The sequence below is a fragment of the Cupriavidus sp. 01L415 genome (genome assembly GCF_056400065.1).
The window spans coordinates 1-113,451 of the sequence record NZ_JBFTSP010000016.1 but is presented as its reverse complement, the minus strand read 5'-3'; the positions used below and the strand labels follow the sequence as shown (position 1 = coordinate 113,451).

The window sequence follows — 113,451 nt, the reverse complement described above, 5'->3', positions numbered from 1 at the left end:
CGAAGGACCAAACGAGAGGGAGTGTTCGAAGCCATGTCGATGCAACAGGCACTGCGTCAGATGCCCGCGCAAGTGGGGCGAGCGGGAGAAACGGACGGTGAAGCCGGACGCGCACCCGTCTGCGACGAAGCCGGTGGCCCGCGACATGAATCGGAGAGCACAGGGCTAACCTCAACCTCTCGAACCGCCCGGTGCGGACCCGCATGCCGGGTGGTGTGGCAAGGGCGCAGCCACGATGGCTGCCCCCTATGCCGATTCCAGCACTCTGGTTGCCGGCTTGCCGGCCTTCCTGCGTGTCGGAGGAGGACGTCGCCGTCCCCCGCCGACACCATCAGTACGCCAGCGACGCCTGGGTGTAGAACGTGCGCGGCTGGCACCACCCTCAACGCGGTGACCGTCGTCGGCAACTGGCTGGAAGCAAATTTGTGTCCGACCTGTGGTATTCATGCATCAACTTAGATACATGGAGGCACCGCCGCCCAGGCACTGGCTCGGCTAAAATTCCCTGCTTTGCCTGAGGACGCTTGTCCCGGGCGTCTTGGGACAGTCTGACGCGGCCCCGTTTGCCGTCGTCATGTGACTAAAGGGGCCTTTTGGCCTCTCGTCCTGCTCATCGTGCGTGTCGTGACGCACCCATACGCCCCATGTCCACCGCCACACCGCTGCCGGCCGCCGAGCCGGACACCGTTTTCCGCGATCCTGCCTTCCGGCATTTCTGGTTCGCCCGCCTGTGCACGACCATCGGGTACCAGATCTTCACGGTGGCGGTGGGGTGGCAGATGTACGACCTGACGCGCGACGCCTTCATGCTCGGCATGGTCGGGCTGGTGCAGTTCCTGCCCTCGATCGTGCTGCTGCTGATGTCCGGTCACGTGGCGGACCGCTTCGATCGCCGGCTGATCGTGCGCACATGCCAGGCGCTGGAGGCCGTGATTGCCGTGGCGATGGCCGTGGCCAGCTTCTCGGGCTGGGTCACCCGCGAGCACATCTTTGTCTTCGTGGCGCTCATCGGCGCGTGCCGTGCCTTCGAGACCCCCACGCTGCAGGCGTTGCTGCCGAGCGTGGTGACCCCGCGCCAGTTGCCGCGCGCCGTCGCGTTGTCGAGTTCGGCCGGGCAGACCGCCATCATCATCGGACCGGCGTTGGGCGGGTTTGCCTACGTGGCTGGGCCGGGCGTGGTCTATTCGATCAGCGCCGCGCTGTTTGCCATCGCCGCGATCCTGGTGGCGACGCTGAAGCTGCGTCAGGCCGCCCAGCGCCTGACTACGCCGGTCAGCCTCAAGACGCTGTTTGCCGGCTTTACCTATATCCGCAGCCACCAGGTGCTGCTGGGTGCGGTGTCGCTGGATCTGTTCGCCGTGCTGCTGGGCGGTGCCACCGCGCTGCTGCCGATCTATGCGCGCGACATCCTCCATACCGGCCCGTGGGGCCTGGGCCTTCTGCGCTCGTCGCCAGCCATCGGTGCGCTGGTCACGGCGCTCTGGCTGGCCCGGCATCCGCTCAACCGGCGCGTGGGCCGCGTGATGTTCGGCGCGGTGGCCCTCTTCGGCGCGGCGACGATGGTGTTTGGCATTTCGCATTGGTTGCCGCTGTCGATGGGCGCGCTGGTGGTGCTGGGCGCCTCGGACATGATCAGCGTGGTCGTGCGCCAGACGCTGGTGCAGCTCGATACCCCCGATGACATGCGAGGCCGGGTTGGCGCGGTCAACTCGGTCTTTATCGGCGCGTCCAACCAGCTCGGCGAATTCGAGTCCGGCGTCACCGCCGCGTTTCTCGGCCCCGTGGGGGCGGTGATGCTGGGTGGCGCGGGCACGCTGCTGGTGGTGGCCGCGTGGATGCGGCTGTTCCCGGCGCTGGCCACGCGAGACCGCCTCCATGACCATCCCGCGCAAGCGCGCTGACGTGCGTCGGACCTGTCCGCGTGGCGGAAGGGGCGGCCTGGCCGCCCTTTTTTCAGACCGGAGCGTACCCGTTTCTGCGTGCCGTCCGCGTGCGCGCATCGCCACCCTCATTGCCCGCCGCACTGCCCACATTCGCACGGCAGTCGCGCTATAGTCGCGCCATGCCGCACGCCTCCACGCCCCTCGACGGCAATGCCGTGTTCTCCGCACTCACGCAGTCGCGTGCGTCGCTGGAGCGCGCGTGCGCGCTGGGCGATGGCCTGGGCCTCGCGCTCTGGCGCAACCGCCACGACGACACCGCCTACGCGCGCCCGGGTCACCATACGATGTCGGTCTACCTCGAGGGCGGCTATTCGACGTATCGCCGCGATGCCCCCAACCGCAAGGGCGCGCCGGACCGCGTCTGCCTGTTGCCCGCCGAGCATGAGTCGCGCTGGCATGTGGGCGGCACCCAGCGCTTCCTGCATCTCTACTTCCAGCCGGAGCACCTGGCCTGGCATTGCGTGCGCGTGCTCGATACGGAGCCCCGGGCGTTGCAGTTGCAGGACCGCCTGTTTGCCGAGGACGATACGCTCGTCGCACTGAGCCGAAGGCTGGTGGCGCTCGACTGGCGCGATCCGGATGCGCGCATGGTCGGCAATGCGATGGCGCATGAGGCCGTGATGCATCTGCTGCGCTCGCATGGCGCGCGCAAACCACTGACCGACTGGCGCGGCGGGCTGTCCACCGCCGTGCGCCGCCGCGTGGCCGACTGGATCCACGCCCATCCGGCTAGCAACCCGACACTGGGAGAGCTGGCCGCGCTGGCAGACCTTTCCGAGTTTCACTTCGCGCGCATGTTCCGCGTCTCGTTCGGCATGCCGCCGCACGCGTGGGTGCTGCGCGTCCGGCTGGAACGCGCACAGGCGCTGCTTGGCGATGCGCGACTGTCGCAGCAGCAGGTTGCGGTCCAGGCGGGGTTCGCGTCGCCCAGTCACTTCAACAACCGCTTCCGCGCCGTCTATGGCGCGACGCCAGGCCAATGGCGCGCAGGCCGCGTCGCCACGATTACCTCGGCATCGTTGGGCGCCGGGCGGTAAGCGCAGGCATTTCCGCCTGCGCGCTCCCCATGCTGTAAAGGCTGCATGCGCATGCGCGTGCATGGGGGGTGGCTCCCCCGACGGAGTGATGCCGTCGCCGCGCCGGACGCCGGCCATGCTGGTCAACGTGTCACGCAGAAACGGGTACGCTTTGCCGGATTGACGGGCTGTGGCTGGTGGCACGTCCTTCGCAATGCGGAGCTGTTCAGCCACAGCGAGGCCGACGCCCGCGACGCCCGCAGGGCACCGCTGCGTCGGCTGAGCTGATCAGCTTTCCTCGGCAAACAATGAGCACGCGCCGGTCTCGGCTGTGCTCACATGCGCGCGGAACCCTCCGAACAGGTCGCGCCCCACGCCGTGCCGGTTGGCTGTCAGGTCGGGCCGCTCGATGGGTCGCGCGGCCCATTCGGCCGGGTCCACCTTGACGGTCAGCACGCCCGCCGGCGCGTCCACGCGGACGATGTCGCCGGTGCGCACCTTGCCGATATCGCCGCCGGTCAGTGCCTCCGGGCACACGTGGATCGCCGCGGGCACCTTGCCCGATGCGCCCGACATGCGCCCGTCCGTCACCATCGCCACGTGAAAGCCGCGATCCTGCAACAGCGTCAGCGTGGGCGTGAGCTTGTGCAGCTCCGGCATACCGCATGACGCCGGCCCCTGCCACGGCAGCACGGCCACGAAATCGCGCTCGAGCTCGCCGCGCTTGAAGGCGGCCAGCAGGTCGTCCTGTCGATGGAACACGATGGCCGGCGCCTCCACGACCTGATGCTCGGGTTTGACCGCCGAGGTCTTGATGACGCAGCGCCCGAGGTTGCCAGCGAGCAGCTTGATGCCGCCATCCGCCGCGAACGGCTGGTCCGCGGCGCGGACGATGGTGTCATCCAGCGTGGCCGCGGGGCCGTCGATCCAGGTCAGCTGGCCTTCGCGCAGCACCGGTTCGCGTGTGTAGTCGCCGAGGCCGCGACCCACGACCGTGGTCACGTCGTCATGCAGCAGCCCCAGGGACAGCAGGCCGCGGATCACCACGGGCAGTCCGCCCGCCGCCTGGAACTGGTTCACGTCCGCGCGGCCATTGGGATACACGCGCGCCAGCAGCGGCACCACGGCGGACAGCTCGTCGAAGTCGTCCCACGTGAGCTGGATGCCCGCCACGCGTGCCATCGCGATCAGGTGCAGCGTATGGTTGGTGGAGCCGCCCGTCGCCACCAGGCCGACGACCCCGTTGACGAACGCGCGCTCGTCGAGCACATCGGCAATCGGGGTATACCGGTCGCCGCCATGCACCAGACGCAACGCCTGGCGGGCGGATTCACGCGTCAGCGCCTCGCGCAGCGGTGTATTCGGGTTGACGAAGGCGGTGCCCGGCAGGTGCAGGCCCATGATCTCCATCAGCATCTGGTTCGAGTTGGCCGTGCCGTAGAACGTACAGGTGCCGGGGCCGTGGTACGACCGGGTCTCGGCCTCCAGCAGTTCCTCGCGGCCGATCTTGCCTTCGGCGTAGAGCTGGCGGATATGGGCCTTTTCGTCGTTGCCCATGCCCGTGGTCATCGGGCCGCCCGGCACGAATACGGCCGGCAGGTGGCCGAACGACAGCGCGCCCATCACCAGCCCGGGCACAATCTTGTCGCACACCCCGAGGTACAGCGCGCCGTCGAACATCTGGTGCGACAGCGCCACCGCGGTCGCCATCGCAATCACGTCGCGCGAGAACAGCGACAGGTCCATGCCATCCTGGCCCTGCGTCACGCCATCGCACATCGCCGGTGTGCCCCCCGCGAACTGCGCGGTGCCGCCGGCTTCCAGCGCGGCTTCCTTGAGCCACTGCGGAAACACGGCCAGTGGCTGGTGCGCGGACAGCATGTCGTTGTAGGCGGACACGATGGCCAGGTTGGGCCGCGCCTGCGCCTTGAGCCGGATCTTGGCATCCTCCGGCATGGCCGCCACGGCGTGGGCGAGGTTGGTACACGACAGATTGGCGCGTTCGACCTTCTGGCCGGCCATGGCGCGGGTGCGGTCGAGGTAAGCCTGCCGCGTGGCCGCGCTGCGGGACACGATCCGGGCCGTGACCCGTTCAAGGACTGGGTGACGTGGCATGGAGTTCTCCTGTAGGGCGCTATCAGCGTAGCCGAAAATTCTCCGCTGCGTGACCGCCAGCGCACCGGTGGTGGGGCCTGCGGCGTGCGTCGTCGACATCGGCGAATACCGGTGGGATCGATGGCGGACGGGGATGTTCCGGCGTCCCGAGACATGGCGATCCGCGCGGCGGCCTCGCCGGGAATCGCGGCGGATTGTGGCAAAAGCCGCACGCCTGCGAGCCGGCCGATGGCGCGTCGGATCCACGCAGAAACGGGTACGCTGCGCGCCGCATCGCGGTGCCGTGGGCCGGTTTTGCCACCTCGCCGCCGCATCATTTGCGGCACCTTCCCCTGCCCAAGCGGCAGCGAGTGACGTAACATGGCCGAACAAATGCGCCGCCCCGGGGGGCGCTCCCACATCCCCGCAAGGAGCCCAGGGTGAGCATGCCCGATTTCGACATGGTGCTGTTTGGTGGCACCGGTGACCTGGCGCGGCGCAAGCTGCTGCCGTCCCTCTTTGACGCGCATCGCGCGGGCATCCTGCACCCGTCCGCGCGTATCCTGGCCACCGGCAGCCACGCGCAGACCACCGAGCAGTACATCGCCACGCTGGAAGACACCGTGCGGCCGGCCCTGGAGCATGCGCCGCCGGAAGCCTGGGCGTCCTTCCTCGCGCGCATCTGCTACGTGCAGGCCGATGCACGCCAGCCGGCACACTTCGACGCGCTGGCCGAGAAGGTGCTCTCCCGCAAGCCGGAGGTCGTGGTCTGCTACCTGGCCACCGCCCCGCACATCTTCGTGCCGATCTGCGAGCAACTGGCGCGCACCGGCCTGAACACCCCCAACGTGCGCGTGGTCCTCGAAAAGCCGCTGGGCCACGACCTCGAGTCGTCCGAGGCGATCAACGCCGCCGTGGCGCAATACTTTGCCGAGGACCAGATCTACCGGATCGACCACTACCTGGGCAAGGAATCGGTCCAGAACCTGATGGCGATCCGCTTCGGCAACGCGCTGTTCGAGCCGCTGTGGCGCCGCGAATGGGTGCAGGACGTGCAGATCACCATCGCCGAGGAGCTTGGCGTCGAAACGCGCGGCGACTTCTACGACCGCACGGGCGCGCTGCGTGACATGGTGCAGAACCACCTGGTGCAGCTGCTGTGCATGGTGGCGATGGAGCCCCCGGCCAGCCTGTCCGAAGACGCCATCCGCGACGAGAAGATCAAGATCCTCAAGGCGCTCAAGCCCATCACGCCGCAGGACGTGGCCGAGAAGACCGTGCGCGGCCAGTATCGCGCCGGCGCGGTCGGTGGCAAGCCGGTGCCGGGCTATCTGGACGAGCAGGGCATCGCGTCCGACAGCCGGACCGAAACCTTCGTCGCCATCAAGGCCGAGATTGCCAACTGGCGCTGGGAAGGCGTGCCGTTCTATCTGCGCACCGGCAAGCGCATGCAATCGCGCGTGGCCGAAATCGTCATCCACTTCCGCGATGTGCCACACGCCATCTTTCCCAAGCCGCTCACCCTGTCGCCGCAGAACCGACTGGTGATCCAGCTGCAGCCCGAGGAAAGCATCCGGCTCTATTTCCTGGTCAAGCAGCCCGGCGACACGCTCGAGCTGACGCCCACCTCGCTCGATCTCGACTTCGCCAACTCGTTCAAGGTCCGCCGCGCAGGGGCGTATGAACGCCTGCTGCTGGACGTGATTCGCGGCCGCCTGGGTCTGTTCGTGCGGCGCGACGAGCAGGTGCAGGCCTGGCGCTGGGTGGAGCCGATCATCGACACCTGGGGCGAAAGCACCGTGCCGCCCAAGCCGTATACGGCGGGCACATGGGGGCCGGCGGCCTCCTCGGCGCTGATGTCGCGCGATGGCGCGCTCTGGCACGAAGAGGTCTGATTCGCGGCAGCCCCGACCACCCGACACTCCGACAACCCCGACCAAAGGAACCCGCCATGCGGCAATTCGAACACGCCTCCGTGATGGACCAGGCCGAATCGCTGGCGATTTCCGTCAGCCATGCGCTGGACCTCGTGATCCAGGCCAAGGGCTGGGCCGTGCTGGCCGTATCGGGTGGGCGATCGCCTGTGCCGATGTTCGAGCGCCTGCGCTACCGGCCGATCCGCTGGGATGCGGTGACCGTGACGCTGGTCGACGAACGCGTCGTCCCGCCGGACGACGCGGCCAGCAATGGCGCGCTGGTGCGCAACAGCCTGCTGCGGGAAGCGGCGGGCGTCGCCGCATGGGTGCCGCTGATCCAGGACGCGGCCGAGGCCACGCAGCCGCTGCGCGCCGTCGCGCGGCTCAACGAGCGTTTCCAGCAGCCGGACGTGGTGGTGCTCGGCATGGGCGAGGACGGTCACACGGCGTCGCTGTTTGCCGACGCGCCGGAACTGCAGACGGCGCTCTCCGACCCGGATCCCGGCTACCTCATCACGCATCCTTCCAGCGCGCCGCATGCGCGCATCACGCTGAACCTGGCGGCCCTGCTGGCCGCGGAGCGCACGTTCCTGGCGATTGCCGGCGAGAAGAAGGCCGAAGTTCTCGCGCGTGCGCTGGAGGCGCCCACACCGGCGCTGCCCGTCAGCCTGGTGCTGGCCCGGCATCGCCATGGCGTGGATATTTTCCGGACCTGACAATGGCCAAGGCTCGTCACGCTGCGCAACCGGCATCCTCCTATCCCCGTTTGCTTGCCGACGTGGGCGGCACCAACGTGCGCCTGGCGCTGGAGACCGCGCCGATGCAGATCGGCGACGTCAACGCGCTCAAGGTGGCGGACTTCCCGTCGCTGGAGGCCGCGATGCGGCACCACCTGCAGGGCATTGGCGGACCGCTGCCGCGTCACGCCTCGATCGGCCTGGCCAACCCGGTCACCGGCGACCACGTCAAGCTGACCAACCACAACTGGGCGTTCTCGATCGAAGCCATGCGGCAGGCGCTGCAACTCGACACGCTGGTGGCCATCAACGATTTCACGTCGCTGGCACTGGCGCTGCCGCACCTGCCCGCTGAAGGGCTCGCGCAAGTGCGCGCAGGCACGGCGGTGGCCACGGCGCCGCGTGCCCTGATCGGGCCGGGCACGGGGCTGGGCGTCTCGGGCCTGATTCTCGCGCCGGGCGGCGCCGCCGTGGCATTGGCGGGCGAGGGCGGGCATATCGAGGTCATGCCGGTCACGGATGACGAATGGATTGCCTGGCACGCGGCCCACAAGTCACTGGGCCGGGTGTCCGCCGAACGGCTGCTGTCGGGCATGGGCCTGTCTCATATCCATGCCGCGCTGGCCGCAGAAACGGGTACGCTTTTGCCCAAACCCCTCACGCCGGCGCAGGTTACCGAGGGAGCCATCCAGACCGGCGATCCCTTGTGCCGGCGCGCGTTTGCGGCGTTTTGCGGCCTGCTGGGATCGGTGGCGGCGGACGTGGCGCTGGTCCTTGGTGCCCGGGGTGGCGTCTATATCGGCGGCGGCATCGTGCCGCGCTTTGTCGATGCGGTGCGCGCCTCGCCTTTCGGCGAACGCTTTGCCGCCAAGGGCCGCATGGGCAACTACCTGGCCGACATCCCGGTCTTCGTGATCACGGCCGACTATCCCGCGCTGCCGGGCCTGGCCCGCGCGCTGGCGGACCGGCTCGACGACGATATGCGTCACGCCGCGACGCCCCATTCCTGAACGACATGCGTGTACTGCTGGTGGAAGACGACGCCATGATTGGCGAGAGCGTGAAGGTCGCGCTGCGCCAGGAAGGCTTTACCGTGGACTGGGTGCGCGATGGCGACGCCGGGCTGGATGCCGCATCGGACCAGCACGGTCCGCGCGCTGATGGCGGCTACGATCTGGTCCTGCTGGACCTCGGCTTGCCGCGACGCTCGGGGCTGGATGTCCTGCGCGCCATGCGCGCGCGCAACGTGCGCACCCCGGTGCTCATCCTCACCGCGCGCGACGCGGTGGCGGACCGCGTGGCCGGCCTGAACGCGGGCGCCGACGACTATCTGATCAAGCCGTTCGACCTGCAGGAACTGGCCGCAAGGATGCACGCGCTGGCCCGCCGCGCCGAGGGCCGCGCCGAGCCGGTGCTGCGCTATGGCGACATCGTGCTGAACCCTGCCACGCGCGAGGCCACCCGGCAGGGCACGGCGATTCGCCTGTCGGCGCGCGAGTTCGCGCTGCTCTCGGCGCTGATGGCGCGCCCCGGCAAGGTGTGGTCCGTCGCGCAGCTGCAGGAGCGGCTCTACGGCTGGGATGACGAGGTGGGCAGCAATACCGTCGAGGTCTATATCCATGCGCTGCGCCGCAAGTTCGGGGCCGCACTGATCCGCAACATCCGGGGGGTCGGCTACGTGATGCCGCAGCTCGACGACCAGGCGGCCAGCAGCGCCGAGGGGACGCCGGACTGATGCGATCGATTCAACGTACGTTGCTGTGGTGGCTGGCCGCGGGGCTGGCGGCGGGCATCGCCGTGGCCACCGGGCTGATCTACGCGCAGGCCCGGCAGGAAGCCAACGCGCTGTTCGACTACCAGATGAAGCAGGTGGCGGCGGCGCTGCCGAGCCAGTTCTCGAATCCCGTGGCGCCCCCGCCGTTCGATGCCGGCAGCGGAGGCGCCAACGCGGACCTGCTGCATGCCGACGAGGACGTCGTCATCCATATCTGGGACGGTTCCGGTCGCAGTCTCTATCTGTCGCATGCGCATCCCGTGTTGCCGCCGCGCGCGGAACTGGGCTTCTCCGATGTGCGGACCGATTCGGGCGAGTGGCGCATCTACAGCGTCCAGCTCGGGCCGGCCGTGGTGCAGATCGCCCAGCCGCTGAGCGCGCGTCGCACGCTGGCCGCGCATATGGCGCTGCGTACGGTGGCACCCCTGCTGCTGCTGCTGCCGCTGCTCGGCTGGCTGGTCTGGATGGCGGTGGGACGCGGATTGCGGCCCCTGCGCGAGATTGCCGCCGAAGTGCAAGCGCGCGATGCCAGTACGCTGGCGCCACTGGCCCTGCGCCAGATGCCCGATGAGATCGCGCCGCTCTCGCACGCGCTGAACCAGTTGCTGGCAAGGCTGGCGCAGGCGATCGACACCCAGCGCGCGTTTGTTGCCGACGCGGCCCACGCCTTGCGTACGCCGCTGGCTGCCTTGCAACTGCAGGCGCAACTGGTGGAGCGTGCCGGCAGCCCGGAGGCCCGGCAGGAAGCCGTCGGCCAGCTCCGGCGCGGCCTGGAGCGTCTGACGCACCTGGTGGCCCAGCTCCTGACGCTGGCGCGCCAGGAGCCCGGTGCCGCGCCGCCGCCGCACGAGCCGGTGGACCTGCGCGCGCTGGCCGCGGAAGTCGTGGCCGAGATGGCGCAGGCGGCCATCGACCGCGATATCGACCTCGGGCTCGAGGCCACGGCGGCAGGCGAGGCGCCCGTCACGATTCGCGGCGATGCCGATGCGCTGCGCATCCTGCTGACCAACCTCATCGACAATGCGCTCTGCTACATCCCGGCCGGGAGCCGCGTCGACGTGCACGTGATCCCCCAGGCGAACGGCAAGGCCGTCACGCTGGAGGTCACGGACAACGGCCCGGGCATTCCGGCGACCGAGCGGGCGCGCGTGTTCGACCGCTTCTATCGCGCCCCGGAGGCGCCGACGGGCGGCAGCGGACTGGGGCTGGCCATCGTGGCCGAGATCGCGCAATCGCACGGCGCCCATGTATCGCTGGAAGACGCCGCACCGGGCTTGCGGGTGCGGACGGTGTTTCCGGCGGCGTGAAGCGCCGGAAGGCCGGCTACCTGAATGCGGAACCGCGCGGCGGCTGCGCGATTGATGGCCTGTCTCGAAGGCCCGGATAGCGCGGATAGCCGCTAGCCCGGTCGCAAGGGCCAGCCGGCAGCATCCGAAGGCAGCGTTCAGTTCACTGGCGCGAACAGCGGCTCGCCCGCAAAGTGGCGGCGGGCGTTCTCGATGAACTGATTGACCGAGGCCTGCACGGCTTCCGGCGACCAGCCGGCCATGTGCGGCGTCAGCACGACGTTCGGGCAATCGAACAATTCCACCGGCGGCGCCGGCTCGCTTTCGTATACGTCGAGCCCCGCGCCGCCGAGTTCGCCGGCGTGCAGCGCGTCGGCCAGCGCCGACGTGTTGACCACGCTGCCGCGCGCGATATTCACCAGGAAGCCGTTCGGCCCCAGCGCGCGCAGCACCGGGGTATCGACCAGATGGCGCGTATCCGCGCCGCCCGGCGTGGCGATCACCAGATAGTCCGCCCATTCGGCCAGTGCCCTGACGTCAGCGAAATACTCGAACGGCACATCCGGGCGCGCCCGGCGGTTGTGATAGCCGATCTCCAGATCAAAGCCCTGCCCGCGCTGCGCAATGCGGCGGCCGATGGTGCCCAGGCCGACGATGCCCAGGCGCTTGCCGGACAGGTTGGGCGGCAGCGGCAACACGTTGCGCCAGATGCCGTCGCGCGTGGCGCGGTCCAGCGCCGGCACGCGGCGCACTGTGGCCAGCAGCAGCGCCATCGCGTGGTCCGCCACGCAGCTGTCGTTGGTGCCGGCGCCATTGCCCACGGCAATGCCGCGCGCGCGGCATGCGGCGATGTCGATGTTCTCGTACCCGGCGCCCAGCGCGCAGACCAGTTCCAGTTCCGGCATGGCGCCGATCTCGTCGGCGGTCAGGCCCGTGGAACCGTTGGTCAGCACCGCGCGGAAGCGCGTGCCGTGAGTGGCCACTTCGGCCACGCGCCCTGCAGACGTTGGGGCGTAGCGGATATCGTAGGCCTCACCGATGCGGGCGAGATGGTCGGAATCAATCTGGATCAGGACAAGCAGGGCGGGCTTCATGACGTGACAGCGGGGCAACGGAGGAAGAGGACGTAATGGGGAGTGCCGGGGCGTTGCCATGCACGGCGGGGCGGATGGCGCACAAACCGACGCCACATTCTATGCCCGGACCCGAAATGCCGCTCGACCAGTTTGGCCTGCTGGTGCCCCGAGGCGGGCGCCGGATGCGGCCCCCCTGCGCCCGATTATCAAATCCTCGACAACAGTGATTCCTCCACGCGCCCGATGATGCGGCGCGCGGATTTGGCCACAATCGTTGGTGTTGGCTGGCAAGCCTGCTGGCCGGATCCCGTACAAGGAGCGACCCCATGTTTCCCGATTTTTCTTCCGCACGCGTGCTCGTCGTCGGTGGCAGTTCCGGCATCGGACTGGCCACGGCCAAGGCCTTCGCTGCCCACGGCGCCCAGGTGACCATTGCCTCGCGCAATGCGGACAAGGTTGCCGCCGCCGTTGCCGAGGCCTCGGCCGGGGCGCGCGGCACGGTGCAGGGCGCGCAGATCGATACGACCCGCGACGACGACGTGGTGCGCTTCTTCGCCGACGGCCAGCCGTGGGATCACGTGGTGGTGTCCGCCGCGCAGACGCCGACCGGGCAGGTGCGCAAGCTGCCGCTGGCCGATGCCTACGCCGCGTTCGACAGCAAGTTCTGGGGCGCGTACCGCGTGGCGCGTGCGGTGCAGATTCGCGATGGCGGGTCGCTGACGCTGGTCTCCGGCTTCCTCGCCACGCGGCCGAGCAAGGCCTCGGTGTTGCAGGGCGCGATCAACGCCGCAGTGGAGGCGATTGCCCGTGGGCTGGCGCTGGAGCTGTCGCCGGTGCGCGTCAACACGGTGTCGCCGGGGCTGATCGCCACGCCGCTGTGGGACAAGCTCGATGCCACCGCGCGCCAGTCGATGTATGACGGCGCGGCCGCCAGCTTGCCGGCAAAGCGCGTCGGCCAGCCGGAAGACGTCGCCAACGCGATCCTCTACCTGGCCGGCACGCCGTTCAGCACGGGCAGCACCGTGCTGGTCGACGGCGGCGGGGTGATCGCAGGGTGATTGCAGGGTGATTGCCTGAGGCCTGGAAGACGGCCAGCCAGCGGCATCGGGGATGGTCCGGCGAGCCATCGTCACGCGTGCTTCGCGTGGCTTTCACGTGGTCATCGAGCAGTGATCGCGCAGTCGGCGATTCACGCAGAATCGGGTACGCTTTGGCGCGCAGACGCGCTGCGCCGTCCCGCGCCAGCCCTGATGGCATAAGGGCTGGCGGGGAATTCGAAAGGCGCTCCACAGGCCTCTGGCGCGCGCGCAGAAACGGGTACGCTTTTGCCGCGCTCCGCGCTCCGCGCTCCGCGCTCCGCGCTCCGCGCTCCGCGCTCGGCGCTCGGCGCTCCGCGCTCGGCGTCTCGCGTTCCGCGTTCCTCGTCTCGCTTCCCCCATCTCCCCTCTCCCCTCACACCTCTCGCCTCCCGTGCTTCTTGCCCTGAGGCGATCTCCCGCCACGATCGTGCTGACGGGCGAGCCTTTCCCGTATGCTTGCGATCAGGTTCGCGACGGCGAGCCACCGTTGCCGAATCGCTCCCATGTCCTCCACCGTGACCCAACCCGCGCCCCGCTGGCGCTGGCTCCCCGCCCCGGGCAGCTGGCAGTACCACGCCTTGCTCGGGGCGGCCGGCATGCTAGTGCTGGGGCCGCTGGGCGGCGTGGCGGCGGCCTATATGAACTTCTCGCTCGGCTTCTTCGTGGGCGGGCAGGTGCTGGCCGGCATCCTGGGCTCGGCGGTCACCGCCGGTTATGGCGCGGCGGGGCGGCATGGCGCCAACTACATTCAGACCGCGGCGGCTTCCGTGGCCGGCATGGGCGGCATGGCCGTCGTGATCCAGGCGATGGGATGGATGGGCATGGCCGCGCCGTCGCTGTGGCAGCTGATCGGCTACATGCTCTGCATCGGCATGTATGGCGTCGGCGTCGGCATGCTGTATACGCCGTTGCTGGTCGATCGCATGCAACTGACGTTTCCGTCCGGACTGGCCGTGGCGAATATCCTGCGCGCGCTGACTGACCCTGTGCTGCTGCGGCGGTCGGTGGCGCGGCTGGCCGGTGGCATGGGGCTCGGCGTGGTGGCGGGTGTCGGCGCCACGCGCATCGCGTTCCTGGGCGCCATCGACTTGTCGGCTTCGACGTTCGGCGCCGGCATGATCGTCGGTGCCCGGATCGGGCTGGCCGCGCTGGTCGGCGGGCTGGCGGGCTGGGCCCTGACGCCTTACTTCGTGTCGATTGGCTGGCTGGCGCCGGGCGATCCGTACCGCAAGATCACCTTCCTGTTCGCGCTGGGGATGATCATGGGTGCGGCGGCGGTCGACGTGTCGCTGCTGCTGGTGCGCGCGTGGCGGCAGACGCGGTCGGGTTTGCCGTCCGCCGTCGGCGACAGGGATCGCGACGCAGCCAGGGTCGCAGATCCGTTCGCAACGCTCGACGCGGATGGCAACAAGGTTCGCGACAAGGTTCGCGGCAACCGGCGCCCCGCATCGCCGCCGATGCGCTGGATCGCGTTGTGGGTCGTGTTCTGGGGCGCAGCCGTGGTCGCCACCGGTTCGATGTGGTTTGGCCAGCCGGTCGGCTATCAACTGATGGCCGTGGTGCTGGTGCTCGTGTTCGCGCTGGTCAACGGCATCTCGGTGGGGATGGTGGACCAGAACCCGATCTCCTCCGCCTTCGTGCTCACGGTCATCCTGATGGCTGCCGTGGGGTTGCGCCAACCGCATGTCGGCCTGATTGCCGCGACGGTGCTGCTGATCTCCACCGCCGAGGCCTGCGACATGCAGCAGGACCGCTCCACGGGCTGGCGGCTCGGGACCGATCGCATGGTGCAGTTCGGCTATCAGGTGGTCGGCATCATCGTGGGCGCGGTGCTGGCCGTGCTGCTCGCGCGGCTGTTCATGCAGGCCTATCCCGTGCTGTGGCTTGACCAGACCACGCTGCCGGCCGACCAGCAGCCGGCGCGGTGGACGTCGGCCATGACCTACAAGATCGTTGGCGCGCTGCGCAGCATGACGGAAGACAAGCCGTACCAGCGGCTGGCCGTGTGGATCGGACTGGGGATCGGACTCGCGACCGAAATCCTGCGCAAGCTGATCCTGGGGTCGGCACGCTACCGGCGATTTGCCACGACCGGCCGCGCGGGGCGGATCTGCGATTTCCTTCTCGATGCCATCGTGCTGCCGTCGCCGTACGCGTCGTCGTTCGGTGGTTTTGTGAACCTGCCTGCGGCCGCGTGGATGGCAGCTGGCGGCGTGCTGGCGAGCGTGGCGGAAAGTCGGGCGGCTCCGACGCCGAAAGACGCAGGCCTGCCGGAAGATATGAGTACGACCTCGCTGGTGGGCGGTGGCCTGATCGCGGGCGATGCCCTCGCGGCGCTCGGCCTCGGACTGATCGGGTTGGTTGCCGTCGTAAGCTAAGAGGCCGTTTCAGTTCCGCCTCTACACCTGACCCACCGGCGTCCGCCCGGGAAACTCCAGGCGGAATCTCGTCACCTTGCCGGGGGTCGACTCGGCTTGCACCGAGCCATGATGCAGATCCATGATGGTCTTCACGATGGCCAGTCCAATGCCCGAGGATTCCCCCGAATTGGCGCGCGCCGGGTCTCCACGGAAGAATCGGTCAAACAACCGGGGCAGATGGTCGGGCGCGATGCCGGGCCCCGGATTGCACACCTCGATGCGCGCCTGCCCGCCCTCCTCGCGTCCCACCAGCACAATCGCTTCCCCGGCAGGCGTGTATCGAACCGCGTTCGAGATCAGGTTGCCGATCGCACGCCGCAGCAGCATCGGATCGGCGAATACCTTGCCGTGCGCGTCAACGCGAATCGTCACCTCCCTGGCTTCCGCCAGCAGCTCGAAGTAGTCGGCCTGCCGCGCCAGTTCATCGGCCAGGTCGAGCATCGTGCAATGCATGGCCACGCGCGCATTGTCCGCGCGAGCCAGGAACAGCATGTTCTCGATCATGCGTGCCAGGCGCTCGTATTCTTCGACGTTCGATGCCAGCAGCGCCTGATATTCCTCCGTGGAGCGGTCGCTCGACAACGTCACCTGGGTCTGGCCGAGCAGGTTGCCGATCGGCGTGCGGAAGTCGTGCGCCAGGTCCATCGAGAACTGTGAAAGCCGGTCGTATCCCTCGTGCAGTCGCGCGATCATCTGTTGCAGCGCCAGCGCGAGTTCCCTGAGTTCCAGCGGCAGCTCCGCAGGATCGATGGCGAGGTCGGCGCTGGAGAAGGTGATCGCCTGCGTGCCGGCGGCGATGCGTCGCAGCGGCGCCATGCCGGCGCGCAGCGCCGCGTACCCGAGGCCGCCTGCCGTCAACGCCCCCAGCAACGTGGCCAGCGCCAGTTTCCAGCGATAGGCGCGCAGCAGCGCCATGCGGGAAATCGCCATCTGGTAGACCACCACCTGCATCGGCGTATCGACCTCCGGCATCCGCGCCATCAACCGAATGCCGCGTACCGGGTGACCGTTCACGCCTACCCAGCTGTGGATCGCGCTGGCGTCGACGGGGGCGTCCATGGCCAGCGAGGGGAAGTCGGGCGGTGATCCGGCGTTGGCATTCGCCGTGACCCGGACCCTGCCATCCGCGCCCCGCACCGTCAGCGCGAACTCGTCATTCCCGGACACGATGCGGCTCAGCTCGCGCCATCGATCGTTGCCGGCGACATGGTGCTCGGCCAGCTCCGCGCGCACGCGCGTGGCCTTGCGCATCAGCTCCGCGTCGTCGCGCTCGACGATCTGCATGGCCAGCGCGCGATAGAGATAGGTGCCCACGGCCCCGAAGGCACAGCCCGCGACCAGCGCGAAGGCCAGTGCAAGGCGCGTCGTGAGCGAATAGGCTCGTTTCACGGTTGCCGCTTCTCGAGCACGTAGCCGATGCCGCGCACGCTGTGAATTAGCTTGGGCGCGAAATGGTCGTCCATCTTGGCGCGCAGCCTGCGAACGGCCACATCGACGACGTTGGTGTCGCTGTCGAAATTCATGTCCCAGACGTGGGAGGCGATCTGGGTGCGGCTCAACACTTCGCCATGACGCCGGGCCAGGAAGTGCAGCAGCGCGAACTCGCGCGGGGTCAGGTCGATGCGTTGGCCGGCGCGGTTCACCCTGTGGCGGATGAGATCGATCTCCAGGTCCTCGATCTCGATCCGGTCGGCTTCGCGTACCGGCCCGCGCCGCAGCAGCGTGCGCACGCGCGCCAGCAGTTCGACAAACGCGAAAGGCTTGGCGAGGTAGTCGTCGCCGCCCAGCTCCAGGCCGCGTACGCGGTCCTCCACTTCGTCGCGCGCGGTCAGGAACAGCACCGGTGTGTCCTTGCGTTCGCGCAGTTGCCGCAGGAGGTCCCAGCCGTTCATGCCCGGCAGCATCACGTCGAGGATGATCAGGTCGTATTCGTGCTCCGTGGCCTGGTGCAGACCATCGCCGCCCGTCACGGCCAGATCCACGACAAAGGAGGACTCCGTCAGGCCCTTGCGCAGGTATTCACCTGTCTTCGGTTCATCTTCCACCACCAGGATCCTCATCACCGCTCCCCTTCCGTGCATTGCCGCGTGTTGCCATATCCGGCATGGCGTTGCCCGCCAGCCATTGCGAGCCGATCTTAGCGCCGGCCCTCGCGGCAGTGGATGACAAGACTGTAATCGTTTCGTTCGCATCCGGCACCCCGCCCGCTCCATAGAATCCGCAGGACTCGCCAGCCCCCCGCCCGCAGGGCCGGACGCATGGCGGGCATCCGGGAGAAATCGAAATGTGGATTGTCAGGCTCGCCCTGGGGCGACCCTATACGTTCGTGGTGTTGGCGATCTGCCTGTTGCTGGCGGGCCCGCTGATGATCCTGCGCACGCCGACGGATATCTTTCCGTCGATCAACATCCCCGTGGTCAGCGTGGTCTGGTCCTACAACGGCCTGTCGGCCGAGGACATGTCGCGCCGGATCGTCACGGGGTACGAGCGGTCACTGACCAACAGCGTCGACGACATCGAGCACATCGAGTCGCAGACGCTCAGCGGCGTGTCCGTGATCAAGGTGTTCTTCCATCCGGGCGCCGACATCAATCGCGCCATCGCGCAGACCACGTCGGGCGCGCAGTCCTTGCTCAAGACCATGCCGCCGGGCACCACGGCGCCGCTGATCCTGAGCTACAGCGCTTCCACCGTGCCGATCCTGCGGCTGGCACTCGGCAGCGACCAGTTGCCGGAACAGGAGCTCTACGACCTTGGCAACAACTTCATCCGCACGCAGCTGGCCACCGTGCAGGGCGCGTCGGTGCCGCTGCCATACGGCGGCAAGGTCCGGCAGGTCATGGTCGACCTCGATACCCGCGCGCTGCAGGCGCGGGGCCTGGCACCGCTGGACGTGGTCAATGCCATCAACGCGCAGAACCTGATCCTGCCCGGCGGCACGGCCAAGATCGGCGCGCTGGAGTATCGCGTCGACCTGAATGGCAGCACGCAGACCGTCGCGGCGCTGAACGACCTGCCGGTCACGAGCGGACCGGACGGCGTCGTCTATGTCCGCGACGTGGCACAGGTGCATGACGGCTACGCGCCGCAGACCAATGTGGTGCGGCGCGACGGCAAGCGCGCCGCGCTCCTCGAGATCGAAAAAAGCGGCAATACCTCCACCTTGTCGATCATCGCCCAGATCAAGGCCATGCTGCCGAAGGTCACCGCCGGCTTGCCGAAGTCGCTGCAGGTGCAGCCGATCTCCGACCAGTCCGTGTTCGTGACTTCCGCCATCGACGGCGTCCTGCACGAGGCATTGATCGCCGCCTGCCTGACCGCGCTGATGATCCTGCTGTTCCTCGGCAGCTGGCGGTCGACGCTGATCATCGCCATCACCATCCCGCTGTCCGTGCTGGCCGCGCTGATCGCGCTGTCCGCTCTGGGCGAAACGCTGAACATCATGACGCTAGGCGGGCTGGCACTCGCCGTGGGCGTGCTCGTCGACGACGCCACGGTGGCGATCGAGAACATCACCCACCATCGCGAGATGGGCAAGCCGCTGGAGACGGCCATCCTCGACGGCTCGGCGCAGATCGCGCTGCCCACGCTGGTGTCCACGCTCTGCATCTGCATCGTGTTCCTGCCGATGTTCATGCTGAGCGGCGTGGCGCGCTACCTGTTCGTGCCGATGGCCGAAGCCGTGGTCTTCGCGATGATGGCGTCGTACTTCCTGTCGCGCACGCTGATTCCGACACTGGCCCACTATCTCCTGCGCGGCGAGGCTGCCGATGGGCTTCCGGCCGCGCAGTTGGCCCCGCATCCGGCTCCACCTCCGGGCCGTCTCCGGCACATTGGCAGCTTCCTCGGCCGCCTCTTCCACGGCCTGCACCAGCGCTTCGAGCACGCGTTCGAGGCGATGCGGCTGCGCTATGCCGGCGTGTTGCGGGCCGCGCTGGCCGCGCGCCGACGCACGGTAGCCATCTTCCTGATCGCCTGCGCGGGCTCGATGGCGCTGGTGCCGTTCCTCGGCCAGGACTTTTTCCCAAGCGTGGACAGCGGCGAGATCCGCCTGCACATGCGCGCCCGCACCGGCACGCGCATCGAGGAGACGGCCCGCATCGCCGATCAGGTGGAGGCGTCGATCCGCCAGACCATCGGCCCGGCACGCGTCGCCAGCATCGTCGACGACATCGGTCTGCCGGTCAGCGGCATCAACCTGACCTACGACGCCGCGCTGCCGATCGGCACGGCGGATGCCGAGATCCTGGTGTCGGTCAAGCCGGGCAGCGGCGGCACGGCCGCGGATATCGACAAGCTCGGCACCCTGCTGCCCAAGGCCTTTCCCGGCGTGAGCTTTTCGTTCCTGCCGGCGGACATCGTCAGCCAGATCCTCAATTTCGGATTGCCGGCGCCGATCGATGTGCAGATCGTTGGCAATGACCTGGCGGGCAACCGCGTCGTGGCCAATCGCCTCGCGCGCCTGCTAACTGCCGTCCCGGGCCTCGCGGACGTGCACCTGCAGCAACCTGCCGACCAGCCCGCGCTGACCATCGACGTGGACCGAACCCGCGCCTTGCAGGCAGGCCTGTCGCAGCGCGACGTGGCGCAAAACCTGCTCATCTCGCTTTCCGGCAGCGGCCAGACATCGCCAAACTTCTGGCTCAACCCGAAGAACGGCGTCAGCTATCCGCTGATGGTCTCCGTGCCGCAGTACGCCATGGGGTCGCTGCAGGCCCTGGCGAACATTCCCCTCGGGCTCGGTGCCGACACTGCGGCACAGGGCGGCGCCGGTCAGGTCGGTCTGTTCGGCACCGTTACGCGGACCAGCCAGCAAGGCGTGGTGTCGCACTACAACGTGCAACCGGTACTGGATATCTTCGGCGCGGTGCGCGGGCGCGACCTCGGCGCGGTGGCGACCGATATCGACCGCATCGTTGCGAGCGTGCGCAAGGATTTGCCGCCCGGATCGGACGTGGTGGTCCGGGGGCAGGTGCAGACCATGCGGACCTCGTTCGTGGGGCTGGTGGGCGGGCTCGGCGCGGCGATGGTGCTGGTGTATCTGCTGATGGTCGTCAACTTCCAGTCCTGGCTCGACCCGCTGGCCATCGTCGGTGGCTTGCCCGTCGCGCTGTCCGGCATGGCATGGATGCTGTTCGCGACGGGCACCACCATCAGCGTGCCCGCACTGACGGGCGCCATCATGTGCATTGGCATCGCCACGGCCAACAGCATCCTGGTCGTGAGCCGCGCGCGCGAGCTGCTGGGCGAAGGCATGGCCCCGGTGCAGGCGGCCCTCGAGGCCGGCACCGGCCGCTTTCGCCCGGTGGCGATGACCGCGCTCGCCATGCTGTTCGGCATGGTGCCGATGGCGCTGGGCGCGGGCAGCGCGGGCGCCCAGAACGCTCCGCTCGGCCGGGCCGTCATCGGCGGGCTGGCGTTCGGTTCGATCGCCACGCTGGTGCTGGTGCCCGTCTTCGTCGCCATGCTGCATCACTGGCTTGGCGGCCGGACGCGCGTTGCCCAATCGCCTCCAGCCACCTCCCCGGTCACGCCCTCACCCACGCCCTCAGTCACGTCTTCAGTCACCTCTTCAGTCACGCATACGGCAGATCCCAGATGAAACCTTCCACGACGCCCCCACCGGTCGATGATCTTCCGCCCCCGGGGCGGCATTCGATGGCGCCACGGCATGCCGGGCTGGCCCTGGCAGCGTGCGCGCTGGTGGCCGGTGCGCTGGCGCTCGGCATCGTGCCGCGCCTGCAGGCGCATGCGGTCCTTGCGAAGCGCACGGCTCAGGCGACAGTGCCCGCGGTCGCCATCGTCCGGCCCGGCGTAGCCGCCGCGCAGCGCGAAATCGTCTTGCCGGCCGATGTCCGGGCCTATCAGGATGCCCCGGTGTACGCCCGCGTCAGTGGATACCTGCGGCGCTGGTACGCGGATATTGGCGCACAGGTCACGCAGGGGCAGCTGCTCGCCGAGATCGATGCGCCCGAAGTGGCGGACCAGCTCCGGCAGGCGCGCGCGGACGAAGCCACCGCTGCTGCCAATTTCGCGCTGGCCAAGAGCACGGCCGAGCGCTGGAAAGACCTCCAGCAATCCAACTCGGTCGCGCAGCAGGAAACTGACCAGAAGGTCGCCGACATGCAGGCGAAGGGCGCCGTGCTGGCGGCGGCGCGCTCCAATACGTCGCGTCTGGCGCAAATGGCGTCCTATACGCAGATTCGTGCGCCGTTCGACGGCATCATCACCGCGCGCAACGTCGATACCGGCGCACTGATCGATGCCGGCAGCAGCCCCAGCCAGGGTCGCGAGCTGTTCCACCTCTCGGCGGGCCGTACGCTGCGTGTGTATGTGCAGGTGCCGCAGGACGACAGCGGCATCGTGGGGCCGGACACCGAGGCGTGGCTCACGCTGCCGCAATCGCCGGGGCAGCGTCTGCCGGCCACCGTCGCACGCAATGCCGGCGCGATCGACCCGGTGACGCGCAGCCTGCGCGTGGAGCTGGATGTCGATAGCCACGACGGACGCATCCTGCCCGGCGCGTATGCCGAAGCGCACCTGAGCGCCAAGGCCGCGCGCGCGGGATTCGACCTGCCAGCCAATACCTTGCTGTTTCCGGCGCAAGGGCCTTCCGTCGCCATCGTCGGCGACGACGGGCGGCTGGCAATCCGGCGCGTCGCGCTCGGCCGCGATTTCGGCTCGCACGTGGAAGTGTTGAGCGGCCTGCAGGGCAACGAGCGCGTCGTGGTCAACCCCGGCGATGGCGTGGTGGCCGGCACGCCAGTGCAGGTTGTTGCCGATCGCGCCCCGTCCGCGCCACCGTCCGCGTCACCACCAGCGGCACCATCTGGCGCCCCTGCCACGCAACCATCGAACGATCATGCCAGTCACCCGTAACCATCGCGGCACGCCTGTCTGCAAATGGCCGCTTGCAGCGGCGGCATTGGCCGCGATCGTCCTGCTAGCGGGATGCGCCACGGCGCCGCCTTACCAGCCGCCCGCGATCGACCTGCCGCAGTCCTACAAGGAGGCCGGGGCGACGCCGGCTCATCCCGGTGGCCCTGCCAACATCTCGGCGGTGTGGTGGGGCGTGTATGGCGACGACGGGCTCGACGCGCTGGAAGCCCGCATCGATGTCTCCAGCCAGACGCTGCGCAAGGCCGTGGCGCTGTGGCAGGATGCGCGCGCGCAAGTGAGGGTGGCCAGATCCGCGTACTTTCCCACGGTGAGTGCCGGCGTCAGCGTCAGCAACAGTCATACGTCCGCCAACGTCGTCGGCAAGTCCCTCGCGGGCAAGACCACGCCCGACCACACGCTCGGGCTGACGGCTTCATGGGAGCCCGATCTGTTCGGCCGCATTGGCAACACCGTCGACGCGGCGCAGGCGCACGCCGAGGCCAGCGCCGACGACGTCGCGGCGGTCCGGCTCGGCCTGCAGGCGGAACTGGCCACCGACTACTTCGGCGTGCGTTCGCTCGATCGTGAAGCCGCGCTGTTGCAGCGGACGATCGACACCTATACGTCGGTGTTGGAACTCGTGACCAACCGCTACTACGGTGGCATTGCGACGCAAGGCGACGTGGCCCAGGCGCGCGCGCAACTGGAGAGCACGCGCGCGCAATTGTCGGATTTGCAACTGAACCGGACCCAGCTGGAGCACGCCATCGCCACGCTGGTCGGCGAGTCGGCCAGCCGCTTCTCGTTGCCGCCATTGCAGGCGGATACGCCTTCGGCGCATCTGCCGATGGTGCCCGCGGCAGTGCCTTCGCAATTGCTGGAACGCAGGCCCGACATCGCGTCGGCGGAGCGCCGCGTGGCCGCTGCCAATGCCCAGGTCGGCGTGGCGCGCGCGGCGTTCTTTCCCGATCTGATACTCGCGCTCGGCGGTGGCCTGGAAAGTACCAACCTGGCCGGCTGGCTGACCGCGCCCAGCCGCTTCTGGGCCATCGGGCCGGCGCTCGTCGGCACGATCCTGGATGGCGGCCGGCGCCGTGCCAACGCGGACAGCGCCCGCGCGCAGTTCGATGCGAGCGCGGCGGACTATCGGCAGACCGTGCTGCACGCATTCCAGGAAGTGGAGGACGGGTATGCCGCCGTGCAGGCGCTGCAAAACGAAGCCGCTAGCCAGCAGGCCGCATCGGAGGCGTCGGCGGAGGCCCTGCGCATGGGGATCGACCGCTACCGGAAGGGCGCCGTGGCTTATCTGGAAGTGGGCGTGCTGGAAGGCGCGGCGCTCGCGAGCGATCGGGCACTCGAGAATGTCCGGCGCCGGCAGCTGGTGGCGAGCGTGAGCCTTGTGAAGGCGCTCGGCGGCGGATGGGAGCCAGCCGGTCAGGCCACGGCGCGCGATGGGACGCGTGCCGTGGCCGCCGCCCCCGCGCCATGACGGCGCGTGGCGATGCGTCGGTCATCAGAGCCGCTGCAGCTGCACGGGTGTGCCCGGCTTGCCATCGACCTGGGGGGCCACCATCAGGTAGCGCCGCTTGTCCGTGGCCGTCGAGCCCGGCGCCACCACCTGGCGAATCGGCCCGATCGAATTGACGATTGCCGAACCGGCCGGGTTGGTCATGAACGTCGCCAGCGCTTCCACGTTGCCGCTGCCATCCGGCTTGTCCGACAGCGCCAGCACATATGCGGACTTGGGCTGCAGGCCCGTGACGGAGGCCTGTAGCACCTGCACAAGGCCCTGTTCGAACAGCGTGACGCTGGTGGGGGCCGCGCCATCGTTGCTGCCGCCCACCGACGCCAGCGCGAGATGTGTGGCCTGACCGGCAACCCCGAGCGGCTGCAGATTCTGCGTGCCATCGCCCTCCGGTACCGCGTTGGGCACGTAGGCAATCGCCTGCGGCGCCTGCCCGACCGGCACGTTGGCAACGACCTGGTTGGTGGCCGTGTCGATTGCCGCGAGCGCGTCGGCATTCTCGAGACCCACATAGATGCGTGAGCCATCGCCAGACGGCCAGATGCCGTGCGGCAGGTTGCCGACCGGGATCGTCGCGACCTGCGAGAAATCATCGGTTCGGAACACCTTGACCTGGTTCAGGCCGCCGATGGTGACGTAGGCGAACGTACCCTTGGCCGTGTGCGCGAAGTTGACGTGGTTCGTGATCGGCCCGGTGTCGAGGGTCTTGATCAGCGAGAACGGCGGGCGTGCATCGAAGACCTGCGTGCGGCCCACGTCCTTGAGCGTGAACCAGACCTGCCTGCCATCCGGCGTCGCGGCAATATTGGGGCAGAACGGGCTGTCCTGCTTCACGGTGCCGACGATCTTGTGATCGGCCACGGATACGACCTTGGTTTCCGGATTAAACGACGAGCAGATATAGCCGTACTTGCCGTCCGGGGAGAAGATCTGCATGCCGGGGCCGGCGGGCGTGACGATGCGCGTCTTCTCCTGGAACGTCTTCGCATCGAGCACTGCGACGTAGTTCTCGCCGCGCACGGTGACCCACACTTCGCGGCCATCGGGCGTGTAGAACGCCTCGTGCGGCGAGCGGCCGACATAGGTCGTGTGCCGGACCGTGTTGGTCTGCGTATCGATAAACGTCACCGAGTTCGATCCGATCGAGACGATCGCCAGCATGCGGTGATCGGGCGAGAAGCCCATGCCGTGCACCAGCACCTGGCCGCGGTAGAGCGGGCTGAAGTTGCCCGGCGAAGGATCGCCGAGGCGGATCACGCCGAGCAGCTTGTTATCGACGGGATCGGTCACGGACACCGTATTGGAGAACTGCTCCGCGGCGTAGATCCGGTCCTTGTGGCTGACGGGGATATCGGGCGCGGACATCGCGCCGGGTGCCTGGCCAGCCCAGGCGAGCGTGGCCGCCAGTGTGGTCCCCACCAGTGCGGCGCGGACCAGCGCGGTGGAAAGGATGTTGCGTGTCATCGAGGCTCCTGCGGGGTTGTCATTCGTGGTGGGACATCGGCTTGCCATGCTGCATGCCGTGGCCGGCGGCTGCTGGCGATGCTGACGGTGAAGCGGGCGCTGCCGCCGGGGCCGTCGGCGCGGGGGCCGAAGGCGGCAGCGGCTGGCCGAGCGCCAGCCGCATCGCGGCGATCTCCTGTTGCTGGTCGACGATGATTTCCTGCGCGATGCGTCGCAACTGCTCGTTGCTGCCGTAGCGCAGGAACGCCCGGGCCATGTCGATCGCGGCCTGGTGGTGGGGGATCATCATCGCGACGAAATCCTTGTCGACATCGCCGGTCGGCTTGACGGCCATGTCGGCCATCATCTGGTTCATGGCGGCGTCGTTTTCGCTCAGGAACGCGGATTCGTCGGCAGGCGGGCCGGCGAACGCGGTGGAGGCGCCGAAGGCGGCCAACGCGGTGACCAGTATGGTCACCAATGAGGTGGCACGCGCGGCACGTCGTGTGGAAACGGGTCGCGCGGAAATGGTTGTCATGGGTGGCTCCCTGTCGTGGCCCGCAGGCCGTCATCCGCGACCATCCGCGTACATCCGCGTATACACAGGCGCGACGCGCTTATTCCATCGACGCCAAAAAATCGTGGGTGGCGCCTGCGGCGCTTCCGGGGAGAGCCAGGAAAAATGTCGGGGGGAGGCGGAATAAACGGCCGCGCGCGCGTGTATGCAACAAGAGAGCGCCAGCCAGGGTGGCCGGCGCGGCAAGGATGGACGATGAGCATCCGCAACGCCCTGATCGATCACGTGCCTCGGCTGCGCCGCTATGCGCGCGCGCTGATTCACAACCGGGAACTTGCCGACGACCTCGTGCAGGACACGCTCGAGCGCGCGCTCGGCCGTACGGACCAGTTTCGAGTCGGCGCCGACCCGCGCGCCTGGCTGTTCGCGATCATGCACAGCCTCTACGTCAACCACGCGCGCCGCGCGTCGGCCCGCGCGGTCCACGTCGCCATGGATGAGGACACGTTCGGCGACGACGCCCTGACCATGCCCGACGGCCAGACCCGCGCGCATGAAATGCGCGACCTGGACGAAGCGCTCCAGCGGCTGCCGGCCGAGCAGCGCGCGGTCGTGCTGCTGGTCGGCCTGGAGGACATGAGCTATGCCGAGGTGGCGCTGGCGCTGGATATTCCGATCGGCACGGTGATGTCGCGGCTTTCGCGCGGGCGCGAGCGATTGCGGGTGCTGATGGCGGGCGAGGCCCCGGGAGATAGCAAGGCGGGTGGCAAGGCAGGTGGTCCGAAACTGAGGGTGGTGCGATGAACGAGCAACGAACTACCGTCGACGAGGCGGAGCTGCATGCGTATGTTGACGGGCAACTGTCGTTCGAGCGGCGCGCGGCGGTCGAGCGTGCGCTCCAGGCGGACCCCGCACTGGTGGCCCGCGTGGATGCGTACCTCGCGCAGAAGCATTGGCTGCATGCGCGCTATGACGATGTGCTCGACGAACCCGTGCCGCGCCGGCTGCGTCCGAGCGATGCGCGGCGCGCCGCGTGGCCGCGCTGGATGGCGATGGCCGCCATGCTCGTGCTCGGTATTGGAATCGGCATCGGCATGGACGTCGGTAGCCTGCCGGGCACGCTGGTGGCCTCGCGCGAGGGCAAGATCGCACGGGCCGGCGCCGAGGCGCCGGCTGGCTTTGCCCGCCAGGCCGCGCTCGCCCATGTGGTCTACATGCCTGACGTCGTCCGGCCCGCCACGCTCGGCGCCGATCGCGAACAGGACTTCGTGCAATGGCTGTCGGACCGGCTCGGCACGGCCGTCCATCCCCCCGTGCTGACGCGTAGCGGCTTTGAACTTGTCGGCGGCCGATTGCTTCCCGATGCCGGCGGCGACGTCGCGCAGTTCATGTATCGCGACGCCGGGGGCCAGCGGATCACGCTGTGCATCTCCCGTCGCAAGGCGGACAGCAAGACCACTGCGTTTCGTCTCTATCAGGATGGTTCGGTCAACGTGTTCTACTGGATCGACGGCGATTTCGGCTATGCCGTCTCCGGCGGCATCGGCCGTGACGTGCTGCTGGAACTGTCGCACGACGTGCACGCGCAGCTTGAGGGGGCGCGTGGGCGCTGACGTGTCGCGGCCGGCGGTCTGCAACCGGATGTCATCCGGCCGAAGTCATCGTGCAGAAGACCGCCGGCGGATTTCCGCCGGCTGACCTTCATCGCAGGATCAGACCTCCCGGGTCATCCCCTTGAAGTCGATCCACTCATCGAATTGCGCATCGTTGAGGTGGCCGGAGGCAATCGCGGCCTCGCGCAGCGACAGGTTCTTCTTCACCGCCAGCTTGGCGATCTCCGCGGCCTTGTCGTAGCCGATGTGCGGATTGAGTGCCGTCACGGACATCAGCGAGCGCTCCAGCAACTCCTGGATCCGCGCGCGATCGGGCTCCACGCCTTCCACCATGTGTTCGGCGAAGCTCGACGCCGCATCGGCCAGCAGCGTCACGGATTGCAGCAGGCTGTAGACGATCACCGGCTTGTACGCATTGAGTTCCAGCGTGCCGAGCCCGTTGGCGAGCGTCACCGTCGTGTGGTTGCCGATGATGCGGCAACAGACCATCGCCAATGCCTCGGCCTGTGTCGGATTGACCTTGCCCGGCATGATCGACGACCCTGGCTCGTTGGCCGGCAGTTGCAGCTCCGCAAAGCCGGCGCGCGGGCCGGACCCCAGCAGCATGAAGTCCCGGGCGATCTTCAGGAATGACGAGGCCGTCGTATTCAGCGCGCCCGAGAGGTCGGCCAGTGCATCGTGGGCGGCTTGCAGCGCGTAACGGTTGGGTGCCGGTTCGAAGGGCAGGCCCGTGTAGCTGGCCAGCGCGCGCGCAAACGCTGCAGCGAATCCCGGCGGCGCATTCAGGCCGGTACCCACCGCGGTGCCGCCCTGCGGTACCGGCATCGCACGTAGCATGGCCTGCTGCAGGCGCGACTGCGCATCCGACACCTGGGTCATGTAACCGGAAAATTCCTGGCCGAGCGTCAACGGCACGGCGTCCTGCAAGTGCGTGCGGCCGACCTTGACGATGTCCGCGAACGCCTCGACCTTCTTCGCGAAGGTTTGCTGCAGCTTTTCCAGCGATGGCAGCAGGGTTTGCTGGATCGCGCGGGTGGCCGCGATATGCATTGCCGTGGGAAAGCTGTCGTTGGAAGACTGGCTGGCGTTGACGTGGTCGTTGGGGTGAACAGGCTTCTTGCTGCCGACCTCGCCGCCGAGGATCTGGATCGCACGGTTGGCGATGACCTCGTTCAGGTTCATGTTGGTCTGCGTGCCGGACCCGGTCTGCCAGACCGACAGCGGAAATTCGCCCGGCCATTTGCCGGCGATCACTTCTTCCGCCGCCTGTTCGATGGCGTGGGCCAGGTCCGGCTTGAGCACACCCAGCTCGTGGTTGGCACGGGCCGCGCAGAGCTTGAGGACGGCGAAGGCTTCGATCAGCGCCGGCGGCATCTTTTCGCTGCCGATGCGGAAGTTCTGACGAGACCGTTCGGTCTGGGCACCCCAGAGATGATCGGCGGGGACGGCGACGTCTCCCAGGCTGTCTTTCTCGATACGGGTGGCGGGCAACTTCTCGGACATGAGCGGACTCCTTGAGGAAGAGATCACAGCAAGCAACGCAAGATCCTTAGCATAGCCTTCCTGTGTCACATCCGCCGCTTTCGGGGGCAATGCCCCTGCCGCCGGCATGCGCATTCCGGGCGCATGTCGGCGACGATTGCCTGCCTGGGTTACGGAGTGTTCAGGCGGTCATCTTCAGGCACATCTCCATGCAGGCGGCACAGGCCCTGGCACATTCCTGGCAATGCCAATGGTCGTGGTGCTCGCATTCCTCCTTGCACCATTTGCAGACTTCGGCGCAGTCTTCGCATACGAGCGGTGCGAATTCGCTGTTGCGCAGCATGTACGACGCGGCGAGGTTGGCGATGCCGGCGCAGTCCATGTCCAGCGCGATGCAGCGCGCCATCTTCTTGGTGTCGGGCTCTTCCAGGCAGGCTGCGGCGCATTTGAGGCAGGCGGCGGCCGCGGCGTTGCAGGCGGCGATACAGTCGGCGTAACGGGTGAAGTTCTCCTGCACGGTGGGTCGAATCATCGGTGTCCTCCTTGGGGGTGGGTGGTAGGCAACCGTTATCCACAATAGCAGGCGTAGTCGGGTCCTGCCGTAGAGTCGGGGTGGTCTACAATGGCCGGCTCCGCCTCGCTATCCCACCTTCGGGTCTATTTCCTGATGCGTGGCGATGCGTGGAGAAGCATTTACAAGACGGCAATTTATTGGCGAAAGCCAGAAGAAAGGATGGCACCATGGGTGACGCAAAACGACGGGGCACACCCGAGGAGCGGGCGCAACAGGCGCGTGCGCGGGCAGAGGCGCTGCGGCCGGCACAACTGGTCTGCGGGTCGTGCAAGACCGCATTCACCAATTTCGACGCCATCCCGGCACCGGGCCTGCGTGGTATCGACGCGGTATTCGGCGGCCAGTGCCCGAACTGCGGCAACGATGTGATCGTGTTCAAGGGGGAGCCGAATGCCGTGGCCGAGGCAATGCTGGCTTACGAAAAGATGATGGGCGAGAGCGCCAAGCTGGGCTACCAGTCGGCCGACGGCCGGCATGTGCCGTTTGACGCCGATGCGCCACAGGCGTCGGACGCTTCCGACGAATCGACCAAACACTGAGACGGCCACCGGGGAGCGGCATCGTCGGCGGGGGAGACCCGGCAGGCGATGTGAGCAGGCGCTTTCAGCGCCGAAAGTCGACGCCGCTCAGGCTTCCTGCGTCATCAGTTCGGCGGGGCCCATCTCATAGCGGCCTCGGCCGAGTGCCTTGGCGCGGTATAGCAGGACATCGGCCATGCGCATCAGCGCTTCGTCGCTCATCGTGCCGCCCCGGTACAGCGCCACGCCGATGCTGACGTCCACGTCGGCCAGCACGCCGTCGAAGTAGAAGCGACGGCTGACGGATTCCAGGATGGCCTCTGCCACGCGCCCGGCGACGGCGGGGATGCCGATGTCTTCCAGGATCACCGCGAACTCGTCGCCGCCCAGCCGTGCCACGTGGTCCTCGTCGCGTACGCAGCGGCGCAGGCGCAGGGCGAACGCCTGCAGGAGCAGGTCGCCCGTGGCGTGACCGTGTACGTCGTTCACGGCCTTGAAGCGGTCCATGTCGAGATACAGCAGCGCCATCAGACTATTCTCATCGCGGCTGTGGGCCATGGCGGCGTGCAACTGGGTTTCGAACGCGCCGCGATTCTGCAATTGCGTCAGGTGATCGGTCCGGGAAATGCGCGACAGACGCAGGTTCTCCAGCTTGCGCTGGGTGATGTCCTGCACGTGGATATGCACGCCCACCACCTGCTTGCCGTCTTCACTCCATTCGGGGCGATAGGTCATTTCCATCCAGTGGTGCTGCGGGTCTTCATACTCGGCCTCGAAGCTCACCACCGCACCGGCCAGCGCCTGCTGCAAATAGGGGCGCGCCCGGGCATAGCGGGCCTCGCCCAGCACCTCGCGCACGGTCTTGCCGCGAATGTCATCGACGCTCATGCCGAACGCGCGCTCATAGGCGATGTTGTTGAAGACGTAGCGCTCGTCGGTGTCGATGAAGGCCAGCAAGGCCGGCAGCGTATCCGTGACGGCGCGCAACCGCCGTTCGCTGCGCGCCAGCTGGTGGCCGCGCTGGCGCACGTCGCGCATGAGCCGGATGAAGGCGCGGGTCACGTCGCCGATCTCATCGCGTTGCGGGCGCTGCGGCAGCCGCTCGAACGCGTCGGCGTCGCTGGCGCTGGCCCGCACCACCTGGTGCAGGCGCGACAGCGGCGTGAGCAACCGACGCACCGCCAGCCAGATCAGCAAGGCCACCACCCCGAGCGCCAGGCCCGACGCAATGAGAAAACGCCGCTGCATCTGCCGCAGTGGCGCGTAGGCTTCCTGGGCGGGCAATACCGCCACGAGCTCCCAGCCGGTTGTCGACATCAGGTAGCGGGCGATGATGGGGCGCGTCGGCGTCAGGAATTCCAGCGGCGCGGTGTGGTTGTCCATGCCGCAGGTGTCGCCGACGGCCCGGGCCGGCTGGCGCGCCTGCGCGGGGTCGGGGTGCTGCACGTAGACCGGGTTTGCGCCGGCCGAGACCAGACAGTAGAAGCCCGTGCTGCCCAGCCGACTGTGGGCGATCTCCACCAAGAAGTTGGAATTGGACAGATCCAGCCAGCCACCGACCAGCCCCAGGAAGGTGTTGGACGACGACAACACCGGCACGGCCACCAGTGCGCCGATGGCGCCATCGCTGCGGCCGCGGATGGGGGCAGCTACCACGGTGTTGAGGGTGCGCGCCGCCTCGCGGAAGTAGGTGCGGTCGCCGACTTCGATCGGTGTGCCGCCACTGGTCAGGACCGCGCCGGATGCGTCGGTGACCAGCACGGAATTGAATGCGGCCGGCACCGGCACCGTACGCGACACCACCTGCTGGACGCGGGACCGCACGGCCTCGCGCGGCGCCGCGCGGGCGGCTTCCAGCACCTCGCGCACCTGCGGCGCCATGTGGGAAAGCAGCACGATGCGGTCTTCCATCGCCGTGTCGAGCTGGTCGGCGGACAACTTGACGATGGAGTCCTGCTGATTCTGCAGCGCGTCTTCCAGATCGCGATGGGCGTAGTAGAGCGAGCCAAGGACGATGCCGGCGCCGAGCACGGCGGCGAGCACCGTAGTGATGAGCGCGATACGCGCTTTCAGCGAAGGCAACAATGGGGGCATGCGGTGAACGGGGAGGGGCGCGGCAAGGGTACCGACGAGGGTGTCGACAAACGGCCCGTGGGCGCACGACGATCCTGGCGATTCCAGGCTTGCCCCGCCATGCGCGCCCATGCACGCCCAAGGCAGACGCCGAAGTACACGCTACAAGGCATGCTTAACGTAGCATGCTTCACCCGTTCGAGTCAGCCGGGAGAAACAGGGTTTGACAAGCGTGGGCCCATGCGGCAAGTGGCGCCTGCGGCGTATTCGCAAGTGTGTGCCGCGGCACTGTGCGGGCCGAAATCGGCGCGGTATAGTGCGCCCGACACGTCGCGCATCGCGCCACCCGAACGGGAGGGCGCCGCGGCGATGTTGATCGGGCCCGCTGTCCAGGGGCGCGCCACGCATCCGCTACCGTCTGTCCATGAGATTGCTCTCGTTGTCGCCTGCCGTGCTGTCACTGCTGGTCGCCGCAGGCGGCGCCCTGCTGACGGCGGGCGCCTGGCAGCAGGCGGCCCGGCTGGAGCACCAGGTGGCGGCACAGGACGTGGACGCGCTGCTGGGGCGCACGGCCGACGCGCTGCGTGATCGCCTGCAGGAGAATGAACGCCTGTTGCGCGGGGCTGCGGCGTTGATGGCGGCGGATCCGGGTACCACGCGCGCGCAGTGGCGTAGCTATCTCTACTCGGCGCAGCTCGACGAATTGCCGCCGGGCACGCAGTCCGTCGGCTATGCGCCGGTTGTCACACGCCAGCGCCTGGCCGATGTGGTGGCTGCGGCGAAGGCCGATGGCCTGGCGGACTTCGACGTCTACCCTGCCGGAAATCGCCCGCTCTATGCGCCGATCCTCTATGTCGAACCGTTTGGCGGCCGCAACGCGCGGGCTGCCGGCTTCGATCTGCTGAGCGACCCGGCCCGGCGCAGCGCCCTGGAGGCCGCGCGTGACAGCGGCGAGGCCCGGCTTACCCACGGCCTGAATCTCGTCCGCGAGGCGGAAGCGCAGACCCACCAGCGCGGGGCCCTGATCTTCGTGCCGGTGTTCCCCGCCGGCAAGTCGGCTGCCACGCGCGAGGAACGGAGCGCGGCGCTGGCCGGCTATGTCTATGTATCGATGCGACTGGGCGACCTGATGCGCGGGGTGTCCGGCCCCGCGGCGGGCGAGCTGGTGCTGACGCTGTTCGAAGGGCCCACGCACGCGGGTGGCGTGCGGCTGTCTGGCGACGGCACCGAGGGCGAGCGCCGCGATGACGGCCACGCCCCGATGCTGGAGGCCGAACGGCAGATCCAGTTCGGCGGCCAGACCTGGACGCTGCATGCGGCCACGCGGCCAGCTTTCGAAGTCGCGCACACCGGCCAGTACGGCGTGCGCGTGCTGCTGCTGGGCGGGCTGGCCACGATGCTGATGGCCTGGCTGGCCGGATGGCTGGCGCGCGAGCGTCGCGAAGCGCGCCAGCAGGCCGTGCTCGCCGGGCAGGTGCGCCGGGAAGAAAATGCCGGGCTGCGCGCCAGCCTGGCTCGCGCGGAGCAGACGGCCTCCACGGCCAGCTTGCGTTATGCGCGCCTGCTCGACCACGCGCCGTTTTGCGTCATCACGTTCGACGAGGACGGCATCGTCACCGGCATCAATCGCGCCGGCCAGCGCATGCTCTGGTACAGCGAGGCCGAACTGATCGCCCGCATTACCTACGCCAACTTGCACGATCCGGACGAACTGGCCGCGCGCGCCCGCGAACTCTCGCGCGAAATCGGCCATCCCGTGGCAGCGGGGCTGCCCACGCTGATCGCCAAGGCGCAGCTGGGTTTGTCCGATGAGCGCGAATGGACCTATCTGCGGAAGGGCGGATCGCGGCTGCCGGTGGCGTTGACGCTGACGGCGATGACCGAAGGCGGCGTGCTGAACGGCTACCTGGCCATCGCGCACGACCTGACCGAGCGGCATCGCGTGGACGAATACATCCGCCATCTGGCGCAGCATGATGCGCTGACCGGCCTGCCCAATCGCACGGAACTGCACGCGCGCACCGAGGTGCTGTTGTCTGAAGCGCGCCGCAGCGGCGCGCGTGCGGCCCTGCTGGTGCTGGACCTGGATCACTTCAAGCACATCAATGAGACGCTCGGCCATCCGGTGGGCGATGACGTGTTGCGCACGATCTCGGACCGTATTCGCGGCGCGGTGCGCCCGGGCGATGTGGTCGCGCGCATGGGCGGCGACGAGTTTGCCGTGGTGCTGGGCGGGCTGCGGCAGGACAGCGAGGCCGAACTAGTTGCCGCCAAGATCCTGGCGCGCGTGTCGGAAGAACTTCGGCTCGCCGGCCAGCCGTTGCGCGTGACCCCGTCTCTGGGCATGGCGATGTACCCAGAAGATGGCGACACGCTGACGGAGTTGCTGAAGTCGGCGGATTCCGCGATGTACGCCGCCAAGCAGGGCGGCCGCGCGCAACTGCGCCGCTTTTCCAGCGAGATGGCCGAGGCCTCGCTCACGCGCTTCACCATCGAGGCGCTGCTGCGGCGCGCGCTGGCCGAGCAGGAATTCCGCCTGCGATACCAGCCGATCGTCGACGTGGCGACGCTGGCGGTGGTGGGCGTGGAAGCGCTGATCGCCTGGGCGACGCCCGAGCGCGGCCCGATGCCGCCTTCGGAATTCATCCCCATTGCCGAACAGTGCGGGCTGATCGGCGAATTGGGCGAGTGGACGCTGGCCACCGCCTGCCGCGATATCCAGTCGCTGCGCACCGAATTGCGTCGCGATATCGACGTGGCCGTGAATATCTCGCCGCTGCAGCTGCGCCTGGCGAACTTCCCGGAAACGGTGGCGCGCTGCCTGCAGTCCGCGGGCCTGCCGGCCGGCAGCCTGACCATCGAGGTGACGGAGGGCATCCTGGTGGATGGCGGCGAAACCACCATCGAGACTTTCCGCCGCGTGCGCCAGCTTGGCGTGGGCATGTCCATCGACGACTTCGGCACCGGTTATTCGGGGCTGGGCTACCTGACGCGGCTGCCGATCAGCAAGCTGAAGATCGACAAGTCGTTCGTCGACGATCTGGCCATGCCGGGTCACGACCGCGCGGTGGCCGCGGCGATCATCGCGCTGGGTCATCAGCTGCATCTGCAGGTGGTGGCCGAAGGCGTGGAGTCCATGGCCCAGTTCGAATTTCTGCGTGGCGAAGGCTGCGATGCCGTGCAGGGATTCCTGTTCTGCCAGCCCGTGGGACTGGACGCGCTCAGGCAGATCCTGGTGGGTGGCAAAACCTTCGCCGGCACGGGCGTGCGCGTGGCCTGAAGCCCGTTGCTTTCGGCTCGGCCAACGTCAATTCACACGCCTGCGGCCAGAATCCCGCTCACCTCCACGCTTCGGCGGCGGCCAAAAAGCAAATAATGACTCTCATGGGCTGGCAGACGGCGGATCACGCCTTCGCGTCACGCCGTTAACGAGGAGGGGTCGTCATGGTGGGGAAGATTGTCCGGCATTTGCGTGCCATGCCGGGATACCTGGCGCACCGTGCGCCGGCTGGCGGACACATCGAACGTTTCGAGATGCAGCGGCTGGCCCCGGACCAGCGCCGTCATCTCTGGCTGTCCTTCATCTGCTGCGTGGCCTTGCTCGGCTGAGGCACGCAGAAACGGGTACGCATCGGGCGGAAAAAAACCCGGCGGATCCCTCGGCCGGGTTTTGCATGACGGGTCGCCGCAGCGCTAGGCGTTGCTGGCGGATGTGGGAGAGGTGGCGTTGTCACCGTTCGGGTTGTGCAGCCGGCGGTACAACTCGTCGATGCGCGAGCGGCTGCTGGCCAGCTCTTCGCGGCCCTGCTCGGTCAGCAGGTAGACCCGCCCGATACCGTCGCGCAGGACGCTTTCCAGATAGCCTTCCATCTGCAGCGCGCGCAGCAGGGGTCGTACGGTGCCGATATCTACCTGGAATCCATATTCCATGAGCATTTCTGCAAGCATGGCCACGGTGGCGGGCACCTCCATGGCGAACTGCATGACGTAGACGCGGGCTAGCAAGCCGAGGAACTGTCGTTTCATGTGGCAGGCAACGCAAAACTGGGGCTGGCGGTTGACGCCGGATTGCAACGAACGCGGAACACCCCAACCCCAAGTCGTCCCGCTGTCGCATACGATACGCTTTTCGTGGCGCCAGAAAAAAAGAAGCCGCCAGGAGTTGCCTGGCGGCTTGTCGGGAATGCGTCGGAGGGGTCAATTAACTCTGGCGCAGGGCAGATTTTAAAGGAATCGAATACGCGATGTCACGCCTTGTGGTAACGCCCCCTACATTTGGGGGGTGAGGCTGTAAGGCAACAGAAAGCGCTGGTGCGGCGGAAATGCAACAATCGTGGCTTTTGCACCATATTCGCGCCGAAATCTGTGGTTTTGCCGGTGCCGGCAACGACATTGCCCGGGCAGGAAGAGGTCCGATTCCAGCGCGTGCATCGCCATTTTCCCTGCTGTAATGACAACTGTCCGTGGGCCGACATGGGCTTTGAGATCGATTCGCGGCCCTTCATGTGCTGTTTGTGTCTCAATTAAGCAACGGTTTAATGCCAGTTGGCCGGATCGTTGCATCCTCTACATCCAATGAAACCAGCCGATCTGTTTCGCCTGCTGTTGCTGTCCGCCATCTGGGGCGCCAGCTTCCTGTTTATCCGCATCGGCGCTCCCGTACTGGGGCCGCTCCCGACGGCCTTCTTCCGCGTGCTGATCGGCGCGGTCACCCTGGCTGCGTGCCTGACGATGCTCCGCGTGAAATGGGACATGCAGGGCAAGTGGGGCGCCGTGGTGGCGCTCGGCGTGATCAATTCCGGGATTCCGTTCGTGATGTATGCGGTGGCTGCGCTATGGCTGCCTGCCGGCTACTCCGCCATCTTCAATGCCATGACGCCGCTGATGGGCGTGCTGATCGGGTCATTGTTCTTTGCCGAGAAGCTGACCCGCGCCAAGGCGGCCGGGGTGCTGATCGGGCTGGCAGGCGTGGCGGTGCTGACGCGCACCGGGCCGGTGGTGTTCTCGCACGACGTGCTGATTGGCGCACTGGCGTGTCTGGTGGCGACGTCTTGCTACGGACTGGCGGGCTTCCTGACGCGGCGCTGGATTACTGCCCGCGGCGGGCTGGATAACCGCCTGGTGGCGGGAGGCAGTCTGGTCGGCGCAACGTTGTTCCTGCTGCCGTTCAGCGTGATCGCCCTGCTGCGTGAGAATACGCTGCCGGCCGCGGGCCCCGGTGTCTGGGCAGCCATGCTGGGCCTCGGCATGTTCTGCACGGCGATTGCGTATGTACTCTATTTCCGGCTGATTGCCGATCTGGGGCCGGTGCGCTCCCTGACGGTGACGTTCCTGATCCCGCCGTTCGGGATCGTCTGGGGCTGGATGTTCCTCGGCGAGACGCTGTCGTGGGCCCATGCCGCCGGGATGTTGCTGATCGGCGCGGCGGTCTGGCTGGTGCTGCGGCCCGCCGCCCCGGCTGTGGCGCCTGCGGCGGCGAGGCCGTAGCCCCCGGTCGATCAGCGACGGTAGTCGTCGCGATCGTGGCGATGCCAGGCGTGATACTCGCGACGGTCGTACCAGCGACGGCCGTCCCAGTAGCGGTCGCCGTGCCAGCCGATCACCACAACAGGCGCCGGGGCCACGACGACGGGCGCGGGACGATAGACCGGCTGCGGTGCGACGTACACCGGTGCGGGACGTGGCTCCATATAGACCGGCGCCGGTTGCACATAGACGGGGGCCGGGGGCGGCGGGGCAACATAGACGGGCGCCGGGGCGACGGGCACGCCGAGATTGACGTCGATATCGACACGAGCCAGCGCGGAAGTGGAAGCCGCCAGCGCGGCGGCACCGGCGAGGAAAATCGAGAAGTAGAGCGGGCGCTTGTTCATGGTAGTCACCAGTGGGTGAGATGCTGTACCTCCACTCTACCCATCTGGCGTATTACCATTCGCGCACGTTTGTAACAGAACTTGGCTTATCTGTAAGCGTCGCTCTTATCATTTGCCAGCGTCGTCAGGCGACGTCCGCATCCTGCACTTGGCACGTCGGACACAAGCCATAGAGCACAAGCATGTGCTCCTGCAGCACGAAGTCGTTGCTGGCGGCGACCTGCCGCTGACGCTGCTCGATCCCCTCGTCCCGAAATTCCTCGACCCGCCCGCAACCCATGCAGATCAGGTGATCGTGGTGGCCGCCTTCGTTCAGCTCGAACACCGCGTGATCCGATTCAAACGTGTGCCGCAGCAGGATGTTGGCCTGCACCAGCTGATTGAGTACGCGATAGACGGTGGATAGTCCCGCGTCGACATCCAGTGCCAGCAGGATCCGGTAGACATCTTCCGCGCTCAGGTGACGGCGTTCGCTGTTGCGAAATGCCTCAAGCACGTGCATGCGGGGCGAGGTGGCTTTCAGGCCCGCACGCTTGAGAGGGATGAGATCGGACTTTACGGATGACAAGGACATGCGGAGGCTCGCGCCCGTCGGGGCGCGCTCGGTTAATTCCAGTCAGCAGATCCGCGCGGCGGGGCGAAGCATCGACGCTGTGGCCGAGAGCCCACCGGCGGCGGGCGCGGCGGATATCAGGCGGGAAGCGCCCGCGCCGGACTGCACGGCTCCGTCGCTGGGCGGCGCGCCGTGCCTGGTCGGCGCGCGGAATAAAAAGGTGGCCTGGCTTGTCACTGGATGACGCGATCGGGAAAACGGGGTCTGGATGTTTTCCCGATCATCCTGCAACTGGCTACTACCAAACGCTCCGTGTGTCGGAGCGGTCCCCACAAAAGTCGGTAACAGGCGCGGCTTCGCAATGACTGCATCGAAGCCACACCCTGAAATCTCTTTGCCCGATCCCCGTTTGCATCGCTGGCCGCGAGGGCAGTGGATCTGGCAACCATTCAACTGTCCTGTCCGGGCCGGCCGTGCCGTTCGTCAGACAGTGAAGCCAGTGTAAATGGGAATCGATCTCATTTCAAGAGGTTTTCTTCGCGATTCTGTTTGGACCCTTGTCCTTCACGAAATCCGGGCTCTGCTCCTGCAAGCTTCCCAGCCCGAGCGATCGCAGTGGCAACTCTGTACCGACAATGTGGTGGCTCTGACGCATCGACGACTGTCCAGCATCAGCTGGACCAACCCATTGCGGGACACTCGTCCCGTCAGGGAAGGGATGTCCCGTCCATTCTTGAGGACATCCGTGAAGTTTCCCAAATCCTTTCTCAGGCGGTTGTCGCAGGTGACATGGCGCTGGATAAGTTGCCCAAGCGTTACCAATTGGCAATGTGAGAATGCCCCGCCCGGTTTGCTAGCTTCTCTCTCTAACGCCGGCATTAAGAATACGCTTATAAAAGCCGATTTCGTTGATGATCGCCTTTCCACTATTGGCTCGCAGCAGTGCCATCTGCTGCTGCGCGCGCGCCGTATCGCCTCGTTTCGCCGCGACGTAGCCCAAAAGCATCCATGGATAGCCTGCACCCGGGTCGATCTGGGTGGACCAAGTTGGCGCGTGCGTATTCAGATAGGCATAGCCATTGTCATATCGGCTATGCGTGGTCACAGTATCGGCGGATAAGGGGACTTCATAAAGCTGCGGAAAAACCTGCGTGACCGTGCCAGGATAGAAGTCCGGATTGATAGTATTTGTGGAATCTGCGACAGAAAAAGTTGAGCCATCGGTTCGGCCCTGAATGCCTGCGGCGACCGATATGGCAATCTGGTTGTAATAGCTCGAATCCGCATCGCCCAGCGCTTTGAGTGCATTGGAAAAATCGATCAGACCCCGGTAATTTTCCGTATTGTCCTCCGTGTAAGCGATACTTGACGGAGTAAAGGTGGCGCAATATGTCGGATGGGTCGGTGGCGTGTAGTCTTGTCGGAAAACCGAAATCAAGCCGCTCGGCTTTTGCGGAACGGCCAGATTGGCGTAAGCGATGGATTTAAGGGTCGGCAGGTTGCGCCGAAACCATTCGATGTCGCCAGTCACTCTCATATACTCGGATGCGAGGGACAGGAATGTTGACGCATACGAATCGTTGGAATCTGCGGGGCACTGGATTGGAGAATTCAGATCGCCGCCAAATTTAATGTCGTTGATGGTGTAGTTCGCAGGGCTAACATTCCGGATATACAAATCCATGTAAGTCCGAACCTCATTGGGGCGGTCATTAATGAATGCGAACAGGCCAATATTTGCAAAATACCAATTCAGCCAATTGCTGCCAACGCCAACCTGATAGGCTCCGGAAAAGGGGCCAGCGGTAATTTTCAGGGCATCCAGATTTGCGAGGATATCAAATCCGGGATTTGCCTGTGCAGTCTTAAAGGTTGGGGTAGCGGCAGTGGATTCTGAAGAGTCACCACCTCCGCCACAACCCGCGATCGTCAGCGTAAGAGCAGTCAGGAGAACCAATCCCTTGGGGGGAAGGTCATGCAAAGGGTGTAGAAATTTCACTTCCATACTGGTTTGATTGATTTAAATCTGGATTTCAGAACGAGCACTATTTATTTCCACGCATCGGGGCCCTGCCCATGCGGGCTTTTCGATCGAACTGCGGACCGATTCGACGATAGCGATCGAGCTGCACGAAGCCCGGGGCATCGCGACTTGGTCGTTAAGAGTTGGGGATACGAAGGCTTCGCACGCTGAGCAGCCGGTTCGGTGGTGTTAGCCGTCACGAACCGGAGAAGAGCGCGGGGGCAGCCAAGGCCACCTGGGGTAGCGGTATAGGAGAACTGTTGATTACATAACACCGCGGCTCGATACCCCAAGCGACGCGAAGCGCGCTTGTAGCTCGTCGGAAGGCCCGAATTGTCAGCCGAGGAGGATACCTCATGACTCTGTCCACTCCCGGCTGACCTAGCGATCAGTCCCGAGAACGTCCCGGCATGGGCAATGGTTTCCGCTTGAAGTGCCCACTTGCCGCCCGCCGGGATAAGCGTGCGGTGCTGACTCGTCAGGACGTTGCTCCAGCGCACACTGCTGATCTCGACTTCGATGGAGGTAACAACGAAAAGGCGGATCAAGATCTCGCTTGGCTCATGCAGTCCGGTCGAATTCCGAGAGAGCCTCGGGCTCGCGGCATAAACGAGTCCAAGATTCCTGCCGCACCCCCGGTGGGTCAGGATTCAGTGCAAATCAACACCTCGGTAGACGGAATACTGCTTCTGGGCTGGAAGGAACTGTTCGCCGGCGACCACCACAAGCATGGAGCACGACAAACACGACCGCGCTGCGCAGTAGCGCCATGGCGGGTGAGACCAAACTCCAATAACCGTCAGGCGCATTAGCGTCTAATTTTAGAGATGCGCCGCGTCCCCGAGGATCCAATGCGATTGACTGCGGCGAAATGTAGGGGAGCCGCACGTCGGTTTAAGCGATCAGTGCAGCTTCTTTTTGGTGTAAAGAGATAGGCGAGCGGAGAGCCGTGAGTGCCCCCGCTACGCAGGTTGCGGCTATCTGCTGCACAAAATGCGGAGCAATTGTGAAACTAGTGCTTGGCCATCCCTGAAGTGGCAATGTAGTACGGAGCGCGCACCTGCGATTTAATTCCAACTCCGCTAATGACAAAGGAACTCGGCAGGATTCCCAGACTGGAGCCGCCGACGGCGCGGCTCCGCCGCCCACCTCACTCCACCGTCACCGATTTCGCCAGGTTGCGCGGCTTGTCAACATCAGTTCCGCGGATACAAGCGGTGTGATAAGCCAGAAGCTGCATCGGCACCGCGTGAAGGATCGGTGATAGCGCTCCATAATGCTCAGGCAGACGGATCACGTGTGTACCGTCACTGGAGCCGATACCCGAATCGTTGTCCGCGAACACGTAGAGGCGGCCGCCGCGCGCGCGCACCTCCTGCATGTTCGACTTCAGCTTCTCCAGTAACGCATCGTTAGGTGCCACGGTGACCACCGGCATCGCCTCGGTAACCAACGCGAGCGGGCCGTGCTTCAACTCTCCCGCCGGATAGGCCTCGGCATGGATGTAGGAGATCTCCTTAAGCTTGAGCGCGCCTTCCAGCGCAATCGGGTAGTGCACGCCGCGGCCTAGGAACAGTGCGTTCTCTCGTTTTGCAAAGTCCTCGGCCCAGGCGATAATCTGCGGCTCCAGGGCCAGCACACCGGCCAGCGCGACCGGCAGGCGGCGCAAATTGGCCAAGGCGATAGCCTCCGCTGGCTTGCAGAGCAGCCCGCGCACCTTGGCGAGCACCAGCGTCAGCATGTAAAGCGCGGCGAGCTGCGTCGTGAAGGCCTTGGTCGAGGCCACGCCTATCTCGATGCCGGCGCGCGTCAGGAAGCGCATTTCGGTTTCGCGCACCATTGCGCTCGTCGCCACGTTGCAGACGGCTAGCGTGTACTCGTGGCCCAGTTCCCTGGCGTGGCGCAGCGCGGCCAGCGTGTCGGCGGTCTCGCCGGATTGGGAGATTACGATCACCAGCGCGCTGGGATTGGGAACGGTCTCGCGATAGCGATACTCGCTGGCCACTTCCGCTTGGGTCGGGATTTTCGCGATCGATTCGAGCCAGTACTTGGCGGTGCAGCCCGAGTAGTAGCTGGTGCCGCAGGCCAGGATAAGCACGCTGTCGATCCGCGCGAAGATCTCTGCTGCGCGTTCCCCGAACATTTCCGAGGTGATGACGTCGATGTCATTAATCGTATCGCTCAGCGCGCGCGGCTGCTCGAAAATCTCCTTCTGCATGAAATGACGATACGATCCCAGTTCCACCGCGGCGGCACATGCCTTTACTTCCCGCACCTCGCGCTCGACGGCGCGGTCGCAAGCGTCACGGATCTTCACGCTATTGAGCGTGAGTTCCATTACATCGCCATCTTCCAGGTAGATCACGCGGTTGGCGGTACCGGCGACGGCAAGCGCGTCGGAAGCCAGGAAGGCCTCGTTCTGTCCAAGCGCCACCACCAGTGGCGAGCCCGATCGTGCGCCGACCAGGCGGTCGGGCTGGTCTTTCGAGAAGACCGCGATGGCGTAGGCGCCGTCCAGGCGCTTGGTAATCACGCGCACCGAGGCAAACAGGTCCCCGCGCGTGGTACTGTTCGGGCAGGTATAGGCTTGATGGATCAGGTGGGCCGCCACTTCGGTGTCGGTCTGTGACTCGAAGCTGTAACCAACCGCGCTCAGCTCCTCACGCAAGGTCTCGTAGTTCTCAATAATGCCGTTGTGCACCAGCGCGATGGTCTCACCCGAGATGTGCGGGTGAGCGTTGACGGTGTCGGGCTTGCCATGGGTGGCCCAGCGGGTGTGCGCCACGCCTACCCGCCCGGCCATGCCCGAGGACCGGCTCCGCGCGTCGAGCTCGGACACGCGCGACACGGTGCGGATGCGCTCAAGCGTGCCTTCGCGCACCACGGCCAGACCGCAGGAATCGTAGCCGCGGTATTCCAGCCGACGCAGGCCCTCTACCAGGACCGGGACGATGTCGCGCGAAGAGATCGCGCCTACGATGCCACACATGACTATCACTCCATGCGGCACGAGACACTGGAGTCGATGCCGTCGGGTGCCGGCCGCCACGCACCATCATCGGCGCCTTGATCAGCGCCTACACACGTTTGGGGATCCGCTGCGACTGAGGCCGTCCTGGCAGGGCCAACGTACCAAGGCTCTACAGCGCGCCGCGCTCAACGCGCTTCCAACTCATCGCCCACCCATACAACGCAATACACCCAAACACCAGCATCGTAGGCCCGAACACAAACGACAGCAGCGGCATCATCAACAACGAGCAGGACACCATCAGATATAGGTGCGACGCCAGCTGCATTGGCACCGCGATGACCACGAACACAAGCGTGATCAGCGTCAGAAATATCTTCTTCGGCCACGAGAAATCAAAGATGTAATAGACCAGCGCATGGGCCCAGGGCAGCAGGAACAAGAAGCTGGCGCAGGTCTTCACGCCGTTGTCCACATACCTGCTGGCCGTGTACGGAAAGCTCTGCGGCGCCACCGCGAAGAACAGCAGTGCCGTGCCCTGGATGAACACGGCGAACAGCAGGAAGTACCGTAGCGGCAAGTAGAGGTCCCGTATCCGGAAGGCCATCAGGCAGACGGCGACCGTCGCGATCAGCGTCACGCACCAGGTCAGCACGTCTGGCACTGGCGCAACGACATCGGTGTAGGGCAGGTTGAAGTCGAACCATGCCACCCGCGTCAATTGTTCGATGACGGCGCCATCGATGTCGAGCCTGTCGATCCAGAAGCGCAGCACCCCCGCCCACATCCCGCTGATATGATCGCGCAGCATCCATTCGGCAACATTGAACGCGGCCGGCACCAGCAGTATTCCCATGAGTGTGGGGGCGGACAGGGTCAGATGATCCAGCGAACGATGCCTGGCAAGGCACAGGATGGTCAGGCCAAGAGCGTCGCTCTGGTCGCGTGTGGCTGCGGTGTGTCCAGTAGGGTGCGTCATGGCTAGAACTCCGCGAAGACCCCGATTTCTGCTTGCTTGCGCGTGTAGGACGGGTTGTTGTAATAAATCGCGCGCATGTTTATGCCGTAGCGCTTGGTAATCCATTTGCGCCAGATCAGCGAGACCTCATGGCTGTTGAAGTCGCTCAGCAGGGCCTGCTCGCCGGTGAGCTGGTAGGCTTCGCTGCCGCCGTCGTATTTCAGGGTGATGAACTGGTCCTTGTCGCGCCCGTAGGTAACGGCGACTATGCCGCGATTGGAGCGGACATTGCCAGGATCGCTGCGGTTCAGCCGCGCGCCAAGCTGGACGATCCAGGGGGCGTCGAAATAGTACGTCAGGCCGAGTAGCAAGGTCTTGTCGGTATAGATCTCCTTGGCGCGGTAGTAGGTGAAGCCTACGCTCGCGACCAGGTTTTTCTTTTCGAGCAGTTTGCGGAACAGCAAGCCGTCGGCCCGGAACTCGGGCAGGAAGAAGCCGCCCGCGCTGGTGCCGGCGCTCAGGAAGCCGTACCAGTTCTCGTCGAAGGTGCGCGTGTAGCCCAGGCCGAAGAATGTGCCCTGGTCGCCAAAGTGGCTCTGGTGGCTGATTTCGCCGGTCACGTAGTCCTTCGGGGTGACGTTGACCCCGCCTCGCAAGTACTGGTCGTTCCAGTTGGCATTGTCGCCGGAGAGGTTGGCGTGGCCAAGTCCGCCTTCAATGAACCCCGTGAGCAGGGGAGCAAACGTCCTGGGCGCGGTGGCTTCTGCCTGGGCGCGGACATCGGTGGCGGCAAGCAGTGCAAGCATGCCCAGAAGGGGCAGGGCATAGGGGCCGTGGGGTCTGGTATCCGGGAGCTTCGCCATGCGAATCCTTCGATCGTGTCGATGTCGCACGGAGGGTCCCGCTCAGGAGCCTCCGGCCCGCAAGCTGCTGTAGAACCATACACTGCTATGCCATGAGCAGTCGATAATGGAAAGGACGGAGAGGGCGCGTTATGCATGAACGTGATGTAAATCAGCGACACCGCATGCCCGGCGAAGGCGGTGCCAGCGCCTGCTCCGGGGTCAAGCGTGCCTCGAATGCCAGGTACAGCGCTTCCTCCAGGACATTCCAGTGTTTGCCATGCCGGAACTGGATGGATCGCATGCGCCAGCATGCAATCGAATCCTTGTCCCCCATCTTGTCGGCCACCAGGGCCACCAGGCCCCAAGGGAAATCGGCTTCGGACATCTGCAGCCACGCCATGCGGTTCTCCTTCATCCACAAGTAGTAGGCCGCCGTATGGGGCCGGCCGGCGGGCCGGATATCGGCCAGGATGGGGAAGATCTGCGCCACGGCATCCGGGTAGAACGCCGACTCGTCGCGTGGCTGGGTGCTGACGAGGTAGCCCTTGCCGGGGCGCCAGAACACACGCAGGATGGCCTTGTCGAGTTCTTCGGCCTTGCGCATCCAGCCGGCGGCGCCTGCGGCGTCTCCCTGGCGCTGGCGATAGTTGCCGGCAGCCTTGAAGGCGCTTGAGACCTCCACGTTGTCCATTAGTAGGGCCACAGGGAGCTTGGCAGAGATCAGGTAGACGCCGGAGTTTGGGTCGCGCAGTGTGTCCAATTGCCGGCTGGCCTTGTCGAAGCTGGCCTTCCACGCGGGAGGCATGCCCTTAGGCGGCGCGGAGCGGACCAGCAGCTCCATCCAGGCCGCCATCAGCGCGTCGTCGGCGTCAGCCTCCTGGCAGGAGACAAAGCGCTGGCCCTTCATGCAGTAGCGGTCGAAGCGGCCGTCCGCGTGCTGGCGCGCAAGCAGCCATGCGATCCAGCTGGTTGCGGCGGTACTCGTGGTCATGCCCGCATCCTGCGCGGCCAGCAGTGCCTTTGCTGCAAAGTAGGGATCGATCGAGTCGCCATTGAAGTAGGTCGTGATGGCCCCGTCGGGACGCTGGTAGTCGGTCAGCACAAGCTCGGCAGCGCCCGCCGGCTGGGGGACGTAGGTGACAATCACGAGGAGCAGCGTGAGCAAGATTTTCATGGTATGCAAGGGACTTGTGCGTGGGTCACATGGCCATCGGACACGACCCTTCCTTCCTCCGGGGCGCATGCCGCGCCATAGACCACCGTGCCGGCGCAAACGTGAAGCACCGGCGCCACCAGGGTAGTGCATTTGTCCGCCGCGCCGATCGTACAGCGCGCCCCGACGTCGATCTCGCGCTCGGCAGCCACCGGCCCCGCGATGACGCATTCGCGGGCCACGGACATGGCGCCCGCGGCAATCAGCGCCCCATCGATTCGCACCCGTGCGCCCAGCCAGATGCTGCCGCTTGCCTTGACGCTGCCGATAATGCGTGCCCCAGTGCCGATCCACAAGTCGCCATGCACGACAAGGTCGCCGCGGTACAGGGTGTGGGCGGGATATGTCAGATCGTGCGTGACCACCCAGCGACCGTCGGCGGCTTCGCTCGGAGCGATGACCGCATGGGCCCAGTCTCCCCCGGGCGGTGCGGTGGCGTCCATGTCGGGTGGCGCACCAAGGTGACGCGGACCGAACCTGATCACCGGGGCGCTGACCGAGGTGAACTCACACTCGTCTTCCAGGCGGATGGCGTACAGGGCTGAAGCCGGTCCGCGCAAGCGGCCCTGTGGCTCGACGTGGATAGTGCGCGCGTGCGCCCACCGCTGAAGTTCGCTGCCGCTGCGCATCAGGATTTCGCCTTCCGACAGCAGCACCTGCATGCGATTGCGCCGGCCCGTGGAGATACCGCGCCGGCCGTAGATGGACCCGGAAAACGTGTGGCTGTCCGGAAGCACCAACGATCCGCTGGTGACGATGGTGCGCGCGCAGACGCCCATGAACGCCTCGGCCGCTCGCGGCACGAACGTGCCCGTCACGTGGACAACGGGCCCCAGGTTGCTGACCGGGTGCGCCAAGCCACGCTGGCCACAGCCCTCGTCCCGCCGCTCGATCATCGCCCGAAAGCTCGCGGCCACGGCCTTAACGTCCAGCGTGTGTTCGCCATCGATCGCCAGTGGGCGGATGTCGCGCCGGCGCCGCCACTCAAGCACTGACGGCAGCAGCGGCAGCGCGAAGACCAGCATGGTGAGAGTGCCTAGCAGCAAGGGCCACACGCTCATTTCCCCTGTCGATAACGCGTTGTCTTGTCCCACCGCAGTTCGCGGCGGAGCAGATGATCGAAGACGACCTGGCTGAAGATGGCGCGCGACACGGCCAGCATGCTGACAAGGAAGCCGAAGTAATTCATTGGCAGCAGGCGGATGCGTTCGCGGGTGCCGTCCAGGTGTACGGCGGCCGCGATCTCGAAGAACGCGGCGAAGTTCCCGAGCGTCCCGTAAGACATCAGCGCGAACAGGATCACGGCTTCACCAAACAGCGGCAGGCCACCGGCATAGAACAGCAGGATTGCCAGCATCCAGCCGAACAGCATCAGCGGCGCCATCATGTAGATGCCGAGCAGTGCCACACCGTCGATCTTCTCCAACAGCCCGTGGTGCCGGCACGCTGCCATCTTCCAGCCGTGGCGATAGAGCGCCTGGTTGTGGCCCTTGGTCCAGCGCATGATCTGCCGCACCCGTACGGGCCAGGTTTCGGGCACCTCTTCATAGCACTCCGACCAGTTCTGGTAGATCGTCTTCCAGTCGGCCAGCAGCAGCCGGTAGGTCAGGTCGGTGTCTTCGGCCAGCACATCGTCGTGCCAGCCGCCAGCGCAGCGCAGCGCCCGCATCCTAATGCCGCCGACGGTGCCGCCATACTGCGGCACCAGGTTCAGGTTCATGCGAGCCTGCTGGTCCACCTGGTAGCCACCGGAGCGTTCGAGGTCGAGCAGCCGCGTCAGCAGGTTGCTACCCAGGTTCATCGGCACCACGCGGCCCATGGTCGCGCCGACCTCGGGATCGAAGAAGGGGGCCACCAGTTGCTTGAGCAGGCCGACCGGTGGCAGGTAGTCGGCATCGAAGACGACAACGATGTCGCTGGCGATGGAATCGCTCGCATCCTTGAGCGCGGCGGCCTTGCCGGGCTTGCCGCCGGTGCGGTGGAACGGGGTGATGCGCCCCGGATACCGCTGCACGAAATCGTCGATGATCTCGCGCGTGTGGTCGCTCGAGCGGTCGTTGACAGGCATGATGGTAAGGCGGTCGACGGGATAGTCCGCGTGTAGGAGGCACGTCAGCGAACCGGCGATCACCGCCTCTTCGTTGTGCGCCGCGATCAGGACGGTCAGGGTGGGCCAGTCTGCGATGTCGATGTCCAGGTAAGGGTGGCGTTGCCGTCCGAACAGCCGGTTTAGCGTGAACAGGTAGTGGCGAATGGCATAGAAAATCACCAGACCGACAATCAACAACAACATGACCGTCATCGGCGGCACGATCACCTTCACATCTTCGTGCAGGGGCGCCGCCAGCGGCGCAGGCTTGCGCCAGGGGCGCGGGCGCAGCGCCGGCTCAGGCCGGCCATCGCCTTCCAGTGTGTCCGGCGTTGCCATCGCAACATCCATTGCGGTGCTGCCGGGCTCGGCCGCAGCAAGCTTCACGGATTTTGGCAGCGGTTTGGGGGCGGCTTCCGGGGCCAAGGCTCCGCGGGCGAAGGCCTCTCCCCTCACAGGAGTTTCCGTGGCCTTCGTTTCGGGCGCGGACATGCTGAAGACCAGCAGCCCGCTCAGCGTGAGGAATAGGCGATACGCCAGGCGCATGCTCAATGATCTCCTATGTCTTTCATCATGGAGTCTGGCCGTGCTCCCCCAGCCAGCCCCTGCGCCTCAACGCTTGCCGGCTGCGAATGCCAGCGAGGTGCCTCCTTGCGATGTCACGATCCAGTTGGCCGAATCCCATGTCACCGTGGCGAGTCCCTGCGTAACTACCGGCTGGGCATATCCGGAGCGCGGCAGGACCCAGGCCATGTCGGTCAGGTCGGTCGGGTGGCTGGCCTGGAACGACCATGCGTTGCCCGTATCGGTGGCCTGCCAGGTGGTCTGATCCCGGCGCTGGCTGAACTGCGCCAGCGTATCCATCGTGTACCAGTTGAACTGCCCGCTTGCCTTGAGGTTTGCGGCCTTGTTGAACAGGGCGTTCAGAACCGTTGGGTAATCGACTGCGCCAAGTGGATGCATGTAGATCAGCCGGCCGGTGCGGTTCTTCACCACGAAGTCGATCAGTTGCCGGTACCAGGCGATGATATCGGCCGCGGGAACGTTGAACTCATCGAACTCTTCGAACGTCGCATACTGGCCGAATGGCATCACCGGAAAGGCGCGGATGGTGTTGTTCGACAGCACGCCATTGCGATAGCTACGCGTCGGCGCCATTCCCGTATGGCCGAGGAAGTAGTAACCGTCGTTGCCGTTGCTTTCCAGCCAGTTGACCGACCATTGCGGCGTATTGCCTTCCGGCGCTGCGTATTCGACGGCCGGCTGCGCGGTGACACCTTCGACGCTTTGCTTGTTCAGCACCAGGTACTGCTCAAAGGTGGCCTGATTGGACTCGCTGGCATTGGCGCCCCAGTAATCGTGGATCCAGCCGCCATGACTGCCGACTCTGTGCCCCTTGGACAGCAGGTACTGCACAACTTGCTGGGCCGCTGTATTCCCCGACAGGTTGATGCCCTTGCCGTCGCCGAAGGAGATCTGGTCTGGTCCCGCGGTGATGGAAACGGAGAACGGGCCATTGCTGAAGGTGCCCCAGCCCTTGAGCGTGTTCGCGGGCGCAATCTGGTCGCCGGCGCAGAAGTGCCAGTTCAGCACCAGCCCTCCACGCGCCTTCGGCTGTGCGGAGAGCCGCGCCATCTTCATCAGGTTGCCGCCGAAGTAGCGCAGAAAGCCATGCATCGGCATGCCGTCCGTCTGGCCTTTCAGGTACGACAGCGGCAGGTTGACGAATAACACCCGGCCGGAGCCGAAATTGCGCAGCCCCGCCACCAGCCCGAAGTTCGGGGAGGTAATCAGGGCGCTGCCCGAATAGGTTCCCTGTGTCACGAAGCTCGGATAGATCAGGAAGCCATAGACATAGCCGGAGATGCCTTCCACGGGGTCAGCGGTCGACGCGTCCCACACCATGGACTTGCCCGGTGGCACCTGTAGGGTCCTGAGCGTGGAGCCCAGCGCGGTGATGGGTCCCACACCGATCATGTTGCCGCCCAGTTGGTCATAGAGCACGTAGTCGACGCCGGCAAGGTTGCTGAGCCGGCTCTTGGGCTGCGCATAGAACCCCGTGGTGGTCAGTGCGCCGAAGTCATACACCAGCATCAGTTGCCCACCATTGTTCGCATACGTCTCGAGCGCTGTGATCAGCGCATCGCTGGCGTTCGCATGGACCTGGTCTGGCAGGATCACGCCGGGAAACTGTGCCGGAGTTGTGCCCTGCTGGAACTGCGTGTCGTTGATGACGGTGATCTTCAGGCCTTCTTCCTGTGCGGCGTCCAGCCAGGCCGAGACGCGAGGATCGGGAAGGGCAAGGCTGTCGGGCACCAGCAGCGCGATCTGGTTGGTGGCGGCGTGCGTGACCGGCAAAGTGATGGCCAGCGCGAAGAGCACAAGGAGCGCCTGTAGCGCCAACAGGCTCGTTCGCCGCAGGAGTGATTGGAGCTTGTTGGACATAGTCTTCTCCCAACACGATGAATGTCAAACTGCGCTCGCGGGAAAAACCGCCGCGACGCGTGAACGCACGTAAGCGTGCATGGGCTTGAACGAGCGTCAGTCCGGTTCGGCCGCCGGTGCCGGTGCGAGCGTGTACGTCCCCGCCTTCACTTTGGGTCCGGCTTTGACCTTTTTCGGCTTCTTGCTCTTGATCTTGTCCACTTTCGCTTTGTTCTTGCCCTTGTCGTCGGCCTCATACACAAAGTCGAGTTGGACGCTATGGTCATAGCCCGCCAACCCCCCGGGATCCGCGGGACTCGCGGGGAGATAGAGCGGGGCACCCGCCACCGCCGCTGCCGCTTCCCCGGTCAATGCGGCACCAGTGGGCGCCGACGCCAGGGCGCCTGCGACAGCAACCGCGGTTGCCATTGCTGCAATACGTGAGAGCTTCATTGCTTTTTGCTCCTGCTTGATAAGCGGCCAGACTGACGCGCAGTCGCTGAGCCGCTGATTTCGCTTGTCTGGTCCTGCACTACAGACTGACGACGCCGGCATCGGCCGACTCATCGCCGCACTCCCCATACGTGCCCGGGCGCGCCCCCTGCAGGGCAATGACAATGCGCTCGCTCGCGCGGCCGTCGCCGAACGGGTTGTGGGCGCACGACATGCAGGCGTACTCCTCGGGGTCGTTCAGCAACTGCTCCGCCGCCGCGATGAGGCGTTCCGGGTCGGTACCCACCAGCCGCGCGGTACCGGCTGCCACGGCTTCCGGCCGCTCGGTGGTTTCCCGCGTAACCAGGACCGGCTTGCCCAGGGCCGGCGCCTCCTCCTGGATGCCGCCGGAATCGGTGACGATCAGGTAGGCGCGCGACATCAGGAACACAAAGGGCAAGTAGTCCTGGGGCGCGATCAGGTGGATGTTCGGGTGTCCGCTCAGGATTGCCTGCACCGGATCCTGCACTTGCGGGTTGAGATGCACCGGGTAGACGATCTGGATATCCGGATTGCGGTCCGCCAGCGCGCGCAGCGCGGTGAACAGGCGCTCGAATGGGGTACCGAAGTTCTCGCGCCGGTGGCCGGTCACCAGCACCATCCTGCGCGACTCGTCCAGGAACGGATACTGGGCGCTCAGTTGGCACCGCATCTGCGCATCCCCGTCCATCCGGGCCTTTACCCGTATAAGGGCATCGATGCCAGTGTTGCCCGTCACGCTGATGCGGCTCGGAGCGACGCCCTCGCGCAGCAACGCTTCCTTTGCCTGCTGAGTTGGCGCGAAATGCCAGGACGCCATCATGTCGGTCACGCGCCGGTTCATTTCTTCGGGCCAGGGGGCGCTGAGGTTGCCGGTCCGCAGTCCCGCTTCGACGTGGCCGATGGCGACATTGCGATAGAACGCCGCGAGCGTGGCGGCCAGCGTGGTAGTGGTGTCGCCGTGCACCAGCATGGCATCCGGCAGGAACCGGTCCAGCACTGAGTGAACGCCCGAAAGCACACGCGTAGTAATGTCCGACAGGCTCTGCCCGTGACTGATGACGTTCAGGTCGAAGTCCGGGACGATCGCGAAGAGCCGCAGTACCTGGTCGAGCATCTGCCGGTGCTGGCCGGTGACGCAGACCCGCAGGTCAAAATTTGCGGAATCCCTGAGCTGATGGATCAGCGGTGCCATCTTGATGGCTTCAGGACGGGTTCCGAATACAGCCAGCACTTTCTTACGCATATCCGCGCCTCCCCCCCAGTTGCAAAAGGAAAGTTTTGCCGGTGCGTTTGCTGGCGGTTGTTTGCGATCGCTTGTCTATCCTTCCCCCAGGAAGGGCGCCGCAACTCTTATTCAATTAAGCATAGTTTGTGTTCGGCCGAACATAATGAAATAGTAAAAATGTGCGCTATTGCCTATTGCATATTAACTACAGCGTGGTAGCCCGAGCTATCGAGAGGTAGTGCGTTGAACTTATTGCGAATTCTTCCATGGCAGTAAAGGCTGTGACCCCGGGGTGCTATTGCGGTTGCAGGGTGGCGCTCCATGCCCAGGCACGCGCATCGGGATGATCTGCAGAGCACCAACCGCCATCCGATCGGAAAGAGAATCACGCTGTGACCTGTGTGCCGGTTATACATGTAGCCTCCATATTCCCTGCGCACGCGGCGACGTCGGTGTTCAGTACTCACCTTCCACGCACGCTCGCAGGACGGAATCGGCGCAGTCACGATAGGAGCTGGGCGGAGACTTGTCGGTACGCTATCGTGCAGGTTCTGCCTATTTTGCGTATTGGAAGAATTCGTTCAGCCACTTCGTGCCGCACGAATGGCGTTTGCTCCGCCTCCCGTTTGTGCAGCGGTATATATTGGAATGCGATGCTTAGCCGTCATTGATCTGTTTGCGTTTCGCCATCGGAACGCAAGATTGCACGAAGTAAGCGAGATATGCTGCCCTTGGATGTTCCGCAAGGGAATCATCTCTTGTCCGTTCTGCCAGAAGCAGAATGGTCTCGCCTAGCGGCGCAACTTGTGCCCGTTGATCTTCCGCTGGGGCGCGCCATCTATGAGTCCGGCGACCGCCTGTACTATGCTGTTTTCCCCACCACGTCGATCGTGTCGTTGCTCTACGTCATGGAAAACGGCTCGTCGGCCGAGATCGCCATCGTAGGAAATGAAGGCGTCGTCGGAATCGCCATCTTCATGGGTGGAGAAACCATGCCGAGCCGTGCGATCGTGCAGAGTGCGGGAGCAGGCTTCATGCTCGACCGTGCGGCAATGAAAGCGGAATTCAACCGTGGCGGGCCATTCAACGGCTGCTCCTTCGCTATACACAGGCACTGATTACACAGATGGCGCAGACCGCCGTCTGTAACCGGCATCACTCCAGCGCTGAAATTGCAGGAGGCGGGCCTGATTCGTTATCACCACGGGTGTATCGATGTACTGGACCGGGCCTGGCCTGGAAGCTCGCGTGTGCGAGTGCTTCTCGGTCGTCAAGCAGGAGTTCGATCGCCTTCTCCCAGAGTTGCAGGCGATCTGAGGATCCGGGAGCACTATCCCAATTGCGACAAGCGCCCTCGAATCCAGGGTCCTCGCGACCAACTGAAATTCGTCTATCCACAAACGCAGCACGCTGGCGCGTAGCGTACTCAGCACCAACTCAACTGGTTGATACTGAAGCCACCGTACGCGCATGAGGCCGTCTGTCTGGTGCACCTAAGCCACGTATAGACCAGACGTGCTTACATTCCCGACGGCGGAACACCGTCTGTCGGCTGCGAGTCGGCAGATCGCTTCGTCGTCACTGAGGCTTTCTTAAGCACCAAAACGAGCTGATGTTTTCGAAATTCAAGTGCCTGCAGCGCCAGCGACAAATTGTCGAGGTCCCGTGCGGCGAGAAATGAATCTGCGCCCTCCAAGTCCAAACGCGCAACAAATACAGCCTGCGCTTGCAGGCTCGCGCGCACCTCCTTGATGTACCGATCCACTAAGACCACATCTGCGAGGCTGGCACCCATCATTCACTCCTTCGCACCGACCCCAAAGGTCTACATACCGGAAGCCTAGTTAATACAATCGATCTCCGGTGTAGGAGGGTGTCGGATTTGCCGTGGTCGGAGAGGACAAAGGCAAGAACGCGCAAGGAGCAGGGGGCGGCGAGCGCACACGGATCTTCGTCCAGGAAGCACGCTTCTTCAAGCGCCTTGGTCTCGACGCGGGAAAGCCACTTTGTGACACATGCGTCCCGGTCGATTTCGGCACTATTTGCCCGCCTCTTGACGCCTGCTTAGTGTGGGCGTCGCCGTGCTTGCGTACCGTGTCGCGAACCGCCCACGCCCGCAGCAACGCCGCTCCGTACCTGCACGCTGCGATACCGGCGCCGCCATGCCAGAAGCCAAGCCCTCACGTGGAAGAAACGTGCATGACTGTCCCTGCAAAGCTGCCGCGCTGATACGCATGCAGCCTGCCGGGCTACTCGGTCGCGGGACAAACCGCTATCCAGCATGAACGCAGTCCGGTGCAAGCACCGCACTACGCCGCCCGCGTAACTCTTGTTGCGCTGTTCTTGTCACGGCCGCGCATGCCGTTTCGATAGGGTTCTGGAGCGTCCGGTTGACTGTTGCAACCTACTTCCTGCCCGTCAGGTAGCGACATCTGAACCGCCGTGTATCGGGTCCAGCGTTCGCATACCCCGCGTCTTGCAGCTGGGCAATGGAAGTGGGGGCGAGGCGTTTTATGTGTCCGGTGTCCGGTTTGCACATGTCCTCAGTGCGACCAATTCTCCTAAACAGCCCGCAAAGCCAATTGGTATCGCGGTGTCCGGGGTCCTCAGTGTGGGCCAGTATTTGCCTGAGCCGATTGAAAAAAAATGCCGCGGCATTGTGCGGGCTTTGAGCACGTACCGCGTCCCCGACGCATCGACCTCGCCGCCAGACGCGCGGCACATCTGCATAAACCACAAATTCCATCACTCGCCTCGAAAAGCTACGCAAACTCGCGAGCTTTCTGAGATTTGACTTGTGGCTTTGGCCGGTAGAGTAGGTCACGTCGATATGCCAATGAGTCCGGCATGAGCCGAGCAATTTAGACGATGCCCCGCCGCGTCCCAGTTCTCTTCGTCGCCATGCGACAGATAACTCCGGCTACGTGGGACGCAGTCCCACTTGCTCGCTCATAGTCGGACAAGTGACACGTCGGCGCCCTTCCCACTGACGAATCAGCAAGGAGCAGCAATGAAAGTCTCGACCGTCGCAATCGACGTCGGATATGGCAACACGAAGTCTGCATTCCCGCTTGGCTCCGACATCGGAACCAACATGTTTCCCTCCCTCGCGCCGCTATCGGCCACGTCGTCCCTCACGTCACACGGTGGTGGGGTTTTCCGTACGCGGAACGTGATCAACGCCGAGGTCGACGGTGCGCGTTATGAAGTCGGGCCTGACGTTTCGATTAGCGCAGCACACGTTCATATCGGCCGGTCGCTGTCTGAAGACTTTGTGACCACCCAAAACTATGCGGCAGTGCCTTTAGATAGAACTAGGCGGTCGACCTCCATTGCCTTCGAATAGCGCAGGGCGCCGGACCATCAAAACTCCTGGCAATGAAGGTGTTGCGACGACCGGTTGAATGCGCCCTGAGAACTCCTGTCGGATTGATGGGTAAGAGTCCATCATTTGCGGGGCTGGGGAGCGTAAGGCGCATGTTCAAGTGCGTCCAGAACGAAGTCCGTGGTCATTGACGAGTTGACATCGTTGTAGCGCGGTCGTATGTGGCAGCGAAGCTGGCTCGACCTGTAAATTGGCGTCAGATTGCCTCGGCCGCCGGAATGGGGCTGGCGAGACTATGGCTGCAATATCACGAACTCATCGTGCGCACCCAATTGATCGCCAAGGCGACGCTGTTGGACTTTCGGCAGGGAATCGGGACAGTCGAACTGATGAGCCTGTCGCGGATCAACAGGCTGCGCTCATCGGCACTGGCAACTTACTTGTGCTGCTGGCCCTTTATTTAACGCGCCTTGCACGGAGAGAATGTGTTTGACGGTGCGTAGGGCGACAGCGGGGGCATTCTCGATGGAATTGCACGTGCCGGCAGTGTGAAGCACCCCTGCCCGCCAGAAATAGATTCTCGTGCTCGCGCGTGCGCCTCACTGAGCACACGCGGAGACTGACGGGTCGCTTCCCCATACATAGAAACGGCAAATGCGAAGGCGTCCCGGCGCCGGCCGGCCGCCGATTCGATGCACTGACAGTCAATGAACTGCGCGGCATCAATGCCATGCTGGGCGTCGCCTGTAACACTGGAGCAATCACCGGCTTTTCATCGAGAGGAGGGTGCATGAACCCCGAGTACCGCGAGACGATATCGCAACTGAAGACGACCGATGCCCACTTTGCACGGCTCTTCCACCGGCACAACGACCTGGATCAGGAGATCAGGAACCGGGAGGCCGGCATCATTCCCACCACACACACATCTCTTGAACAGCTCAAGAAGCAGAAACTACTATTGAAAGACCAGCTCTACGCGATCCTGCGCAAATCGGGCGCGGCCTGATACGGTCATCCGGAGAAAACCAATGTTCAAGCATGTATTGCTGCCGGTGGACGGCACCGAGCTGTCCCAGAAGGCCGTTACGGCCGCCATCTCGTTCGCGCGTACCAACGGAGCGCGCCTGACGCCTTATATGTGTGTGCCGGAGTACCCCTTCGTGAGCTCCAGCGATGCCGGGCACGAGAAGCGGTCGGTCTTCGAGAAGCGCGTCAAGGACGAGGCCCAGGCCGAGTTGTCGAAGATCGAGCAGGCGGCTGCGCAAGCCGGCGTGCCTTGCCAGGGCGCGATCTCGGTCAGCGCGGCGCCGTACCGTGGGATCATCGCCATGGCAAACGAACTGGAATGCGACGTCATTTTCATGGCCTCGCACGGCAGAAGTGGTCTCTCGGGTCTGCTGCTGGGTAGCGAAACGCAGAAGGTGCTGACGCACAGCCAGATTCCAGTCCTGGTATTTCGCTAAACAAACCTGCGCCGGGCGATCTTCCGTGGGCGACTTGGTCAGGCGACTCGGCGCGATCCTCCATCCAGCGAGGATCCATCAATCCATGACTCATTGCTGATTCAGCGATGCTCGATGCCGATGCGGCCAATTTGCGCCGCATCGGCATCGAGTTCTATTGCTTACAGACATTGACCACGGCACCTGCTTACCCCGGAGTTAAGTCCGGGCTGCGAGCTGAACGGTGGAATACGTGTCATAAATTTTTCTCGTTCGCGTCTAGGCCCATTCAAGCGCAGTGATAATCGCTTGCCCCCCAGTCCCAACCTCCACAAACAGGGCATAGTCGTAGCCAAGCTGCTGCCTGTATCCACGAAGTTTCCGAAGGTCGATCTGTCGGTCAACGCGGCTCGTTGACTTCTTGAACTCCAAGACCAGATGGTTCTTTTTCGTTTGTCGTCGATGAACGATCACATCTGGGAATACGGTTTTGGCCTCATCATCTTCACTGTCCGGGTATAGCTCCAGATGTCCAAGCCTCTTCGGTTCGACGCCATCCCGGTTGTATTCGCAGTCTACGGTCCAATCAGGAAAATACTGCTGGAGATACATCGCGAAGCGAAAGGTGATGGATCGTTCGTTAGCGTCGATATCGAGCAAGTCGCGGTCATTGACCAGGCGGATGAAGGCCGAGATATTGAATTTGATCTTCGGACAATGCCATTGCCGTGCTCGCTTATCGAAGGCTCACATTGAAGGACATGTACACCGATCGAAATGTCGTCAGAATTTCCTCTCTGGCTTCATCCAATTCTTCGGCAACGCGGTCTGTGAGCATGTATGTGGGGCAATCTGGCCGTCCACATCCGCAGTGCCTGATCTCCCCTCCCTTGAGTCGATTGACGAAGATGCGACGCAGTTCATCAACCTGACGAACCATTTTTGCCAGAACCGCTTGGATCCGTTGATCTCGAAGATGGTGGATCGAAGGGATACGCCTGATCTCATCCCCCTCGCGCGTTCGCCATACACCGGTGTTAAGTGCGCCGATGGTGTCTTCGATCGCCTGCTGGAAGGCCGGCAGCGAGCTTTCTTGCTGAAACGGCGTGCGAAATGCAGGCCGATCGAATACGGCCGCCATCAGTTGCAGTGCATCGGTATCCGATAGATCGGGGAAGTCGTCAACGAATTTGCGGATGTCCGTCTCGGCGTCGGGAAATTCGATGCCTTGGACAAAACGCTGCAGCAGGTACTCAGCGCGAATCCGCAGATTTTCCTCGAACTCCACACCTGACCAGATCGTCACACGGGCAACACCGAGGGACGCTGCGGCTTGCTCGATCCGGCCTCGGCTCGTGTCCGAAACAGCGCCCCGAGACACAAATTTGAAGGCATCGGGTGTCCCGCCTGCGGCCTTGACCGCTTTGGTCATGTCGCCTTTGGCTTTTGCCAATGTCAGCGCGTCCCGGTTCGCGCATTGGATGATGGTCTTGCGGGCAGGCTGGTCATCGAACGGTTCAATACCCGTGATGTCCCGCCCTTGGTCACCGCCCGATTGACCGTGCCAAATCAGATCGCGCCAACCAGCACGTACATGGTACGCAAAGACAAGGCGCTCGAACTGGATGCCGCTGTAATCCTCGAAATGGATTGGAGAAACCGTCACCGTCGCCATGGGCGGAGCCCAGGAATCCACGAACCCCGTAGCCGTGCCGCTGCCCGGCTCGGCCGCCTATGGGGAACTCCCACAGTTTCCGAAGTCCGGCGTTTTGCCATTTCGCCGCACGATCCGCCGCCAGGAACTGCGGCAGATCGTGCCCTTGGCCGAAACGACGATCTACGAGATGGAGCGCCGCGGCGAATTCCCACGTCGCTTCAACCTGACGCCTCGTTGCGTCGTGTGGGACCTGGCCGAAGTGGAAGCCTGGATCGAAGAACGCAAGCAAGCCCCTCGCGGCAACAGCTCGAAACCGGATGTCCACCTACGAAAAACCCGCCCTGTTCGGGCGGGTTCGAGCGAAGGATGATGCCGGCGATGCGCCTCATCCAACCAAGGCCTGCAGCTTCTCGGACGCCGAGCGCGGTAGTCGCTGGCCTTCCTTCGCCACGTTGACCTGCAGGGCAACCCGCGCCACATCCAGCACGTCCTTGGCCAGCGAATAGCTGCCCTTGGCCTGCAACCAGGCCAGTATGTCCGCCAAGTGCCAAATCGACGCACTCCCCTCATGCACGGGCGCGGGGAAACTGCCTGGATGCGCCAGCATGAGCTTGCGCATGTTCTGCCGGGAAACACCCACGATATCGGCCACGTCGGTCAGCCCGACCAGATCGGGTGCGACTTCGATCAGCTTGGCCGACGGTATGGCACTGCGCACGGCCGCCAACGCACTGCGCACGGCCGCCTCCGCGTCGGCCGCCTCGCGGGTGAACTCCAGCGCCAGCCGTCCCGGCTGACCGATGCCGACCAAGGCATCGTCGCAGCCGGCTTCGCCCAGGCGCTCGACCAGCACGTCCGGGCCGCGGTCGTCGTCGGCAAGCTGGTACTTCAAGGTGAAGGTGTATTCCATCGCGCTACTCCTTGGCATCGTCACCAGCCTCGCGCTGCTTGCGATGCGTGGTGCAGTTGTCCACGACACGCCGCAAGGCGCGGGCGTGGTTGCCGGGGTTCTTCGGCGTACTCCATACCGACGTGATGCAGAACTCGCCGCAGCGGCACTCCTCGTCGTTGTACGGACAGTAAATCCTCCCCCCAAGCGTGGCTGCCGCCGACTTCGACGCGCCAGCCCTGCCCTTCGGCATGCCTGAGAGCTTCCTCGACCTCTTTCTTCGGATGAGAGGAACGGGCCATCAGTGATCTCCAGTATGGGGAGAATTTGCAAGGTTGTCAACTGACAACCTTGCTACCCTTTTAGACCGTCGCACTCAACGTCGGAACGACGACGTTTTCTGGCATCAACTTCGGCACATAGGTCTGCCCGTCGATCCAAGAATCGACCATGTTGGCCCACTCTTGCAGCATGTGGCGTCGCTGCTCGGCGTACTCGGCCTTGTTGTAAATCGAGCGTGAGGAACGCCCGTCCTCGTGCGCCAGGCATTTCTCGATCCAGTCGCGGTTGAAGCCGATCTCGTTGAGCAGCGTCGAGCCGGTGCGGCGCAGGTCATGGACGGTGAACGGCGCCAACGGCAGGCCGGCCGCTTTGGCCCGTTCCGCCACGATCTGCGTGACCCGGTTGAGGGTCGCGTTCGACATGCAGCGGTTGGCGTCATAGCGCGACGGCAGCACAAACTTGGAACCGGCCGCGCACGTGTGTAGCGCCACGAAGATGTCGAGCGCCTGGCGCGAGAGGTAGACCACGTGGGGGTTGCGCCCCTTCATTCGCTGCTTCGGGATGGTCCAGGTCGCGTTCTCGAAATCAACCTCATCCCAAGTGGCTTGGATCAGCTCGCTCTTGCGCACCAACGTCAGCAGGATCATGCGTAACGCCAGCCGGATGGTCGGATAGGTCGCCACCGATTCCATCTGTCGCGCCATCAGGCGGATCTCAAGCGGCGACAAGGCGCGATCCTTCGGCACGAAGGTCGCGATCGACGCGGCCCCCACATCGGCAGCGGGGTTCTCCACCTTCTCGCCGTGCAAGATGGCGAAGGCATAGACCTGCTTCACGATGTCGCGGATGTGAACCGCAGTGGCGGGCGCGCCGCGCTCCTTCACCTTGTTGCACAAGGCTCGCAGATCGTCGGAGGCAATTTCGTTGAGCTGCCGGTTCTCGAAGGCCGGCAAGATGTCCCGATCGACGATGCTCTTGCGCATCGCCTTGGTGCTGTCGGCCATCCGGGCGCCCGCCAGCCACTTCCCGGTCATCTCGCCGAACGTCTTGGCGGCGGTCAGGCGGCGCTTTCCGCGCTGCTTCTCCAGCGCGGGGGACTTGCCCTGAGCGACGGCCTTTTTGGCGTCGATCAGCTTTTCACGGGCAAGAGCCAGCGAAATACCGGCAGGTCCGTAGCGGCCAATGGTGAGGGTTTCGCGGCGTCCGTTGAGACGGTAGTCGTAGCGGAAGGTGACGGTACCGGTAGACGATACCGTTACGTACATCCCGTCGCGGTCTGAAGCCTTATAAATCTTGGACTTAGGCTTGAGATTGCGCGGTGCTGTGTCGGTAAGCATCGAGGTTTCTCTCCCGTTTCGTGACGGCTTTTACCGTCAGGGGCCAGGAGACCTGCTGATGCCGGGAAAGCCGCATAAAACAAGCTTTCCCGATGAGACCTTTACCGTCAAAGACGGGTTTGGTCTGGATAGTGAACGGGACGGTCTTAATCCGGCCCTCAGTTCTTACCGCCAGTTCCAACGCCAACCTGTTCTGCTGGCCGGCGATAGCCACCGATAGCTATTGTGACGTATCTTCTTTTAAATCAATACGTTATGACAGCTTTTCGATAGTCTGCGATAGTCCCCGAAGGACCTGATTTCACTCTGCCAAGCTTTTCGATGATGCCCACGGGCTCATGGCCGATCGTGAGGCCGGGCTTGACTGGATATTCGCCCTTGAGGATGTGGACGTCGGTGCCGCAGATGGTGGTGGTCGTGATACGGATCAGTGCGTCCGTGGGGCCGACAACCGGAATGGCTTTTTCCCGCAGCACGGTCTTGCCGGGCGCCAGGAATACTGCAGCCTGCATGCTTGCCATGATTCACTCCGTGTTAGCAACTACGAAGAAAGCGGACTCCGCGGCGTGGCGCCGCAAAAGTCCTCAGGCAGTCTAGGGGAGGGGGTTTCATGGCCGTTGACGCATATCAACGCCGTCAGCGAAGCCATTTCGAGTTGAATTGCGCGCACATTTCGCCACCCTCTGGCACTAGCACCATGAAGCTGCCGGGCGAGAGTGAGAACTCACATGCGGAAAACTTGAGCCCGTTTTTGTATCGTCTTTGTATCGGCTCTGTATCAAAAAGCCTAAAGATCCACTTTTCCCTGACGTAAACCATGCATGTCGAGACATTCACCGTCCGGATTGAATGGATCCCCTCTGAATGCGCCGTCGTGCAGCCGGCGACCATGCTGATTTCAGCGAAGGGCAAAAGAACATGGCAGCAGTCTCCTCCCTCGGTATTGGCTCCAATCTGCAGCTGAATGAACTCCTCGATAAGCTGGAGGCGGCAGAGCGTCTTCCGCTGAAGAACCTGGATAACCAGCACGCGGCCTATCAGACCAAGCTGACCGGCTACGGCACGGTAAAGAGCGTGTTGGCCAGCTTCCAGGCCGCCGCCAAGGCGCTGTCCGACATCAAGACGTTTGGCTCGGTCAAGGCGCAGGTGGGCAATTCGGATGTGCTGTCGGTCGCAACCGGCGCTGGCACGGTGCCGGGCGACCTCGCGATCAACGTGACCCGCCTGGCCCAGGCCCAGTCGCTGGCCGGTGCTGGCCAGGCCAAGCAGGACGTGGCCATCGGCACGGGTACGCTGACGTTCGACTTCGGCGTCACCACCGGCTACGACGACAATCCCGCTTCGCCGACGTACGGCACCTATGTGAACCCGACGTTCACGCCGACGGCCGGCGCCAGCAAGACGGTGACGATCGACAGCAGCAACAACACGCTGCAGGGCATTCGCGATGCGATCAACAAGGCCAACATCGGCGTCAAGGCCAGCGTCATCAACGACGGCAGCGGCACGCCTTATCGTCTGGTCCTGAACTCGGAAAAGACCGGCGAGGCGATGAGCATGCGGATCTCGGGCTCGTCGCCCGAACTGCAGGGGTTGGCCGGCTTCGATCCGGTGGCGGGCCCGCAGCCGGGCGGCATGAAGGAAGTCGTCCGCGCCACCAATGCCGCGCTGACCGTCAACGGCATCGCCGTCACCAGCGCCACCAATACGGTGACCGATGCCGCGCAGGGCGTGACGATGACGCTCAAGAAGACCGGCACCACCTCGGTGACGATGACGCAGGACAACGAAAGCATCAAGACGGCCATCCAGGCGATGGTGACGGCTTACAACAACATCCAGACCACGGCCAAACAGCTCACCGCCTACGACACCAAGACCCACACCAAGGCCGCGCTCAACGGCGACGGCGTGCTGCGGGGCATTCAGGCGTCGCTTCGCGCCGTGCTGAATACGCCGGAGACGGGCCTTGCCGCCAATGCGCCGAGCATGCTGTCGCAGATCGGCGTGTCCCTGCAGAAAGACGGCACGATGTCGATCGACAGCAAGAAGCTGGACGCCGCGCTCAAGGACAACCTGCGCGACGTGACCGCGGTCTTCGCCGGCGATGGCAGCACGGGCGGCTTTGGCCGGCGCCTGTCGGATGCCGTGGACCGCATGAACGGCACCAACGGACCGCTGGGCAGCGTGACGGACGGCCTGGAAAAGGCGATGAAGGAGATCGAAAAGCGCTACGACGCGACCGAGACCCGCATCAATGCCACCGTCGAGCGCTACAAGAAGCAGTTCACGCAGCTGGATCTGCTGGTCAGCAAGATGAACCAGACCAGCAGCTTCCTGAACCAGCAGTTCTCGGCGCTGAACGGCGGCTCCAAGAAGTAAGTAGCAGGCGGCGCGTCAGTCCTGGCGCGCCGCATCCGGCGAGAGGCTCAGCACCCAGTCGCGGAAGGCGTCCAGCGCCGGCGCCTGGGGGCGGCCTTCCGGATAGGCGAAGTAGTAGCCCTGGCTCACGTCGAGCACGCGCTCGGCGGGGATCACCAGCTGGCCGGTTTCCAGCTCGCGCTCGATCAGCAGGCGCGGCGCCAGGCCGATGCCCAGCCCCGCGGCAGCCGCCGCGGTCATCATCGTAAACAGCTCATAGCGCGGCCCCCGCGCCGCCGCCACGCTGTAATCCCATCCTTGCACCGCATACCAGTCACGCCACGCTTGTGAGCGCGTACTCAGGTGCAGATGGCGGCAGTGCGCGAAGTCTTCCGCATCCACCAAGGCATGCGCGGCGCGGAACGCCGGGCTGCACACCGGCACCATGCCGCCTTCCCGAAAGATCACACCCCCGCGCGTGCCGGGCCAGAACTGGTCGCCGAAATAGATCGCGGCGTCGTAGGCACAGTCCTGGAACGAAAACGGTTGTGAGCGCGCACTCAGGTTGACGGTGATGTCAGGGTGCCGTCGGGCGAAATCGGGCAGGCGCGGAATCAGCCATTGGGTGGCGAAGGTCGGCACGACGGCCAGTTCCAGCGTGTAGCCCTGTATCCGGCCCGCGCTGATCTCAAGTGTGTCCCGTTCGATGTGGTCCAGATGCCGGCGCACGCGAGCGGCATACTCGCGTCCGGTTTCGGTCAGCTCCAGCCGGCGGCGGACCCGCGTGAACAGGGCGACGCCCAGTCGTTGCTCGAGCAGGGCGACCTGCCGGCCAACGGCACTTTGCGTCAGCGCCAGTTCGTCGGCAGCGCGCGTGAAGCTGCCGAGCCGGGCGGCAGCCTCGAACGCCTGTAGGGCGTTCAGGTTGGGAATGTCCTTTCTCATCGGGGGAAAGCGCAGGGCTGGCTGGGGGACCGGCAGAGAGTATAGCGAGGGCGTGGCGAGGTTCAGGCAAGGCTGACGACAGATTCAGACGAGTTTCAGACGAGTCTCAGGCGGCCGGCCGCCGACCCGCAATGTATTGCGACGTACTGGCAGCCATGTCGGATCGTGCGCCGTACGCACAATGTTGTGCGCATTCATCGCTTGTGACGGCGGCGGCGCGCCCGCTATCCTGCGCGCGAACCTTTCTTGATGCCGCGTCCCCATGAATCCGAATATTGCCAAGCTGCTGAATGCCAACCTGGGCGAGTCCCGCGCCGCCCACCTGCTGACCCTGGTCACGATGCCGGACGGCCTGCCCGTCGACATCGAGGGCCGCGCCACGCGCGCCGAGATTGCCCAGGCGTTGAATATCGTGCTGTTCGGCGACATCCTGGACCGCGTGCCGACGGGCCGCGCCTACACCGACGACGTGGCGAAGGCCGGCGGCAAGGTGACGTTCGACCACGGTGCGCTGCGCACGGTCAAGTGGCCCAACGGCGCACTGCCCGAGGGCGAGTCCGCGTTCACGCGCATCCTGCGCCCGCTGGGCTACGTGCTGAACGGCACGTATCCGCTGGACCGCATCGGCATGACGGGCCGCTCCTATGCACACGCTGATGCGCCAGAGCAGATTGCCCAGTTTTTCCTGAGCGAGTTTCACCCCGAGCGCGAGCGCTACAGCGACGCCTTCCGCGCCGCCGTGACGCGCGTGACGGCAAGCTCGACCGATCCGCTGACCCCGCGCGCGCAATCGCTGCTGTGGCAACTGGAACGCGATGGAGTGCTGGACGTGGAGGACGGCGCGGAACTGGTCGACCTGCTGGCGCGCTGCTTCGCGCGGCAACACGCGGCGCCGCGCCTGGGGGACTATGAAGTGCTTCTGAAGGAGTCGGCGGAAATGGCGTGGATCGCGACGGAAGGCAACGCGTTCAATCACGCAACCGATCGCGTGGCGGATGTCTTCGCGCTCGCCGAACATCAGAAAGCGCTGGGCCGTCCGATGAAGGAGAAGGTGGAAGTGTCGGGTAGTGGCCGGGTCCGGCAGACGGCGTTCCGGGCGGATCCGGTGCAGCGGGAATTCGTGGGCGCCGACGGCGGCATCGTGCAACGCGAGGTGCCGGGGTCGTTCTACGAGTTCATCACGCGCGACCAGTTCCATGACGAGGCCGTGGCCCGCAAGCGCTACGACCTGGGGTTCGACGCCGGTAATGCGCAGGGCATCTTCAAGATGACGGCAGCCGCCTGAGGCGCGCGCCGCGGGGCGAGAAGCACCCAACCACGAAAAAGGCCTGCGACCCTTGTGGGGTTTGAACTGCAGGCCTTTCCTTTATCGACGCGGACCTGCCGGCGCTCAGATCGCGCCTGCCAGCCTGAACTGTCCCACTGCCCGATGCAGCGAATCGGCCTGGTCTTCCAGCGATGCCGCCGCTGCGGTGGCTTCTTCCACCAGCGCCGCATTTTGCTGCGCCATCTGGTCCATCTGCGACACCGCCTGATTCACCTGCTCGATGCCGCCGGTCTGCTCCTCGGTGGCCGCACGCATCTCGCCCATCAGGTCGGTCACGCGCTTCACGGCCTCGACGATTTCCTCCATCGCCTTGCCGGCATTTTCCACCAGCAGGGAGCCGTCCTCCACCCGTTGCGCCGAGTTGTCGATCAGCGCCTTGATCTCCTTGGCCGCCGTCGCCGAGCGCTGCGCCAGGCTGCGCACTTCGCCCGCCACCACCGCGAAGCCCCGACCCTGTTCGCCGGCACGTGCCGCTTCCACGGCGGCATTCAGCGCCAGGATGTTGGTCTGGAAAGCAATGCCCTCGATCACGCCGATGATGTCCACCACCTTGCCGGATGCCGCCTTGATCTCGCCCATGGTGCCAACCACCTTGTGGACGATCTCGCCACCGCGCACCGCGATATCCGACGCGCCTTCGGCCAGTCGGCTGGCCTGCCGGGCATTGTCGGCACTCTGGCGGACCGTGCTGGTCAGTTCTTCCATGCTGGCGGCGGTCTGCTCCAGCGATGCGGCCTGCTCTTCGCTGCGGCGTGACAGATCGACGTTGCCGGCGGCAATCTGGCGCGCCGCGCCGGCGATCGAGTCCGCCGAGCCGCGAATCTGGCCGATGGCGCCGGTCAGCCGCGCCTGCATCTGCTGCATGTTGTAGAGCACGCTCTCACGGTCGTTCGGCGCGGTTTCCACATGGGAGCCGAGATCCCCGTCGGCGATACGCGCGGCGATTTCTGACGTCAACGCGGGTTCACCGCCAAGCTGCTTCTGCAGGCTCATCGACACCCGTACCATCACCACGCTCATCAACGCGCCCACTGCCAGCAGCCAGCCCATCGCCTTCCACAGCGCGGCGCGGAACTCGGCATGGATGTCATCGAGATACAAGCCGGCGATGAAGTTCCAGTCCCACGGCTTGAAGTTCAGCACGTAGCTGAGCTTGGGCTGCGGCGCCTCGGCGCCCGGCTTGGCCCACAGATACTCGATGAAGCCCTTGCCGGCGGTCTTGCCGATCTGGGCGATGTCACGGAACAGGTAGACGCCGTTCGGGTCCTTCATGTCCGACATGTTCTTGCCGTTCATCTCCGACTTGATCGCGTGCATCAGCACGACCGTGTCCGAGCGCATCAGCGTGAAGTAGCCGTCCGCGCCAAAGCGCATCGCGCGCACACGGTCCAGCGCCTGCTTCTGGGCTTCCTCGGTCGTCATCTTGCCGGCGCGAGCCATCGCTTCATACTCGGCGACGACGGAATTGGCGGTGTCGGTCACCTGCTCCAGGGTCAACTGCCGGTCATGCAGACGCATCGCGCGCATCTGCCACGCATTCCACAGCGTGATCGCCAGCAGGCACGCCCAACTCAGCACCAATGGCAATAACAGCTTTTTTCTCAAGCTCAGGTTGTGCAACATCCAATCCTCCGTTTACGTGATTTGTCAGCGGGGCTCTTTGGGGTTTTGCCCTCTATACGTGCCCATAACGGCCGCGCCATCGACAAACTTGATCGGGGGAAAATACTGATAGGACTGGGGTGCTGATAAAGGCGCTTCTCACCCATGCATCGCGCGCCGGGTTTGCGGCAGGGGAGTTGCAAGTGATCTGGAGGCATCACGCATACTGCATGGTGCGCGTCTCCAGTTGGGGATCGAGCCGGTCCGCGCAGGCCTCGGTTCCTACTGCGCGTGAGCCTTGGCCTGAATCCCTCAAACAGGTGGAATGCCGAATGCAATTTGAAACGCCATCGGCGTCCCGCTAGTCTGCGCATCCCAAAACAGCAGATTGATTGCTTGCGTTGGCAGAGTTGGACTTGTCATGGAAAGGCACCGGCATGCGGGTTTCGCTTTCCATTTCTTGTCAAAGACCAACCGGCAAAATAATCTGAAACGCTGATGGTTTTCCTATCCGGATTCAAGGAGCATCGACCATGGCTGTCAAACTCAGAGGATATTTGTCGCCAACCCTGGTACTCCTGGCCCTGGACTGGGATGAAGGCGGTACCCGCGCGGATTTTCTCGGGTTTGCCATCAAACGAAGCCCGGGATTCAGGTCGGTCGATGGGAAAACACAGAAGGATGAGAGCTGGCTTCCCAACCGAGTGACATTTGACGGGCCCGTTTCCGCCAATGCCGCGGACGTCGATTCGGACAAGGCGCCGATCCAGAAATTCATGTGGTGGGATGCCCGCATCGACGAGCCAGACCGGGGGGCCACCTTTACGTACACGGCGTATCCGGTGGTCGGCACGCCAGCGCATCCTCGCATCCTCGCGGAAGCTGCCGGCGCCACCACGGTAACACTGCCGCCGCATATCAAGGACGGTATCGGCACGTGGTTCAACAGGGCAGTGCTGAGCTCGCAGGCATTCTCGCGCAAACTGAAGGCCATGAAGCTGAGCCCCACCGCAGCGCCGCCCGCGGACAAGGCTCTCGTACTAAGAGAGTGGCTGGCCAACGACCTCCACAAGGCGTTCGGGCAAGTGCTTGGCGGCGCCAGCAGGGCGGTCGGAGCGGTGTACCACCTGACCGACAAGCTTTGGGCCATTCCGAGACTGAGCGACTTCGCGCAAGCCCAGGGGGAGCATTCACTGGCGATCGTGTACGACTCGCACATTATCTCGGGGAAGAAGGCAAAGCCCGCGATGAATGGAAAGCCAGCGAGGGCCGCTGTCCCCGCAAAACCGTCGCCAAATCAGGATGTCGTCGACGAGCACGGCCACAGCATTGATTTCTTTCCGCGTGACAAGACTTCCATCATGCATAACAAGTATCTGGCGAGCGATGGGCCGGACGCGACCGGCAAGCCGACCCGGGTGCTGATGGGCTCTGCAAACTTCACCACCGAAGGCATTACGCAACAGGCGAATCTGCTCCACCTGTTTGATTCGGCGCCCCTGGCCAAGCACTACGCGCAGCGCGCCAGAGCCCTGGCCGACAACCCGAAGAAAGGGGCGACCGCGAAGCTCGCCCCCGCCTGGACGACATCGATTTCCGTCGGTCCGGCTACGGTACGCCTTGCGTTGTCTCCCGAGCCCAGCAAAATCACGAAGCAAATAGACACCATTGTCGATGCCATCAAGCGCGCCGAGCACTCGGTGGTGTTCTGCATCTTCACGCCGACGGACAAGCGCCTTCGTGAAGCGTGCTTCGGTGCGGCAAAGCGAGGGTTGATGATGTTCGGCATCGTCAACAATCTCAGTGCCAGTGGTGCCGCGAAGACGCAGGCCGCGCAGGATGGGAAGAAGAAGGTGACCGGGCCGCAACTGGCAAACATGGAGCTCTACCATCGCAGCAAGAAAAACCGGGACGTGATTGACGGCGAATACTTTAATGCGAAGACGGTGCCGGCTGGCTTCGATCCGGAGCCATTGAATTTCCCCGGTGAAAAATCGCCAGGTTATGCCCCCGTTGTCATTCACCACAAATTCATCGTCATCGACGGAGAGGGCGAAAGCCCGGTGGTCTTCACTGGCTCGGCAAACATGAGCGAGAATTCGGAGCACAACAACGATGAGAATTTGCTGGAGATAAAGGACCGGCACGTCGCGGGCATCTACATTGCCGAGTTCATGAGGCTATACGAACACTATCGTGCACGCGCCATCTTTATTGACGATAAACAGCACCCGACGCAGCACCGTCGATTGACGCTGGCCCGGGATCGCACGTGGGCCGATAAGTATTACGACCCATCCCGCCCGGAGGAGCGGGCCCGGCGCGCCATGGTGTATGGAGCGACTGAGTAACGACTCGACCAGCCACCTCGACCGGCCATTCGACCAGCCACTCACCCGCTACTCGATTTGGCGCGACGACGCGCAAAGCGATGGTGTCATTCGATCTGGGCAGCCCCCGCCCGGGCGATCGCCCGACCATATGCTCCGTAATCAACCGTAATGAAATCCCCTGATTGCCAGGTTGCCATTCATTGCGGTTTAAAATGAGAACTATTATCATCCTTCGGTCTGTCGTGCGATTGTGATGCCACCGTCCTGCGCATGACTGCGGTGTGATCCAGCCGGACCGCCGCCTGCTTTCTTTTTCGCCCCATGACCGACATCCCGCCAGCCTCCGGCCAGCAGCGCCGTGCCTTCTGGCTCAAGCATCTTCATCAGTGGCACTGGATCAGTTCCGCAATCTGCCTGATCGGGATGCTGCTGTTCGCCATCACGGGATTCACGCTCAACCATGCGGGCCAGATCGAGGCCAGGCCGATCGTCGTCACGCGCAACGACACCGCGCCGCGCGAGGTCCTGGCGGCGGTCAGGCGCGCTGCGCCGGCTGCCGCATCATCGGGCAACCAGAAGGGCACCGTGCCGCCCGCGCTGGCGGACTGGCTGTCCCGCGCGCTCGCCATCGAGGCCGGCGGGCGTGAGGCCGAATGGTCCGCCGATGAAATCTACGTGGCACTGCCACGCCCCGGTGGCGACGCTTGGGTCAGCGTGGCGCTGGATAGCGGCGAGGTCCAGTACGAGACCACGTCGCGCGGATGGATCTCGTATTTCAATGACCTGCACAAGGGCCGCAACACGGGCCGCGCGTGGAGCCTGTTTCTCGACACCTTTGCCATCGCGTGTCTGATCTTCAGCGTGACCGGCCTGTTCCTGCTGAAGCTGCACGCCGTGGGCCGCACCGCCACATGGCCGCTGGTGGGCGCCGGCCTCGTCGTGCCGCTGTTGCTGGCCATCCTGATCATTCACTGATTCGCTTTCAATCCAACCGAGAGAGGTAGTTCCGACATGCGCCGACTCCTTACCGTCACCGTGACTGGCTTGGCCGCCGCGCCGCTGGCTCCCGCCATGGCGGCCGACATGAACGTCAAGGTGGAGATTCCCCGCCTGAACGTGGCCGAATACCACCGTCCGTATGTCTCGGTATGGGTCGAGCGTGCGGACCAGAGCCCGGTGTCGACGCTCGCGGTCTGGTACGACGGCAAGCTGAAGGATGGCGAAGGCACCAAGTGGCTGAAGGACATGCGCCAGTGGTGGCGCAAGGCCGGCCGCGACATGCAGATGCCGGCCGATGGCATCTCCGGTGCCACGCGCGCGCCGGGCGAGCATGTGGTCTCGTTCGCGGACGGCAAGGTGCCGCTCGGCAAGCTGCCGGCCGGTGACTACCAGCTCGTGGTGGAAGCCGCGCGTGAAGTGGGTGGCCGCGAGATCGTACGCGTGCCGTTTGCGTGGCCGCCGAAAGCAATCCAGACCGCGCGCGCCAGGGGCGACAACGAACTCGGCGGCGTTGCCGTCGAGCTGAAGCCCTGAACCGATTCGATGTGACACGGAGCCTGACGATGACCAAGCCTGCCCGCTTCTCCCGACAAATTGCCACCCGCGCCGCCCGTACCATGGTGCTGGCGCTGGCCGCCCTGGCCCCGCTGGCCGCCCATGCCCACCGCCAGTGGCTGCTGCCGTCGGCCACCGTGCTGTCCGGCAACGACCCGTGGGTGACGGTGGACGCCGCGGTGTCCAATGACCTGTTCTACTTCGAGCACGTGCCGATGCGCCTGGACGCGCTGGCCGTGACCGGACCCGACGGCGCCGCCGTGCGCGCGGAGAACGCCGCCACCGGCAAGTATCGCAGCACGTTTGACCTGCACCTGGCGCAGCCCGGCACCTATAGGGTCGCCGTGCTGAACCAGGGGATATTCGCCAGCTGGAAGGAGAATGGCCAGACCAAACGCTGGCGCGGCGCCGCTGATGCCTTCGCGGCGAACGTGCCGGCCAACGCGCAGGAACTGCAGGTGACGGAAGCCGCGGGCCGCGTGGAGGCGTTTGTCACGGCCGGCAAGCCGAGCAAGCAGGTGCTGGCCACCACCGGCCGTGGCCTGGAGCTGGCGCCGATCACGCACCCGAATGACCTCGTGGCCGGCGATACGGCCAGCTTCCGCCTGCTGCTCGACGGCAAGCCCGCCAGCAACCTGAAGGTGTCGGTGGTGCCGGGCGGCACCCGCTATCGCGACAAGCTGCAGGAATTCGATGTCACCACCGACGCCGACGGCAAGTTCAGCGTCAAGTGGCCGTCCGCGGGCATGTACTGGATGGAAGCCGAGGTGCGCGACGACAAGACGTCGATCAAGCAGGCCAAGACACGTCGCGCGACGTATGCCGTGACGGTCGAAGTCCTGCCGCAGTAAATGCCGCATTAAGCCTGCTGCAATCGTCCCGCAACGTCCGCCCACCCGATGGATCGCATCCTCATTCCCGTCTCGCTGACCGCGCCGCCGCCCATGCCCGATGAGCGCGGCCAGGTGCGGCAGTGGGCGGGCGATACGATGGGGACCACATGGTCCGTCTCCGCGGTGATGCCGCCGGAACAGGACGAAGCAGCTATCTCCGACGCCACCGTCGACGCGATGGTCGACGATGTTGCCGACGGTATTCGCGCGGTGCTCGGCAGCGTGATCGCGCAGATGAGCAACTGGTCCGATACCTCGGACCTGAGCCGTTTCAATCGCGCCGCCGCCGATACGTGGGTCACGTTGCCCGAAGATGCCTTCGCGGTTCTGCAGGCGGCGTTGCAGACCGCGCGCGATAGCGGCGGCGCCTACGACCCGAGCGCCGGTCCGCTGGTGGACCTGTGGGGTTTCGGCCCGTCGGGCACGCGTCAGACCGCGCCGACGCCGGACGACGTGGCGCGCGTGCGCCAGCAATGCGGCTGGCAGCGCATCGACATCGACGTCCCCAACCGCCGTGCACGGCAACCCGGTGGCCTGTCGCTGGACTTCTGCGCGATCGCCAAGGGGTTCGCGGTGGATGCGGTATCGCGCTATCTGGATGCGCGCGGCATCGTGCACCACCTGGTCGAGATCGGCGGCGAGCTGCGCGGGCAGGGCCTGAAGCCCGATGGCATGCCGTGGTGGGTGGACCTCGAATCGCCCGCCGCCGACAGCGATCCACGACGCGTGCCGCGCACGCGGATTGCGCTGCTGGGTCTGTCGATCGCCACGTCGGGCGACTACCGTCGCTACTTCGAGCAGGACGGCCGCCGCTATGCGCACACGATCGATCCCCGTACCGCGTATCCCGCCGCGCACGCGCTGGCATCGGTGACGGTGATCCACCGCGAATGCATGATGGCCGATGCGCTCTCCACCGCGCTGACCGTCCTCGGCCCGCAAGCCGGCCTGGCCTTCGCGCAGCGCCATGCGCTGGCCGCACGCTTTTTGGTGCGCACGCAGGAAGGGTTTGACGAAATCACCACGCCGGCGTTTGCCGCGATGCTGTCATGAGCGCGCGTCGGGCCCTCCCGTGGATAGTTCTTCTGGCTGGCGTGATGCTGGCCCTGCTCGCCGGCAGCCGTCCGGCGATGGCCGCCGGCGTGGTAATCGCCTACGCGGGATTCTGTGCGGCAATCATCGGCCAGCATCGCCGCCGCCGCGCCGCACGGACGGCGTTGGCCGATCAGCCCACCGGCGAGGACCGCCCGACACTAATCGCCTATGCCAGCCAGACCGGCTTTGCCGAGCGGCTTGCCATGCAGACGGCGAAGGCGCTGCAGGGTGCGGGGTTGCCCGTGCAGTTGCTGTCGTTTGCCGAACTGGACGGGGCGCGTCTGGCCGCGTGCGGGCAGGCCCTGTTCCTGGTCAGCACGACGGGCGAGGGCGATGCGCCGGACAGCGCGTCGGGCTTTGCGCGTCGCCTGATGTCCGGTGCCGCACCGGAAGGCCTGCGCCAGTTGCGCTACGGCATCCTGGCGCTCGGCGACAGCAGCTACGCGCGCTTCTGCGCGTTCGGCCATGCGCTGTCGGGCTGGCTCCAGCGCCATCAGGCGCAAGCGTTGTTCGATATGGTCGAGGTCGATAACGGCGACCCGGGCGCGCTGCGCCACTGGCAGAACCATCTGTCCGCGCTGAGCGGCGGCGCCGAGATCGCCGACTGGGAGCGGCCGCGCTATGGCCGCTGGCAACTGGTCGAGCGCCGGTGGCTGAACCCCGGCAGCCAGGGCGCGCCGGCCTATCATCTGGCGCTGATGCCGGTGGACGCGAGCGATCTCGACTGGATCGCGGGCGATATCGCCGAAGTCGGCCCGAGCCATGCCCCTGAGGTGGTCGCGCGCCTGCTGGACAGACTCGCGCTCGACGGCGCCACGCCGGTCCGCTGCGACAGCCGCGCGACGACGTTGGCGCAAGCGCTGGCCACGCGCCTGCCGCTACCCGATGCGCATTTCGCGACGATGGCCGGACTGGCCCCGCAACAACTCATCGACGCGCTGCCCGCGCTGCCCCATCGCGAATATTCGATTGCGTCGTTGCCGGCCGATGGTCGCCTGGAGCTGCTGGTGCGCCAGACGCAGCACGATGATGGACGGCTCGGACTGGCATCGGGCTGGCTCACCGAACACGCGCCGGTGGGCGGGCACCTTGCATTGCGGGTACGCGCCAACCGCGCATTTCATCCGCCTGCCGACGATCGCCCGCTTATCCTGATTGGCAACGGCACGGGCCTTGCCGGCCTGCGCGCCGTGATAAAGGCGCGAGCCGCCGCCGGCCAGCATCGCAACTGGCTGTTGTTCGGAGAGCGCTCCGCCGCGCATGACGACTTCCACGGCGCGGAGCTGGCGGCGTGGTGTGAACAGGGCGTGCTGCAACGGATCGACCGCGCCTGGTCGCGCGACGGTGGCATGCCGCACTATGTGCAGGACGCCGTCGTGGCGCAGGCAGCGAGCCTGCGCGAATGGGTGGAGGACGGTGCCGCCATTTACGTCTGCGGCAGCTTGCAAGGCATGGCCGGAGGCGTCCACGCGGCGCTGGCCGGCATCCTCGGCGAAGCGCGGTTGCAGCAGATGACCGAGGCCGGACGCTACCGGCGCGACGTGTACTAGCCGCTTCCGACTCGCCGTCTATCCGCCGTCGAGGCTTCATCGGCCCTCCGCCAATCCTCCGCCGACTCTCCGCCGAGCCTTCGCCGTCCCACCGTCTTCCCGCTGCTGCCGCGCCACACCTGCGCGTCTTTGCGGCGGCGCATGATCGCCGCCGCCATCACATTCCGCTATCCTCATAGCTCTGCTGGCGCTGACAGGTACGTGCCCAGCCTCCCGAGGAGTAGATCCGATGTTCCCCACGCCCTCTCGCCTGCGGCGCACAGCCGTCGCATTGGCATGGCTCGCCACGGCTGCCGCCGCCACCTCCGCCATCGCCGCCGGACCGGACCGCTTCACGGTGCCCGGGCTGGAAAAGCCCGCGAGTATCCTGGTCGATCGCTGGGGCGTGCCACACATCTACGCCGGCACGCTCTATGACGCCTTCTACGCGCAGGGCTTCATGGCCGCGCGCGACCGCCTCTGGCAAATCGATCTCTGGCGCAAGCGCGGCCTGGGCGAGATGGCCAAGGACTTCGGCGCCGCCTATGTGGACGGAGACCGCATGGCGCGCGCGGTGCTGTTCCGGGGGGACATGTATCGCGAATGGCTGGCCTACGGGTCCGACGCCAAGCGTGTGGCGGAAGCGTTTGTCGCGGGCGTGAATGCCTACGTGGCGCAGACGGAAGCACACCCGGAACTGCTGCCGCCCGAGTTCAAGGTGCTCAACTACAAGCCCGCACGCTGGCGCGCGGAGGACATCGTCCGCATCCGCCATCATGGCCTGACGCTGAACTTCACGGGCGAGATCGATCGCGCGCAGATCTACTGCTACGTCAAGCCAAATGCGGTGCGCGCCGACTGGGTGCGGCGCGAACTCGATCCGCCGGTGGAGCCCAAGCTCCCAGAGGGGCTCGACCCTTGCGCGATCCCGGCTGCCGAACTGCGTCGCGCGTATGACCTGGCCACGGCGGCGCCGCGATTCCCGAAGGAATGGTGGAGCCCCGCCACCGGAGCCAAGGCAGACAACATCCCGGTGGAGCAGCTCTATGCGACCGTGGACGCGTCGAGCGACACCGCGCGCAGCCTCGGCTCGAACAACTGGGTGATTGCCGGCAGCCGCACGACCACCGGGCGCCCGATCCTTGCCAACGATCCGCACCGCGCACATGGCGCGCCGAGCCTGCGCTATATCAGCCACCTGAATGCACCGGGGTTGTCGGTGATCGGCGCGGGCGAGCCGTTCCTGCCCGGTATCTCGATCGGCCACAACGGCACCGTCGCGTTTGGCCTGACGCGGTTCTACATGGACCAGGAGGATCTGTACGTCTACGAGACCAACCCCGCGCAGCCTCACGAGTACAAGTACAAGGGCCGCTGGGAGCCGATGGAAACCATCACCGAGCAGATTGCCGTACGTGGCGAGGCCACGCCGCGCAAGGTCACCATCGATTTCTCGCGCCACGGCCCCGTGCTCTACGCGGACCCCAAGAGCAACCGCGCTTGGTCGCTGCGCGCGGCCTGGCTGGATTACGGCATGGCGCCGTACTTCGGTTCGATGGACTACATGCGCGCCCAGAACTGGGACCAGTTCCGCGCGGCGATGAACCGCTGGGGCGCGCCGGGCGAGAACCAGGTGTATGCGGACCGCTTCGGCAACATCGGCTGGATTCCCGGCGGGCTGACCGTCAACCGTCCGAACTGGGACGGCCTGACGCCGGTGCCCGGCGATGGTCGCTATGAGTGGGCCGGGTATCGCAACATGGACGAGTTGCCGTGGGCCTTCAATCCGGCGCCCGGCTACGTGGTGACCGCCAACGAGAACAACATCCCCGCCAACCACCCGGCCGCGAAGATCGGCGTGGGCTATGAATGGAGCGACAGCGCACGCGCGCGCCGGCTGAAGGCGCTGGTCGGGGCGAATCCCCGCAGTTCGCTCGAAGACTCGATGGCGTGGCAGAACGATACCGTGTCGCTGCCCGCGCAGCGCGTGGTGGCACTGGTCAAGCCGCTCAACAGCAGCGACGCCCAGGTGCAGCGCGGCCTGGACCTGTTGCGCAACTGGGATGGCAACGAGCGCGCCGACAGCGCCGCGGCGGCGTTGTACGAGGTCTGGTTCAGCAAGTATCTGCGCACGGCAGTCGTGCGTGCCGCGTTGTCGCAGGAGGGCGCGCGGCTGGTGGGCGCCGCCGATGCCAGCCGCGTGATCGCGGTGCTGGAGCGGCCGGACACCTGGATGGCGGTGGAGAAGCGCAACGACATCATGATGGGCACGCTGAAGTCCGCGATGGTCGAGATCGAGAAGAAGCTGGGCGCCGACCCGAAGACGTGGCAATGGGGCAAGCTGCACACGGCGGTGTTCAGCCATCCGCTGCAAGCGATCCTCGATCCGGCGCTGCGCCAGCAGTACGACGTGAACGCGGGGCCGATCGGCGGATCGTCGTTCACGCCGATGAACACGAGCTACCGCAACAGCGACTTCCAGCTCACAGCGGGCGCATCGTTCCGCATGGTGCTGGATGTTGGCAACTGGGATGCCTCGCGCGTGGTGAACACGCCGGGCCAGTCGGGCAATCCGGCGAGTCCGCACTATCGTGATCTCGCGCCGCTGTGGGCCAAGGGGGAGTACTTCCCGCTGGTCTATACGCGCAAGGCCGTGGAGAAGGAAGCGCGCGAACGCGTCGAACTGGTGCCGCAGTAAGAGGAGAGGCACTATCAAAATGATGCTGGCGTCGTTGCGCAGCCTTGCCGTACTAGCTTGCCGCGCACGACGCCAGTTTTTTTTGAAGCAACCTCTAACCGCCCATAGCCATCTCTAACACGCGTGCCACGTGCAGTGCCTCGCGACCGGCGCCGTCGTGGATCTGGTGCCGGCAGCTCGTCCCGTCCGCGACCACCAGCGTCTGCGCGTCGGCGTTGCGCACGGCGGGCAGCAATGACAGCTCGGCCATCTTCATCGACGCTTCGTGGTGCTCCGCCTCGTAGCCGAAGCTTCCGGCCATCCCGCAGCACGATGATTCGATCAGTTCGGTCTTGAGCCCCGGAATCCAGCCGAGCACCTGTTCCACGGGGCGCACGGCGTCGAATGCCTTCTGGTGGCAATGGCCGTGCAACAGCGCCCGCGCATTGGCGATGGGCTGCAGCGTTGGTGCGAAGCGTCCGGCGGCGTGCTCGCGCACGAGGAATTCCTCGAACAGCAACGCATTGCCGGCCAGCATCCGCGCGGCGTCGCCGTAGCCGTACTGCAGGAATTCATCGCGCATCGACAGCAGGCAGGACGGCTCCAGCCCGACCACCGCCACGCCGCGCGAGACATAAGGCAGCAACGCGTCGAGCGCACGCTTTGCCTCCGCTTTCGCCTCGTCGACCAGGCCCGCCGCGAGGAAGGTCCGGCCGCAGCACAGCGGACGTTCTCCCGGCACCGCCGACAAATGCACCGTGTATCCGGCGCCTTCCAGCACGCGCTGCGCGGCGCGGGCATTGGCGGGCTCCATATGGTTGTTGAAGGTGTCGACGAACAGGACGACTTCCTTGCCGCCGGTGGGCGGATGCTTGTAGTCGTCCCGCAGGAATGCCGGCTGCCAGCGCGGCAGGGACCGCTTGGCGGAGAGGCCCAGCCACCGCTCCGTCAACTGCGGCAACCCCGGCACGCGGTCGCGCAGGTTGAACAGCCACGGCATCTTGCTGGCAAGGCCCGCATAGCGCGGCAGGAAGGCCACCAGCCAGTCGCGCGCACGCAACTTGCCCGCCCTGGCGTGCGCGGCGCGGACTTCGATCTTCATCTTGGCCATGTCCACGCCCGTGGGGCAGTCGCGCTTGCAGCCCTTGCAGGACACACACAGGTCCATGGTGTCCTTGACCGCCGGATCGAGCAGGCCTTCCGCGCCGAGCTGACCGGACAGCGCCAGCCGCAGCGTATTCGCCCGGCCGCGCGTCAGGTGTTGCTCATCGCGCGTGACGCGATAGCTCGGGCACATCGTGCCGGCATCGAACTTGCGGCAGTGGCCGTTGTTGTTGCACATCTCCACCGCGGCGGCCAGGCCGCGCGCGGGATCGCGCCCGGTGCCCGGTGCGCTCTCCGCTTCCGTGACCGGATCGCGCGTCACGTTCCATGCCGACCAGTCCAGCGCTGGCTCGACCGGCGCGACCGTATAGCCCGGCGGAAAGCGGAACAACGGCGTGTCGTCCATCTTCGGCGTGCGCACGATCTTGCCGGGATTGCAGCGGTTCTCCGGGTCGAACAGCGCCTTGACCTCTTCGAACGCGCGGTTCAGCGCGGGGCCGAACTGCCAGGCCACCCATTCGCCGCGGCACAGGCCGTCGCCGTGCTCGCCGGAATAGGCGCCCTTGTATTCGCGGACCATCGCGGCGGCTTCCTCCGCAATCGCGCGCATCTTGGCCGCACCGTCGCGGCGCATGTCGAGGATCGGCCGCACGTGCAGCGTGCCGACGCTGGCGTGCGCATACCACGTACCGCGCGTGCCGTGCTTGTGGAAGACCTCGGTCAGCCGCGAGGTGTACTCGGCCAGGTGTTCCAGCGGCACGGCGCAGTCTTCGATGAAGGACACCGGCTTGCCGTCGCCCTTCATGCTCATCATGATGTTCAGCCCGGCCTTGCGGACTTCCCACAGCGCCTTCTGCGGGCCGGCGTCGGGCATTTCCACCACGGACCCGGGCAGGCCCAGGTCGGCCATCAGCTCGACCAGGCGCGCCAGGCCGCGCAGCGTGGCATCGCGGTCTTCCCCGGCGAATTCCACCAGCAGGATGGCCTCGGGCTCGCCGACCAGCGCGCGGTCGATCACCGGCCGGAACGCGGGATTGTTGCGCGCGAGGTCGATCATTGTCCGATCCACCAGTTCCACTGCCGACGGCTGCAGGCCGACGATATGGCGCGTCAAATCCATCGACTGGTAGAACGTCGGGAAATTCACCACACCCAGCGTCTTGTGCGTCGGCAGCGGCGCCAGTTGCAGCGTGATGTGCCGGAAGTAGGCCAGCGTGCCCTCGGAGCCGACCAGCAAATGCGCCAGGTTGACGCCGCCGTCGGCGGTGTAAGGCCGCTCGCTCTGCGGATGGAAGATATCGAGGTTGTAGCCGCCCACGCGGCGCAGCACCCTGGGGTACATCTGCGCGATGGCGTCACGCTCGCGTTCGGCGATGCGGCGCACGCCGTCGGCGATGGCGCGATGCGGGGCGCCATCGGCGGGCCACCCGGCATCGAAGCGCACATCCTCGCCGCCGGCCAGGATGGCATCGACGCCCAGTACGTTGTGCACCATGTTGCCGTACTGGATCGACCGCGATCCGCACGAGTTGTTGCCAGTCATGCCGCCGATGGTGCATTGCGCGGCCGTGGATACGTCCACCGGAAACCACAGGCCGTGCGGCTTGAGCCACGCGTTCAGGTGGTCGAGCACGATGCCGGGCTGCACGGTGACCGTGCGCGCCTCGGGATCGAAGTCGATCACCTGGTTCAGGAACTTGCTGTTGTCGATGACCAGCGCCTCGCCCACGGTCTGGCCGCACTGGCTGGTGCCGCCGCCGCGCGGCAGCAGCGGCGCCTTGAAGTCGCGGGCGATGTCGAGGGCGAGTCGCGCGTCGGCTTCGTCGCGCGGCACCACCACGCCAATCGGCATGATCTGGTAGATCGACGCGTCGGTGGCATAGCGGCCGCGGCTCGCGGTATCGAACAGGACGTCGCCGCGCAATTCGGCGGCCAGACGACGATACAGCGGCGACTGCAGGGCCGGCGCAGCGGCGGCGCCGGGCATGAAGCGCAGCGGCTGCACGCCGGGCGGCGTGGGGGTGGTGGGCAGGGCCATGGGCGTGGGGTCTCCGGTTGCATGCACTGGGGACGCCGCCTAGGCCGGAGTCGCACGCCGCGGGCAGCCGTGGCGCGAAAGCCCGTGTCAGGCGGCGGCGTCCTGTGCGCGTTCTAGTTCGGCGATCAGTGCATCGTGCTTGTGCTGCAGGTGCGCGCGCAGGATGTCACGCAGCGCGGCGCCGTCGCGATTCGCCAGGGCATCGAGCATGGCGCCGTGCTCGCGCACCGCCAGGTCCCATTTGTCGTGGTCGAAGTTGGAGCGGAAGCGCAGCGCCTGAATGCGCAGATTGATTCGGCGATAGGTCTCCTCGAGGATCGGATTGCGAGCCGCCGCGTTGATCGCGTCGTGAATCCGCCGGTTGAGCGCGTAGTAGTTGGGCAGGTCGCGCCGGGCGTGGCACGCCAGCATTTCGAAGTGCAGCGCGCGGATCTCGTTGAGCTCCGCGTCGGTGATCCGCTGGCACGCCAGTTCGCCGGACATCGCTTCCAGCGCGCCCATCATCTCGAACAGGTGGTTGATGGATTCCTGCGACAACACCACCACCTCGGCGCCACGGTTGGGCAGCAGCGTCACCAGCCCGTCGGCGGCCAGCACCTTGAACGCTTCCCGCAGCGGCGTGCGCGAGACCTGCAGCAGGTCGCACAGCACCCGTTCATTGAGCCGCGTGCCCGGCGCCAGATCGCCTTCCATGATCATCGTGCGCAGACGCTGGGCAACCGCCACATGCAGGATCTGGCGGTCAACGGCCTGGGAGGGGGAGGTTGGATTTGTGCTCATCAGGGCTCGTGTGGCTTGACAGTATTGTATTCAAAACATAATCTTGTGCAAGCACGAACTGCATTCCGGTGCCACTGGCCATGCCCGGATCAGCGCGATGATCGGCTGAAAAGCCTTAGTTTCATTGATTAATAAGGCTTTTTTGCGGAACGGACGGTGCTTGCGCCGCCCCACATTATCCCGCATGCCGGACCCGCAGTGCATCTCCGTTTTTTGAATACAAAATTCAAACCGAAGGACACGAGGCGACATGATCCGACTGAACTCCCATCCCAGCGGCCGGCACTTCCTGCAGATTCCGGGGCCGACCAACGTGCCCGACCGGGTGCTTCGCGCGATGGACTATCCGACCATCGACCACCGGGGCCCCGAATTCCAGCAACTGGGCAAGAAGGTCCTGGCCGATATCCGCAAGATCTTCCAGACCACGCAGCCCGTTGTGATCTATCCCGCCTCCGGCACCGGTGCGTGGGAGGCCGCGCTGGTCAACACGCTGTCGCCGGGCGACCGCGTGCTGATGTTCGAGACCGGCCACTTCGCCTCCCTCTGGAAGAAGATGGCCGACAAGCTCGGCCTGAATCCCGAATTCCTGGTCGGCGACTGGCGTCACGGCGTGGATGCCGCCGCCATCGGCGCCCGGCTGGCGGAGGATCGCAACCACGAGATCCGCGCGGTCTGCGTAGTCCACAACGAGACCTCCACGGGCGTGACGTCCGACATTGCCGCCGTGCGTCGCGCGATCGATGCGGCAGGGCATCCGGCGCTGCTGCTGGTCGACACCATCTCCTCGCTCGGTTCCGTCGACTACCGCCATGACGAGTGGGGCGTGGATGTCACCGTGTCCGGCTCGCAGAAGGGGCTGATGTTGCCGCCGGGGCTGTCGTTCAATGCGGTCAGCGCGAAGGCTGTCGCCGCGTCGGCCAAGGCGAAGCTGCCGCGGGCGTTCTGGGGCTGGGAAGAAATCATCGAGGCGAACAAGAACGGCTTCTGGCCCTATACGCCGGCCACTAACCTGCTCTACGGCCTGTCCGAAGCCTGCGACATGCTGCTGGAAGAGGGCCTGCAGAACGTGTTTGCCCGCCATCGCCGCCACGCCGAGGCCACGCGCGCCTGTGTCAACGCCTGGGGCCTGGAAGTCCTGTGCCAGAACCCCGCCGAATACAGTCCGGCGCTGACCGCCGTGGTCATGCCGGATGGCCACAGTGCCGACGCCCTGCGCAAGGTGGTGCTGGAGAACTTCAACATGTCGCTGGGGCAGGGCTTGTCGAAGCTGTCCGGCAAGGTCTTCCGCATCGGCCATCTTGGCGATTTCAACGACCTCACGCTGATGGGCACGCTGGCAGGCGTGGAGATGGGCCTGGCGCTGGCCGGCGTACCGCATCACGCGGGCGGTGTGCTGGCGGCGATGAACAGCCTGCGTGCAGCAGCCGCGCAACCGGCATTGCGCGCGGCCTGACAACAGCATCGGAAGACAGCAGGAACCAGGTAGCAAACAGGGGTCGTCCGTCGAGGCGGCTCGATAAAAAAAGGCCGATGCGCCCCAGAGCGCACGGCCGCCATCAAAGGAGACAAATCATGACGTTGCGTTACACAGCACGCGCCCTGGCGTGTGCATCGCTACTCAGTGTTGCCTTTGCCGCCCCGGCGTTCGCCTGGGAGCCCACCAAGCCGGTCGAGGTCGTCGTGCCGTTCAGCGCCGGGGGCGCCTCGGACCAGATGGCGCGCTCGATCCAGGGCATCATCGCCAAGCACAAGCTGATGAACCAGCCGGTCATCGTCGTCAACAAGGCCGGCGCCAGCGGCGCGGAAGGCCTGATGGACACCAAGGCCTCGAAGGGCGATCCCCACAAGCTGCTGGTGACGTCGTCCGCGCTCTACACCGTGCCGATGGTCAGCCAGCTGCCGTTCAACTGGCGGGACCTGACGCCGGTGGCGATGGTGGCGCAGGACGAGTTCGTGCTGTGGACCAACGCCGAGTCGCCCTACAAGACCCCGACCGACTACCTTGCCGAGGTGAAGAAGACGCCGTCCAAGTTCAAGATGGGTGGCACCAGTTCCAAGCGCGAGGACCAGATCATCACCGCGCAGGTGGAACGCAAGGCCGGCGTGCGCTTCATCTACATCCCCTACAAGGGCGGCGGCGAAGCCGCGACGCAGCTCTCCGGCAAGCACATCGACTCCAACGTCAACAACCCGTCCGAATCCATCGGCCAGTGGCGTGCCGGCGAACACCGCGCGCTGTGCGTGTTCGCGCCGGAACGGATGCACTACTCGGCCAAGATCACGGCCACGCAGAGCTGGGGTGACATTCCGACCTGCAAGGAAGTGGGCCTGGACGTGCAATACCAGATGCTGCGGGTCTTCATGCTGCCGGGCGGCGTGACGCCGGACCAGCAGAAGTTCTATGTGGACCTGATGCAGAAGGTGGTGGCCACGCCGGAGTGGAAGGAATACCTGGAAAAGAACGCGCTCAAGAACGACTTCCTGACGGGCCAGAAGCTGACCGATTTCCTGACGGCGGATGAAAACCGCCACAAGGACATCATCAAAGAGGCCGGTTTCGTCGCAGCCCGATGATTGACTCGCCCTCTCCCTGCTTGCGGGAGAGGGCTTCGTCGCAGGAGACACCCATGAGCGAACACACGCAGGAGCCTGCCGCGCCGGCGGCGATCACGGTGCGTACGGCGGAGATCGCCGTCGCGCTGCTGATTGCCGCCGGCGCGGTGGTCGTGATGGTCAGCAACTACCAGATCGGCGCCGGCTGGGCGCCCGACGGCCCGCAGGCCGGCTATTTCCCGCTGCGCATCGGCGCCATCATCTTCGTGGCCTGCCTGGCCGTGCTGTGGCAGGCATGGCGCACCAATTCGCAGGACACCTTCGTCACCTGGCCGCAGCTGCGCCAGGTGGCCGTCATCCTTGTGCCGCTGAGCGTCTACGTGGCGATGATCGCCTTCCTCGGCATCTACGTCGCGTCCGCCATCTTCATCGCGGGCTTCATGCTGGCCATCGGCAAGTTTGCCTGGTGGCGCGCGATGCTGACTGCCGTGGCGATCAACGCGGTGCTGTTCTGGATCTTCGAAATGCAATTCCGCGTACCGCTGCCCAAGGGGCCGCTGGAAGCGGCGTTCGGGTTCTGAGGAGACAGGGATGGAAGAACTCAATGCATTGATGGGCGGCTTCGCGGTGGCGATGTCGTGGCACAACGTCGGACTGATGCTGGTCGGCATCCTGCTGGGCATCGTGGTGGGCGTGCTGCCCGGCCTGGGCGGGCCCAACGGCGTGGCGATCCTGCTGCCGCTGACGTTCTCGATGGAGCCGACCTCGGCCATCATCATGCTCTCCTGCATCTACTGGGGCGCATTGTTTGGCGGCGCGATCACGTCGATCCTGTTCAATATTCCGGGCGAGGCATGGTCGGTGGCCACCACGTTCGACGGCTACCCGATGGCCCAGCAGGGCGAGGCCGGCCGCGCACTGACCTCCGCGTTCACGGGATCGTTCCTCGGCGCGCTGGCGGGCGTGCTGCTGATCACCTTCCTGGCGCCGCTGGTGGCCAAATTCGCACTGCGCTTCGGGCCGCCGGAATTCTTTGCCGTCTACTTCCTCACGTTCTGCAGCTTCATCGGCATGGGCAAGGAAGCCAAGCCGAAGATCGTGATTGCCATGTGCATCGGCTTCGCGCTGGCCGCCGTCGGCATGGACACCGTGTCGGGCACCTTGCGCATGACGTTCGGGTCGACGGAGCTGCTTCGCGGCTTTGATTTCCTGGTGGTCGTGATCGGCCTGTTCGGCATCAGCGAAATCCTGATGACGATGGAGGAGGGCATCGCCTTTCGCGGCAAGCGCGCCAACATCGACCTCAAGGTCGTGCTCAAGACGTGGGCGGAGCTGCCGCGCTACTGGATGACGCTGATCCGCTCGTCAGTGATCGGCTGCTGGCTCGGCGTCACGCCGGGTGGCGCCACGGCGGCGTCGTTCATGGGCTATGGCGTGGCCAAGCGCTTCTCGCGCAATCGCGAATCGTTCGGCCGCGGCAACGTCGAGGGCGTGATCGCTCCCGAATGCGCCGCGCACGCGGCCGGCACCAGCGCATTGCTGCCGATGCTGGCATTGGGCATCCCCGGCTCCGCCACCGCCGCCGTGCTGCTGGGTGGCCTGATGATCTGGGGCCTGCAGCCGGGGCCGCTGTTGTTTGCCGAACAGAAGACGTTCGTCTGGGGCCTGATTGCGAGCATGTACCTCGGCAACCTCGCCGGGTTGATCGTGGTGCTGTCCACCGTGCCGCTGTTCGCCGCGATCCTGCGCATTCCCTTTGCGATCATCGCGCCGCTGATCTTGGTGGTCTGCGCCATCGGCGCGTTCACCGTGCACAACGCCATGTTCGACGTGTGGCTGATGCTGATCTTCGGCGTGATCGGCTATGTGCTGAAGAAGCTCGACTATCCGCTCGCGCCGCTGGTGCTGGCCCTCGTGCTCGGGGACCGCGCCGAGGATGCGTTCCGGCAGACCATGCTGATGTCGCAGGGCCAGATGGACGTGTTCTGGTCCAACGGCCTGGTGGGCACGATCATGGCGCTGGCCGTCGTGGTGCTGGTGTGGCCGCTGATCGGCGGGCTGGTGGAAAAGACAAGGCGCCGCAAGGTGGTGTCGGCACAGGCGGGAGGCGCGGAATGAGCGAAGCCGCCCAGGATCAGACGCTGCTGGTCACGCGCGATGACGCCATCGTCACCCTCGTGCTGAACCGGCCGGCCAAGCTCAACGCGTTCACGTTGGACATGTGGCGCCAGCTTGGCGAGGCGTTCCGCGCGCTGTCGGCCGATGCGTCCGTGCGCTGCATCGTCGTGCGCGGCGCCGGGGAGCGGGCCTTCTCGCCGGGCAACGACATCGGCGAATTCGCCACCACGCGCGCCAACAAGCCACAGGCTGTGGCCTACGGTGCCGTGATGCACGCCACCGCGCAGGCGATGCTGGATTGCCCGCATCCGGTGGTGGCGCAGATCCACGGCATCTGCGTGGGGGGCGGACTCGAAGTGGCGGCGATGGCGGACATCCGCATCTGTGGCGAGAGCAGCCGCTTCGGCGCGCCGATCAAGAACCTGGGCCTGGTCATGGCCCATGCCGAGATGGCCCCGCTGATCCGCCTGATCGGCACGTCGCGCACGCTCGAATTGCTGTTCGAAGGGCGCATCGTCGGCGCGGCGGAGGCGTACGCGATGGGCCTCGTATCGCGTGTGGTGTCCGATGACAAGGTCGCTGACGAAGCGCTCGCCACGGCGGCGCGGATCGCCTCGGGCGCGCCGCTGGTGGCGCGCTGGCACAAGCGCTTTGCGCGGCAGCTGGCGGAGGGCAAGCCGCTCGCGCCTGCCGATATCGACGCGGCGTTCGACTGCTTCGACACCGAGGATTTCCGCACCGGCTATCGGGCCTTCCTGGCCAAGGAAACGCCGGCGTTCTCGGGTCGCTAGGGCGGCCCGCTGCCAAGGAGCATGCCGATGTCCGATTCCCCCGACCCGCAGCCCGGCGCATTGGCCGGCCTGCGCGTGCTGGAACTCGCCCAGATCATGGCCGGCCCGACCTGCGGGATGATGCTGGCCGACCTTGGCGCCGACGTCATCAAGATCGAGAAGATCGATGGCGGCGACGATGCGCGCGGCTATCGCGAACCCACGATCAACGGCGTCTCGGCGCCGTTCCTGATGCTCAACCGCAACAAGCGCGGCATCGCGCTGGATCTCAAGCGCCCGGAAGGCCGCGAGGTCTTCCTGCGCATGGTCCGCAATGCGGACGTCGTCATCGAGAACTTCCGCAAGGGCACGCTGGAAAAACTCGGCCTGGGCTACGACACGCTCTCTCGCGAGAACCCCGGACTGATCTACTGCGCGATCTCGGGGTATGGCCGCACCGGGCCGTACGCGGACAAGGGCGGCTTTGACCTGATCGCGCAGGGCTATACCGGTTTGATGAGCATCACGGGCGAGGAAGGCGGGCCGCCGCTGCGCACCGGGAACTCGATTGCCGACATCAACGCCGGGATTCTCGCGGCGTTCGGCATTCTGGCGGCGTATCAGCATCGGCAGAAGACCGGACGCGGACAGGTCGTGGAGACGTCGCTGATCGAAGCCGGGTTGCAGCAGTTGTACTGGCACGCGGCCATCCACTTTGCCACCGGGGAATCGCCGGGCCCGAGCGGGTCTGCGCACGTGCTCGCCACGCCGTACCAGGCCTTTCCGACGCAGGACGGGCACATCATCGTCGGCGGCGCCAACGAGAAGAACTGGACGCGCATCGCGCAGGTGCTGGGCCGCCCCGAATGGGTGGAGGACCCGCGCTACCGGCTGAATGCGGACCGCATGCGTCATCGCGATACATTGCTGCCGGCGATGGCCGAGATCCTCATGACGCGGCCCTCGGCCGAGTGGCTGGCGGCATTCGACGAAGCCGGCGTGCCGGCCGGGCCGGTGCATTCGATTGGCGAGGCGCTGAGTCATCCGCAAACGCTGGCGCGCGGCATGGTGGTGCGCCAGCAACACGCGGAGGCGGGGCCGATCCGTACGCTCGGCTTGCCAATCCATTTGTCGGAGACGCCGGCGCGATACCACAGCGCGTCACCCCGGCTGGGCGAGCACACGCGAGCGTTGCTGACCGAATGTGGCTACGGCCCGGCCGAGATCGCCGCGATGCTGGAAGAGGGGGTGGTGTCGGAAGTGGCCGCGCCGGACTCGGCGGCGGCCGTGACGGAGGTGTAGCGTCAGCCTGGGTCGTCCGGCCTACGCCGTGCAACCGGCATCGGCTAGCCGACGTAGTAGAGGATGCTGACGAACTGACAGATGCTGCCGGCCAGTACGAACAGGTGCCAGATGCCGTGGAAGTGGCGCACCTTTTCGTCGAACAGGAAGAAGCCGATGCCGGCGGTGTAGGTGGCGCCGCCTGCGACCAGCCAGTACAAGCCCGCGCGCGGCAGCGCGGCGGCCAGCGGGCCGAACGCGATCAGCACCAGCCAGCCCATGATCACGTAGATCGCGAGCGACAGGATGCGTGTGCGATGCCCGATCCACAGTTCCTGGACGATGCCGATGACCGCCAGGCCCCAGTTCACGCCGAACAGCGTCCAGCCCCAGGGGCCGCGCAATGTGACAAGCGCAAAGGGTGTATAGCTGCCGGCAATCAGCAGGTAGATCGCGCAATAGTCCAGTCGGCGGAAGATGTCCTTCGCCGGGCCGCGCACGCTGTGATAGACGGTGGAAATCGTATAGAGCAGAACCAGCGTGGTGCCGTAGACCGCCGAACTCACCACCTTCCAGGCATCGTGGTTGAGGGCGGATGACGTGACCAGCACCGCCATGCCGGCGGCAGCGAGGATCGCCCCCGCGAGGTGGCTGTAACCGTTGAACCGTTCGCCGCGATACATCCCCGGAGCTCCGTTCCGTTTGTGGACAAGCGGCCATTCTGGCACGGATTTGCGGGCCGTCTGTCGCGTCAGCGCAAACGCGGAGCATATCGTTCTGCGAAACCATTCGTTCCTGCGGCGTCGCCGGCTCGTTATCGTCTGCACCATTCTGACTCACACGATAACTACCATGCACTTCCGTACGCATCTGCTGCGCGCCGCGCTGCCCGTGTTCGCCTCCCTGGTCGCGTTAGTCACATTTGCCGCGCCCGCCCACGCCGACCGGCTGGACGACATCAAGCGCGCCGGCGTGCTGCGCGTGGGCGTGTTCGACGCCAACCCGCCGTTCGGCTTTGTCGATGCGAAGACCAGTGCGCCGGTCGGGCTCGACGTCGACTATGCCAACGAGATCGCCAGGCGCCTGGGCGTGAAGGTGGAATTCCGCGCGACCAACCCGGCCAACCGTATTCCGCTGCTGGCCTCGCAGAAGGTGGATATCGTCGCGGCCAACTTCACGATCACCGACGAGCGGCGGCAGCAGATCGCGTTCTCCACGCCGTACTTCGCCAGCGGCCTGCAGCTGATCGCCAAAAAGGGGGCATTGCGCCAGCCGGACGACCTCAAGACCTGGCGCCTGGGCGTGGACAAGGGAACGACGCAGGAAACCACGCTGCGCCAGAAGTATCCGGAGGCGCGCGTGATTGCCTATGACGACTCCCCGCTGGCGCTCGGTGCGCTGCGCAGTGGTGCCATCCAGGCGTTTGCGCAGGACGGCGCCAAGCTGGGCGCGCTGCTGGCCACGCTGCCGAACAAGGATCAGTTCGAGATCTCGCCGTTCACGCTGACGCGGGAATACATGGGCGTGGGCATCCCCAAGGGCGAGGAACGCCTGACGGCGACCATCGACCAGATCCTGCTGGACCTGGAGAAGAGCGGCGTGGCCGCAAAAATCTACGACAAGTGGTTCGGCCCGCAAAGCACGGCGCCGCTGGCGCGGGACTTCACGATCGGGAGCACGGTGAAGTAAAGAGGGGCGGCGGACCCGCGCCACGGCGCCGGCGTCCACCGCTGTGAATCATGCACGCCATGCTCTGGCAATCGCTGCCGCCCAAGTACCTCCAATGGCTGCTGGGCGGCTTCGTCATGACGATCACGCTGTCGCTGGCGGCGTTCGCTTTCGGCTGCACGCTGGCCGCGGTCTGGCTGCTGATGCGCCGCTCGCCGTGGCGTCCGGTGCGATGGACGACCCGGCTCGCCGTGGCCTTCCTGCGCAAGACGCCGCTGCTCGTGCAGTTGTTCTTCTGGTATTTCGGTGCCGCGCAGTGGCTGGGCGACGGCGCCATTGGTGCGATCTCCGACTGGCGCGGCATCGCGCTGGGCGCGGTCACGCTGCCGGCGCCGTCGCTGGAAGCACTGGCGGCGGCGTTCGGCATCGGCCTCTATGCGAGCGCATTCTATGTGCGTGAGATCGAAGCCGGCCTCGCCAGCGTCCCGCCCGGACAATTCACTGCGGCACTCGCGCTCGGCTTCGCGCCCGGGGCGGCGTGGCGCCGTATCGTGCTGCCGCAAGGCCTGCGCATCGCCGCGCGGCCGATGGTCGGGCAGTTCTGCATGACGATCAAGAACACGTCGCTGGCCATGGCGATCGGTTTCGCCGAACTCTCCTACACCGCAAGACAGGTGGAAACCGACTCGCTGCTGGCCTTCCAGGCGTTCGGCGTGGCCACGCTGCTCTACGTGGCGCTGATCCTGCTGCTGCAGGCCGCCGCGCCGCCCTTGTTCCGCAGGATGAAGTGGACGGGTGCGATGCATGCCTGATACCGCGCTGCATCTCGTTGCCGGCCAGTTGCCGTACCTGCTCAAGGGCGCATTTCCGCAGGGCGCGCTCGCTGGCGCGGCGCTCACGCTCTGGATGGCGCTGCTGGCCTGCCTGGGCGCCACGATACTTGGCATCGGCCTGGCGTGCTGGCTCGAACTGGCGCCGGCCATCGTCGCGCGGCCGGTCCGCGCCGGCCTGGCTTTCCTGCGGGCGATTCCCGTGGTGATGCTGATTTTCTGGACGTACTTCCTGCTGCCGATGCTGGCCGGCGTGCAGGTGGGGGAGGTCTCGACCGTCGTCGTGGCCCTGGCGGCCATCGGCGCGTCATACATCGCGCAAACCATGTCGGCCGGGTTCGCCGCTATCGGCCGAGGCCAGCATCAGGCGGCGCTGGCGCTCGGCATGACGCCCGCGCAGTCGCTGCGGCTCGTCGTGCTGCCGCCCACGCTGCGGGCGATGCTGCCGTCGCTGGCCAACACGTGGGTATCGCTGACCAAGGACACGTCGCTGGCCTACGTGGTGGGCGTGGTCGAGTTGTCGACGGCCGCCACGCAGGTGAACGGCCGCAACATGGGTTATGCGATGGAGATCTTCGCGGCCGTGGCCGTGATCTATTTCATCGTGTGCGCGGCAATCGAACAGATTGGCCGGCGCGGCCTGCGCCGCATGCGCTGACGTGAACTGAGCCGACCTGACCGGAGCTGAGCTAACGTCAGCGCATGGCCTGAAACCACTTCAGCGTGCGCGCGTTGGCCTCCCTGGCCGCCGCATCCACGTAGTGCACGCCGTTGATGCGCGCAAACGCGTGCTGGCAGCCCGGGTAGGAATGAATCTCCACGTGCGGGCTGTCCTCCAGCGTCTCGATGATCGTCGCGCGGGCTTCCCTGGGTACGAACTCGTCTTCCTCGGCGATGTGCATCAGCAGCGGCTTCGAGATCGTTGGCGCCTCGTCGAGGTGCTTGTCGATGCCGACGCCGTAGTACGACACGGCGGCATCCGCGCCGGTGCGCGTGGCGGTCAGGAAGGCCAGCAGCCCGCCGAGGCAATAGCCCACCGTGCCGACGCCGCCGGTCACGCCCGGCTGCTGGCGGACCGCGGTGATCGTCGCGTCGATGTCGGCCACGCCCTTGTCGACGTCAAACGCACCATAGAGCGCCAGCGCCTTCTTCCATTCGGCCTCGGTCTGGTCGGTCAGCTCCACATTGGGTTCCTGCCGCCAGTACAGGTCCGGGCAGATCGCCACGAAGCCCTCGCGTGCAAAGTTGTCGCAGGTCTCGCGCATGTCGGCGTTGATGCCAAATATCTCCTGGATGACCACGATGGCCGTGCCGCGCGCATTGGCGGCCTCGGGCGTGGCGAGATAGGCGGCGAATTTGCCGTCCGGCACGGCGATGGTGATGCGCTGGCCCATGACAGATCTCCTGTTGGCGGAACCCGGTTGACGGCAAAGCGGACCAGATCAGCTTAGCAAACGGATCGCACCGCCGCCGCGTGAATTCTTGTGAAGCCTGCGCCTCACGCCTTGCCTTTGTCCGGCCGATGGCATTTCATGAATCGTTTGCCGGCGCGCCGCATGTGGCGGGCTTCATCCCTGTTTCATCCCGGTTTCAACGCAGTTCCCCTTGTGTCGCCGCAGCGCCTTCGCCATGCGCCGTGGCCGACCCGCACCAATCGTTCTTCCTCAATCTGCCCTCGCAAGGAGCACGCATCATGCCTTTCGCAATTGCCAAGGATGGCACCGACATCTATTTCAAGGACTGGGGCACCGGTCGCCCGATCGTGTTCTCGCATGGCTGGCCGCTCAGCGGCGACGCCTGGGACGCGCAGATGCTGTTCTTCGTGCAGCAGGGCTTTCGCGTGATCGCGCATGACCGCCGGGGCCACGGCCGCTCGGGCCAGCCGTCGGAGGGCAATGACATGGACACCTATGCCGACGACCTCGCCGCCGTGCTGGAGAAGCTCGACATCCAGGGCGCGGCATTGGTCGGCCACTCCACGGGCGGTGGCGAAGTGGCGCACTACATCGGGCGTCATGGCACGAAGCGCGTGGCCCAGGCCGTGCTGATTGGCGCCGTGCCGCCGCTGATGCTCAAGACCGCGACCAATCCGGGCGGCCTGCCGATCGACGTGTTCGATGGCATCCGCAAGGGGGTCGCGGGCAACCGCTCGCAGTTCTACAAGGACCTGGCCCTGCCGTTCTACGGCTTCAACCGGCCGGGCGCCACGCCCTCGCAGGGCACCATCGATGCGTTCTGGGCACAGGGCATGGCTGGCGGCATCAAGGGTCAGTACGAGTGCATCAGGCAGTTTTCGGAGGTGGACTACACCGAGGATCTGAAGAAAATCGACGTGCCGACCCTGATCCTCCACGGCGAGGACGACCAGATCGTGCCGATCGACAATGCCGGGCGGATGTCGGCAAAGATCGTCAAGGGCGCGGTGCTCAAGACCTATCCCGGGTTCTCGCACGGCATGTGCGAGGTCAATGCCGACGTGATCAATGCAGACCTGCTGGCATTCCTGAAGCAGTAAGCCGCGCGCCGTCTGCGCCGGCGTCCGGATGCGCTGGCGCAGACGATAAGAATTTTTTGGTTCATCCGTCTGAAAATCGCTTTTTTCTTCTTCCGGCTGGGGCCAGACTGTGGCCTGCAGCGCGTCCTCCGGCCCAGAGAGGCCGGCCCCCGGTTTTCCGCGCTGTCTACATAACAATGACACCGGAGACCCCATGACCCACCTCACCCGCGCGGCCCGTCGCCGCATGCTGCTGGCCGGAATGGCCGGCCTGGCCACGACCACGGCGCTTCGTGTCTCACCGGCTTTCGCCGCGTGGCCGGACAAGCCGATCCGGCTGGTGGTGCCGTACCCGCCGGGTGGCGCGACCGACGTGATCGGCCGCATCATCGCCACCAAGCTCAGTGAAGCGCTCGGCCAGCAGGTGGTCGTCGACAATCGCAGCGGCGCCGGCGGCAATATCGGCGCGGAGGTGGTCGCCAAGGCCGCACCGGACGGCTACACGCTGCTGATGGGCGCGCTGACGTCCCATTCGACGATGGCCACGCTGGAACGCGGCAAGCTGCGCTATGACCTCGTCAAGGACTTCGCGCCGGTGATGGTGGTAGGCTCGGTGCCACTCGTGGTCGTCGTGAATCCCAAGCTCCCCGTGCATACGCTGCAGGAACTGATCCAGTTTGGCCGCGCCAACCCCGGCAAGCTGAACTACGCGTCGTCGGGCGCCGGCGCGCCGCAGCGCATGGCTGCCGAAATCTTCCGCAAGGAGGCCGGTATCGACATGGTCCATGTGCCCTACAAGGGCAGCGGCCCCGCCATGACCGACCTCGTGGCCGGGCAGGTCAACATGATGGTGGAGACCGTGCCCGCCGCGCAGCCGTTCATCAAGGCCGGCCAGTTGCGCGCGCTGGCCGTGGCCGCGCCGAGGCGGATCTCGATGCTGCCGGACGTGCCGTCGGCCGTCGAGGCCGGCATGCCGGCGCTCGACGTCAGCTCCACGTTCGGCGTGCTGGCACCCGCGGGCACTCCCGCGCCGGTCGTCGAGCGCCTGAACGCGGCCATCGCCAGAATGCTGGAAGCGCCCGATGTGAAGGACCAGTTCCTGAAGCAGGGCGTCTACGCCCTGAGCCCGACCTCGCCCGACAAGGCTGCGGATCGCCTGCGGACCGAGGTCACCCGCTGGGAAAAGGTCATTACCGACGCCCAGATCAAATCCGATAGCTGACCGGCCGCTTCATCGCCGGGTTCAGCGCCAATCCACGCGCGACTTCATCGCCCATTCGAATCATGACCCAGACACCCAAGGACACGCCCCCCAAGGACTTGACCCCCGCATCGACCGACGCCGGCCAGCCCGGCGCGGGCGGCCTGCGCAAGGGCCTGACCAACTACGGCGACCTCGGCTTCTCGCTGTTCCTGCGCAAGGCGTTCATCAAGGGCTCCGGCTATACGGACAGCGCGCTCGATCGTCCCGTGATCGGCATTGCCGATACCGGCAGCGCCTATAACCCGTGCCACGGCAACATGCCCCAGCTGCTGGACGCCGTGAAGCGCGGCATCATGCTGGCGGGCGGGTTGCCGATGCCCTTCCCGACCATCTCGGTGCACGAGAGCTTTGCCGCGCCCACCAGCATGTACCTGCGCAACCTGATGTCGATGGACACGGAAGAGATGATCCGTGCCCAGCCGATGGATGCCGTGGTGCTGATCGGCGGTTGCGACAAGACCGTGCCGGCGCAGCTGATGGGCGCGGCCTCCGCCGGCGTGCCCGCGATCCAGCTGGTGACCGGGGCGATGCTGACGGGCTCGCATCGCAGCGAGCGCGTGGGCGCGTGCACGGACTGCCGCCGCTACTGGGGCAAGTTCCGTGCGGGCGAGATCGATGCCGAGGAAACCGCCGACGTCAACAACCAGCTGGTGGCCAGCGTGGGCACCTGCTCGGTGATGGGCACGGCCAGCACCATGGCCTGCCTGGCCGAGGCGATGGGCATGAGCCTGCCGGGCTCGGCCACGCCGCCGGCCGTGACCGCCGACCGCATCCGCATGGCCGAGCTGACCGGTGCGCGAGCGGTGGCGATGGCAAAGGAGCGTCTGACGATCGACCGCATCCTGACGCCGGCGGCGTTCGAGAACGCCATGCGCGTGCTGCTGGCCATCGGCGGGTCCACCAATGGCATCGTGCACCTGGCGGCCATCGCCGGACGCATGGGGCTGGATATCGACATGCAGGCGCTCGACCGCATGGGCCGCGAGACGCCCGTGCTGCTGGACCTGAAGCCGAGCGGCCAGCATTACATGGAGGATTTCCACAAGGCGGGCGGCATGGCCACGCTGCTGCGCGAGCTGAAGCCGCTGCTGCGTCTGGATGCGCTGACGGTCACGGGCCGCACGCTGGGCGAGGAAATCGAGGCGGCCGGTCCCGGCTTCAAGCAGGACGTGGTGCGCACGATCGCCGATCCGATCTACCCGCAGGGCGGCATCGCGGTGCTGGGCGGCAACCTCGCGCCGGGCGGCGCCATCATCAAGCAGTCCGCCGCCGATGCGAAGCTGATGGAGCACGAGGGCCGCGTGGTCGTGTTCGAGGACTCGCAGGACCTGGTCGATCGCATCGACACGGACGACCTCGATGTGCAGGCCGACGACATCCTGGTGTTGCGCAACATCGGCCCCAAGGGTGCGCCGGGCATGCCGGAGGCGGGCTACATCCCGATCCCGCGCAAGCTGGCGCGCGCGGGCGTGAAGGACATGGTGCGGATTTCCGATGGCCGCATGAGCGGCACCGCGTTCGGCACGGTGGTGCTGCATGTCACGCCGGAAGCGGCGGTGGGCGGCCCGCTGGCGCTGGTGCGTACCGGTGACCGCATCCGCCTGAGTGTCAGCCGGCGCGAACTGAGCCTGCTGGTGCCGGACGAGGAGCTCGCGCGGCGGCGCGCGGCGTCGCCGGTGGTCGAGCCCAGCGCACCGCGCGGCTACCTGAAGCTGTTCCTGCAGACGGTGACGCAGGCCGACCAGGGCGTGGATTTCGACTTCCTGCGCGCGCCCGAGACCCGTGGCAAGACGCCGGAATAGCGCCGTGGTCTCAGGCTTGCCGCGTCGCCTTGCGTCGCGTGCGCGGTGCCGCCGCCTCGGTGCGGGCGGTGCCGAACAGCGCGCGCGCCTCGGCCAGCAGCGCCTCGGCCAGCGAGGCGCGGGGGCCGTGCGTGGCCCAGATCAGGCCGACGCGCCGCACCGGAGCGCGGTCCGGCAGCGGCAGGCGGGCGATATCGAGCCGCCCGTCCCACATCGGCGCCCAGTCCGGCACCAGCGCCACGCCCAGGCCCTCGCTGACCAGCGCGGCGATGACCATCAGGCCGTCGACTTCCAGCCGCTGGTGCGGCCGCAGGTTGTGGTCGCGCAGGTAGCGGTCCGCCAGCTGGCCGCCGAGCACCGAGCGGTCGTAGCGGATGAACGGCTGGGTCGCCAGCAGCGCGTGCGGGTCCTGGCCGACCATCGACGCCGGCGCCACCACCACCAGCGGCTCGGCGATGAATTCTTCCCACTGGTAGCCCTTGGCCACGGCGAACTGCGGCTCGACGACGATGGCCGCGTCCAGCTCGCCGCGCACCAGGCTTTCGCACAGCTCGATGGAGCGGCCGGGTTTGACGAACAGGGTCACGTTGGGATGCTGGCGATAGAGCCGCCCCAGCAGCGGCGGCACGATGCTGCCCATGGCCGTGACGAACGAACCCAGCCGGAATTCGCCGAGCGACGCATCGCCGCTGGCCACCGTGTTCATGTCGCGGATGTCGCGAATGATCTGCCGGGCGCGGTCCAGGATGCGGATGCCGGCCTCGGTTGGCACCACGGATCGGCCCGCGCGCCGCACCAGCGGCACGCCAAGCTCTTCCTCGAGCGCATGCAGCCGGGCCGCGATTGCGGCCGGCGTCAGGTCCAGCCGGCGCGCCGCTTCCGCGAGCGAACCGACATCGACCACCGTAACGAAGCTTTGCAAGAATCGGACGTCCATCGTGGCATGCTAGCAAACTTGCCACTTCCCATGCAGGAGCCACCATGCCATTGACCGCTGACGCCCGCGGCGTCTTCCCGATTGCCCCCACCCCGTTCTTCGACGACGGCTCGATCGATACCGCATCGATCGACCGGCTGACCGACTTCTACGTCGCCTGCGGCGCCACCGGCATCACGGTGCTGGGCCAGCTCGGCGAAGCCCCCAAGCTGGAGCACGCCGAATCCGTGGATGTGGCCGCGCGCATGATCCGCCGCGCGGGGCAATTGCCGGTCGTGGTGGGGGTGTCGGCGCCCGGTTTTGCGGCGATGCGCGCGCTCACGCGCGAGGTCATGGACCGTGGCGCGGCCGGCGTGATGATCGCCCCGCCCAACACGCTGCGCACCGACGACCAGATCGTCGGCTACTACCGCCAGGCGGTGGAAGCCATCGGCGCCGACGTGCCATTCGTGATCCAGGACTATCCGCTCACGTTCTCCGTGCAGATGACGCCGGGGGTGATCCGCCGCATCGTGCAGGACCTGCCGTCGTGCGTGATGCTCAAGCATGAAGACTGGCCGGGGCTGGAGAAGATCTCCACGCTGCGGGGCTTCGAGACGGACGGATCGATGCGGCATATCTCGATCCTGTGCGGCAACAACGGCCTGTTCCTCGACTACGAGGTGGAACGCGGCGCCGATGGCGCCAACACGGGCTACTGCTTCCCGGACATGCTGTGCGATGTGGTGCGCCTGCACGCGGCGGGCCAGCGCGAGGCCGCCCATGACCTGTTCGATGTCCACCTGCCGCTGCTGCGCTACGAGCAACAGCCCGGCGCCGGGCTGGCCGTGCGCAAGTACGTGATGATGCGGCGCGGGCTGCTGACGTCCGCCGCGCAGCGCAAGCCAGCGGCGGCCATGTCGGCCACGGCGCGTGCCGAGGTCGATCACCTGCTGGCCCGACTGGCGCGCCATGATGCTCGCGCCGCCGCCGCGCTGGGCTGAGGCATTTCCCTTTCCTTCCGCTTGGATCGCACCATGACGACCGAACCGCTCGCAATCGACCCCGCCATCCGGGATGCCCTGCAATCCGTCTCCACGGCCACGCTGACCACGGTGCTGCTCAAGCACGGCCTGCGCAACGTCTGGCTGCGCGGCACGCAACCGCTGGCGCCGGGGCTGCCGCGCATCGTGGGGCGCGCGTTCACGCTGCGCTTTGTGCCGGCGCGCGAGGACCTGGCCACCCCAGCCTCGTGGGCGTCGCCGATTTCCACGCGCGCCGCCATCGAGGCCATGCCGGCAGGCTGCGTGGCGGTGGTGGGCGCGCTGGGCGTGACCGATGCCGGGATCTTCGGCGACATCCTCTGCGCGCGGATGCAGAAGCGCGGCGTGGCGGCGCTGGTGACGGATGGCGTGGTCCGCGATGTGGCGGGCGTGCTGCAAACCGGGCTGCCGGTCTGGTGCCAGGGCACGGCGGCGCCGCCGTCGGTGGCGGGGCTGACCTTCGTCGGCTGGCAGGAGCCGATCGACTGCGGCGGCGTGGCCGTCTTCCCCAACGACGTCATCGTGGTCGATCAGGATGGCGCCGTGCTGATTCCCGCCGCGATGCTCGCCGACGTGGTGGCCGCGTCGGTGGAGCAGGAGCGGCTGGAGGGCTGGATCATGGAAGAGGTCGGCCGGGGCACGCCGCTGCCCGGACTCTATCCGCCCAATGAGGAAAACAAGGCGCGCTACGCGGCGTGGCGGGCGGGCCAGGGTGTGTCCTGAGGGGGGCGAGGGCGCCTTGATGGCGCCATGAAGCCGCCCTGATCAGGCTGACGGATCGATGACCCGGTAGATCTCCCACCGCGCCGTCCCCGACACCACGAACGGCTCCAGCTCGCGCCCCCACTGGGCGTGCGCGGCGATCTTGCCCAGCTCGGCCCACGCGCGGTCGAGCTCGCTCAGATCGGCGACTTCCCACTCGTGAACCACCGTGGCTTCGCGCGCGCCGACGGAGCCGGTGAGAAGCCGGCCGCGCAGCAATCCCGCCTGTGGCGCGATGTCGCGCGCCCATGCCTGCAGGCGGCCGATGACCTCCTGCTTGTGCCCAAAACGGGCGTCGATCTGCCACCTGGCGATGAGCATGATGAGCCTCCTTTGTGGTCTGGAAGTGGGTGGGGCCATGTGCTACCTTGATCTCAGCACGCCGGCCTGCAGCGCCTGTGACATGCGTTGCGTTGTCGCTGCACGGCTTCACTATGCGTGGCCACCGTTGGCACCACCGTTGATACGGCCGTGCCGGACCGCCGGCCACGCAGCGACGGCGCGGCCATCGACCCAGGGAGGTGCGACATGGCAGCGAGCGAGGACATCGCACATACCGATGCCGGCCTCCTGCCTCCTTCCGTGCGCCTGCTGGGCGACTTGTCCGTCATGCGCAACGGCCAGCCGGTGCCGCTACCCGCCTCGCGGCGCACACGCGCGTTGCTCGGCTACCTCATCGCCACCGGCGCGCCGCAATCGCGCCAGGCCCTGTGCGACTTGCTCTGGGAAGGTCCCGACGATCCGCGCGCCGCGCTTCGCTGGAGCCTGACTAAGCTGCGTCCGGTGCTGGATGACGCGGCGGCCGTCCGGCTGGAAGCGGATCGCGAGCGCGTCGCGTTTGCCGCGCATGGTGCGCCCGTCGATATCGTGCAGCTCATGTCGCTGATTGCCGGCGGCGCGCAGACGGCATCGCTGGCGTCGCTCGAAGCTGCCGCCGCGCTGCTGCACGGCGAATTCCTGGCCGGACTGGACCTGGCCAACTGCTATCGCTTCTATCACTGGTGCGCGGCCGAGCGGGAACGCTACGACGCGGTGCGTCATGACGTGCTGACGACGCTGATCGCCCGTTTGCAGGACGATCCGGCGCGCGCCCTGCCGCACGGGCGCGCCTTGGTCGCGGCTGAGCCGCTGGCGGAGTCCGCCCACGCGACGCTGGTGACGTTGCTGGCGGCGGCGGACCGCTACCCCGACGCCGAGCAGCACTATGCGTATGCGCGGGACCTGCTGCGGCGCGAGCTGAGCGCCGCCGATCATGGTCCGCTGGACGACGCGATCCACCGGGCGCGCCGCGCGGTGCAGGCGGCCAGCCATCGCGCCGGCCCGGCACCGGCGCCTGCATCCGCGCCGCCTGCGGGCGAGCCTGCCGAGGCGCCCGGGCTGCCGCATCTGTCGCGGCCGCAGCCGATGCCGACATCGATTCCTTTATCGACACCCGCATCGACACCGACAGCCGCATCGCAGCAGCCGTCGCCATCGCCATCTCCATCGCTGCCGCCGCTTCCACCGCTTCCACCGCTCACCGGGCGCGAGGCGGAGCGTGCCGCGATTGCCCAACTGGCGGCGGGCGATTGCTCGCCAGGCCTGACCATGTTTGTCGGCGAGCCGGGCCTGGGCAAGACGCGGCTGCTCGACCATCTGGCCTCGCTGGCACATGCCGCTGGCCGGCGCGTGCTGCGCGGCCGCTGCTATGAGGCGGAAATGGTCCGTCCATACGGACTCTGGCTGGATGCGTGGCGAAGTGTTGGCAATGTGGACGGTGGCGGTGTCGGAGGTGTGGGCGGCGGCGAGGCCGCTGGTGGCGCCACCCTCGCGATGACACCGTTCGGCGCGGCCACGTCCGGCGACGAGGCCATCGACCATGAGGCGGGACGCGCCCGGCTGTTCCAGTCCGTTGCCGATGCCTTGCTGGCGCTGGCGCTGGCGGCGCGGCAGCCCGTGGTCCTGACGCTGGATGACCTGCAGTGGATCGACGAAGGATCGGCGGCACTGCTCCACTACCTCGTCCGCACGCTGCAGGGCGATCCACGCGTCGTGCTGGCGGGCGCGGCGCGTCCCGGGGAGATCGACGATAACCGCTGCGCCACGCGCATGCTGCATGCGCTCGCACGCGCGGGATTCATGATGCGATTCGACCTCGCACCGCTGTCAGCGGGGGAGATCTCCGCACTGCTGGCGTCGGCGGGCGCGACGCTCGATGCGCAGGCCGTGGCGCGCGAAAGTGGCGGCAACCCGCTCTTTGCGCTGGAGATCGCGCATGCCGCGGGGCAGGGCGGACAGGAGGGGCAAGGGAGTCAGGGCGGGCGGACGCTGGACGCGCTGGTGGCGGACCGGCTGGATGCGCTGGATGCTCCCGCGCGCGAGCTGCTGGTATGGGCGGCGGCCGTGGGCCGCGCGTTGGCGCCGGAATGGCTGGCCGGTCTGGCGAACATCGCCGAAGCGCAGGCGCTGGCCACGCTCGACCGCCTGACTCGGCGCGGCCTGTTGCGGACCGGGGCCGACGGGCTGGTGGACTTCAGTCACGATGTGGTGCGGCAAGCCGCGTACCGCAGCCTGTCGCCGCCGCGCCGGCGCATGATGCACCGTCTCATCGCGCGCCAGATGATCGCGGCCAGCGCGGACGATCCGCGTCTGCATGGTGAAGTGGTTCACCATGCCAGCCTGGCTGATGACGCGGCAATGACCGCGCAGGCCTGCGCCGATGCCGCCGAGCAATGCCTGCGCGTCTACGCCAACGGCGAGGCCGCTGCCGTGGCCGACCGGGGTCTGGCCACGTTGCCACGCCTGCCGGCAGGGGCCGCGCGGGTGCGGCTGGAGATCCGGCTGCTGCGCCTGCGGGTGATGGCCGCTGCCGGATGCGGCGCGAGCCGGCTGCCGGCGCTGGCCGACGCCATCGAACGTGCCATTGCGGATGCCGATGCCCTCGCGCTGCACGATGCCGCCGCCAGCGGCCTGCACATCCTGTCGTGGCTGCGCCAACAGGGCAACGATGTGGAAAGCGTGCGTCGTGCCACGCTGGCGGCGGAGCGCATGAGCCGCAAGGCGGACGCCGCCACGCGTTGCCAGCAACTGGCCAATACGGCGCGATGCCTGCTGGAAGTCGAAAGCGACCTGCCGCGTGCGCGCGCCATGCTTGGCGATGCCGACGCGCTGGCGCAGACGCTGGATTTGCAGGTAATCGAGCTGCTGTGGGGGCAAGGGCTGCTGGCCCGCGTCGATGGCGGCGCCGAACCGGCGCATGCGCAGGTGGCACGGGCTTGCGCGCTGGCGCAGGCGCGGGGCGATCACTGGCGCGAGTACGAGTGCCGCGTGTGGCTGGCGACCCTCTCGTTCGAGCTGGGACGCGACGAGGCCGTCATCGCCCTTGCCGCCGAGATTGGCGACGTGGCGCGGCGCATGGGGGAATCGGGCGCGCCGTTTGCCGATGCGCTGGGCGCGCTGTCGGCCATCCGGCGCACGCATGCAGCGGAGGACCCGCTGTCGGACAGCGCGCTGGCGACGGCGCTCGGCGCATTGCATGCCAGCGATGACAAGGCGCATCTGGCGTATGCGCTCAATGCGGCGGCGCAGCTAGCCATGGCCCGCGGCCAGTGGGACGTGGCCGCCGCGTGCGCGCACGATGCGCTGGCGGCCGCGCGCGTGGTGCGGCGCCTGACGGAGTCGGTCATCGCCACGGCCTGCCTGGCACAGTCCGCGGCGGCCAACGGCGATCGCGACGCCCACGCGCAATGGCTGGCCGAACTTCGCTGGCTGATCGCGGGCCAGCGGCCCGGCGCGCGCGCCGTCGCGGCGCTGGAACGGGCGCTGATGTCGTCGCTGCCGGCGCGGGCATCGAAGGGGGAGGGGTGATGGGCCAGGGCGCGGGTCGCTCCGAAGCGCTCCGACTTTTACCTGCTGTCGCGCGACGTGGAGGGCGCGGCACTTCGCTCCATTCCAACGCTCGTGCCAACGGGCCGTCGCTAGTCTGAAAGCGTTCTCACCTCAGTCCTAAAAGGAGTCAGCCATGTCACGCATCGTTGTGGAACGCAGCTTTGCCACGCCGCAGTCCGACGAGGACATGAAGGTCGTGGCCGATCGCGAGCGGCCGTGCCTCGCGCTGTACAACGTCACCTGGAGACGCAGCCTGATCGCGGCCGACCGCATGCGGATGGTGTGCGAGTACGAGGCGCCCGATGCCGAGACCGTCCGCAAGATCCAGCATGAGGCCGCGGCGGCGTTCGACCGCGTCTGGGTGGGCGACGTCGTCGAGTGAGCGGGCATGCCGCGCACGGCGGGCACGACGCGAATCCGCGAGGGAAAGTGGCGGAAGGGCGGGGCGTGACGTGTCGGGTACACTGCCGGCTGGCGTCTTCCAGGCGCCGCCCCAACGACTCCGACACGACAGATTCCCATGAAGAACCTCTCCCTGTTTCTCGCTGCCGTCGCGCTCGCTGCCTCCGGCGTTGCCAGTGCCGCCGCGCCCGCCCCGGAAACGCTGCCGTCCGGCGTGGTGGTCCAGCACCTGACCAAGGGCACGGGCGCATCGCCCAAGGCCTCGGACTCCGTCAAGGTGCACTATCGCGGCACGCTGACCGATGGTACCGAGTTCGACAGCTCGTACAAGCGCGGCCAGCCGATCTCGTTCCCGCTCAACCGCGTCATTCCGTGCTGGACGGAAGGCGTGCAGACCATGCAGGTGGGCGGCAAGGCCAAGCTGACCTGCCCGGCGGCCACGGCCTACGGCGCGCGCGGCGTGCCCGGCACGATCCCGCCGAACGCCACGCTAAACTTCGAAGTGGAATTGCTGGGCATCGGCAATTGAGCTGACTGCACGAACCCGGCAACATGCTGACGCGCTCCCTCGGGGGCGCGTTTTTTTGTGGCTGATCGCGGACTTCAGTTTCCGGGGAAGGCCGCCCGGATCGGCGAGCGTCGGACCGAGACCGGCCGTAAGCGGTCGCTCGCAGTCGGTTGGTGAACGTCTGCTGATGAACGACAATCCGCCATCCGGCGAAGCCGGATATGGCTACGACTATCCAATAAAATCGTTGGTTTTGGCTTTGTCTGGATCGTATCTGCGCAATTGATAAGCAATTCTAGTTGCCCCCCAGGCACGGCCATGCATGCCGCGCTTATTTGGTATCGTATACGCCGCCACCCGGTCAAATTGGAACCCATATGAAACTGAGGTCCGCTGGGGTTTTCGTCCTTCTTGGGACTTCTCTTGTCGCTCGAGCTGAAAGCGCGCCTTATCCCGAAGAGGTAAAAGCCTTCATTGTTGAGCGCGACACATGTGACCACTTTCGCGGCGAGCCTTTCGAAGGAGACAGTCCGGATCAGATTGAGAGGAGAAGCTTCATTGCAGACAGCCTCGATATTTACTGTGCCGGTACAGATAAGCGCCTCGCTGCGCTCAAAATACGGTATAAAAACAATCGATCTATCCTAAAGCAACTTAATAAGTACGAGGAGCGTGTTGAATAGAGATATGGCTCATTCAACTGCCGTGGTAATGCTCTCGGATCTAGCGTTAGTTCTGGAAGACACATGAGCCTTCGCAGGAGCGAACACGAATCATCGACCGCGACCAGCTTCCCGTCCGCCGGAAAAATTGGGATTTACAACTCCAGCTCCGGTGCATGCCTTGTTTTTACAACATATCGAAAGGTGTGAACGACCGCTTCGACACAATATTCAGTCTTCTGCTCCGTAGCGACTGAAGGCCCAGAAGGGTCGGGCAGAGCCGGTCGCTGCGGCCATCTGCATGGCCAGAACCTGGCCAGAGAGTTACGCATCCCACTTCGCGAGTGGCCTCGATCTTGCGGCCCAATTACACGGCGCACTGAACTGGGATGAATTGGTCTACCACGCGAGCGATTTGATGGCGCTCGCCGGGTAAGAGCCCAAACGGCCGCGCCTAGCAGCCGGCGTCACGATCACGTTCAGGACAGAATTCACCGATCGCGATAGCCAAAAAGAAAACAGCCGACCAATCAGTCGGCTGTTTTCTTGAGAAGCCGCTGAAGGCTTGCGGAAGGTTTGGCTCGAACGACTACCCTTCCGCCCGCCTCGCTGACGCCGCCTTACTGCTTCGTGGCGGTGGGGGTCGTCGCGACCTTCTCAGCCGCGACGGGGGTGGCCTTCGCTTCGGCCGGAGCAGCAGCCTTCGCCGTGCTCACCTTGGTGGCCTTGGCGTGCGCGGTGGCGTGCTTATGGGTAGCGGTCTTGGCGGAAGCCTTCACAGCGGGAGCCGGAGCGGCTTGCGCAACCGCAGCGGCCGGTGCCGGGGCAGCAGCGGGAGCCGGGGCAACGCCTTGGGCGAAAGCGGCGCCGGTGATGGCGAGGGAGGCGACAGCGGCGAACAGCTTCTTCATGATGAATCCTTCTTTGAGGTTAGAGGCACAGCAAGTTGCCGTGCTTACCCGTGAAAACGACCCACGTTGATTTGGCGTTGACGATGAGGTTGTGACAAACCGTAAGCAATGTTTCTGCAGAACCCATCGCCGTTATGTCTGCCTCGGCCCGAGAATTCACCAAAGGGGGGCGGGGCGTCTCGTCGTTCAGTTCGAAGCGCAAAGAGATGGGTCCCCGCGAGATGCCGAGCAGCCATTGCGCCTGCCGCTTGGCACCGACACGCTAAAGGCGATCGCCGAAAAGAATGCGTACGTGACGACGGAAACGCAGACGTGGAAGCTGCTGTCGGAATCGACTGATTTCCCGGCTTGAAGACTATCAGCCGTTATTGATTTGATGAAGCAAAAGAAACAGCGCCGCTGCTAAAACAACGGCGCTGTTTAGGCGTGATGGAATCAGGCCGCGATGGCTGCGCCAGTCGGTGCAATGCCAAGCTTCATCCGTGCGAATTCATTCTCGGAATCGGAGCCGGCCAGTACGTAGTTGCGCTCGACGAGCATGCGGGTCATGTACTGCTTGTTGTAGAGGAACGACATGACGATATTCCAGCCGCCGAACGTCACCAGGCCGAACAGCAAGTGCAATGCGGCCGTACCGAGTTCGCCGCGGATGAGCGGTACCCAAAAACCGAAAAACAGATAAGTCCAGCTGTACCCGTAGTAGCCCTTCTTAAGCATTCCGCTTGCCGGATGCTTGAGCATAATCTTGGTGGCCATGATTTCCCCTGACAAAAAGTTGTTTACGTTTGTTTGCAAGCGACCTGTGCAATCCCCGTTCACGTGCACAGATGCCGATGTGCCTTATAGCACGTGGCCTGCAGGGTCATGGATTCCCAATGAGAGGGGTATGGATTTCCTTATTTATTCCGCACGTGACTGGTTTCCCGTCCTCCGGAAAAATTGCGATTCACAGTTCTAGCTCGGGGACAGCCTTGTTTTCACAACTTGCCGAAGGGCGCGAACGATCGCTTCGGCTCGATATTCAGTCCTCTGCACCGTAGTGACCGAAGGCAGGGAAGGGTCGGCCAGCGGCTCGGCGGTAGGGAGCCGACCGTGACCGGCCAGCTTGCGACATTGCCTGTTTGGTCGACGAACGTGTGCCGTCAAGTGTCAGTGCGCGTCCGTTAGCGCCACTTCATCGCATCGGGCTCCGGCTGGCATTTTCTTCTTCAATCATGTTTTTCATGAGTGTGCTGCCAAATAGCGCTCAGGCGTTCAAGCCGGCGACACCTTCGCATACCATCGGCTGCCAGCACATCATGCACAAGCGAAGCCCCGCCATGACGTCCCCACCCAGCCTTCCGTGTCACACCAACCTGCCTCTCGTCGGAATTGTCTGCGACCGTTTTTTTGTCGGTGAACACGATCAACATGGCGTCAAGGAAAGCTATCGCCGTGCATTGAGCGATGTAGCGGGCGTTGCGCCGGTTTTCCTTCCAGCGACCAGCGCGATTTCCGATGTCACGCCCTATCTCAGAGTCATGTCCGGTCTGCTGTTCCCAGGTGGCGCTTCCAACGTAGCTCCGGCTCTCTACGGAGGCGAAGAGCCAGCGGGGCTTCCGCTCGATCCCGCGCGCGACCATGTCGCCGTGCAACTGATTCGCGGCGCTGTGTCGCAGGGCCTTCCGATGCTCGCGATCGGCCGTGGCTTCCAGGAGATGAATGTCGCCTTCGGCGGCACACTGCATCCCGATATCTATGCGGCCGGTTACAACGAGCACCATCGGGAAAACCTGTCGGAGCCGATCGATCTGCGCTACCGCTACAAACACAGAGTTTCCCTTGCGCCGGACGGCCGGCTCCATGACTGGCTACGGGCCGACGTAGCACTCGTGAATCGCTACATATGCAGGGTATTCGTACCCTGGGCGAAGGCTTGGCGGCGGAAGCTATGCATGCTGACGGATTGATCGAGGCTATCCGTGGCGTGGATGCCGACTTCGTCATCGGCGTTCAGTGGCATCCGGAAGTCAGCGCGAGCACAGATCGTCTCTCGCAATCGCTATTCATGCGCTTTGGCGATGCATGCCGCCGGTACGTGCCAAGCCGGGGAATCGTGGAAAGGACATCGCCATGAACGACACCAGCTACCCCGTCACAGACCACTCGGCAGCTTCGTCATGCGACTCACGAGCGCTCGCGACGGATGCGTGCCGGCGTGTTGCCGACGATGCGGCGAAAGCACGTGGTCATATGCGCCCGGTCGGCGAAGCCGCAGTCGTGTGCGATCTTGATCAGCGGCGCGCTGGTTTCCAACAACAATCGCGTGGCACGGGTGACGCGTTGCTGCATGATGAAGCGCAGCGGCGCCTCACCGGTGGACGTACGAAACGCGCGCATGAAATGCGGGAGACTGACTTCGGCCATGGCAGCTAACTCCGTGATGGCGATGTTGTCGCCAAGGTGGTCTTCGATGTAATCGAGGATACGGCGTAGCCGGAAAGGCGCGAGTCCTCCCTTGCAGGCCAGCAGCGGCGCAGTGGTGCCGAGCCTGGCAAGCTCCACGGCGAGCATGCCGACCAGGCTCTCGCAGTAGAGCCGCTGGCCGATGCGCGGCGTGACGCATGCCAGCGCAAGCCGGTCGGCCATGGCCCAGATCGGTTTGTTCTCGAACATGAGGCGCGAGTGGAAATGGTCCGCGCCGCTGGCAGTGCCGCAGGCCTCACCCAGCAGCGCATCGTCGAAATGGATCGCCACACAGCGGAAACTGCGAATGAATGGGGTATAGCCGTACGCCTCGCCGCCGCGTTCGATCAGGCTGAGATGGTCACTGCCGCGATAGCTATCGGCAAGTGGTTTGGACGGCTTGTAGCGTGCCTCGATACGGCCGCCGGTTTCACGCAGGGCCGCCCGCAGGCTAACGCTTTGGGATCCGATCGGGCGAGCCACATCCTGCAGTTCGCCATATTCGATGACTTCCACTTCCGTGTTTGCCCAGATGCCGGTAGTGCGGCTCTGATGCACGTTGGTGACGATACGTACCACTTTCAGTCTCCTACCAGATCATGGTTCGGCCGCTCCGTCTTGACCGGCGCAGTTTGAACCTTCGATGGAACAAACATAAGAACCACGATTCCCCATTTTTGTGTGTACTAAGAATATGGACTCGCAGCTGCAGATTCACCTCGACCGGACAGCGAAGCTGCCGCTGTCAGAACAAATTCGTATGAGTATTGCCAGGGCAATAGAGTCTGGCCTGCTCGCACCTGGCACCCGACTGCCCTCATGGCAGGACCTGGCTGCGCACCTTGGCGTGGCGCGCGGCACAGTGCAGGCGGCGTATGAACGCTTATCCGACTCCCAGATAATCGAGACATTCGGAGCAAGGGGCACCCGCGTGGCGCCGCGGCCCCGCGCGGCGGCGGCTCAACCAGAAGCGCCGCAGCCCGGAGCTTTTATGAGAACTTATCTGGAGATGAACGCTGGGCCCGCGATCTTTCAGCTCGGCATTCCGGCGCTGAAAGGGCTGCCGGACAGGTTTTTCGCGCGTGCGCGCTCTTCCAATTTATTGAAGACGGGATCCTTCTCGTCACTGGTCTATCCCGATCCCAGAGGGGAGCTCGAACTACGCCGAGAGATTGCAGGCTATCTCTCAATCTCCAGAAACCTTCACTGCTTCCCAGAGCAGGTGTTTATCACTTCGGGATACAGCTCCGGCTTAGGTCTTGCACTGCGAGTGTTAGGTTTGGACGGTAAGAAGGTTTGGATGGAAGAGCCCGGTTTCATTGTTACCCGGAAGGCGCTAGAGCTCGCTCGCTTGAGTATCGTTCTGGTGCCTGTGGACGCCGAAGGCCTCAACGTAGGCTACGGAATCGAGAACGCCGCAGACGCTGCGTTAGCCGTCGTGACGCCCGGTCAACAAGCTCCCTTGGGCTCGACCCTGTCTTTGAGGCGACGGCTTCAGCTGCTTGAATGGGCCGTCTCGAGCGACGCGTGGATCATCGAAGATGACTACCTCGGCGAGCTACAACTCGAAGGCAGGGCGGCCCCCGCTTTGGCGTCCTTGGACGAGGGAAAACGGGTTATCCACATAGGTACTTTCAGCAAAACCATGAGCCCGGGGCTGCGACTCGGATTTGTTGTGGCGCCGGCCGAACTAACCACTCCTTTCTCCGAAGTAGCTGCAACGCTTGCGCCCGCGCCTTCACCAGTAGTTCAACTCGCCACGGCTCAATTCATGCGTGATGGCCACTACATCCGGCGCGTCCGTCGGCTCAAGCGTCTATATTCCGCGCAGCGTGACGCACTATGCGAGCAGCTGCGAATGCGCAACACGGAATGGATCAAGGCCGGTCTGGCAATTCTCCTCAGGCTCCCCGACGGCGCGCCCGACGTGCAGATCGCTCGGGAAGCGATGAACTTTGGCATGGCGCCATCGCCGTTATCTGCGTGGTTCGCGACTCCATCCTGGGCCTTACCTGGTCTCTTGCTCGGGGTTGCGACAGCGCCTGAACCGCACCTCGCTACATCATGCTGTCGTCTGTTCGAGATCATCGACCGATATTGCTAGCGTGGTGTCAGTGGCGTCGCACGTTCACCTCATGACTTCTGAGCGTCGGCCCGCGAGCCATGGACGGACGCCAGAAGGAGAGAAAGCGATGCAGCTAGAAGAACAAGATCCTTAAGAAGGAACTGACCAGGCATAGCTGAAATGGCCGGAAATCCTCCCGCCGTCGCTTCTGCCACGCCGGGGGTGCTCAAGAAGAAGGTGAGCGTGATCAGATAGGTCGCAGACGACATCGCCGCTCCCAATGCAGAGAAAATGGGCTGCAACGCGCCGAGAATCAGAGCCGCTGCGGTCGACAGCTCAAGTGCACCTATAACGTAACTTGCTCCCTGAACTCCGAATAGGGTGTGCAACCAGCTCATGATGGGGCTGTTGGCGATGAACGGAGCGATGCCGTTGGCTTCGTAAGCGGTGAATTTCATTCCACCGAACCAAAGAAAGATGACGACCAGCGCCCATCTGAGCGGTGCCAGAAGAGAGAGCGATCCAGCGCTCTTTTCAGCGATCTGTAGACGAAACTGATTTGCACGAGCGGTCATTGGGGTTTCCCATTCAAGTTGTTCACCGGGTGGTTAGGAGCCTCCACTGTAGGCCTACCCGATACCGATTTCGAGGCTGCATTTGCTCAAAAGAATGCCCAAAAGGATCAAAAAAAAGAGGCGGTCCGAAAGCGAAGCGAATTACTCGCCATCACGCGCCAGGCGGCGCCATTGCCCCGGCGTCATCCCCATCTTGTCGGTGAACACACGCCGGAATGCCGATACGGATCGATACCCGACTGAGTCGGCCACCGCCTCAGTGGTCATTGCCGGCTTCTTCAGCTCGTTGGCTGCGAGGCTCATCCGGATATCGGTCAGCAGTTCGTTGGCCGAGCGCCCCAGATTGGCCTGAAAGTGCCGCATGAAGGTGGCGCGTGACATGCTGCACAAGTCGGCCAGATCAGACAGGTTCCAGGGCCGCGCCGGATCGGCGAACATGGCTGAAATGGCCGGGGCCAGTCGTGGATGGCCGGCAAGCGCCAGCAAGCCTGCTGGAGCCTGTTCGGATTCGCTCGCCGCGCGTAGTACCAGTGTGAACAGCGCGAAGCTAAGCGCGTTGAGCATGGCGAATCCGCCCGGCTTGTCGCCGGTGGACTCCATGCGCATCAGCCCCATGAGACTGGCCAGGTGGTTCGAAGCGGACACGATGCCCTCTTCACTACGGCCGTCCATGGCCCGCACCACGAGAGTCGTGGGTAGATAATCGCGAATTAGCCGATCATGGGGCGGCTCGATGAAAAATCGCCCGCACAACATGTCCAGATGCTCGCCCTGGCCATCATTCTCGCTGAGCATCCATCCTGCAGAACCCTGACGATTGTGCGTAAGACCCGGCGCATGTCCGCTGCCATCGTGTAGTACGTGCGCCGCGCCGTCAGGCAACAGCACGATATCTCCGCCCACCAGCTCCCTGGTCGTCCCCGTCTCGGGATCCTCGATAATGGCCCGGCCCTTGAGCACGACGTGGTAGGGAATCTCGTGCGGCGCGGACTGATCCCAGGCCACACGCCATGGCGCCCCGTAGACGCAGCGGACCTCCAGCTGGCCAGTGAGGTTGATCATTTGCAGGAGATGGCTGAGCCAGTCGACTTGGGACATAGGACCTCGATAACTTGAAACGCTAAGGCAGTCTTACTGCAATTGCACACCGGTTGTACGCACCGCAAGACCCCAGTACACGAGCCGATCGGACACGTTGCGAACCGGCCAGGCTGGGAGGATAGTGATGCGCTGAACGAGTCCTGAGGACGGTACTGGTATCAGCGGGTTAGTCCAATAGCTTTCGGTACTGGATGAAACCCGAGTGATCAGCGATGCGGTCGTAAAGCTGCATGCCGTTATGGTTGGATTCGTGTGTCAGCCAGTGCACACGGGACGCCCCGCGACGTCTCGCTTCCGCATAGACATGCTCGATCAGCGAGCGACCGATGCCGCCGCCACGCGCATTGTCAGCAACAAACAGGTCCTGAAGATAGCAGTAGTCGCCCGTCGTCCACGTAGATCGATGGTAGATCGAATGCACCAGCCCCAATGCTTGTTCTCCCACCATGGCAAGCGCTGCATGCATCGGTTCGCCTGGGTCCAAGAAGCGCCTCCAGGTATTGAGCGTCACGGACTCGGGGATATCCACTTCGTAGAATCGCTGATAGCCTTTCCATAGCGGAAGCCAAATATCAAAATCGGAGTGATCAATGGCCTTGATCTCGACTGATTGCATGGAATACTCCTGAAATAAGAGATCTCCTGGTTTCTGGCTAGGCCGCCGTCACTTCGAGCCCGCGCTGAACCGCCAGACGCGCGAGGCCGCGATCGAGCCACGTCTGCACATGACGAAAGCGATCGAAGCCAACAATCTCGCGCGCTTCGTAAAAGCCGATCAGGTTACGCACCCAGCCAAGCAGCGAAATATCGGCGATGCTATATTCAGCGCCCATCACCCAGTCGCGGCCCGCGAGCCGTTTGTCGAGGACACCGAGCAGCCGCGCTGATTCGGTTGCGTAGCGGTCGCGCGGGCGCTTGTCCTCATAGGCTTTGCCGGCGAATTTGTTGAAGAAGCCAACCTGGCCGAACATCGGTCCGACACCGCCCATCTGCCACATCAGCCACTGGATCGTTTCGTAGCGCGTGCCAGGATCGGTGGAGAGGAACTGCCCCGTCTTGTCGGCGAGATAGATCAGGATCGCTCCCGATTCAAACAAGGCCAGCGGCCGTCCGGCCGGCCCGTCAGGATCGTAGATCGCAGGAATCTTGCCATTGGGGTTGAGCGCGAGGAAGGCCGGATCGTGGTTCTCATTCGCCATGATGTCGATGCGGTGCGACTCATAGGCGAGGCCTGTCTCTTCCAGCATGATGCCGATCTTCACGCCGTTGGGCGTCGGTAAGGAAAAGAGCTGGAGCCGGTCGGGGTACTGCACCGGCCAGCGCGTGAAAATTGGATGATTGAGCGTCACCTTTTGCCTCCTGGGCTTGTCGGGTCATACGCAAAGCCCGGACGCGTTTCCAAGACGCTTTCCTGGGTGCCTCCGGGCTTTGGCATTGCGCTCGCATCAGATGACACCTTCCAGGACCCTCGGCGAGGGTCGATGCGAGCGGATAGAGTTCAGATCGATCCAGCCGGCGTGACGGCGGGAAAGTCCTTCTCGGGATCGAACACGTTATTGAAGAAGTTCGTCAGGGAGTACATGGCCACCAGCGCTACGATCTCCATGACGTTCGCATCTGTGTAG

Annotated in this window: 92 protein-coding genes and 7 pseudogenes; 53 read left to right on the top strand and 46 right to left on the bottom strand. The window is 65.4% G+C overall.

Annotated elements, in window-relative coordinates; all coding sequences use genetic code 11:
- Positions 1-644: 644 nt before the first annotated feature.
- Both AC1DOX_RS21050 and AC1DOX_RS21045 read left to right on the top strand, forming a co-directional pair.
- On the top strand, positions 645-1,901 hold the full coding sequence (locus tag AC1DOX_RS21050; RefSeq protein ID WP_441620389.1) for an MFS transporter: 1,257 nt from the start codon (positions 645-647) through the stop codon (positions 1,899-1,901).
- A 161-nt stretch (positions 1,902-2,062) separates the two neighbouring features.
- Positions 2,063-2,980 (top strand): helix-turn-helix domain-containing protein, encoded by a 918-nt coding sequence (locus tag AC1DOX_RS21045; protein ID WP_441620387.1) that lies wholly within the window; start codon positions 2,063-2,065, stop codon positions 2,978-2,980.
- Between the two features lie 267 nt (positions 2,981-3,247).
- On the opposite strand, the gene edd is transcribed toward AC1DOX_RS21045, so the two are convergent.
- Positions 3,248-5,074 (bottom strand): phosphogluconate dehydratase, encoded by a 1,827-nt coding sequence (gene edd / locus AC1DOX_RS21040; protein ID WP_441620385.1) that lies wholly within the window; start codon positions 5,072-5,074, stop codon positions 3,248-3,250.
- Positions 5,075-5,499: 425 nt separating this feature from the next.
- Here edd and zwf point away from each other — a divergent pair, with 425 nt between their 5' ends.
- From zwf to AC1DOX_RS21015, 5 genes are read left to right on the top strand one after another with little or no spacing between them, the layout of a single operon-like run.
- On the top strand, positions 5,500-6,948 hold the full coding sequence (gene zwf / locus AC1DOX_RS21035; protein WP_092139439.1) for a glucose-6-phosphate dehydrogenase: 1,449 nt from the start codon (positions 5,500-5,502) through the stop codon (positions 6,946-6,948).
- Between the two features lie 56 nt (positions 6,949-7,004).
- Entirely contained in the window at positions 7,005-7,685 is a 681-nt protein-coding gene (pgl, locus tag AC1DOX_RS21030) for a 6-phosphogluconolactonase (protein ID WP_441620383.1), read from the top strand.
- A 2-nt stretch (positions 7,686-7,687) separates the two neighbouring features.
- A complete protein-coding gene (locus AC1DOX_RS21025) occupies positions 7,688-8,716 on the top strand; it encodes a glucokinase (protein ID WP_441620381.1) in 1,029 nt (342 codons plus the stop codon).
- Between the two features lie 5 nt (positions 8,717-8,721).
- On the top strand, positions 8,722-9,441 hold the full coding sequence (locus AC1DOX_RS21020; RefSeq protein WP_092139445.1) for a response regulator transcription factor: 720 nt from the start codon (positions 8,722-8,724) through the stop codon (positions 9,439-9,441).
- Complete coding sequence (locus AC1DOX_RS21015; protein ID WP_441620378.1) at positions 9,441-10,787, top strand: sensor histidine kinase; 1,347 nt, start codon at positions 9,441-9,443, stop codon at positions 10,785-10,787. The genes AC1DOX_RS21020 and AC1DOX_RS21015 overlap by 1 nt, the downstream gene beginning before the upstream one ends.
- Positions 10,788-10,924: 137 nt before the next feature.
- On the opposite strand, the gene AC1DOX_RS21010 is transcribed toward AC1DOX_RS21015, so the two are convergent.
- On the bottom strand, positions 10,925-11,860 hold the full coding sequence (locus AC1DOX_RS21010) for a 2-hydroxyacid dehydrogenase (protein ID WP_441620376.1): 936 nt from the start codon (positions 11,858-11,860) through the stop codon (positions 10,925-10,927).
- A gap of 308 nt (positions 11,861-12,168) precedes the next feature.
- Here AC1DOX_RS21010 and AC1DOX_RS21005 point away from each other — a divergent pair, with 308 nt between their 5' ends.
- Entirely contained in the window at positions 12,169-12,900 is a 732-nt protein-coding gene (locus AC1DOX_RS21005) for an SDR family oxidoreductase (RefSeq protein ID WP_092139450.1), read from the top strand.
- 524 nt (positions 12,901-13,424) lie between these two features.
- Positions 13,425-15,299 carry an OPT/YSL family transporter gene (locus tag AC1DOX_RS21000; RefSeq protein WP_441620374.1) on the top strand — a complete coding sequence of 625 codons (1,875 nt, stop codon included), beginning with the start codon at positions 13,425-13,427 and terminating at the stop codon, positions 15,297-15,299.
- 21 nt (positions 15,300-15,320) lie between these two features.
- Here AC1DOX_RS21000 and AC1DOX_RS20995 read toward each other — a convergent pair whose 3' ends face one another.
- Both AC1DOX_RS20995 and AC1DOX_RS20990 read right to left on the bottom strand, forming a co-directional pair.
- A complete protein-coding gene (locus AC1DOX_RS20995) occupies positions 15,321-16,730 on the bottom strand; it encodes a heavy metal sensor histidine kinase (RefSeq protein ID WP_441620372.1) in 1,410 nt (469 codons plus the stop codon).
- Positions 16,727-17,401 carry a heavy metal response regulator transcription factor gene (locus tag AC1DOX_RS20990; protein WP_092139455.1) on the bottom strand — a complete coding sequence of 225 codons (675 nt, stop codon included), beginning with the start codon at positions 17,399-17,401 and terminating at the stop codon, positions 16,727-16,729. Before AC1DOX_RS20990 ends, AC1DOX_RS20995 begins: the two co-directional genes overlap by 4 nt.
- A 224-nt stretch (positions 17,402-17,625) precedes the next feature.
- Here AC1DOX_RS20990 and AC1DOX_RS20985 point away from each other — a divergent pair, with 224 nt between their 5' ends.
- Genes AC1DOX_RS20985 through AC1DOX_RS20975 form a run of 3 tightly spaced genes read left to right on the top strand, consistent with a single transcriptional unit; the run spans position 17,626 to position 23,709 of the window.
- Complete coding sequence (locus AC1DOX_RS20985; protein ID WP_441620370.1) at positions 17,626-20,943, top strand: efflux RND transporter permease subunit; 3,318 nt, start codon at positions 17,626-17,628, stop codon at positions 20,941-20,943.
- On the top strand, positions 20,940-22,220 hold the full coding sequence (locus tag AC1DOX_RS20980) for an efflux RND transporter periplasmic adaptor subunit (RefSeq protein WP_441620368.1): 1,281 nt from the start codon (positions 20,940-20,942) through the stop codon (positions 22,218-22,220). Before AC1DOX_RS20985 ends, AC1DOX_RS20980 begins: the two co-directional genes overlap by 4 nt.
- Positions 22,204-23,709, top strand: coding sequence for an efflux transporter outer membrane subunit (locus AC1DOX_RS20975; RefSeq protein ID WP_441620366.1), 1,506 nt, complete (start codon positions 22,204-22,206; stop codon positions 23,707-23,709). The genes AC1DOX_RS20980 and AC1DOX_RS20975 overlap by 17 nt, the downstream gene beginning before the upstream one ends.
- A gap of 24 nt (positions 23,710-23,733) precedes the next feature.
- On the opposite strand, the gene AC1DOX_RS20970 is transcribed toward AC1DOX_RS20975, so the two are convergent.
- Positions 23,734-25,209: a YncE family protein gene (locus tag AC1DOX_RS20970; RefSeq protein WP_441620364.1), complete on the bottom strand. Its 1,476-nt coding sequence runs from the start codon at positions 25,207-25,209 to the stop codon at positions 23,734-23,736.
- Between the two features lie 19 nt (positions 25,210-25,228).
- Entirely contained in the window at positions 25,229-25,726 is a 498-nt protein-coding gene (locus AC1DOX_RS20965; protein WP_441620362.1) for a DUF305 domain-containing protein, read from the bottom strand.
- 234 nt (positions 25,727-25,960) lie between these two features.
- Here AC1DOX_RS20965 and AC1DOX_RS20960 point away from each other — a divergent pair, with 234 nt between their 5' ends.
- Positions 25,961-26,509 (top strand): RNA polymerase sigma factor, encoded by a 549-nt coding sequence (locus AC1DOX_RS20960; protein ID WP_441620360.1) that lies wholly within the window; start codon positions 25,961-25,963, stop codon positions 26,507-26,509.
- Positions 26,506-27,318 carry an anti-sigma factor family protein gene (locus AC1DOX_RS20955; protein ID WP_441620358.1) on the top strand — a complete coding sequence of 271 codons (813 nt, stop codon included), beginning with the start codon at positions 26,506-26,508 and terminating at the stop codon, positions 27,316-27,318. Before AC1DOX_RS20960 ends, AC1DOX_RS20955 begins: the two co-directional genes overlap by 4 nt.
- A 99-nt stretch (positions 27,319-27,417) precedes the next feature.
- On the opposite strand, the gene fumC is transcribed toward AC1DOX_RS20955, so the two are convergent.
- Together fumC and AC1DOX_RS20945 are read right to left on the bottom strand one after the other, a co-directional pair.
- Positions 27,418-28,821 (bottom strand): class II fumarate hydratase, encoded by a 1,404-nt coding sequence (fumC, locus tag AC1DOX_RS20950; protein WP_092139470.1) that lies wholly within the window; start codon positions 28,819-28,821, stop codon positions 27,418-27,420.
- A gap of 160 nt (positions 28,822-28,981) precedes the next feature.
- Positions 28,982-29,332: a four-helix bundle copper-binding protein gene (locus AC1DOX_RS20945; protein ID WP_441620356.1), complete on the bottom strand. Its 351-nt coding sequence runs from the start codon at positions 29,330-29,332 to the stop codon at positions 28,982-28,984.
- Positions 29,333-29,541: 209 nt separating this feature from the next.
- On the opposite strand from AC1DOX_RS20945, the gene AC1DOX_RS20940 reads away from it, so the two are divergent.
- Positions 29,542-29,913 (top strand): hypothetical protein, encoded by a 372-nt coding sequence (locus AC1DOX_RS20940; protein ID WP_441620354.1) that lies wholly within the window; start codon positions 29,542-29,544, stop codon positions 29,911-29,913.
- 87 nt (positions 29,914-30,000) lie between these two features.
- Here AC1DOX_RS20940 and AC1DOX_RS20935 read toward each other — a convergent pair whose 3' ends face one another.
- Positions 30,001-31,986: a diguanylate cyclase domain-containing protein gene (locus AC1DOX_RS20935; protein WP_441620352.1), complete on the bottom strand. Its 1,986-nt coding sequence runs from the start codon at positions 31,984-31,986 to the stop codon at positions 30,001-30,003.
- A 403-nt stretch (positions 31,987-32,389) separates the two neighbouring features.
- Here AC1DOX_RS20935 and AC1DOX_RS20930 point away from each other — a divergent pair, with 403 nt between their 5' ends.
- Together AC1DOX_RS20930 and AC1DOX_RS20925 are read left to right on the top strand one after the other, a co-directional pair.
- Positions 32,390-35,245, top strand: coding sequence for a bifunctional diguanylate cyclase/phosphodiesterase (locus tag AC1DOX_RS20930; protein ID WP_441620350.1), 2,856 nt, complete (start codon positions 32,390-32,392; stop codon positions 35,243-35,245).
- Positions 35,246-35,409: 164 nt separating this feature from the next.
- Positions 35,410-35,574, top strand: a complete 165-nt coding sequence (locus AC1DOX_RS20925) for a hypothetical protein (protein ID WP_176861021.1) — start codon at positions 35,410-35,412, stop codon at positions 35,572-35,574.
- Between the two features lie 84 nt (positions 35,575-35,658).
- Here the strand turns inward: AC1DOX_RS20925 and AC1DOX_RS20920 are convergent, their stop codons facing one another.
- Positions 35,659-35,991 (bottom strand): PadR family transcriptional regulator, encoded by a 333-nt coding sequence (locus tag AC1DOX_RS20920; RefSeq protein ID WP_092139476.1) that lies wholly within the window; start codon positions 35,989-35,991, stop codon positions 35,659-35,661.
- Between the two features lie 549 nt (positions 35,992-36,540).
- Here AC1DOX_RS20920 and AC1DOX_RS20915 point away from each other — a divergent pair.
- Positions 36,541-37,452, top strand: coding sequence for a DMT family transporter (locus AC1DOX_RS20915; protein WP_092139478.1), 912 nt, complete (start codon positions 36,541-36,543; stop codon positions 37,450-37,452).
- 11 nt (positions 37,453-37,463) lie between these two features.
- On the opposite strand, the gene AC1DOX_RS20910 is transcribed toward AC1DOX_RS20915, so the two are convergent.
- The 12 genes from AC1DOX_RS20910 to wecB form a co-directional block, all read right to left on the bottom strand.
- On the bottom strand, positions 37,464-37,838 hold the full coding sequence (locus AC1DOX_RS20910) for a hypothetical protein (protein WP_441620347.1): 375 nt from the start codon (positions 37,836-37,838) through the stop codon (positions 37,464-37,466).
- A 124-nt stretch (positions 37,839-37,962) separates the two neighbouring features.
- Complete coding sequence (gene fur, locus AC1DOX_RS20905; protein WP_092139482.1) at positions 37,963-38,412, bottom strand: ferric iron uptake transcriptional regulator; 450 nt, start codon at positions 38,410-38,412, stop codon at positions 37,963-37,965.
- Positions 38,413-39,244: 832 nt separating this feature from the next.
- Complete coding sequence (locus AC1DOX_RS20900) at positions 39,245-40,396, bottom strand: hypothetical protein (RefSeq protein WP_441620345.1); 1,152 nt, start codon at positions 40,394-40,396, stop codon at positions 39,245-39,247.
- 1,168 nt (positions 40,397-41,564) lie between these two features.
- Positions 41,565-43,403 carry a glutamine--fructose-6-phosphate transaminase (isomerizing) gene (glmS, locus tag AC1DOX_RS20895; RefSeq protein ID WP_441620393.1) on the bottom strand — a complete coding sequence of 613 codons (1,839 nt, stop codon included), beginning with the start codon at positions 43,401-43,403 and terminating at the stop codon, positions 41,565-41,567.
- A gap of 151 nt (positions 43,404-43,554) precedes the next feature.
- Positions 43,555-44,364 carry a hypothetical protein gene (locus AC1DOX_RS20890; RefSeq protein WP_441620343.1) on the bottom strand — a complete coding sequence of 270 codons (810 nt, stop codon included), beginning with the start codon at positions 44,362-44,364 and terminating at the stop codon, positions 43,555-43,557.
- A gap of 2 nt (positions 44,365-44,366) precedes the next feature.
- Positions 44,367-45,206, bottom strand: coding sequence for a YaiO family outer membrane beta-barrel protein (locus AC1DOX_RS20885; protein ID WP_441620341.1), 840 nt, complete (start codon positions 45,204-45,206; stop codon positions 44,367-44,369).
- A gap of 151 nt (positions 45,207-45,357) precedes the next feature.
- Positions 45,358-46,362, bottom strand: a complete 1,005-nt coding sequence (locus AC1DOX_RS20880; RefSeq protein WP_441620339.1) for a hypothetical protein — start codon at positions 46,360-46,362, stop codon at positions 45,358-45,360.
- On the bottom strand, positions 46,359-47,462 hold the full coding sequence (locus AC1DOX_RS20875; protein WP_441620337.1) for a hypothetical protein: 1,104 nt from the start codon (positions 47,460-47,462) through the stop codon (positions 46,359-46,361). The genes AC1DOX_RS20880 and AC1DOX_RS20875 overlap by 4 nt, the downstream gene beginning before the upstream one ends.
- Positions 47,459-49,036, bottom strand: coding sequence for a glycosyltransferase family 2 protein (locus tag AC1DOX_RS20870; RefSeq protein WP_441620391.1), 1,578 nt, complete (start codon positions 49,034-49,036; stop codon positions 47,459-47,461). The genes AC1DOX_RS20875 and AC1DOX_RS20870 overlap by 4 nt, the downstream gene beginning before the upstream one ends.
- Positions 49,037-49,102: 66 nt before the next feature.
- Positions 49,103-50,935, bottom strand: coding sequence for a polysaccharide deacetylase family protein (locus tag AC1DOX_RS20865; protein ID WP_441620335.1), 1,833 nt, complete (start codon positions 50,933-50,935; stop codon positions 49,103-49,105).
- Between the two features lie 96 nt (positions 50,936-51,031).
- Complete coding sequence (locus tag AC1DOX_RS20860; RefSeq protein ID WP_441620333.1) at positions 51,032-51,367, bottom strand: hypothetical protein; 336 nt, start codon at positions 51,365-51,367, stop codon at positions 51,032-51,034.
- Between the two features lie 79 nt (positions 51,368-51,446).
- Entirely contained in the window at positions 51,447-52,631 is a 1,185-nt protein-coding gene (wecB, locus tag AC1DOX_RS20855) for a non-hydrolyzing UDP-N-acetylglucosamine 2-epimerase (RefSeq protein WP_441620331.1), read from the bottom strand.
- A gap of 704 nt (positions 52,632-53,335) precedes the next feature.
- Between wecB and AC1DOX_RS20850 the strand changes: the two are divergent.
- Positions 53,336-53,930: pseudogene (locus AC1DOX_RS20850) on the top strand (Crp/Fnr family transcriptional regulator).
- Positions 53,931-54,132: 202 nt separating this feature from the next.
- On the opposite strand, the gene AC1DOX_RS20845 reads toward AC1DOX_RS20850, so the two are convergent.
- A complete protein-coding gene (locus AC1DOX_RS20845; RefSeq protein ID WP_477101494.1) occupies positions 54,133-54,408 on the bottom strand; it encodes a hypothetical protein in 276 nt (91 codons plus the stop codon).
- Positions 54,409-55,623: 1,215 nt separating this feature from the next.
- On the opposite strand from AC1DOX_RS20845, the gene AC1DOX_RS20840 reads away from it, so the two are divergent.
- Complete coding sequence (locus tag AC1DOX_RS20840) at positions 55,624-55,959, top strand: ParM/StbA family protein (protein ID WP_441620327.1); 336 nt, start codon at positions 55,624-55,626, stop codon at positions 55,957-55,959.
- Positions 55,960-55,994: 35 nt separating this feature from the next.
- Here AC1DOX_RS20840 and AC1DOX_RS20835 read toward each other — a convergent pair.
- Positions 55,995-56,138 (bottom strand): annotated as a pseudogene (locus tag AC1DOX_RS20835) (IS3 family transposase); the annotation flags it as partial.
- A 590-nt stretch (positions 56,139-56,728) separates the two neighbouring features.
- On the opposite strand from AC1DOX_RS20835, the gene AC1DOX_RS20830 reads away from it, so the two are divergent.
- Both AC1DOX_RS20830 and AC1DOX_RS20825 read left to right on the top strand, forming a co-directional pair.
- Positions 56,729-56,947, top strand: a complete 219-nt coding sequence (locus AC1DOX_RS20830) for an HP1242/YdcH family protein (RefSeq protein ID WP_441620325.1) — start codon at positions 56,729-56,731, stop codon at positions 56,945-56,947.
- 22 nt (positions 56,948-56,969) lie between these two features.
- On the top strand, positions 56,970-57,404 hold the full coding sequence (locus AC1DOX_RS20825; protein ID WP_441620323.1) for a universal stress protein: 435 nt from the start codon (positions 56,970-56,972) through the stop codon (positions 57,402-57,404).
- Between the two features lie 258 nt (positions 57,405-57,662).
- On the opposite strand, the gene AC1DOX_RS20820 is transcribed toward AC1DOX_RS20825, so the two are convergent.
- Both AC1DOX_RS20820 and AC1DOX_RS20815 read right to left on the bottom strand, forming a co-directional pair.
- Positions 57,663-58,043: a hypothetical protein gene (locus AC1DOX_RS20820; protein ID WP_441620321.1), complete on the bottom strand. Its 381-nt coding sequence runs from the start codon at positions 58,041-58,043 to the stop codon at positions 57,663-57,665.
- A 76-nt stretch (positions 58,044-58,119) separates the two neighbouring features.
- A complete protein-coding gene (locus AC1DOX_RS20815; RefSeq protein ID WP_441620319.1) occupies positions 58,120-59,058 on the bottom strand; it encodes a hypothetical protein in 939 nt (312 codons plus the stop codon).
- Between AC1DOX_RS20815 and AC1DOX_RS20810 the strand changes: the two genes are divergently transcribed.
- Positions 59,057-59,410, top strand: a complete 354-nt coding sequence (locus AC1DOX_RS20810; protein WP_441620317.1) for a helix-turn-helix transcriptional regulator — start codon at positions 59,057-59,059, stop codon at positions 59,408-59,410. The two genes, AC1DOX_RS20815 and AC1DOX_RS20810, sit on opposite strands and share 2 nt — an antisense overlap.
- A 15-nt stretch (positions 59,411-59,425) precedes the next feature.
- Here the strand turns inward: AC1DOX_RS20810 and AC1DOX_RS20805 are convergent, their stop codons facing one another.
- From AC1DOX_RS20805 to AC1DOX_RS20790, 4 genes and pseudogenes are all read right to left on the bottom strand, one after another.
- Complete coding sequence (locus AC1DOX_RS20805; protein ID WP_441620315.1) at positions 59,426-59,950, bottom strand: helix-turn-helix transcriptional regulator; 525 nt, start codon at positions 59,948-59,950, stop codon at positions 59,426-59,428.
- A 4-nt stretch (positions 59,951-59,954) separates the two neighbouring features.
- A pseudogene (locus AC1DOX_RS20800) lies at positions 59,955-60,231 on the bottom strand (hypothetical protein).
- 60 nt (positions 60,232-60,291) lie between these two features.
- The gene (locus tag AC1DOX_RS20795) at positions 60,292-61,548 is read right to left on the bottom strand and encodes a tyrosine-type recombinase/integrase (RefSeq protein ID WP_441620313.1); all 1,257 of its coding nucleotides are present in this window, start codon (positions 61,546-61,548) and stop codon (positions 60,292-60,294) included.
- A gap of 293 nt (positions 61,549-61,841) precedes the next feature.
- A pseudogene (locus AC1DOX_RS20790) lies at positions 61,842-62,069 on the bottom strand (alcohol dehydrogenase catalytic domain-containing protein); the annotation flags it as partial.
- Between the two features lie 397 nt (positions 62,070-62,466).
- On the opposite strand from AC1DOX_RS20790, the gene fliD reads away from it, so the two are divergent.
- A complete protein-coding gene (gene fliD, locus AC1DOX_RS20785; protein ID WP_441620311.1) occupies positions 62,467-63,930 on the top strand; it encodes a flagellar filament capping protein FliD in 1,464 nt (487 codons plus the stop codon).
- A gap of 15 nt (positions 63,931-63,945) precedes the next feature.
- Here the strand turns inward: fliD and AC1DOX_RS20780 are convergent, their stop codons facing one another.
- Positions 63,946-64,854, bottom strand: a complete 909-nt coding sequence (locus AC1DOX_RS20780) for a LysR substrate-binding domain-containing protein (protein ID WP_441620309.1) — start codon at positions 64,852-64,854, stop codon at positions 63,946-63,948.
- Between the two features lie 262 nt (positions 64,855-65,116).
- Between AC1DOX_RS20780 and AC1DOX_RS20775 the strand changes: the two genes are divergently transcribed.
- A complete protein-coding gene (locus AC1DOX_RS20775; protein WP_441620307.1) occupies positions 65,117-66,139 on the top strand; it encodes a DUF1338 domain-containing protein in 1,023 nt (340 codons plus the stop codon).
- 105 nt (positions 66,140-66,244) lie between these two features.
- Here AC1DOX_RS20775 and AC1DOX_RS20770 read toward each other — a convergent pair whose 3' ends face one another.
- Complete coding sequence (locus tag AC1DOX_RS20770; protein ID WP_092139559.1) at positions 66,245-67,804, bottom strand: methyl-accepting chemotaxis protein; 1,560 nt, start codon at positions 67,802-67,804, stop codon at positions 66,245-66,247.
- A gap of 512 nt (positions 67,805-68,316) precedes the next feature.
- Here AC1DOX_RS20770 and AC1DOX_RS20765 point away from each other — a divergent pair.
- From AC1DOX_RS20765 to AC1DOX_RS20735, 7 genes are all read left to right on the top strand, one after another.
- Positions 68,317-70,134 (top strand): phospholipase D-like domain-containing protein, encoded by a 1,818-nt coding sequence (locus tag AC1DOX_RS20765; RefSeq protein ID WP_441620304.1) that lies wholly within the window; start codon positions 68,317-68,319, stop codon positions 70,132-70,134.
- 303 nt (positions 70,135-70,437) lie between these two features.
- Positions 70,438-71,091: a PepSY-associated TM helix domain-containing protein gene (locus AC1DOX_RS20760; protein WP_441620302.1), complete on the top strand. Its 654-nt coding sequence runs from the start codon at positions 70,438-70,440 to the stop codon at positions 71,089-71,091.
- A 36-nt stretch (positions 71,092-71,127) separates the two neighbouring features.
- Positions 71,128-71,649 (top strand): DUF2271 domain-containing protein, encoded by a 522-nt coding sequence (locus tag AC1DOX_RS20755; protein ID WP_092139565.1) that lies wholly within the window; start codon positions 71,128-71,130, stop codon positions 71,647-71,649.
- A 29-nt stretch (positions 71,650-71,678) separates the two neighbouring features.
- Positions 71,679-72,521, top strand: a complete 843-nt coding sequence (locus AC1DOX_RS20750) for a DUF4198 domain-containing protein (protein ID WP_441620300.1) — start codon at positions 71,679-71,681, stop codon at positions 72,519-72,521.
- A 48-nt stretch (positions 72,522-72,569) separates the two neighbouring features.
- Entirely contained in the window at positions 72,570-73,616 is a 1,047-nt protein-coding gene (locus AC1DOX_RS20745) for an FAD:protein FMN transferase (RefSeq protein WP_441620298.1), read from the top strand.
- A complete protein-coding gene (locus AC1DOX_RS20740) occupies positions 73,613-75,208 on the top strand; it encodes a flavodoxin domain-containing protein (protein ID WP_441620296.1) in 1,596 nt (531 codons plus the stop codon). The genes AC1DOX_RS20745 and AC1DOX_RS20740 overlap by 4 nt, the downstream gene beginning before the upstream one ends.
- Positions 75,209-75,437: 229 nt before the next feature.
- Entirely contained in the window at positions 75,438-77,885 is a 2,448-nt protein-coding gene (locus AC1DOX_RS20735; RefSeq protein ID WP_441620294.1) for a penicillin acylase family protein, read from the top strand.
- Between the two features lie 94 nt (positions 77,886-77,979).
- On the opposite strand, the gene AC1DOX_RS20730 is transcribed toward AC1DOX_RS20735, so the two are convergent.
- A complete protein-coding gene (locus tag AC1DOX_RS20730) occupies positions 77,980-81,006 on the bottom strand; it encodes an FAD-binding and (Fe-S)-binding domain-containing protein (protein ID WP_441620292.1) in 3,027 nt (1,008 codons plus the stop codon).
- Between the two features lie 87 nt (positions 81,007-81,093).
- Positions 81,094-81,786, bottom strand: a complete 693-nt coding sequence (locus AC1DOX_RS20725) for a GntR family transcriptional regulator (protein WP_092139577.1) — start codon at positions 81,784-81,786, stop codon at positions 81,094-81,096.
- A gap of 250 nt (positions 81,787-82,036) precedes the next feature.
- Here AC1DOX_RS20725 and AC1DOX_RS20720 point away from each other — a divergent pair, with 250 nt between their 5' ends.
- The 6 genes from AC1DOX_RS20720 to AC1DOX_RS20695 all read left to right on the top strand — a co-directional run bounded on the left by AC1DOX_RS20720 (position 82,037) and on the right by AC1DOX_RS20695 (position 88,532).
- Positions 82,037-83,242, top strand: coding sequence for a pyridoxal-phosphate-dependent aminotransferase family protein (locus tag AC1DOX_RS20720; protein WP_441620289.1), 1,206 nt, complete (start codon positions 82,037-82,039; stop codon positions 83,240-83,242).
- A 119-nt stretch (positions 83,243-83,361) separates the two neighbouring features.
- A complete protein-coding gene (locus AC1DOX_RS20715; protein ID WP_441620287.1) occupies positions 83,362-84,363 on the top strand; it encodes a Bug family tripartite tricarboxylate transporter substrate binding protein in 1,002 nt (333 codons plus the stop codon).
- A 53-nt stretch (positions 84,364-84,416) separates the two neighbouring features.
- Complete coding sequence (locus AC1DOX_RS20710; RefSeq protein WP_441620285.1) at positions 84,417-84,923, top strand: tripartite tricarboxylate transporter TctB family protein; 507 nt, start codon at positions 84,417-84,419, stop codon at positions 84,921-84,923.
- A 10-nt stretch (positions 84,924-84,933) separates the two neighbouring features.
- Positions 84,934-86,460 (top strand): tripartite tricarboxylate transporter permease, encoded by a 1,527-nt coding sequence (locus AC1DOX_RS20705; protein WP_441620283.1) that lies wholly within the window; start codon positions 84,934-84,936, stop codon positions 86,458-86,460.
- Entirely contained in the window at positions 86,457-87,251 is a 795-nt protein-coding gene (locus tag AC1DOX_RS20700) for an enoyl-CoA hydratase/isomerase family protein (RefSeq protein WP_441620281.1), read from the top strand. The genes AC1DOX_RS20705 and AC1DOX_RS20700 overlap by 4 nt, the downstream gene beginning before the upstream one ends.
- A 27-nt stretch (positions 87,252-87,278) precedes the next feature.
- Positions 87,279-88,532 carry a CaiB/BaiF CoA transferase family protein gene (locus AC1DOX_RS20695; RefSeq protein ID WP_441620279.1) on the top strand — a complete coding sequence of 418 codons (1,254 nt, stop codon included), beginning with the start codon at positions 87,279-87,281 and terminating at the stop codon, positions 88,530-88,532.
- Positions 88,533-88,576: 44 nt separating this feature from the next.
- On the opposite strand, the gene trhA is transcribed toward AC1DOX_RS20695, so the two are convergent.
- On the bottom strand, positions 88,577-89,194 hold the full coding sequence (gene trhA / locus AC1DOX_RS20690) for a PAQR family membrane homeostasis protein TrhA (protein ID WP_441620277.1): 618 nt from the start codon (positions 89,192-89,194) through the stop codon (positions 88,577-88,579).
- Positions 89,195-89,363: 169 nt separating this feature from the next.
- Here trhA and AC1DOX_RS20685 point away from each other — a divergent pair, with 169 nt between their 5' ends.
- Genes AC1DOX_RS20685 through AC1DOX_RS20675 form a run of 3 tightly spaced genes read left to right on the top strand, consistent with a single transcriptional unit; the run spans position 89,364 to position 91,667 of the window.
- Entirely contained in the window at positions 89,364-90,200 is an 837-nt protein-coding gene (locus AC1DOX_RS20685) for an ABC transporter substrate-binding protein (protein WP_441620275.1), read from the top strand.
- A gap of 50 nt (positions 90,201-90,250) precedes the next feature.
- Positions 90,251-90,991 (top strand): amino acid ABC transporter permease, encoded by a 741-nt coding sequence (locus tag AC1DOX_RS20680; protein ID WP_441620273.1) that lies wholly within the window; start codon positions 90,251-90,253, stop codon positions 90,989-90,991.
- Entirely contained in the window at positions 90,984-91,667 is a 684-nt protein-coding gene (locus AC1DOX_RS20675; RefSeq protein WP_441620271.1) for an amino acid ABC transporter permease, read from the top strand. The genes AC1DOX_RS20680 and AC1DOX_RS20675 overlap by 8 nt, the downstream gene beginning before the upstream one ends.
- 37 nt (positions 91,668-91,704) lie before the next feature.
- Here AC1DOX_RS20675 and AC1DOX_RS20670 read toward each other — a convergent pair whose 3' ends face one another.
- Positions 91,705-92,403: a dienelactone hydrolase family protein gene (locus tag AC1DOX_RS20670; RefSeq protein ID WP_441620269.1), complete on the bottom strand. Its 699-nt coding sequence runs from the start codon at positions 92,401-92,403 to the stop codon at positions 91,705-91,707.
- A 299-nt stretch (positions 92,404-92,702) separates the two neighbouring features.
- Here AC1DOX_RS20670 and AC1DOX_RS20665 point away from each other — a divergent pair, with 299 nt between their 5' ends.
- The 3 genes from AC1DOX_RS20665 to AC1DOX_RS20655 all read left to right on the top strand — a co-directional run bounded on the left by AC1DOX_RS20665 (position 92,703) and on the right by AC1DOX_RS20655 (position 96,569).
- Positions 92,703-93,524 carry an alpha/beta fold hydrolase gene (locus AC1DOX_RS20665; protein ID WP_441620267.1) on the top strand — a complete coding sequence of 274 codons (822 nt, stop codon included), beginning with the start codon at positions 92,703-92,705 and terminating at the stop codon, positions 93,522-93,524.
- A 193-nt stretch (positions 93,525-93,717) separates the two neighbouring features.
- On the top strand, positions 93,718-94,725 hold the full coding sequence (locus AC1DOX_RS20660; RefSeq protein ID WP_092139603.1) for a Bug family tripartite tricarboxylate transporter substrate binding protein: 1,008 nt from the start codon (positions 93,718-93,720) through the stop codon (positions 94,723-94,725).
- A 62-nt stretch (positions 94,726-94,787) separates the two neighbouring features.
- A complete protein-coding gene (locus AC1DOX_RS20655) occupies positions 94,788-96,569 on the top strand; it encodes an IlvD/Edd family dehydratase (protein ID WP_441620265.1) in 1,782 nt (593 codons plus the stop codon).
- A gap of 10 nt (positions 96,570-96,579) precedes the next feature.
- On the opposite strand, the gene AC1DOX_RS20650 is transcribed toward AC1DOX_RS20655, so the two are convergent.
- Positions 96,580-97,506, bottom strand: a complete 927-nt coding sequence (locus AC1DOX_RS20650; RefSeq protein WP_441620263.1) for a LysR family transcriptional regulator — start codon at positions 97,504-97,506, stop codon at positions 96,580-96,582.
- Between the two features lie 44 nt (positions 97,507-97,550).
- Between AC1DOX_RS20650 and AC1DOX_RS20645 the strand changes: the two genes are divergently transcribed.
- Entirely contained in the window at positions 97,551-98,489 is a 939-nt protein-coding gene (locus tag AC1DOX_RS20645) for a dihydrodipicolinate synthase family protein (RefSeq protein WP_441620261.1), read from the top strand.
- A 33-nt stretch (positions 98,490-98,522) separates the two neighbouring features.
- The gene (locus AC1DOX_RS20640; protein WP_441620259.1) at positions 98,523-99,251 is read left to right on the top strand and encodes a ribonuclease activity regulator RraA; all 729 of its coding nucleotides are present in this window, start codon (positions 98,523-98,525) and stop codon (positions 99,249-99,251) included.
- Between the two features lie 42 nt (positions 99,252-99,293).
- Here AC1DOX_RS20640 and AC1DOX_RS20635 read toward each other — a convergent pair whose 3' ends face one another.
- A complete protein-coding gene (locus AC1DOX_RS20635; protein WP_441620257.1) occupies positions 99,294-99,611 on the bottom strand; it encodes a hypothetical protein in 318 nt (105 codons plus the stop codon).
- A gap of 207 nt (positions 99,612-99,818) precedes the next feature.
- Between AC1DOX_RS20635 and AC1DOX_RS20630 the strand changes: the two genes are divergently transcribed.
- The 4 genes from AC1DOX_RS20630 (at position 99,819) to AC1DOX_RS20615 (ending at position 104,750) form a co-directional block, all read left to right on the top strand.
- Positions 99,819-103,136, top strand: a complete 3,318-nt coding sequence (locus AC1DOX_RS20630) for an ATP-binding protein (protein ID WP_441620255.1) — start codon at positions 99,819-99,821, stop codon at positions 103,134-103,136.
- Positions 103,137-103,290: 154 nt separating this feature from the next.
- A complete protein-coding gene (locus AC1DOX_RS20625) occupies positions 103,291-103,539 on the top strand; it encodes a nickel-binding protein (protein ID WP_441620253.1) in 249 nt (82 codons plus the stop codon).
- A gap of 138 nt (positions 103,540-103,677) precedes the next feature.
- Positions 103,678-104,088 (top strand): FKBP-type peptidyl-prolyl cis-trans isomerase, encoded by a 411-nt coding sequence (locus AC1DOX_RS20620; RefSeq protein ID WP_092139617.1) that lies wholly within the window; start codon positions 103,678-103,680, stop codon positions 104,086-104,088.
- Positions 104,089-104,444: 356 nt separating this feature from the next.
- Positions 104,445-104,750: a hypothetical protein gene (locus tag AC1DOX_RS20615; protein ID WP_441620250.1), complete on the top strand. Its 306-nt coding sequence runs from the start codon at positions 104,445-104,447 to the stop codon at positions 104,748-104,750.
- Between the two features lie 599 nt (positions 104,751-105,349).
- Here AC1DOX_RS20615 and AC1DOX_RS20610 read toward each other — a convergent pair.
- Positions 105,350-105,640: a hypothetical protein gene (locus tag AC1DOX_RS20610; protein WP_441620248.1), complete on the bottom strand. Its 291-nt coding sequence runs from the start codon at positions 105,638-105,640 to the stop codon at positions 105,350-105,352.
- Between the two features lie 232 nt (positions 105,641-105,872).
- On the opposite strand from AC1DOX_RS20610, the pseudogene AC1DOX_RS20605 reads away from it, so the two are divergent.
- Positions 105,873-105,992 (top strand): annotated as a pseudogene (locus AC1DOX_RS20605) (short-chain dehydrogenase/reductase); the annotation flags it as partial.
- An 83-nt stretch (positions 105,993-106,075) separates the two neighbouring features.
- On the opposite strand, the gene AC1DOX_RS20600 reads toward AC1DOX_RS20605, so the two are convergent.
- Positions 106,076-106,396, bottom strand: coding sequence for a hypothetical protein (locus tag AC1DOX_RS20600; RefSeq protein ID WP_029050109.1), 321 nt, complete (start codon positions 106,394-106,396; stop codon positions 106,076-106,078).
- Between the two features lie 458 nt (positions 106,397-106,854).
- Here AC1DOX_RS20600 and AC1DOX_RS20595 point away from each other — a divergent pair.
- Positions 106,855-107,756, top strand: a pseudogene (locus tag AC1DOX_RS20595) (gamma-glutamyl-gamma-aminobutyrate hydrolase family protein).
- A 50-nt stretch (positions 107,757-107,806) separates the two neighbouring features.
- Here the strand turns inward: AC1DOX_RS20595 and AC1DOX_RS20590 are convergent.
- Positions 107,807-108,664 carry a helix-turn-helix domain-containing protein gene (locus AC1DOX_RS20590; RefSeq protein ID WP_441620246.1) on the bottom strand — a complete coding sequence of 286 codons (858 nt, stop codon included), beginning with the start codon at positions 108,662-108,664 and terminating at the stop codon, positions 107,807-107,809.
- 115 nt (positions 108,665-108,779) lie between these two features.
- Here AC1DOX_RS20590 and pdxR point away from each other — a divergent pair, with 115 nt between their 5' ends.
- Positions 108,780-110,189, top strand: a complete 1,410-nt coding sequence (gene pdxR / locus AC1DOX_RS20585; protein ID WP_441620244.1) for a MocR-like pyridoxine biosynthesis transcription factor PdxR — start codon at positions 108,780-108,782, stop codon at positions 110,187-110,189.
- A gap of 29 nt (positions 110,190-110,218) precedes the next feature.
- Here pdxR and AC1DOX_RS20580 read toward each other — a convergent pair whose 3' ends face one another.
- From AC1DOX_RS20580 to AC1DOX_RS20560, 5 genes and pseudogenes are all read right to left on the bottom strand, one after another.
- The gene (locus AC1DOX_RS20580) at positions 110,219-110,725 is read right to left on the bottom strand and encodes a YkgB family protein (RefSeq protein ID WP_441620242.1); all 507 of its coding nucleotides are present in this window, start codon (positions 110,723-110,725) and stop codon (positions 110,219-110,221) included.
- Between the two features lie 141 nt (positions 110,726-110,866).
- On the bottom strand, positions 110,867-111,823 hold the full coding sequence (locus AC1DOX_RS20575) for an AraC family transcriptional regulator (RefSeq protein ID WP_441620240.1): 957 nt from the start codon (positions 111,821-111,823) through the stop codon (positions 110,867-110,869).
- Positions 111,824-111,992: 169 nt separating this feature from the next.
- Positions 111,993-112,442, bottom strand: coding sequence for a GNAT family N-acetyltransferase (locus tag AC1DOX_RS20570; protein WP_441620238.1), 450 nt, complete (start codon positions 112,440-112,442; stop codon positions 111,993-111,995).
- Between the two features lie 37 nt (positions 112,443-112,479).
- Complete coding sequence (locus AC1DOX_RS20565) at positions 112,480-113,175, bottom strand: glutathione S-transferase N-terminal domain-containing protein (protein WP_441620236.1); 696 nt, start codon at positions 113,173-113,175, stop codon at positions 112,480-112,482.
- A gap of 149 nt (positions 113,176-113,324) precedes the next feature.
- A pseudogene (locus AC1DOX_RS20560) lies at positions 113,325-113,451 on the bottom strand (carboxymuconolactone decarboxylase family protein); the annotation flags it as partial.

Coding starts and splice junctions, on each gene's coding strand:
- AC1DOX_RS20725 (WP_092139577.1), bottom strand. CDS start 81,786: ATGAGCACAAATCCAACCTCCCCCTCCCAGGCCGTTGACCGCCAGATC.
- AC1DOX_RS20940 (WP_441620354.1), top strand. CDS start 29,542: ATGGGTGACGCAAAACGACGGGGCACACCCGAGGAGCGGGCGCAACAG.
- fur (WP_092139482.1), bottom strand. CDS start 38,412: ATGTCCTTGTCATCCGTAAAGTCCGATCTCATCCCTCTCAAGCGTGCG.
- AC1DOX_RS20610 (WP_441620248.1), bottom strand. CDS start 105,640: ATGAAGAAGCTGTTCGCCGCTGTCGCCTCCCTCGCCATCACCGGCGCC.
- AC1DOX_RS21025 (WP_441620381.1), top strand. CDS start 7,688: ATGGCCAAGGCTCGTCACGCTGCGCAACCGGCATCCTCCTATCCCCGT.
- AC1DOX_RS20945 (WP_441620356.1), bottom strand. CDS start 29,332: ATGATTCGACCCACCGTGCAGGAGAACTTCACCCGTTACGCCGACTGT.
- AC1DOX_RS20900 (WP_441620345.1), bottom strand. CDS start 40,396: ATGGAAGTGAAATTTCTACACCCTTTGCATGACCTTCCCCCCAAGGGA.
- AC1DOX_RS20625 (WP_441620253.1), top strand. CDS start 103,291: ATGTCACGCATCGTTGTGGAACGCAGCTTTGCCACGCCGCAGTCCGAC.
- AC1DOX_RS20665 (WP_441620267.1), top strand. CDS start 92,703: ATGCCTTTCGCAATTGCCAAGGATGGCACCGACATCTATTTCAAGGAC.
- AC1DOX_RS20750 (WP_441620300.1), top strand. CDS start 71,679: ATGACCAAGCCTGCCCGCTTCTCCCGACAAATTGCCACCCGCGCCGCC.
- AC1DOX_RS20775 (WP_441620307.1), top strand. CDS start 65,117: ATGAATCCGAATATTGCCAAGCTGCTGAATGCCAACCTGGGCGAGTCC.
- AC1DOX_RS20815 (WP_441620319.1), bottom strand. CDS start 59,058: ATGGCGACGGTGACGGTTTCTCCAATCCATTTCGAGGATTACAGCGGC.
- glmS (WP_441620393.1), bottom strand. CDS start 43,403: ATGTGTGGCATCGTAGGCGCGATCTCTTCGCGCGACATCGTCCCGGTC.
- AC1DOX_RS20645 (WP_441620261.1), top strand. CDS start 97,551: ATGCCATTGACCGCTGACGCCCGCGGCGTCTTCCCGATTGCCCCCACC.
- AC1DOX_RS20875 (WP_441620337.1), bottom strand. CDS start 47,462: ATGAGCGTGTGGCCCTTGCTGCTAGGCACTCTCACCATGCTGGTCTTC.
- AC1DOX_RS20670 (WP_441620269.1), bottom strand. CDS start 92,403: ATGGGCCAGCGCATCACCATCGCCGTGCCGGACGGCAAATTCGCCGCC.
- AC1DOX_RS20965 (WP_441620362.1), bottom strand. CDS start 25,726: ATGACAACCATTTCCGCGCGACCCGTTTCCACACGACGTGCCGCGCGT.
- AC1DOX_RS20660 (WP_092139603.1), top strand. CDS start 93,718: ATGACCCACCTCACCCGCGCGGCCCGTCGCCGCATGCTGCTGGCCGGA.
- AC1DOX_RS21015 (WP_441620378.1), top strand. CDS start 9,441: ATGCGATCGATTCAACGTACGTTGCTGTGGTGGCTGGCCGCGGGGCTG.
- AC1DOX_RS20865 (WP_441620335.1), bottom strand. CDS start 50,935: ATGTCCAACAAGCTCCAATCACTCCTGCGGCGAACGAGCCTGTTGGCG.
- AC1DOX_RS20735 (WP_441620294.1), top strand. CDS start 75,438: ATGTTCCCCACGCCCTCTCGCCTGCGGCGCACAGCCGTCGCATTGGCA.
- AC1DOX_RS20710 (WP_441620285.1), top strand. CDS start 84,417: ATGAGCGAACACACGCAGGAGCCTGCCGCGCCGGCGGCGATCACGGTG.
- AC1DOX_RS20970 (WP_441620364.1), bottom strand. CDS start 25,209: ATGACACGCAACATCCTTTCCACCGCGCTGGTCCGCGCCGCACTGGTG.
- AC1DOX_RS20780 (WP_441620309.1), bottom strand. CDS start 64,854: ATGAGAAAGGACATTCCCAACCTGAACGCCCTACAGGCGTTCGAGGCT.
- AC1DOX_RS20680 (WP_441620273.1), top strand. CDS start 90,251: ATGCACGCCATGCTCTGGCAATCGCTGCCGCCCAAGTACCTCCAATGG.
- AC1DOX_RS20720 (WP_441620289.1), top strand. CDS start 82,037: ATGATCCGACTGAACTCCCATCCCAGCGGCCGGCACTTCCTGCAGATT.
- fumC (WP_092139470.1), bottom strand. CDS start 28,821: ATGTCCGAGAAGTTGCCCGCCACCCGTATCGAGAAAGACAGCCTGGGA.
- AC1DOX_RS20975 (WP_441620366.1), top strand. CDS start 22,204: ATGCCAGTCACCCGTAACCATCGCGGCACGCCTGTCTGCAAATGGCCG.
- pgl (WP_441620383.1), top strand. CDS start 7,005: ATGCGGCAATTCGAACACGCCTCCGTGATGGACCAGGCCGAATCGCTG.
- AC1DOX_RS20635 (WP_441620257.1), bottom strand. CDS start 99,611: ATGCTCATCGCCAGGTGGCAGATCGACGCCCGTTTTGGGCACAAGCAG.
- AC1DOX_RS20880 (WP_441620339.1), bottom strand. CDS start 46,362: ATGAAAATCTTGCTCACGCTGCTCCTCGTGATTGTCACCTACGTCCCC.
- AC1DOX_RS20930 (WP_441620350.1), top strand. CDS start 32,390: ATGAGATTGCTCTCGTTGTCGCCTGCCGTGCTGTCACTGCTGGTCGCC.
- AC1DOX_RS20770 (WP_092139559.1), bottom strand. CDS start 67,804: ATGTTGCACAACCTGAGCTTGAGAAAAAAGCTGTTATTGCCATTGGTG.
- AC1DOX_RS20810 (WP_441620317.1), top strand. CDS start 59,057: ATGGGCGGAGCCCAGGAATCCACGAACCCCGTAGCCGTGCCGCTGCCC.
- AC1DOX_RS20925 (WP_176861021.1), top strand. CDS start 35,410: ATGGTGGGGAAGATTGTCCGGCATTTGCGTGCCATGCCGGGATACCTG.
- AC1DOX_RS20985 (WP_441620370.1), top strand. CDS start 17,626: ATGTGGATTGTCAGGCTCGCCCTGGGGCGACCCTATACGTTCGTGGTG.
- AC1DOX_RS20980 (WP_441620368.1), top strand. CDS start 20,940: ATGAAACCTTCCACGACGCCCCCACCGGTCGATGATCTTCCGCCCCCG.
- AC1DOX_RS20640 (WP_441620259.1), top strand. CDS start 98,523: ATGACGACCGAACCGCTCGCAATCGACCCCGCCATCCGGGATGCCCTG.
- AC1DOX_RS20745 (WP_441620298.1), top strand. CDS start 72,570: ATGGATCGCATCCTCATTCCCGTCTCGCTGACCGCGCCGCCGCCCATG.
- AC1DOX_RS20990 (WP_092139455.1), bottom strand. CDS start 17,401: ATGAGGATCCTGGTGGTGGAAGATGAACCGAAGACAGGTGAATACCTG.
- AC1DOX_RS20845 (WP_477101494.1), bottom strand. CDS start 54,408: ATGGGTGCCAGCCTCGCAGATGTGGTCTTAGTGGATCGGTACATCAAG.
- AC1DOX_RS21010 (WP_441620376.1), bottom strand. CDS start 11,860: ATGAAGCCCGCCCTGCTTGTCCTGATCCAGATTGATTCCGACCATCTC.
- AC1DOX_RS20650 (WP_441620263.1), bottom strand. CDS start 97,506: ATGGACGTCCGATTCTTGCAAAGCTTCGTTACGGTGGTCGATGTCGGT.
- AC1DOX_RS20760 (WP_441620302.1), top strand. CDS start 70,438: ATGACCGACATCCCGCCAGCCTCCGGCCAGCAGCGCCGTGCCTTCTGG.
- wecB (WP_441620331.1), bottom strand. CDS start 52,631: ATGCGTAAGAAAGTGCTGGCTGTATTCGGAACCCGTCCTGAAGCCATC.
- AC1DOX_RS20695 (WP_441620279.1), top strand. CDS start 87,279: ATGTCCGATTCCCCCGACCCGCAGCCCGGCGCATTGGCCGGCCTGCGC.
- AC1DOX_RS20655 (WP_441620265.1), top strand. CDS start 94,788: ATGACCCAGACACCCAAGGACACGCCCCCCAAGGACTTGACCCCCGCA.
- AC1DOX_RS20620 (WP_092139617.1), top strand. CDS start 103,678: ATGAAGAACCTCTCCCTGTTTCTCGCTGCCGTCGCGCTCGCTGCCTCC.
- AC1DOX_RS20960 (WP_441620360.1), top strand. CDS start 25,961: ATGAGCATCCGCAACGCCCTGATCGATCACGTGCCTCGGCTGCGCCGC.
- AC1DOX_RS20920 (WP_092139476.1), bottom strand. CDS start 35,991: ATGAAACGACAGTTCCTCGGCTTGCTAGCCCGCGTCTACGTCATGCAG.
- AC1DOX_RS20580 (WP_441620242.1), bottom strand. CDS start 110,725: ATGACCGCTCGTGCAAATCAGTTTCGTCTACAGATCGCTGAAAAGAGC.
- AC1DOX_RS20840 (WP_441620327.1), top strand. CDS start 55,624: ATGAAAGTCTCGACCGTCGCAATCGACGTCGGATATGGCAACACGAAG.
- AC1DOX_RS21020 (WP_092139445.1), top strand. CDS start 8,722: ATGCGTGTACTGCTGGTGGAAGACGACGCCATGATTGGCGAGAGCGTG.
- AC1DOX_RS20885 (WP_441620341.1), bottom strand. CDS start 45,206: ATGGCGAAGCTCCCGGATACCAGACCCCACGGCCCCTATGCCCTGCCC.
- AC1DOX_RS20730 (WP_441620292.1), bottom strand. CDS start 81,006: ATGGCCCTGCCCACCACCCCCACGCCGCCCGGCGTGCAGCCGCTGCGC.
- AC1DOX_RS20740 (WP_441620296.1), top strand. CDS start 73,613: ATGAGCGCGCGTCGGGCCCTCCCGTGGATAGTTCTTCTGGCTGGCGTG.
- AC1DOX_RS21050 (WP_441620389.1), top strand. CDS start 645: ATGTCCACCGCCACACCGCTGCCGGCCGCCGAGCCGGACACCGTTTTC.
- AC1DOX_RS20705 (WP_441620283.1), top strand. CDS start 84,934: ATGGAAGAACTCAATGCATTGATGGGCGGCTTCGCGGTGGCGATGTCG.
- AC1DOX_RS20630 (WP_441620255.1), top strand. CDS start 99,819: ATGGCAGCGAGCGAGGACATCGCACATACCGATGCCGGCCTCCTGCCT.
- AC1DOX_RS20795 (WP_441620313.1), bottom strand. CDS start 61,548: ATGCTTACCGACACAGCACCGCGCAATCTCAAGCCTAAGTCCAAGATT.
- zwf (WP_092139439.1), top strand. CDS start 5,500: ATGCCCGATTTCGACATGGTGCTGTTTGGTGGCACCGGTGACCTGGCG.
- AC1DOX_RS20935 (WP_441620352.1), bottom strand. CDS start 31,986: ATGCCCCCATTGTTGCCTTCGCTGAAAGCGCGTATCGCGCTCATCACT.
- AC1DOX_RS20755 (WP_092139565.1), top strand. CDS start 71,128: ATGCGCCGACTCCTTACCGTCACCGTGACTGGCTTGGCCGCCGCGCCG.
- AC1DOX_RS21000 (WP_441620374.1), top strand. CDS start 13,425: ATGTCCTCCACCGTGACCCAACCCGCGCCCCGCTGGCGCTGGCTCCCC.
- AC1DOX_RS20910 (WP_441620347.1), bottom strand. CDS start 37,838: ATGAACAAGCGCCCGCTCTACTTCTCGATTTTCCTCGCCGGTGCCGCC.
- AC1DOX_RS21005 (WP_092139450.1), top strand. CDS start 12,169: ATGTTTCCCGATTTTTCTTCCGCACGCGTGCTCGTCGTCGGTGGCAGT.
- AC1DOX_RS20870 (WP_441620391.1), bottom strand. CDS start 49,036: ATGCGCCTGGCGTATCGCCTATTCCTCACGCTGAGCGGGCTGCTGGTC.
- AC1DOX_RS20600 (WP_029050109.1), bottom strand. CDS start 106,396: ATGGCCACCAAGATTATGCTCAAGCATCCGGCAAGCGGAATGCTTAAG.
- AC1DOX_RS20765 (WP_441620304.1), top strand. CDS start 68,317: ATGGCTGTCAAACTCAGAGGATATTTGTCGCCAACCCTGGTACTCCTG.
- AC1DOX_RS21045 (WP_441620387.1), top strand. CDS start 2,063: ATGCCGCACGCCTCCACGCCCCTCGACGGCAATGCCGTGTTCTCCGCA.
- AC1DOX_RS20615 (WP_441620250.1), top strand. CDS start 104,445: ATGAAACTGAGGTCCGCTGGGGTTTTCGTCCTTCTTGGGACTTCTCTT.
- pdxR (WP_441620244.1), top strand. CDS start 108,780: ATGGACTCGCAGCTGCAGATTCACCTCGACCGGACAGCGAAGCTGCCG.
- AC1DOX_RS20890 (WP_441620343.1), bottom strand. CDS start 44,364: ATGACGCACCCTACTGGACACACCGCAGCCACACGCGACCAGAGCGAC.
- AC1DOX_RS20575 (WP_441620240.1), bottom strand. CDS start 111,823: ATGTCCCAAGTCGACTGGCTCAGCCATCTCCTGCAAATGATCAACCTC.
- fliD (WP_441620311.1), top strand. CDS start 62,467: ATGGCAGCAGTCTCCTCCCTCGGTATTGGCTCCAATCTGCAGCTGAAT.
- AC1DOX_RS20955 (WP_441620358.1), top strand. CDS start 26,506: ATGAACGAGCAACGAACTACCGTCGACGAGGCGGAGCTGCATGCGTAT.
- AC1DOX_RS20570 (WP_441620238.1), bottom strand. CDS start 112,442: ATGCAATCAGTCGAGATCAAGGCCATTGATCACTCCGATTTTGATATT.
- AC1DOX_RS20805 (WP_441620315.1), bottom strand. CDS start 59,950: ATGGAATACACCTTCACCTTGAAGTACCAGCTTGCCGACGACGACCGC.
- AC1DOX_RS20915 (WP_092139478.1), top strand. CDS start 36,541: ATGAAACCAGCCGATCTGTTTCGCCTGCTGTTGCTGTCCGCCATCTGG.
- AC1DOX_RS20825 (WP_441620323.1), top strand. CDS start 56,970: ATGTTCAAGCATGTATTGCTGCCGGTGGACGGCACCGAGCTGTCCCAG.
- AC1DOX_RS20675 (WP_441620271.1), top strand. CDS start 90,984: ATGCCTGATACCGCGCTGCATCTCGTTGCCGGCCAGTTGCCGTACCTG.
- AC1DOX_RS20830 (WP_441620325.1), top strand. CDS start 56,729: ATGAACCCCGAGTACCGCGAGACGATATCGCAACTGAAGACGACCGAT.
- trhA (WP_441620277.1), bottom strand. CDS start 89,194: ATGTATCGCGGCGAACGGTTCAACGGTTACAGCCACCTCGCGGGGGCG.
- edd (WP_441620385.1), bottom strand. CDS start 5,074: ATGCCACGTCACCCAGTCCTTGAACGGGTCACGGCCCGGATCGTGTCC.
- AC1DOX_RS20860 (WP_441620333.1), bottom strand. CDS start 51,367: ATGAAGCTCTCACGTATTGCAGCAATGGCAACCGCGGTTGCTGTCGCA.
- AC1DOX_RS20700 (WP_441620281.1), top strand. CDS start 86,457: ATGAGCGAAGCCGCCCAGGATCAGACGCTGCTGGTCACGCGCGATGAC.
- AC1DOX_RS20685 (WP_441620275.1), top strand. CDS start 89,364: ATGCACTTCCGTACGCATCTGCTGCGCGCCGCGCTGCCCGTGTTCGCC.
- AC1DOX_RS20715 (WP_441620287.1), top strand. CDS start 83,362: ATGACGTTGCGTTACACAGCACGCGCCCTGGCGTGTGCATCGCTACTC.